This is a genomic window from Novosphingobium olei (assembly GCF_012927405.1).
GTDB classification, from domain to species: domain Bacteria; phylum Pseudomonadota; class Alphaproteobacteria; order Sphingomonadales; family Sphingomonadaceae; genus Novosphingobium; species Novosphingobium olei.
This window is the reverse complement of sequence record NZ_JABBGM010000008.1, coordinates 1-110,485: the sequence shown is the minus strand read 5'-3', so window position 1 is coordinate 110,485 and position 110,485 is coordinate 1. Positions and strand designations below refer to the sequence as shown.

Here is a 110,485-nt window from a genome sequence, read left to right as displayed (position 1 = left end):
TCTTCATCCCGGCGAAGCTCATGGGCGTGCTGGCGATGTTCGCGGCCATCCTGGTGTGGTTCTTCCTGCCCTGGCTGGACACCTCGCCGGTGCGTTCGGGTCACTATCGTCCGCTGTTCCGCAAGTTCTTCTGGATCCTGCTGGTGGATGTGATCGTGCTTGGCTACTGCGGCGGTTCGCCGGCCGAAACCAAGTACGTGCTGATCTCGCAGATCGCTGCGACCTACTACTTCCTCCACTTCCTCGTCATCCTGCCGCTCGTCTCTTCGATCGAGAAGCCGGAGCCGCTGCCGTTCTCGATCACCGAGGCCGTGCTGGGCAAGGACGAGGGCGCAGTCCTCAACGCCAACCCCGCCGCTGCCTGAGCCAGCCGAAGCGTAAGAGAGAAAGAGAACCCTATGGTCCGTCTTTTTGGCCCCCTGGTTGGCCTCTTCTTCGCCGTGGCGCTGCTCTGGTCGTTCGGCGTGGGCGCCATTCAGGCGATCCGCGAGCCCGAGCCGGCCACCGCCGCGCACGAGTTCTACAAGCACCCGAAGGAAGTTGAATTCTCGTTCAGCGGCCCCTTCGGCAAGTTCGACCGGGCACAGCTCCAGCGCGGCTTCCAGGTCTACAAGGAAGTCTGCGCGAACTGCCACTCGCTCAAGCAGGTCGCGTTCCGCAACCTGACCGACCTCGGCTATTCCGAGCCGGAAGTTAAGGCGATCGCCAAGCAGTGGGGCACGAAGGCCAAGACCTTCGACGCCAAGACCGGCGATGCCGGTGAGCGTGACAACACGCCCGCCGACCACATCCCGGCCGTCTACTACGCCGGCACCGGCAACCCGCCGGACCTGTCGCTGATCACCAAGGCGCGCCACGAGGGCCCCGAGTACGTGTACTCGCTGCTGACCGGCTATGCCGAGCAGCCGGCCGAACTTCTCAAGAAGTTCCCCGATGCGAAGACGCCGGAAGGCCTGCACTACAACCCGTACTTCGCGAACCTGAACATCGCGATGCCGGCACCGCTGACCGACGGTCAGGTGACCTATGCCGACGGGACCAAGGCCACCGTGGACCAGGAAGCCAAGGACGTTGCCGCGTTCCTGACCTGGACCGCCGAGCCGAAGCTCGAGAAGCGCAAGCAGACCGGCTTTGCCGTGCTGGGCTTCCTTCTTGCCGCTACCGTGCTTGCGTACCTGTCGAAGAAGAACGTCTGGGCCAGCGCCCACTGATCTTCCTCGGCAAAGCCGCGAGACGAATAAAGGCCACCGGCGACGGTGGCCTTTTTCGTTTCCGGCGATATGACGCCCCCAGGCCTGAGGGCCGGCCCTATCCAGATGCGGAAGCGATGATGACCGTCGACGATCTCAAGCACCTTGTCCGCACTGTCCCGGACTTCCCGGCACCAGGCATCCTGTTCCGCGACGTGACCACCCTGATCGGACATGGGGCGGGTTTTGCCGCGAGTATCGCCCACCTTGCCGACCGCGCTCGCGCCGCCGGGGCAGAAGCGATCGCAGGGATGGAAGCGCGCGGCTTCATCTTCGGCGCTGCGGTCGCGGCGCACATGGGGCTGGGCTTCGTGCCAGTACGCAAGCCGGGCAAGCTGCCTGTTCCGACGATCGGTATCGACTACGCACTGGAATACGGGCGGGACCGGCTGGAGATCGATCCCGGCGCCGTATCCGCCGGTCAGCGCGTGGTGCTGGTCGACGACCTGATCGCCACCGGAGGGACTGCCCTGGCGGCGATGGAACTGCTGCGCAGCGCCGGAGCGAGCGTCACCCACGCGCTGTTCGTGATCGACCTGCCGGACCTGCACGGTGCAGCCCGTCTTCGCGATGCGGGATTGACGGTCGATGCGCTGATGCATTTTCCCGGTCACTGACAAGCCGCAAGGCCTTGATGCCCTCCCCCTTGCGTGCTGCAATGCCGCCGGGGAGAGACAGACATGATAGAGCTTTACACGGCGCCGACGCCGAACGGGTGGAAGGTGTCCATCCTTCTCGAGGAGTGCGGCCTGCCCTATCGCACCCATTGGGTCGATATCGGCAAGGGCGAACAGTTCGCACCCGACTTTCTGGCCATCAGCCCCAACAACCGTATCCCCGCGATCGTCGACACCGCGCCCGCCGATGGCGGCGCGCCGGTTCCGGTGTTCGAGACCGCGGCGATTCTTGTCTACCTGGCGGAGAAGGCCGGCCAGTTCCTGCCGACCGACTTGCGCGGCCGCAAGGAAGTGCTTGAATGGCTCTCCTGGCAGGTCGCGGGCCTGGGGCCCATGCTCGGCCAGCACGGCCACTTCGCGCTCTATGCGCCCGAGCGCCTGCCCTACCCCACCGAGCGCTATCGGCGTGAGACGCTGCGGCTTTATGGCGTGCTCGACCGGCGATTGGAGGGGCGCGACCATATCGCTGCGGACCAGTACACGATCGCCGACATGGCCTGCTGGCCATGGATCCGCACGTGGAAGGCGCAAGGCATCCCGCTCGAGGAATTTCCCAATGTGCGCCGCTGGTACGATACGCTCAAGCAGCGCGATGGGCTGCGCCGCGGGGTGGCACTTGGTGCTGAGCGGGTGCGGCGCAACCCGCAAGACGATGCACAAGCCGCGCGCACGCTGTTCGGCATAGCAGGAAAGGGCCTCGCATGAGTTCCGCGACGTTGGATTTCTTCTTCGACCTGTCTTCGCCGTGGACGTACCTTGCGTTCAACAACGTCCAGCCGATCCTTGCCGAAACGGGCGCGCAGGTGCGTTGGCGGCCGTTCCTGGTCGGCGGCGTGTTCAATGCGGTCAACCCGCGCGTTTACGAGATGCGCGCCGACCCTGAGCAGAAAGCAATGAAGCGCAGCTTTGCCTGGCTGCGCGAATGGGCCGAGATCGCCGGGTTGTCGATGAACTTCCCCTCGCCCTACCATCCGGTCAAGTCGGTGAATGCGATGCGTTGCTGCTGCGCACTCGAAGCCGAACAAGACACTCTGTTCCGCTTTGCAGGCGCCGTCTTCGATGCCTATTTTGGCGAAGCCCGCAATATCGACGATTCCGCCGAGCTGGCTGCCATAGCCGATGCAATCGGCATCGATGGCGCCGACCTGGTTCACCGTGCAAGCCAACAGCCCGTCAAGGACGCGCTGCGGACCAACACCGAGGAAGCCATCGCGCGCGGCGCGTTCGGGTCTCCCACGATGATTGCGCCCGACGGCAAGGGAGGCGAAACGCTTTATTTCGGCAACGACCAGTTGCCCCTCGTCCGCCAGCGGCTGCTGCGCCTGGCGACTGCGGCTTGAGGATTGCCATGGCCCCTGTCGTCTTCTGCGATCTCCAAATGGCATTGCCAAGAGGCGACCGGGATTGGCAGGGGGAAACGCCTGCTTTCCGTAGCGTCGCCGCCCATGCATTGCTTGACTGACTAATTTATCGGTTCTAATGCGGTCGGCTATCGACAGTGGGTCATGGTGTCCCACTGCGTTGCTACAGGCGTTTGATGACCCGCTCGACCACCGCTCGCCGCAAGGCACCGAACGCCAAGACCGCATCCGAAGCCCGCTCCACACGCGACCTGCTGCTCGACGCAACCGGCGCCCTGATGAGCGAGGGCAACACGACCAACGTCAGCTTTGCCGACATTTCGCAACGCTCGGGGATCAATTCCGCCCTGATCCGCTATCACTTCGGCAGCAAGCAGGGCTTGCTTGAGGCGCTGATCGAGCGGGATGCGGGAGCCAGTTACGAAGGGCTCGATCGACTGGTCGGCCTGGCGATCCCGCCGGAAGAGAAGATGCGCAAGCATGTCTACGGGATCATGCGGCTTTACCACCAGTTTCCCTATCTCAACCGTTTGCTGATCGAACTGCAGTCGCAAAGCGAGACCGAGATCGCACGGCACATTTCGGAAACCTACACACGCCGAGCAGTCAATGCCCAGAAGGCGATCCTCGAGGAAGGGTTTGCCTCGGGCGCATTCCGCAAGGTTGATCCGATGATCTTCCACTTCGCACTGGTCGGCGCCTGCGATGCGATCTTCCACTCGCGCTCCGCGCTCGACCACGTGTTCGGCGTTCGCCAGATCGACGAGACGCTGCGCGACAGGTTCGCGGAGCAGGTATCCGAGATCGTGCTTGCAGGATTGAAGCCCAAGGCTGCCTGAGCGACACGCTTGTAAGTTAATCGGTCAAGCAATAGCCTGTCTTTCGAACATCACGTTCGGGAGAGAGAAGCATGGATCTGGGCCTCAATGGCAAGGTCGTGGTCGTTGCCGGGGCAAGCCGCGGCATCGGCCTCGGTATCGTCGAAACACTGCTCGACGAGGGGGCCAAGGTCGCTATCGCCGCACGCGGTGCCGAGGCACTGGAGGAACAGCGTGCTCGCCTGGACGAGCGTTACGGCGCTGACCGTCTCTGGTCGATGGCAGGAGACTTGCGCGAAAGCGCAACGATCGATGCCCTTGTAAACGGTGCGGAAGCCAATCTCGGACCAGTCTGGGCCGGTGTGGCGAACGTGGGATTGCACCCGTGCCCGCCGGGATTCGAAGTCGACGACGCCACCTGGGATGCCGGGATCGGGCAGAATCTCGATTCAGCGTTCAAACTTGCCCGCGCGCTGATGCGGGTGATGACGCCGCGCAAGGAAGGATCGGTGCTGATGATCAGTTCGATCGCCGGGCTGGGCGCGTTGGGCACGCCGGTCACGTATGGCACGGCGAAGGCCGCCATGAACCACCTTGCGAAGGAACTGGCGCGGGTCGGCGGCAAGGACGGCATCCGGGTCAACGCCCTGGCGCCCGGCAACATCATCTTCCCCGGTGGCGACTGGGAAGCACGCTCGACGGGCGAACGTGGTGAGGCTTGGTGGGGGTGGATCCGCCGGGAAGTTCCCCTGCGTCGCTTCGGCACGCCGGAAGAGATCGGCAGCATGGCGGCCTTTCTGCTCAGCCCGAAAGCAAGCTTCGTGACCGGGGCAGTCGTGCCCGTGGACGGCGGCCAGACGCGTTAGCGCCTGACCGCCGCTCGATGGCTCAAGCGTACTGCGCTTCGCGCTTTTCGAGGCGGGCGTTGACCGCCTCCTTCTGGTTGGGCGAGCCGATCAGCGCGCCAATTTCGCGGCTTTCAGCCTCGAGAATTTCGGCCACGGTCGCATCGGTGCCCATGTTGAAGATGCGCTTGGCAGCCTTGATTGCGTCGGGATTCTTGCCCGCGATCTCGCGTGCGTAGGCCAAAGCCTCGGCGCGCGGATCGGCGCAGACGCGAGTTGCAAGTCCGATTGCGAGAGCCTCTTCCCCCTCGACCACGCGGGCCGAATAGACGAGGTCGCGCGCGACGTCGGCTCGCACCAGCTCGCGCAGGATGGGGAAAGCTCCCATGTCGGGAGTAAGGCCCCAGTTCATCTCGAAAGCGCTCATCTTCACATCGGGCGTTACGAAGCGGAAATCGCCGCCGAGCGCGAGCTGGAAGCCGGCACCCAGCGCAACGCCATGGACCGCCATGATCACCGGCACCGGCAAGTCGCGCCAGCCAAAGCTGACCTGCTGGCCCCGATTGGCCCCGGTCGGCGTGCGCGGCAGGGCGACGATGGATTCGCCGCTCTTGAAGTCGCCAGACGCCATCTTGCCGAAGTTCGACAGATCGAGCCCGGCGGAAAAGCACGGCCCTTCGCCAGATACCACCACCACGCGGACAGCAGGGTTGGCGGCGAGTTCGGCGATGGCAGCGTTGACCCCTTCGAACATCGCATCATCAAAGGCGTTGCGCTTTTCGGCGCGGGTCAGGCGGACGTCGGCAACGCCGCCCTCGACGGTAATGCTGACACGCTCGTTCGTGGTGATGGCATTCATGGTGTTGTCTCCCTCAATCCCTGGTTCAGCGCTGGTTGAAGCGCGCCGGTCGCTTCTGCAGGAAGGCGGTAACGCCCTCGGCAAAGTCAGCGCTCTTGCCGACCTGGCGCTGCAGATTGCGTTCGAGTGCAAGTTCGTCGCCGAAGCCGTTGTCGGCAGCATACCAGCCAGCCTTGCGGATCAGGCCGAGCGCGAGGCGCGGGCCGTTAGCCAACTGCTGTGCGATGGCGAGAGCAGTGGCATCAGCTTCCTCGGTAGGAACAACGCGGTTGATCATTCCCCATTCCAGCGCCTTGGCCGCGGGCAGGCGCTCGCCCAGCAACATCATCTCCATCGCGCGCGCGCGCCCCGCGGTGCGGGTCAGGAGCCACGGCGAGCCACCGTCAGGGACGAGACCGATGCGGCAGAACGCCTGGAGGAAATAGGCATCGTCGCCAGCGACGATCAGGTCGCCGACCAGCGCCAGAGAAGCACCGACGCCTGCCGCCGCCCCGCGCACCGAGGTGATGAACGGGATCGAGAGATCGCGGATCGTCATCATCAGCGGATTGACCGTGTCCTGCAGGACCAGACCGGCATCGATTTCGCCGCTTCCCATCTTCGGACCGGAAAGATTGGCGCCTGAACAGAACGCCTTGTCGCCACCCGCCAACAGCACCGCGCCGCAATCCGATTCGGCAGCGAGCAGCGCGTCACGCAGTTCGGCGGCCATGTCCATCGCAAGTGCATTGCGTGTCGCCGGGTCGTTGAAGCGGATGACGCAGACGTCGCCCTCGCGCTCGATCAGAAGCTTGCCGGATGCGGCCATGTCGCTGGTTCCTGTGCCTTTGGCCCTGCAGGTCATCGAACGCGCGCGGGCCTTGCCTTTCGCGTCCGATCCGGCATTCTCACTTTTCAATTAATCGCTCAAGTAAAATACTTCGAACTACCCGAGCGGGAAGAGGTGGACGAATTATCGACGGAAATCCAAGGGTTTGGTTACATGCTTGCGCAGGTTGCAGTCTGCTTCACGCGTGCTGCCACCCCTCTGCGGCGCGGGACTCGGGCGCAAGACCACTGGACATAGTTATAACGTGATATAAAAATATCCCTGCTGGCCGCATCGTGCGTCCGCTCGACCGACCGGCAAACGACACAATGAGGGACGCATCGCCCCTGCCCAAGCGGCGGCGAAACGATCCCACAGGAGAGGATTGAATTATGTCCAGAACAGCGACCGCCCGCGGCTTGTCCCTCGGCACAGCCGTCATTGCCCTGCTCGCCGCCCCCTCCATCGTTTACGCGCAGGAAGCGCCCCAGGCCGCCCAGGCCGACGACGACAACATGTACGGCGCGATTATCGTCACGGCGCAGAAGCGCGCGGCCAAGATCAACGACGTGCCGATGTCGATCACGGCTGCCAGCGGCGACCAACTGACCAAGCTCGGCGTCACCGATGCGACGCAGCTGACCAAGGTCGTGCCCGGCTTCACCTACAACGAATCCGCCTATGGCACGCCTGTCTTCACCATCCGCGGTGTCGGCTTCCAGGAAACCAGCCTCGGCGCGAGCCCGACGGTCAGCTCCTACATCGACGAAGTGCCGGTGCCTTTCCCCGCCGAGACGCTCGGCCTCGCGCTCGATCTTGAGCGGCTCGAAGTGCTCAAGGGGCCGCAGGGCACGCTGTTCGGCTCCAACTCGACCGGCGGCGCGCTCAACTATATCGCCGGCAAGCCCACGTCGAAGCTTTCGGCCGGCTTCGACGGCAGCTTCGGCAGCTTCAACACGCTTGACCTACAGGGCCATGTCGCCGCGCCGCTCGGCGAGACGCTCGGCATCCGCATCGCCGGCCGCTACACCCGTGGCGACGGCTGGCAGAAGAGCCAGACCCGCCCCGGCGACCGGCTCGGCTCGAAGGACTTCCTCCAGGGCCGCTTCCTGCTGGTGTGGGAGCCGACGTCCAACTGGCGCACAACGCTCAACCTCACCGCGCAGCGCGACCATTCGGAATCAGTCGCGCCGCAGTACTACCAGTTCGTCGCACTCAACGACGGTCCGCTGATCCCCGACGGTTTCCGCAATTTCCCTCGCGCGCCACAGGACAATCGCGTCTCCGACTGGGATCCGGGCGTCAGCTTCAGGCGCAACAACCGCTTCTACCTCGGTTCGCTCCGCAACGAGATCGACCTCGGCGAGGCAGCGCACATCACTTCGATCACCGCCTTCGAACGCTTCCGTCGCTTTCAGCCGGTCGAAGGTGACGGAACCCCGTTCAACGACTACCGCGCCGAAAGCTTCGGTAAGATCAACACCTTTTATCAGGAGCTGCGGCTCGACGGGAAGATCGGCGCACTAAGCTACATCGTCGGCGGCAACTACGAATACGATTACGTCGATGACAACACGGTTCAGTATTACACCCAATCGTCGAGCGCGAGCGTCTTCGGCATTCCCTTGGGCCCCACGCGCCCCAACACCCAGCAGCGCCTGCGCACCTACGGCGTCTTCGCCAACGTCGACTACGAGATCAACGACCAGTTCACCGCGCACGGCGCCGTGCGGTTCACTCAGGCGAACCGCCAGCTGCTCTACGGCTGCGGCCAGGACATCGACGGCAGCTGGGGGCTCGTGTCACAGGCGATCCAAGCCTACATACACACCCTGCGCGGCGAACCTGCCACCTCGACCCCGGTTCCGGTCGGCGGCTGCGGCACGATCAACCTCGCCAACGTCCAGCCCGAAGGTGCGCGCGACAAGCTCAACGAGAACAACATCTCGTGGCGCGCTGGCCTCGACTATAAGCCCAGCCGCGACGTGCTGCTCTATCTCAACGCCTCGCGCGGCTACAAGGCGGGCAGTTTCCCGACACTCGCCGCCGCGACCACCCGCCAGTTCGAGCCGGTGGTGCAGGAATCGGTGCTCGCCTTCGAGGCCGGCGCCAAGATCACCGCGGCGGGCGGCCGCGTCCAGGCCAACGGCGCGGTGTTCTACTACGACTACACCAACAAGCAGGTGCTGGGCCGCATTCCCGACATCGCCTTCGGTCCGCTGCCGGCGCTCGTCAACGTGCCCAAGTCGCGCATCTGGGGCGCCGAGCTCGACCTGACGCTCAACCCCGTCGACGGCCTACGCCTGCGCCCTGCGGTCACCTACATCAACTCGCGGATCGGCGACGGCTTCGTCAACTTCGATTCGTTCGGTGTGCAGGGCGACTTCGGCGGCGAGCCCTTCGCCTATACGCCGAAGTGGCAGGCTAACGTCGATGCCGAATACAGCTTCCCGGTGAATGAAGGCTTGGACGCCTTCATCGGCGGCAACATGCTCTACTACGGCAAGACCAATGGCGCGTTCGGCCAGTTCCCCAGCCTCGATATCGATGCCTATACCACGTTCGATGCGCGCGTCGGGGTCAATGCGCACGACGACAAGTGGCGGTTCCAGGTCTGGGCCCGCAACCTGACCGACAAGTATTACTGGACCTCGGCGTTCCGGGTGAACGACTCGATCAACCGCTACCCCGGCAACCCCCGCACCTTCGGGGCGACACTGAGCTTCCGGTACTGATCCCCGCGGATGGCGAACGACCACGCCCTTCGCCACCCCGAGGCAACCGGCCGGGCCTTCGCGCCCGGCCGGCGCTGCCGCGACAATGACCTGTAACGACGGAGAGACGTGATGGATTTCAGCCTGCCCCAGGATCTGCTCGATTACCTGAAGGAGCTCGACGCCTTCATCGAGAAGGAGATCAGGCCGCTCGAGGAGCAGGACGACAACGTCCGCTTCTTCGACCACCGCCGCGAATGGGCGCGCACCGATTTCGAGAACGACGGCCTACCCCGCGAAGAGTGGGAAGAGCTGATGCGCGAGGCCAAGCGCCGCGCTGACAAGGCGGGGCATCTGCGCTTCGCCATGGACCCCAAGTTCGGCGGCAAGGGCGGCAACAACCTGTGGATGACCGTCATCCGCGAATACCTCGCGGCAAAGGGCCTCGGGCTGCATTACGACCAGCAGACAGAGCATTCGATCGTCGCCAACAATCCCTTCGCCAAGATGTTCGACGATTTCGGCACGCCCGAACAGCGCGCCGAATTTATTCAGGGCATGTTCGACGGGACCCGCCGCGTCACCTTCGGCCTGACCGAGCCCTATCACGGCTCCGACGCCACCCACATGGAAACACGCGCCCTGCGCGAGACCCGCGACGGCGTCGAGGGCTGGCTGATCAACGGCGAGAAGATGTGGACCACCGGCATGCATGTGGCGACCCACTGTGCGCTGTTCGCCCGCACTTCGGGCGAAGATGGCGCGGCGCGCGGCATCACCTGCTTTCTCGTCCCCGCCGACGATCCGGGCGTGAAAGTCGAGCAGTACCTGTGGACCTTCAACATGCCGACCGATCACCCGCGCGTGTCGTTCACCAATGTCTGGGTGCCCGATAGCACGATCTTCGGCCCCATCGACAACGGCCTCCCGCTTGCGCAGTCGTTCGTGCACGAGAACCGCATCCGCCAGGCCGCGGGCTCGCTGGGTTCAGCCGTCTACTGCATCGAGGAATCGGTGCGCTATGCCCGGATGCGCCAGCCGTTCGGCGAGGATCTCGCGCGCAACCAGGCGATCCAGTTCCCGCTCGTGGAGCTCGCCACCCAGTGCGAGATGCTGCGCCTGCTGATCCGCAAGACCGCTTGGGAAATGGACCAGATGACCCATCCCGAAGTGGAGAAGCGGATTTCGGACAAGGTCTCGATGTGCAACTACTGGGCGAACCGGCTGTGCTGCGAAGCGGCTGACCGCGCGATCCAGGTGCACGGCGGCATCGGCTATTCGCGGCACAAGCCGTTCGAGCACATATATCGCCACCACCGCCGCTATCGCATCACCGAGGGCACCGAAGAAATCCAGATGCGCAAGGTCGCGGCCTTCCTGTTCGGCTATCTCGGCCCGAAGCGGAAGGAGTTCTCCGAACTCACCTACGACGACGTCGACTACCGCAAGCAGTCGCAGATCCGTCCGCGCAGCGGCTGGCAGGCGATCGACACGACGCGTCCGGAAGTTGTCTGAATGCCCATCGGAGGCATTCCCTCTTGCAGCGCGGGCGCCCGGCTCTTGCCGGCCGGCGCCCCCTGCTCCCTCGAGGGCGGTGATGCCTCCGTCCGAAGGACGGGAGGCTGCGTCGGTCTAGTCCGCGCGCGCCTTCCGTTCTTCGGCCTCTTCCAACATGCTGTGGCACTGCGTTACGCGCCGCTCGAAGCTGGCTCGCGCCGCCTCGCTCGCTGCGCCGCACAGGATCAGCGCGTAGCCAAGCTTGATGGTCGGCCCCAGCGAGATCGCGCACAGGTCACCCGCCACCCAGTCGAGCATGACCGAGCGGAACTGGTGGTCGAGTTGTTTGAGCAAGCGAAGGGGCTCGATGCCCTCGCGCAGCAGGCCGGCATCAGCGATGTCGCGCACCAGCCCCAACCAAAATTCGTCGCGCCGCGGGTTGTAGATCGCGCTGCGCACTTCGCCCGAGATGGCGAATACCTCGCGCCACAAGGTGGTGTAGAAAGCCGGGTCGGCGAGATAGTAGTCGACGCCGAGATCGACCACCGCAAGGATGTGGTCGACCGGGTCGCCGGTGCGCGCTTCGGCGAAGCGGGCCCGGAAATCGCGCACGTCGTCGAGCACCGCGAGCACCACCGCCCCGCGCGAGCCGAAGAGATTGTAGGGCGTGGCAAGGCTCACCCCGGCGCGCTCGGCCAGCGCGCGCATCGACAGGCCGGTGCTGCCGGTCTCGCGGATCATTTCCTTCGCGGCATGGATGATGCGGCGACGCCGCTCCTCCTTGCCCGCCTCGCGCCGGCTCTTCGGCAATTCCGCCGCGGTCTTGCGCAAGGTCTGTTCGCTCATTCGCACCACTCCACCGATCGCTGCGGCCAACCCCGCATAGCGCGAAAAAGGTTTGCTGAAACCCCGCAACCGGCCGGGCAATGCGGCCGATACCTCCAAGAAAGGATGACCTGATGGATTTTACTTATACTGATCGACAGCAATACTGGGTCGATCGTGTCTCGCGCTTCATGGAAGAGCATATCTATCCTGCTGTTCCGATCTACGAGCAGCAGCACGAGGAAGGCGAGCGCTGGAAGGTCATCCCGATCGTCGAGGAGCTGAAGGCCAAGGCCAAGGCTGCCGGCCTGTGGAACCTGTTCATGCCGCCGCATTCGGGCCAGCCGCAGCTTGACGAAACCTTCCAGTTCGAAGGCGAACAGCTCACCAACCTTGAATACGCGCCGGTCTGCGAACTGTTCGGCCGCGTCGGCTTCGCCTCGGAAGTGTTCAACTGCTCGGCGCCCGATACCGGCAACATGGAAGTGCTCTATCGCTACGGCACCCGCGAGCAGAAGGAACAGTGGCTGCGTCCGCTGATGAACGGCGACATCCGTTCGGCCTTCCTGATGACCGAGCCCGCCGTCGCTTCGTCGGACGCGACCAACATCGAGACCCGCATCGAGCGCGATGGCGACCATTACGTCATCAACGGCCGCAAGTGGTGGTCCTCGGGGGTCGGCGATCCGCGCTGCAAGGTCGCGATCCTGATGGGCAAGACCGATCCTTCGGCAGGCTCCTACACCCAGCAGAGCCAGGTGCTCGTGCCAATGGACACGCCGGGCATCAAGATCCTGCGCATGCTGCCGGTGTTCGGCTGGGACGATGCGCCGCACGGCCATGCCGAAGTGCTGCTCGAGAACGTCCGCGTGCCCGTCGAGAACGTGATCTGGGGCGAAGGCCGCGGCTTCGAGATCGCGCAAGGGCGCCTCGGGCCTGGCCGCATCCACCACTGCATGCGCACCATCGGCACGGCTGAAGTCGCGCTGGAAAAGATGGCGCGCCGCCTGCAGTCCCGCGTCGCCTTCGGCAAGACCATCTCGACCCACTCGATCTGGGAACAGCGCATCGCGCGCGCGCGCATCGACATCGAGATGACCCGCCTGCTCTGCCTCAAGGCGGCGGACATGATGGACCGCGCCGGCAACAAGTCGGCGCGGCTCGAGATCGCCATGATCAAGGTCCAGGCCCCGAACATGGCGCTGCAGATCATCGACGATGCGATCCAGGCCTTCGGCGGCGCCGGCGTCACCAGCGATCCGGGCCTCGCCCGCATGTGGGCGGGCCAGCGTAGCTTGCGCATCGCCGACGGTCCGGACGAAGTCCACGCCCGCACGATCGCGCGCATGGAGTTCGGCAAGTACGCCGACGACCTGACGCGCGCCAAGAACGCCGAAGCCGCCAGGCTTCACGTTCCGGGCATCCGCTGAGCAAGACCATGTGAAACGGCGGCGCGCTCCCTCGCGCGCCGCCACCCCCCGGGAGAGAGAACAATGGAATTCGAACTGATCACCGAAGGGCTGCAATTTCCCGAAGGCCCGATCGCCATGGCCGACGGCTCGGTCGTGCTGGTCGAGATTAAACGTCAGACCCTCACGCGCGTACATCCCGATGGCCGGCAGGAAGTGATCGCCGAGCTGGGCGGCGGCCCCAACGGCGCTGCGATCGGGCCCGACGGCGCGGTCTATGTCTGCAACAACGGCGGCTTCCAGTGGAACGAGGCGGGTGGCCTGACCCTGCCCCACGGCACCCCCGATTACTATGTCACCGGCTCGATCCAGCGCGTCGACCTCGCCACCGGCGAAGTCACCACGCTCTACAGCGAATGCGACGGCAAGCCGCTGCGCGGGCCCAACGACATCGTGTTCGACAAGGACGGCGGCTTCTGGTTCACCGACCTCGGCAAGAGCAATGGCGACGTCAGCCACGTCGGCCACCTCCACTACGCGACGATCGACGGCAAGAAGATCTTGCTCGCGCGCGATGGCATGACCACGCCCAACGGCGTCGGCCTCTCGCCTGATGGCAAACAGGTTTTCGTGGCCGAGACGCAAACCGGCCGCCTGTGGGAATTCGACGTGGCGGCGCCGGGCGAACTCGCCGCGCCTGCCGACATGTGGACCGCGGGCAAGGTCATGGGCCCGCTTCCCGGCTACCAGCTGTTCGACAGCCTTGCGGTAGAGGCCAATGGCCGGGTCTGCGTGGCGACGCTGGTCAACGGCGGGATCACCTCGTTCGATCCGGCGGACGGGAACTGGGAGCACTATGCCTTCCCCGATCCGATCACGACCAACATCTGCTTCGGCGGCGACGACATGCAGACTGTCTTCATCACCTGCTCGGGCACCGGCAAGCTCTACAAGGCCCGCTGGCCGCGGCCCGGCCTCAAGCTAAACTTCAACGCCTGAGGCGAGGAAAAGCAATGCAGTTCAGCGACATCCTCTATGCCGTCGACGGACCGGTGGCGACCATCACCCTAAACCGGCCCGACAAGCTCAACGCCTTCACCGCGACGATGGGCGCCGAACTTGCGCAAGCGGTGGGGCTCGCCAACGATGACGACGCCGTGCGCGTCATCATCATGACCGGCGCCGGTCGGGGCTTCTGCGCCGGGGCCGACATCTCGGCAGGCGCGGGCAGCTTCGACACCAAGTCGGGCGAAGGCGCGAAGAACTTCGGCGCCAGCCGCAGCGCCGATGGCGATGGTGGCCTCGGCGGCAACGGTGGCTTCGTCGGCGCGCTGTTCAATTCGAAGAAGGCAACGATTGCAGCGTTCAACGGACCGGCGGTGGGGGTCGGCGCGACGATGGCGCTGCCTACCGACATCAAGATCGCATCGGACCAGGCGCGCTTCGGCTTCGTCTTCGCGCGGCGGGGCCTCGTCCCCGAAGCTGGCAGCGCGTGGTTCCTGCCGCGCCTCGTCGGCACCGCGCAGGCGCTGCGCTGGGCGATCGAGGGCAATGTCTTCGATGCGGCAGAGGCGCTCAAGGGCGGCCTTGTCAGCGAAGTCGTGCCGCACGACCAGTTGCTGGCCCGTGCGCGGGAGATCGCGCTGGGCATCGCCGAAAACACCTCTGCCGTGTCGGTTGCGCTGACGCGGGCGATGATCTGGCGCTTCGGTTCTGCCGAACTGCCGTTCGACCTGCTGAAGATCGACGGGCCCTTCGCGCTGGAGCTGGGATCGGGCGGCGATGTGAAGGAAGGTGTTGCTTCGTTTATAGAAAAGCGGAAGCCCGCGTTCCCGAACAAGGTCTCTACCGACATGCCGAGCGGCTATCCGTGGTGGTGACCTGAACGACACCTAGATGGGGTAGAACTACACCTAGGCGTATCTGAGGGCCACCCCGTGGCCCTCAGACGTATCAGGGCCGCAGCAGTTCCAGCCGCCCGTCCCTGATCCATTCGCGCAGCTCGCGCTTCAGCACCTTGCCCGAGGCATTCTTGGGCAGTTCGTCGACGAAAGCGACGGCGCGGGGCTTTTTGTAGCTGGCGATGTGTTCGCGGCAGTGCGTGACGAGGTCCGCGCAGGTGGTGCTCTGACCGTTGCGGCAGGAGATCACCGCGACGACTTCCTCGCCCCACTTTTCGTCCTCGGCGCCGATGACGGCGGCTTCCAGGACGGCGGGGTGCTTGTAGAGCACTTCCTCGACTTCGCGCGGGTAGACGTTCTCGCCGCCGGTGACGATCATGTCCTTCTTGCGGTCGACGATCCAAAGGAAGCCCTGCTCGTTCCAGCGGCCGACGTCGCCGGTATGAAACCAGCCGTCGACAAACGACCTTTCGGTCGCTTCGGGATTGCGCCAATATCCCGACAGCACCTGGTCGCCCTTGACGAGGATTTCGCCCTCCTCGCCCGGCGCGACGTCGCGGCCTTCTCCATCGACCACACGGACCCGGCTGAGCAGCATCTGGTGGCCGACCGAATTGAGCGTCGGCAAGCCCTTATCGACCGCCTCGTCGTGCTCCTCGGCGGTGAGGACCATGACGTTGCCTGCCAGCTCGGTCATGCCGAAACCGGTGGCGAAGCGCACCTGCGGCCAGATCTCTCGCGCGCGTAGCAGCACGGCGGCGGGCATGGCCGAGGCGCCGTATCCGATGTTGCGCAGGCTCGAGAGGTCGTAGTTCGCCCGGCTCGGGTGGTTGAGCAGCATCGCGATCATTGTCGGCGCGAGCGAAAGCGCGGTCACCTTGTGCCGCTCGATCGTGGAGAAGAACACCTCGATGTCGAAGTTCTGCATCACCACGACCGGCGCTGCGCGCAAGTGGTTCACCAGCAGCGCATAGCCCGCGACGTGATACATCGGGAACGTCAGCATGAACACCGGATCGGGGCCGCCGGGCGGGTCCTTGTCCCAACTGACGAGGCTGTTCATCACCGCGGCGACGACGTTGCGGTGGCTGAGCATCGCGCCCTTGGGCAGGCCAGTCGTGCCCGAGGTATAGAGCAGCCAGGCAAGGTCGTCCTCGCGTACCTGCACCGGCGGCGGGCTCGCTTCACCGGTGGCGAGGAAGGCGTCGAACCCCAGCGTGCCGGGCTGGGTCTCGCCGATCGAGATCAGGTGCCTGACCGTCGGGATGTCGGCGCGGATCTGTTCGATCGCCCCCATGAACTTGTCCTCGACGATCAGCACCGAAGGTCCGGCATTGCCGATGATCCAAGCGAGTTCGCGCGGAGAGAGGCGATAGTTGAGGAACGTCAGCGCCATCCCCGCTGCCGGTACGCCATAATAGGCTAGCACGTATTCCGGGCAGTTTTCCGCGAGGATCGCGATACGGTCGCCCATGTCGGCGATTCGCATCAGCGCATTGCCGAGCTGCCACGCCTTGTCGCGCATCTGGGCGTAGGTCCAGGCACGACCCTGGAACTGTACCGCCAGCACATCGGGCGCACGGTGCGCCGCAAGCGCCGGAATATCTCCCACCAGCATAGGCTTTTCCTCTCGAGCAGCGCCGGAAGCTTTCCGGTCGCTGGACAAACTTAGAGTCTGTTATAAACTTTGCAATGTCGAGGCTTGCGGTCGCGAGATATCACGGCGCGAGCGTTTGACTAAGCGATTAACTAATGGCACCCAAGGACAAGGTCGAGGGTATCCGCGCGTGATCGACCTGCCGCGACGGAGCCCCGGGAGAGAAGACGATCATGGAAGCTGCAGCAAGTCCCGCCGAGACCACCCCGCACGTCCAGCCGGGACAGATTCCCCAAGGCTGGCCGGCCGTCAGCATCGCCGAAACCTATCGCGTCCTGACTGCGTCGGGCGCCCCGTTCGAGATGCAGGAAACCGAGATCCGCGGACGTACATACCGCACATACGTGAACGCGATGACCAGCCTGCGAGAGGTTTTCGAGATCGGGCGCGGCTGGGGGAATCGCGAGTTTGTGGTATTCGAGGACGAGCGCCTGACCTACGATCAGGCTTTCCGCGCCGCGGGAACGCTCGGCCGCATTCTGGCCGAGCGCTTTGGCGTGCAGAAGGGCGATCGCCTGGTCATCGCGATGCGCAACTTGCCCGAATGGATCATCGCCTTCTGGGCCGGAGCCTCGATCGGCGCGGTGCTGACGCCGCTCAATGCCTGGGGCACGGGCGAGGAGCTTGCCTACGGCATCGAGAACTCGGGCGCGAAGGTTGCAATCGTGGATGGCGAGCGACTGGACCGCCTCGCACCCGAAGTCGGCCGGCTCGATCTCGCCGGCCTGATCGTGACGCGCGGTGAGGCTGCGCAAGGCGCGGTGACGCTCGAAAGCCTGATCGGAAAGCCTGCCGACTACAGCAGCCTGCCCGACGACCCGATGCCCGATCCGCAGTGCGACACCGACGATCTCGCCACCATCCTCTACACTAGCGGCACCACCGGGCGACCCAAGGGCGCGATGGGGTCGCACCGCAACATCATGACCAACATGATCAGCCTCGGCTTCAACGGCGCGCGCGCCGCGATCCGCCGGGGCGAGGAATTGCCGCCGCCGCCCGAGCCGGACGCGCCGGCGCCCGAGCAGAAGACCCTGCTGATCCCGGTGCCGCTGTTCCACGTCACCGGCACCAATTCGATGATGGTCCCGGCGATCGTCGCAGGCTGGAAGATCGTGCTGATGTACAAGTGGAACCCCGAGCGTTTCCTCGAACTGATCGAACGCGAGAAGGTCAATTCCACGACCGGCGTGCCTGCGATGGTCTGGCAGGTGCTGGAATCGCCCGACTTTTCGAAGCGCGACCTGTCGAGCCTCGAAGGTTACGGCTATGGCGGCGCGGCCATCGCTCCGGAGCTGACGATCCGCTTCAGCCAGGTCTTCCCGTGGTTCCCGGTCGGCCAGGGCTATGGCGCGACCGAGACTTCGTCGGTTTCGGCAACGCACAGCGCCGAGGACTACCTGACCCACCCAGACAGCGTCGGCATCGCGGTCCCCTGCGTCGATCTCAAGGTCGTCGACGATGCCGGCAACGAAGTGCCGCAGGGCGCTTCGGGCGAACTGTGCATTCGCGGGCCGAACGTCGTCGCGGGCTACTGGAACAATCCCGAAGGCACCGCCGCCGCCTTTACCGACGGCTGGTACCACACCGGCGACGTCTGCCGGATTGACGAGGAAGGCTTCGTCTATCTGCTCGACCGCAAGAAGGACATGCTGATCCGCGGCGGCGAGAACGTCTACTGCGTTGAGGTCGAAAGCGTGCTGGTCGCGCACCCGGCGGTGATCGATGCCGCCGTCGTCGGCCTGCCCGACCGCGTGCTGGGCGAGGAGGTCGGCGCGCTGGTGCAGCTGAAGCCCGGCGAAAGCGTGACCGAGGCCGAGCTGAAGGCGCATGTCGCGCAGCACCTTGCGCCGTTCAAGGTGCCGGTCGCGATCGACGTGCGCACCGAGGAATTTCCCCGCAACGCGAGCGGCAAGACGCTGAAGCCGGTGCTGCGGACCGAGATGATTGCATGGATGGAAGGACGAAAGGGATGAGCGCCAGCACCGACGAAGTGAGGGAAGAAGGCGTCGGCCAGCGCATCGGCGCGGTGACCGACAAGCACCGCTTCGACGAGGCCGCGCTCGACCGCTGGATGGCCGCGAACGTCGACGGCTACGCCGGCAACCTCGAGGTCTGCCAGTTCGCAGGCGGTGCGTCGAACCCCACCTTCCTGCTGATCTCGGGCGGCAAGCGCTATGTCCTGCGCAAGAAACCACCCGGCCAGCTGCTGCAGAGCGCGCACCAGGTCGACCGCGAATACAAGGTGATGAAGGTGCTCGGCGCCACCGACGTGCCGGTGCCGGTGATGCGCGGGCTGTGCACCGACCCCGAAATAATCGGCACCACCTTCTACGTCATGGACTTCCTCGAAGGCCGCATCTTCCGCGATGCAACGCTCCCGGGGATGGGGTCAGCCGAGCGCGCGGCGATCTACGATGATCTCAACGCCACCCTCGCCAAGCTGCACAAGGTCGACTGGCAGGGCGTGGGCCTTGGCGACTATGGCAAGCCCGGCAACTACTTCGAGCGCCAGATCGCGCGCTGGACCCGCCAGTATCGCGACTGTCCGCTACCGCCGGTCCCGGCGATGGAGCAGCTGATCGAGGAACTTCCCGCGCGCATCCCGGCAGACGCGTCGGTCGCCATCGCGCATGGCGACTACCGACTCGAGAACGTGATGTACCACCCGACCGAACCCCGCATCGTCGCGGTGCTCGATTGGGAACTGTCGACCATCGGCCATCCGCTCGCCGACCTCGGCTATTCTGGCTTCCTGTGGCATTCGCACGGCGCGACCTGGGGCTCGCTCGACGGCGTGGACTTCGCGACCAGCGGCATCCCGACCGAGCAGCAGTGGGTCGATGCCTATTGCCAGCGGACGGGCCGCGAGAGCCTCGAAGACTGGAACTTCCTGCTGGCGTTCTCGGTCTTCCGCCTCGCCTCGATCAGCCACGGCGTCTACGCCCGCGCGCTCGCGGGGCAGACGCCGACCGCGCAAGTCGGCGAGAACGGCTGCCCGATGCTGGCCGAACAGGCGCTGGCGCTGCTGCATCGGTGACAGCGCGCCCGACACCCGAATTGGAGAGGATGCCATGAGCGAGGAAAACCCCGCCGAAGACGTGATCTATGCGGTCGAAAACCACATCGCAACGATCACCCTCAACCGCCCGCACCGGCGCAACGCGCTCAACTGGAACGCCTATGCCCAGCTCGAAGCCGCGCTGAAGTCCGCTTCCTCGGACGACGAGGTGCGGTGCGTGATCGTCACCGGCGCCGACCCCGCGTTCTGCTCGGGCGACGATGTCGCCGAGATCATGGCGGGGCCCAAGTCCTTCGCTGCGACGCGCTCGGCGCTGACGATCGTCAAGCACTCCCCCACCCCCGCCGCGATGGCCGCGCTCGAATGCGAAAAGCCGATGATCGCCGCGATCAACGGCGCGGCGATCGGCTGGGGGATGGAATTGGCGATCTATGCCGACATCCGCATCGCTTCGGAGAGGGCGAAGTTCTCAGAGATGTTCATCAAGCGCGGGCTCGTCCCCGACGTCGGCGGCTTCTACCGCCTGCCCGCGATCGTCGGACCGGCCAAGGCGGCCGAGCTGATGTTCACCGGCGACGTGATCGACGCCGCCGAGGCGCTGCGCATCGGTCTCGTCAGCGAGGTCACGCCGCACGAGGACCTGATGGCGCGGGCGCAGGCGCTTGCCGCGCGGATCGCGGTCAACCCGCCGCTCGCGCTGCGCTTCATCAAGGAAGGCCTTACGCGCCACTCCTATGGAAGCCCTCGCGAAATTGGCGCCTGGGCGATCGAGGCGATCCGCCGCCTGATGGAGACCGAGGACCACAAGGAAGGGGTCGCGAGCTTCCTCGAAAAGCGCGAACCGGTGTTCAGGGGCAAGTGAGCGCATGAGCGGAGAGCGCACGGCAGGCCCGGTAGAGGAGCGCCACAGGTTCGACGAAGCGGCGCTGGCGCGCTGGATGGAAGAGAACGTGGCGGGCTATGCCGGGCCGCTGACGGTGGAGAAGTTCGCAGGCGGGCAATCGAACCCCACGTTCCGCCTGTCCACTCCGACGCGCCAGTACGTGCTCCGCCGCAAGCCCGCGGGCCTGCTCCACGCCTCGGCCCATGCGGTGGACCGCGAGTTCCGCGTGATGCAGGCGCTGGGGGGGCAAGGCTTCCCCGTTCCGCGCGTGCTGGGTCTGTGCAGCGACGACGCCGTAATCGGCTCGATGTTCTACGTCATGGACCTCGTCCCCGGCCGCGTATTCTGGGACCCGCTGCTGCCCGACCTTTCGCCCGCCGAACGCGCTGCCGCGTACGATTCGATGAATTCAACGATCGCGCGGATGCACGCGTTCGACGTCGATGCGATCGGCCTTGGCGACTATGGCCGACCTGGCAACTACGTCGAGCGGCAGGTGGCGCGCTTCTCGAAGCAATATCGCGAGGATGAGCTTGCCGGGCGCAATGCCGACATGGACCGGCTGATCGAATGGCTCCCGGCGAACATGCCCAGAGACGCCGAAAGCCGCCGCCTCGTCCACGGCGACTACAAGATGGACAACGTGATGTTCGCGGCCGACCGGCCCGAAATCCGCGCGGTGCTCGACTGGGAACTGTCGACACTCGGCGATCCGCTGGCCGACTTCGCCTACAACGTGATGGTCTGGCGCACGCCGGGCGAGGCAGGCAACTCGCTCGCTACGGCGCGGCCCGAGGGCATCCCGAGCGAGGAGGACTACGTCGCCGCCTACTGCGCGCGCACCGGACGCGAGCGCATCCCGGCCCTGTCGTTCTACGTCTCGTTTAACATGTTCCGCCTCGCCGCGATCCTCCACGGCATCATCGGGCGCACGCTCCGTGGCAACGCCTCGAACGCGCAATCGCACGAAGTCGCCAGGCGCTTCGCCCCGCTTGCCGCCGCAGCATGGGAACAGGCGCAGCGCGCGGAGCGCGAGCGTTGAGCGAGAAGCGCGCCAGGACTTTCGCCATCCGCCCCGGCGGCATGGGCTACGACGATCCCCCCGCCGATACGCCGCCGCAGCGCCAGTGGCTCGAAGCCGCCTGGGCCGCGCCGTGCGAAGAGCGCGCGGTCGAGGTGGAAGGCGCGGTCATCCGCTATCGCGGCTGGGGCCTCGACCAGAGCGACAAGCCCGGCCTGATCTTCGTCCACGGCTTCATCGCCCACGCGGGATGGTGGGACCATATCGCGCCGTGGTTCGCCGACCGCTACCGCGTGGCCGCGATCAACCTGTCGGGCATGGGCGACAGCGACCGGCGCGAGACCTACAGCCGCAAGCAGTATGCGCGCGAAGTGCTGGCGGTGGCGCGCGACACGGCGCTGGAACCGCTGACGATCGTCGCGCACAGCTTCGGCGCGATTAGCGGGCTCTATGCCGCTTGGCTCGAGCCCGAGCTAGTAGAACGCGCGGTGGTCATCGACGCGCACCCATTCCGCGAGGGCGGCAGCAAGCTGGGCGAGGCCCCGGCGGAGAAGTTCTACGCCACGCGCGAGGACGCGCTCGCCCGCTACCGGTTGAGCCCGCCCGGCGCCTGGCCGGACAGGGATGTGCTCGATTATGTTGCGCAGCATTCGCTGCGGGAGAGCGCACAAGGCTGGGGCTGGAAATTCGATCCCAAGACTTTCGCGGCGAGCGACCGCGAGGAAATGACCACCGCGCTGCGCGGGCTTGCCGTGCCGGTCGACTACATCCACGCCGACCGCTCGGACTTCGCCGGGACGGACGCGGTCGATGCTTTCGTTGCGGCGATGCCGACGTGCGGCGCGCCCGTCTCGCTTCCGTTCTGCCACCACCACGCGATGATCGAGCAGCCGGTCGCGCTCGTCGCCGCGCTTAACGGGCTGCTCGCGCATCCGAGGCGGCGCGCGTGAGCTACGAGAACGAGCCGGGGACGCGCGGGCTCGACCTTGCCGGCGATCCGCTGCCGGTCTGGCCGCAGGCGCCGTCGCAGCCGATCGGCACTTCGCCCCTGCGCCGCGCGCATTCGGTCCGGCGGACGATGACGCTGGAAGCGACCTGGCCAGACGGATTGCGGGGAGGGACGATGATCCATGGCCGCTGCCGCGATGCATGGACGCACAATCTGGCCAAGCCACCGCAAGTGCTCGCGGAAGACGCGCTCGAAGTCGAAGCGCACGACCGCACGATCGTCGCCCTGACGTCGACACCGCCGCGCCCGGCCCTGGCAGCGCTCAAGGGCGCGCGGCCGGGGGGCAAGTTCCGCGGCATCCTCAACGAAGCGCTGCCGGGCGAGGGCGAGGCCGGAACGCCGCTCTATCTGATGCTCGACGACCTTGCCGGCACCACGCTCGTTTCGCGCTGGGCGTGGAGCCGCTGGTTTCCGGGCTGGGCCACCGCCCCCACCGAGGAAGGCCGCAAGGCCCATGCCGAGGCGATGCTCGGCAACTGTCTCGGCCTGCGCCCCGGTTCGCGCGGGATCGTCGACCAGGGCGCGCCGGTGCTGCAGCAGAACAGCAGCGACGTAGGCCCCATCCGCTCGCCGGACGATCCCGAAGGCTGGCACACCTTCGCCGACCTGACCGGCGAGATCCAGTTCCGCCGCGCGCGGCGCATCGATGCCTGGCGCGAGGGCGACATGGTGCGGATCGAAACGCATTTCCAGGACAGCTCGAATACCCGCGAAGGCGGTCGCCGCGCGCTCCACGAATACCTGCTCTGGGCGAGTGCCGATGCAGCAACCGGCCTCGTCACCGCCATCGACGCGCGTGCCGGCACGCTGCCTTATGGCGAATGCCCGGGCGCAATCGCCAACTTGCGCTTCCTCGTCGGCATGCCCTTGTCCGAGCTGCGCAGCACCGTGCTGCAGATGCTGCGGCGGACCAACGGCTGCACCCACCTCAACGACGTTGTCCGCTCGCTGGCCGAAGTGCCCGCGATGCTCTCACTCGCGCCCAAGGAAATCGCCCGACCATGACCGATGCCGACAAGGCGCCCGCCACCCCACGTCCCGCAGCCACCGTCCTGCTCGTTCGCGAGGATCCTTTCGAAGTGCTGATGGTGCGCCGCCATGCCGCCGCGACCTTTGCCTCAGCGCTGGTCTTTCCCGGCGGCGTGGTCGATCCCGAAGACTCGCACCCCGACTGGCTGCCGCTGCTGTGCGGTCACGAAGAGCTGAGCGACCACGAGCGCGCGCACCGCATCGCTGCGGCACGCGAGACGTGGGAAGAAGCGGCGATCCTGCTCGTCACCGGCGGCAACGGCGAGTGCCCGACTGCGCCCGACCGCCCGCACGGCAGTCTGTTCCGCGAGGTGGTGCAAGCCAGCGGCGGCCACCTCGACCTCGGCGCGATTGCACCGTTCGGCCACTGGATCACCCCGGTCGATGCGCCCAAGCGCTTCGACACGCGCTTCTACCTCGCGCACGTCGGCCGCGAGCAGGAAGCGCGCTGCGACGGTTCGGAAACGGTCGAGCTCGAATGGATCGCGCCGCACGAAGCGCTGGAGCGCGCGCGGCGTGGCGATGCGGGGATCATGTTCCCGACTAAGCTCAGCCTGCTCCGCCTGACCGAAACACCCTGCCCGCGCACCGCGTTCGAAGCCGCGCTGCAGCGCGCGATCGTGCCGCTGACCCCGGTGGTGAGCGCGCGCGACGGGGGCACCGTGGTCGCGATCCCGCAGGACGCCGGTTATGCCGAGTGGGAGGAATTCACGCCCCAACCGCGCCTCGGCTAGACACGCGGCGTGATGCCGCGCTCGCGCATGCGGCGCAGCAGGCGGACGAACATTTCCTCGGTATCCTCGCAATCGGCGAACCCCGCCTTGCGCAGCTTGATCGTCGATACCAGCACCGGCGCGCGCTCGGCATCGGCCGGCGCATGGACGCCGAACAGCAGGTCGGCGTAGTGGTGGCTTTCGCCCACCAGCGTTTCGAGATCGGGCTCGCGCAAGCTCTCGCGCGCCGCGATCCGCGCCCAGGTGTCGCGGTGCTCCATCAGGAAGTTGACCAGGCTGAAGGGCTGGCCGAACGACGGCGCAAGCCCCACCGCGTCGGCAATGGCCGGCCAGACATTGGCGAAAGCGAAGACATCGCCGTTGGTCAGGTTGAACGTCTCGTCGCGCGCGGTGGGTGCAGTCGTCGCCCACGCCAGCGCCCGCGCGACCAGCCCCGCATCGACCGCCTCTGACACGCCGCTTGGCCGTCCCGGATAGGCGAGCGGCATGCCGAGCTCCCGGCAGATCGTAGCATAGGCGCCCAATACCGGGATCATGTTCATGGCGACGCCGGTCGCCTCGCCGAACACGATCTGCGGGCGCCAGATCGTCAGCGCCCAGTCGGCGCCCTGCCGCTTTGCGCGCAGGTAGTCCTCCTGCAGCCAGTAGAAATTCTCGTGCGGATCGCGCGGGGCGCTCTCGCGCGCGGGGACCGCGATCTGGTGTATGTGCGCGCCATAGGCTTTGGTTCCTTGCAGCGCGCTGACGTGCTGAAGGCCGATGGCTCGGGCGAGCAGCGGCTCCATCAGGTTGCGCAACATGGCGAGGTTGCGCTCCATCTGGTCCCGCTCGAGCCAGCCGGCATAAAGCCCCGGCTTTTCGTAGAGCGCGGCGAAGACGAGATGCGTGACGCCGGCAAGCTTCGGCCCGAGAGCAGCGCAAGCGTCGGCATCGGTCAGATCGACGGCCAGATGATTATGCGGGGCTGCGCTGTCGGGCGCGCGGCGCGACAGCGCGAGCACGTTCCATTCGCCCGAACCGCCGAAATGGTCGACGCAAGCCTGTCCGATCACGCCGCTCGCGCCGGCGATAAGCACCGTGGGGCGCTGCTGCATCCACTTGTCTCCACTCGCCAGATCGTCTGCGTCCGCTTGACGGGAGCGTACGACAGCGTTAATTAGTTAGTCAATCAACTACTTCTGGCAGCGATCGCAGAAGAACGTCGATCGCCCTCCCTGCACGATCCGCTTGACCTTGCCGCCGCAGGGACAGGCCTCGCCCTCGCGGCCATAGACGCGCCAGTCCTTGGCGAAGTAGCCGAGCTCGCCGTCGGGCCGGGCATAATCGCGCAAGGTCGATCCGCCGGCCGCTATCGATTCCTCCAGCACCGTGCGGATTGCCGGCACCAGCCGCGCCAGCGCGGGTTTCGACACCTTGCCCGCCTCGCGCTCGGGATGGATGCGCGCGCGGTTCAGCGCTTCGCAAACGTAGATGTTGCCAAGTCCCGCCGCGATCCGCTGGTCGAGCAGCAGAAGCTTCACTGCCGCAAATCGGTTCTCGAAGGCGCGGTGAAGATGCGCGGCCGTCAGCCCCGGCCCCAACGGCTCGGGTCCAAGCGCCGCGAAGGCGGGAAACGCGTCGAGTTTGTCCGTATCGACCAGATCGACCGAGCCGAACCGGCGCGCATCGTTGAGCGCCAGAACGTGTCCATTGCCCGTCTTGATCACCAGGTGGTCATGCTTGCCCAATTCCTCGGGATCGATTCGCCACCGCCCCGACATGCCGAGATGGAACACCATCGTGCTGTCGCGATCGGTATGGATAAGCCCGTACTTCGCCCGCCGGCCCAGCCCCGTAACACGGGCGCCGGTCAGCGTCTGGACAAGGTCGGCGGGAAACGGCCGGCGCAAGTCGGCACGGTTGACCGCCACGCGCGCGACGGTCTGCCCTTCAAGCACGGTGGCAAGGCCGCGAACGGTGGTCTCTACTTCGGGGAGTTCAGGCATCGTGACGCAACCCGTAACAGTCTTTGCCGTCCGGGCAATTCCCCACTAAAGGCCCATTCCATGACCACATCCGAGACCGTGTCGTTCGGCTACGAGGAAATCCCCGCCGAGGAGAAGCAGGCCCGCGTCGGCGCGGTCTTTTCGAGCGTCGCCAAGAAGTACGACATCATGAACGATGCGATGTCGGGCGGCATGCACCGGCTGTGGAAGGATCGCTTCGTGCGCCGGGTCAAGCCGCGCGCCGGCGAATCGATCCTCGACATGGCCGGCGGCACGGGCGACATCGCCTTTCGCATGGCGCCTTCGGGGGCGGACATCACCGTTTCCGATATCAACCAGGATATGCTCGACGTCGGCATGGAGCGCGCAGAAAAGCGCGGAATCAGCGGTCTTTCATGGTCCTGCCAGAACGCCGAGGAACTGAGCTTCGACGATCGGACGTTCGATGCCTACACCATCGCCTTCGGCATCCGGAATGTCACCCACATCGACAAGGCGCTGGCCGAAGCCTTCCGCGTGCTGAAGCGCGGCGGACGGTTCTACTGCCTCGAATTCTCGACCACCGAGTGGCCCGGCTTCGCCCAGGCCTACGATGTCTATTCCCACAAGCTGGTGCCGCAGATCGGCAAGGCGATCGCGGGCGATGCCGATTCCTACCGCTACCTGATCGAATCGATCCGCCGCTTCCCCAAGATGCGCGAATTCGAAGGAATGATCCGCACCGCCGGTTTCCGCCACACGAAGGTGGAACCGATCATGGGCGGGCTTGTCGCGATACATTCGGGCTGGAAGGTCTGATCGGCGCCTTCGCATGACGCGGCCTTCCACGCATATCCGCCGCCTGCTTGGCTGGGGTCGCACCGTCGCGCGGCACGGCGCTTTGCGCCTGCTGGAAGAAAGCCCCAACACGCCCGCACAGGTCCGCACGCTCTGCCGGATTGCGCGTTTCGGTACGCGCCAGCCAGAGGTACCGGATTATGCCGGCGCCTTCCGCGCGATCGGCCCCGCTGCCATCAAGCTTGGCCAGACGCTGGCGACCCGCCCTGACCTCGTGGGCGAGGAAGCGGCGCGCAATCTGCTCTCGCTGCAGGACAGCCTGCCCGCCGTCGATTTCGCGCTTATCCGGCGCGAGATCGAAAGCACGTTCGAACGGCCGCTCGAATCACTCTATGCCGAATTCGATCCGGTGCCCGTCGGCGCCGCCTCGGTCGCGCAGGTGCACCGCGCTGTCACCACCGACGGCCGCCACGTTGCCGTCAAGGTGCTGCGCCCCGGCGTGCGTGAAAAGTTCGCGCGCGACATCGATACCTACGAATGGGCCGCCGCCCATCTTGAAGCGCTCGGTGGCGAAGCCAGCCGCCTGCGCCCTCGCATGGTCATCGCCAATTTCAAGCGCTGGACCGTGCGCGAACTGGACTTGCGCCGCGAAGCGGCGTCCGCGTCCGAACTGGCCGAAGCGATGCACGCCTTTGCCGGCTACCGCGTACCCTCGATCGATTGGGACCGCACCAATGGCCGGGTGATGACGCTCGACTGGATCGATGGCATCAAGATCAGCGACAATGCCGCGATCGATGCGGCCGGGCACGATCGCAAGGAACTGGCCTCGCGCCTGGTGCTCGCGTTCCTTACCCAGGCGATCAGTGGCGGATTCTTCCACGCTGACATGCACCAGGGCAATCTGTTCGTCGAACCCGACGGCACGATCACCGCGATCGACTTCGGCATCATGGGTCGCATCGATCGCCGCGCCCGCCAGTGGCTTGCAGAGATCCTCTATGGCCTGACCACCGGGAACTACCGTCGCGTCGCCGAGATCCATTTTGAAGCGCAGTACGTGCCCAGCTACCATTCGGTCGACGAATTCGCGACTGCGCTGCGCGCCGTGGGCGAGCCGATGCGCGGCAAGCCGGTAAGCGAGCTTTCGGTTGGGCAGATGCTCGATGGCCTGTTCGCCATCACCCGCGATTTCGACATGCAGACCCAGCCGCACCTGCTGCTGCTGCAGAAGACGATGGTCATGGTCGAAGGGATCGCCACCCAGCTCGATCCCGGCATCAATCTTTGGGACACCGCTGCACCCTTCGTGCGCAGCTGGATCCGCGACGAACTGGGCCCCGAGGCAGCCATCGCCGAACGGCTGCGCACCGATGCCGAAACGCTGCTGCGCGTGCCCGACCTCATCCGCCGCATCGAGGAACGCTTCCCGGCCAAGGGTGGCGCTCCCGAAGCGCCGCCGCTCCCAGAAATTCCGCTGATGTGGGATCGCGACCGCCGCCGCACTTTCCCTGTGTGGCTGGGTTATCTCTTCTCGGGCGCCGCCGGCGCTGCCGTGGTTGCCGCGGGGTTCACCCTCGGCTGGTGGGGCTGAAAGCCAAAGGATGGCGCGTTCCGAACCCTTGCCCGGCCTGCGGCTCGACAAGCGACACTTCAACGCGCTTGACCTGTCACGTCTTGTCGCTGCCTGTGCGGTGCTGTTCTGGCACTACCAGCACTTCTTCGTGCCGCCGGTGGATTATGGCTACCAGGTCGATCGCGTCGCGCTGACCCCGCTTTACCACCCGCTGCGCTGGCTGTTCGACTATGGCCATGTCGCCGTGCAGTACTTCTGGGCCGTGTCGGGCTTCGTTTTCGCGCACGTCTACCTTGCCGATGCCCAGGCGCGCGGACGCTTCTGGCTCGCCCGCTTTGCCCGCCTCTGGCCGCTGCACCTGCTAACGCTGGTGCTCGTGGCGGTGCTGCAGGCCACCTACACCGGGATCAACGGCACCGCGTTCATCTATCACCAGCAGGATCTGAAGCACTTCCTGCTGAGCTTGCCTCTGGCGCATTACTGGGGCTGGCAGACCAACCAGTCGTTCAATGGCCCCTCGTGGTCGCTCTCGACCGAGATCCTGGCCTACCTCGCCTTCTGGCTACTGCTTCCGGCCCTGCGCCGCCTGCCTGTGCTGCTGGCCCTGCCGGTCGCGGCGCTTGCGCTGGGTGCGTTCTTCCTGGGCGCGCCCAACGAGCCGGTGTTGACCTGCATCGGGTTCTTCTTCGGCGGCGTTGCCACTTACGGCCTCGTCCTGCGCCTGCGCCTCGGCCCGGTCGCGCTACTCGCCATGGCGGCGCTTGCCGTAGGCCTCGCGTTCTACGCGCAGCTCGCGTTCCACTCGCTCGATGCAACGACGCTCGCCGGCACGTTCGCCGCGCTCTTCGCCATGCTCGCTGTCGATCTTGCCGACCGGCGCGACGTGCTCAAGATCGGCCGCCAGCTGGGTGATGCCTCCTATGGCATCTACCTCTGGCACTTCCCGCTGCAGATCATGCTGGTGCTGGTGATCGATGCCACGCTGCGCAGCCGCGCCATCGCGAGCCAGCCGGCCTTCCTTGCCTTCTTCGTCGGTCTCGCAACGCTTGCGGGCTTTGCCTCGCATCGCTGGATCGAGCGTCCCGCACAGAAAGCGATCCAGCGCCTCGCCGGACGCATCCGCTCGCCGCGGGCGGCGGCTGCCTAGCCCGCGATCTCGTCGATGCGGTGATGCGGCAGCGTGCGCCAGCCGATCAGCAGCAATACCACGTGAAACGCCTCGACCGCGACGGGCACGGGCCACCCGTCATAGGGTCCAGCCACCACCACGTTGATCAGCCGCGCCACCATTGCCGTGCCGAACAGCAGGATGGGCACCAGCAGCAAGTCCGCATTGCGCCGCCATGCTCCCCACAACATGCAGAACGCGGCCACGCCGAAGAACGCGGTCATGTCCGCGCGCAAGGTGGATAGCCCGCCCGTTCCCGTGGGCGAAAGGCCGAAGCCCGCCGCCGCCTGTTGCGGCCCGGTCAGGAACGAAATCGCCAGGAACAGGTCGAACATCCCGGCCAGAAAGATCAGCGCGGTCAGAACCAGCCGCATCGTCGTATCCCCTCGTTTGTCTAGGCCAACCTTGCGCGCAACGCCCGGCCAACGCAAAGGGATTGCGCCTTGGCCCCGCGCATTGCACAAGCCGGGCCATGACTGCGAACCCGCGCATCCTGCTCATCGTCGGTGGCGGCATCGCTGCCTACAAATCATGCGAGCTCGTCCGCTTCATCCGCAAGAACGGCGGCGAAGTGACCTGCGTGCTGACCGAAGGCGGTTCGCATTTCGTCACCGCGATGACGCTCGCGGCGCTGAGCGAAAACCCGGTGCACACCACGCTGTGGGACCTCAAGAACGAGGTCGAGATGGGCCATATCCAGCTTTCGCGCCAGGCCGATATCGTCGTGGTCTGCCCCGCGACGGCTGACCTGATGGCCAAGATGGCCGCAGGAATCGCCGATGATCTTGCCACCACGCTGCTGCTGGCGACCGACAAGCCGGTGTTCGCCGCGCCTGCCATGAACGTGCGCATGTGGCAGCACGCCGCCACGCAGCGCAATGTCGCGACGCTGCGTGACAGCGGCGTCACCGTGCTCGATCCCGATGAAGGCGCGATGGCCTGCGGCGAGTTTGGCCCGGGCCGCCTGCCCGAACCCGAAGCGATTTGGGCTGCGATCAAGGCTGCCCTTGGCCCCGTTGCCGAAGCGCCGAGACCGCTTGCCGGACGCCACGTGCTGATCACCGCCGGCCCGACGCACGAGCCGATCGACCCTGTGCGCTACATCGCCAACCGGTCGAGCGGAAAGCAGGGCTTTGCCATTGCCGCCGCCGCCGCAAAGTCGGGCGCACGCGTCACGCTGGTCAGCGGCCCCGTGAACCTGCCAACACCGCCCGGCGTCACCCGCGTCGACGTCGAAACCGCGCGCCAGATGGCTGCAGCCGTGGATGCCGCGCTGCCCGCCGATATCGCGATCATGGTCGCCGCCGTGGCAGACTGGCGCAGCGCCGGGGAAGCCACCCAGAAGATCAAGAAAGACGGATCAGGCGCGCCGCCGCCGCTGCAACTGGTCGAAAACCCCGATATACTTGCCACGCTGTGCAAGTCGGACCGCCGCCCGCCGCTGGTGATCGGCTTCGCCGCCGAAACCAATGATGTGATCGCGCACGCCACGGCAAAACTCGCGCGCAAGGGCGCCGACTGGATCGTCGCCAACGACGTTGCCACCCACACGATGGGCGGCGACATCAACCGCCTGCACATCGTCAGCGCCGCCGGTGTGGAAAGCCTGCCCGAATTGCACAAGGACGCGGCCGCCGCCGCGCTCATCGAAAAGGTCGTCGATGTCCTCGCCCGTTAACGTCCCCGTCCTCGTAAAGCGCCTGCCTGGCAACGATGACCTGCCGCTTCCCGCCTATGCCACCTCAGGCGCAGCGGGAATGGACGTGGTCGCGGCCGAAGACGTCGATCTTGCACCCGGCGCGCGCCACGCGGTTGCCACCGGGCTGGCCATGGCCATCCCGCACGGCTTCGAAATCCAGGTTCGCCCGCGCTCGGGCCTCGCGCTCAAGCATGGCGTCACCGTGCCCAACACGCCCGGCACGATCGACAGCGACTATCGCGGCGAGCTCAAGGTGATCATGATCAACCTCGGCCAGGAAACCTTCGCCATCCGTCGCGGCGACCGCATCGCCCAGCTCGTCATCGCACCAGTGACCCGCGCCGGCTGGGTGGAGGTGAGCGAACTCGACGATACCGAACGCGGCACCGGTGGATTTGGCTCGACGGGAGGGCTCTCGGCACTGCCGGGATGACGCCTCAGTCCGGCAAGGCAGTCGGACGTGCTTGGTCGGTCCACGCGCGCTTGAGATAACCGCGATAGAATACGGCGCAAGTAACCCCGAACAATGCGCCGGGGCCGCGCGCAATGTCGCCCGGCGACCAGCCCACAGGGCCGGTGGCAATGATCGACAGGGCCAAGTGGCCCGCTAACCCGGCCCAGCCGATGACCAAAGGCAAGAATGGCCATGCCGTAGCCCTTCGCCCGAAAACAAGCGCGATGGGCATGCCGAACACGATCAGTCCAAAGGCGGCGAAGATCGAAGCAATGCCGCCATATATCAGCAGGATTATGGGCAGGGCCCAAAGCTCGGGCAAGAAATCTGGCCAGACACCTTCACGCAATTCAATCGAAGCTATCAATATCAGGCAGCCTGCATAGCTGCCAAATATGGCCCCCTTGACCAAAGGTCCGGGCTGAAGAGCAGGATTGGTGTCCATGACGACAGACTAGCGGCCGATCGCCAGCCCGCAATCTTCGTGCATCCCAAGAGGTCAGCCTTCGTAGACCAGCCGCACCTTGCTTGCAGCTTCTGCGGCAAGCTTGCGCGCTTCATCCGTCGTCGCCGCGCGGGCCAGCGCCACGGCCATGCGGCGGTAGGGACGGGTGACGGGCTTGGCGAAGATGCGCACGTCCATGGCCTCGGCCGGAACCGCCATGGCTTCGGCCAGCCCCTCGATACGGAAGGTGTCCGCGTGGCGATCGGCCAGCACCACGGCCGACGCACTGGCCCCGCGCAAGCCGATCTCTGCCGGGATCGGCAACCCGAGGATCGCGCGCGCGTGGAGGTCGAACTCGGTCAAGTCCTGCGACACGAGCGTGACCATGCCGGTGTCGTGCGGGCGCGGCGAAAGCTCGGAGAAGATCACTTCTTCACCGCGCACGAAGAATTCCACGCCGAACAGGCCATAGCCGCCAAGATTGTCGACCACCTTGGTCGCCATCGCCTGCGCGTCCGCAATCGCCTGCGCCGACATCGGCGTCGGCTGCCACGATTCCTGATAATCGCCGCGCTCCTGCCGGTGGCCGATGGCGGGGCAGAACGAAACGCCGCGGCGATGGCGGATGGTCAGCAGGGTGATCTCGTAGTCGAAGGCGATGAACTCCTCGACAATCACGCGCTTGCGGTCTCCGCGCATGTTGGCGACGGCATAGTCCCAAGCGGCCTCTAGCCCGGCCGCATCCTTCACCGTACTCTGGCCCTTGCCGCTCGACGACATCACCGGCTTGATCACGCACGGGAAACCGGTGTGCGCGGCGCCCTCACGTACTTCGTCGAGCGTTTCGGCATAGCGGTAGCGCGACGTGCGCAGGCCCAGCTCGACCGCCGCCACTTCGCGGATGCGATCCCGGTTCATCGTCATGATCGTCGCGCGGGACGATGGCACCACGTTGAAACCCTGCGCTTCGAAATCGGCGAGCACTTCGGTCCGGATCGCTTCGATCTCGGGCACGATGTAATCGGGCTTCACTTCGGCGATGGCCGCCCCAAGTGCCTCTGCATCCAGCATCGAGAACACGCGCCGATCATCCGCCAACTGCATCGCCGGGGCATCGTCATACGAATCGCACGCGGTGACGTGGCACCCCAGCCGCTTCGCCGAGATCACGAATTCGCGCCCCAGTTCACCCGAACCGAGCAGGAGGATGCGTGCGGTATATGCCATTGTCTGCGCCCCAAACCGATTTCAAGCCGAATATCGGGCGGCGATGCCCGCCACGCGGCGGTCGGTCAATGGGCAAGCAGAAGCAAGAAGGGCAGCCCTTCGACAAGCTCAGGGCAGGCGGAGAAGGAGGTTTAGTCCACCCGTCCGTGCCGAGCCTGTCGAAGCACTGCCCTTCCTTCTTTATGAGCGAAGTGCCGCGCCTCGCGCTTACTTCTTCTTTTCGGGCGCCACGCTGATGCGCACCGTCTCGCCGTTGTGCCCCGGGAAGTCGGTAAACATCGCCTCCACCAGGTTGGGCACCAGGTAGGGCAGGCGGTTGGAGGTCGAAGCCGCCTCTGCCTTGCCCTCGAACAGGCGCTTGCCATCTGCGCGGCGATCGATCTTCATGTCGATACCGCTGGTATAGACGGTGATCACGTCCACGCTGTTGTAACCCGGCCCTCCGAAGAAGAACGGATCGTACCAGCCATAGCCCCAGCCGCGGCGGCCCCAGCCACCCCAACCCGGACGGCCCCAGCCACCCCAGCCCGGCCCGTACCAGCCACCCCAGTAGGGATCCGAGAAGCCCGTGGTGCGCACCTTGTCGCGGCCCTTGTCGACGCCATAGTCGAACTTGACGAGCAGGTCGGCACTCTGCGGGTTGCCCGGCACATAACCGATCTTCTGCAGCTGCGCCGAAACCAGCGCGGCGTAGTTGGCGAATTCGAGCCCGCCTTCGTCGCGCGGATCCTCGGGGACCACGGCGAAGGTCTGGCCGGCCGGCGCCGGCAGCTCGCGCTGGTAGCGCGAGACGTTTGCGTTGAAGGGGGTGGCACAAGCCGACAGCGCCAGCAGCAGGGGCGCGACTGCCAGTGCAAAACGGTTACGGCCGGAAGAGGTCTTCATCCTAAGCGACTCCATCTGGTTCGGCCCGGGTCCCCCGGCTGACGGCGGGCGTGGCTCAGTCCTAGCATGGACAATCCCTAGGTGGGAGGTGCTGAATGCGCGTTGAATGCCCCCTGCAACAATTGTTGCAGGGCTGCGACATTCAGCAACGATTCAAGCGTGTTAGCGAACGAGCCCGAGTGCCTTGTAGGCTGCATCCAGCGTCGGCACGGCCAGCGCCCGCGCCTTTTCCGCACCCTTGGCCAGGATCGCGTCGAGCGCAGCATGGTCCTCGCGCAACTCGCGATAACGCGCCGCCATCGGCGAAAGCTTTTCCACCAGCAGGTCGCCCAGCGCCGGCTTGAACGCCCCGAAGCCCTGCCCGCCGAACTGGCCCAGCACCACCTCGACACTCGTTCCCGCCATCACCGCATAGATGCCGACAAGGTTGGCGGCTTCGGCACGACCTTCCAGCCCCGCCTTTTCCGAAGGCAGCGGTTCGGGATCGGTCTTGGCCTTCTTCACCTTGGCCATGATCGTGTCGGCATCGTCGGTCAGGTTGATGCGGCTCATGTCCGAAGGATCGGACTTGCTCATCTTCGCGGTACCTTCGCGCAGCGACATGATGCGCGCAGCTTCGGGCGGGATGATCGGTTCGGGCTGGATGAACAGCGGCGCGTCTTCGGGGCAGAAGTCGTTGTTGAACTTCTGCGCGATGTCGCGCGCCAGTTCCAGATGCTGCTTCTGGTCTTCGCCCACCGGCACGTGCGTGGCGTTGTACAACAGCACGTCCGCCGCCTGCAGCACGGGATAGGTGAACAGCGCAACGCTCGCGCCTTCGCGGTTCTTGCCCGCCTTGTCCTTCCACTGCGTCATGCGGTTGAGCCAGCCCATCCGCGCCGTGCCGTTGAGCAGCCACTGCAGCTCGGCATGCTGCGGCACCTGCGCCTGGTTGAACAGGATCGAACGGTCGGGATCGATACCGCAGGATACCAGCGCGGCGACCATTTCGCGCGTGTTCGCGGCAAGCTCTTCGGGCTTGTGCGGCATCGAGATGGCGTGAAGGTCGGCCAGGAAGTACAGGCAGGTCGCGCCCTTGGCGGTCCATTCGTCCTGCATCGCCACCCAGTTGCGGATCGCCCCCAGGTAATTGCCGAGGTGGAGATTGCCGGTGGGCTGGATGCCGGAAACGATACGCATCAGGATGGCCTTACGTGGTGGAGGTGGTGGTTGAGCGCCTGCGACGCAGCAGAAGCGCAAGGTCCGCCTTCGAGAAGGCGCCCAGCGCTACCGCGGCGAGGCCATAGACGAGCATGCCCGCACAGACCAGCACGGCAAGCGCGGCAAATCGGATCGCCCAGGTGCCGTGGACATAGGGCATCAGATAGCCCTGCGTCGCCCACAGCACCGCGCCCATCGCCACCGCCGCCAGTGCCAGCCGTGGCGCGCGCCGCTTCAATTGCGCATCGGCAACGAAATGCCCGCGCTTGTTCAGCGTGCGATAGAGCATGGCGACATTGACGGTGCTGGCGATCGCGGTGGCGAGCGGTGGGCCGACATGCTGCAGCGGCACGATCAGGATCAGGTTGCCGACAAGGTTCACCACCATCGACATCGTGGCATAGCGCACCGGCGTCTTCGTATCCTGTCGCGCATAGAACCCTGGTGTCAGCACCTTGACCAGGATGTAGCTTGGCAGGCCGATCGAGAACGCGGCCAGCGCCTGCGCGGTGAAGTGCGTGTCCTGCGCCGTATAGCGCCCATAGCCGAACAGCGCGGCCGCGATCGGTTCGCCCGCCAGCACGAGCGCGGTCGTCGCGGGCAAGGTCAACAGCAGCGCCAGCTCCAGCCCGCGGTTCTGCGTTTCCATCGCCGCCTTGTCCTCGCCGCCACCCAGCTGGCGCGAGATCGTGGGCAGCAGCACGGTGCCAAGGCCGATGCCGATCAGCCCCAGCGGCAGCTGGTTCAGCCGGTCGGCGATGTAGATGTAGGTAACCGAGCCATGCGGCAGCAGGCTGGCAGCGAGCGCGGTCGAGATTACCAGGTTGATCTGCACCGCACCGGCCCCTGCCGCCGCCGGCCAGATCAGCGCGAGCAGGCGCTTGACCTCTGGATTGAGCCGCGGCCGCCGCAGCTTGAGCGAAACGCCGTTGCGCTTGCAGGCCCAGGCCAGCCACGCCAGCTGCAGCGCGCCCGAAACCGAAACCGCGATCGCCTGGTTGCGTGCGGTCACCAACGGATCGGCATGATGGAAAAACAGCAGCGCGGCGATCAGCGTCAGATTGAGCAGGATCGGCGCGGCCGCATTGACCCAGAACTTGTGCAGCGAATTGAGAATGCCGCCGAACAGCGACACGAGGCTGATCAGCATCAGATAGGGGATCGTGATGCGCGAAAGCGTGACCGCGAACGCGAACTGGTCGTGCGAAACGCCGTTGAACTTGCCCGAAAGCAGGAACGTGACCGGCCAGGCGAGAACCTCGAGCAGAACCGTCATCGCCAGCAGGACCGGCAGCAGCACCGCCAGCGCCTGCTCGGCAAAGACCAGCCCGTCGTCCAGGCCCCGGCCTTCGGGGTTCGCGACCTTCTGGTTGAACATCGGGATGAAGGCCGAGGCGAACGCCCCTTCCGCGAACAGCGCGCGGAACATGTTGGGCAGGCGGAACGCCACGAGGAACGCATCCGAGGCGAAGCTCGCCCCGATGTAGCGCGCGAACAGGCTGTCGCGGACAAGCCCGAGCACGCGGCTGGCGAGCGTCAGCCCGCCGATGGTGCCGGTCGCCTTGAGGAGATTCATGCGATCACCTGTCGCGACCGGCTACCGAACGGTTTCGAACAGGCGCTGGTCAGGCCTGGCCCGCACCTGCGGCGAGCTCTTCCTGCTGGCGCTGCTGCAGCTGCGCGAAATAGAGCCCGTTGAAGTCGATCGGCTCGAGCATCAGCGGGGGATAGCCCGCATCGCGCACGGCGTCGGAAATAATACGGCGGGCGAACGGGAAGATCAGACGCGGACCTTCGGCGAACAGGAACGGGTGGGCCTGCTCGTCGGGCACGTTGCGCATGCCGATCAGCGCGGCATAAACCAGTTCCACCGCGAACGCCGTGCCCTGGCTGGTCTTGGACGTCGCGTTGATCTTCAGTTCGATCTCGTGAACGTCCTCGGCCAGCGAGCGCGCACCGATGTTGAAATCGATGTGCATCTCGGGCTGCTCGGTCCACTGATAGGATTCGGGCGCGTTGGGGTTCTCGACCGACAGGTCCTTCACGTACTGCGAGATCAGGCCGATGGCAGGCGCGGTGTCCTCGCCGTTGGGTGCGGCATCCAGGTTCAGGTCGGAAATGATGTTGCCTTCATCGGCCATGGTCGCAAACTTTCATGGGAAATGCGGGATGGATCGGTTGCGCGCCGCCTAGCATCCCGCACGCACAGGGGCAACGCCGGAGCACCGGCCGTTCAGCCAGTCCGTTCCCTTGTGGGCAAGCATGGGCAAACTGGCGCAACTCGCGCCCTTGTAAGGGCAACTAACCGCCGTCCACACGTTGTTCATTTGTAATCCGTACCTATTTGAGGCACGGTGAATCATTGCTCCGGGCAGAGCTTTCGCGAACAACTTTCGCGTTACCTCTCCCGGACCGAGTTCGGGACGTGTGCGCGTGATTGTTGAAATTGTCATCCTGGCGATGATCGCCGCTTTCCTCGGCCTGCGGCTCTACTCGGTGCTCGGACGTCGTCCTGAGCAGAACGAGGAACCGCTGCGCCGCCGCATCGAACAGCCCGATCCTTCATCGGCCAGCCCCCGGGCGCTCGCGCCGCGTCTGCCGGAAAAGGCGGCTGCCGGAACCCGTCCCGCCGCCCCGGCGCCTGAGGCGAATGCCTTCGAAACGCCCGCTGAAGCAGGGATTCGCGCCATTATCGCAGCCGATCGCCGCTTTGACGTCGCCCAGTTTCTGGCCGGCGCGAAGGGCGCCTACGGGATGACGCTTGCCGCCTTCTGGCGGGGTGACAAGGAAGAACTCGCCCAGCTGTGCGACCGCGACGTGTACGAAGGTTTCGCCGCCGCGGTCGATGCGCGGGTCGATGCCGGCGAGACGATCGACGCTCGGCTGATCCGCATCGAGGAAGCGCGGATCGTTGCTGCCGAGTACAGCGCCCCGATCGCCCGCATCACCGTCCGCTTTACCGCCGACGTTGCCTCGGTCACCCGCGACTCGGATGGCACGGTCATCGCCGGTTCGCTCCATGATGCGATCGAAAGCCGTGATCTGTGGACCTTCAGCCGCGATCTGACCGCGCGTGATCCCGACTGGCTGCTCGACGAAACCGACGAAGCCTGACGGACCGAGACGGGCGGCGCGCCGCCCGTTTTCGCCCGAAGCTGCTGAAGCGCCTTGCTTCTTTCGAAGGCCAGCTTGCTCCGCCGCTCCGCGCTGAATAGTCTCGCGGTGTGTCCGATCGCGCCCCTCCTTGCCGACAGCAGAGCACGATGAACGTCCGCACCGTCGCGCTGCTCGCGCTTTTCGCCCTTCTAGCCGCCTGTGGGCGGGTAATCCCGGAAGGCGGGCGGCCCTCGGTCGGCACCAGACCCCAACCTTCTTTTCCTCAGACCTCTTCCCCCTCCTCACGGCCACTCACCGCTGCGCTCATCGGCGTGCGCGCAGGTCCAGCCACCCCCGGCCTTGGCTTCACGGACGACAGCGCCCGTGCCGCGCTGGCCTCGTTCGTGACCAGTTGCCCCCGCCTTACCCGCAGACCGGATGCCAGTGGTCTTACCCAGCCGAGCGACTGGGCTGCCGCCTGCGCCGCAGCGGCGACCTGGCCCGCCAGCAACGCCGCCAGCTTCTTCGCCACCTGGTTCGAAACCGCGCAGGTCGGCGATGGAAGCACCTACGTCACCGGCTACTTCGAACCCGAAATCGCCGGCGTCCGCACGCGCCAGCCCGGCTTCGACGTTCCGGTCTACGCCGTCCCGCCAGACCTCGTCCGCGCTCGGCCGGGCGATGCTCCGCCGCTGCCCGACGGGCGCACGCCGCTGGGCCGCTACGACGAGACGGGTCGCTTTGTACCCTACTGGGATCGCGCCGCGATCGAGGACGGCGCGCTGGCCGGCAAGGGTCTTGAAATCGCCTGGGCGGCAGACCCGGCCGAGTTCTTCTTTCTGCAGATCCAGGGGTCCGGCCGCCTGCGCGCGCCCGACGGCACCGTCCTGCGCATCGGCTATGGCGCGGTGAACGGCTACGACTACACCGGTATCGGCACGATCATGGCCTCGCAGGGGCTGATCGGTACGGGTCCGGGGCAATATCCCGGATCGATGCAGGGCATCCTGCGCTACATCCGCGAACACCCGGTCGAAGGGCGTGCGCTGATGCGCCAGAACCGCTCCTACGTCTTCATCCGTGAAATCACTGGCGATGGACCGGTCGGCGCGCTCGGCGTGCCGGTCAAGGGGCGCACCACGCTTGCTGCCGACCCCCAGTTCGTGCCGCTCGGCGCACCGGTCTTCCTGTCGACCGATCGGCCCGAAGTCGGTGGCCTGTGGGTCGCGCAGGATACCGGCGGCGCAATCAAGGGTGCCAATCGCTTCGACAGCTTCTGGGGCGCGGGCGCCGAAGCGCGCCGCATCGCCGGCGGCATGAGCGCACGCGGGCGCGCGCTGATTCTGCTGCCCAAGGGCACACTCGCCCGCCTCGGTGCCCGGTGAGAAGCCCGCGCGGGCTCAGTCCCGAAGAAGCCGAACTGTGGCGCCGCGTGGCGCAGACGGTCACCCCGCTGCACCCCAAGCGACCGACGCCCACGCCAGCGCCCGTGACCGCCAGCGTGCCGGACGCCACTGCGCAACCCCAACCCCGGAAGGTCAAGGGCCGCGTGCCGCCGCCGCGCACGCTGGCGCCCACGCCGCCCCCGCCGACCCGCCCGCTCACCAGCCACGGCCTCGACTCCAGCTGGGACCGCAAGCTTTCACGTGGAGCGATCGAACCGGACGTCACCATCGACCTGCACGGGCTGAACCTCGATCAGGCGCATGGTCGCCTGATCAACGGCATTGGTCAGGCGCTGGCGATGGGCTATCGCGTGATCCTGCTCATCGCCGGCAAGCCCCGCCCGCACGGCGACCATGACCTGCGCGGAGAGCGGCGCGGCGCGATCCGCGCCAAGCTGCTCGACTGGCTGGCCCACAGCTCGCACGCCGGCAACATCGCCGCCGTCCGCCCGGCGCAGCAGCGCCACGGCGGTTCGGGCGCGGTCTACATCGTGCTCAGGAAGCGCTGACCGCCAGCGCCGCCCGCGCGATCCGGCGGTATATCCGCGCCAGCACCACGAGGTCATCCATCGCCACCGCCTCGTCGGTCTTGTGCATGGTCGCATTGCACAGGCCGAACTCGATCACCGGGCAGACGGCCCGCAGGAAGCGCGCATCGCTGGTCCCGCCGGTGGTCGAAAGCTCCGGCTTGAGCCCGGTCTCGGCCTCGACCGCTGCCGACACGAGGTCGGAGAACGCGCCCGGCAGCGTCACGAAGCTTTCGCCCGAGATCACCGCCTGCGCCGTGCCGCCATGGCGCTCGGCGATCTCGGTCACGCGCTCGACCAGCCCCTGCCCGGTATGCAGGTCGTTGAAACGGATCGACAGCCGCGCCTTCGCCTCCGCCGGGATCACGTTGGTCGCGCGGTTGCCCACTTCGAGGTCGGTGATCTCCAGATTGCTCGCCTGGAACCAGTCGCTCCCTTCGTCGAGCACCAGCGCGTCCAGTTCGGCGAGCATGGCGATCAGCCGCGGGATCGGGTTGTCGGCCAGATGCGGGTAGGCGACATGGCCCTGGCTGCCCTTGACCGACAGCCAGATATTGACCGAGCCGCGCCGCCCGATCTTGGCCATGTCACCGAGCCGGTGAACCGAAGTCGGTTCACCGACGAGGCAGAGGTCGGGAAGTTCGCCAACTTCACGCATGTGCGCGATTAAGGGTACCGTGCCGTACTTCGCCGGACCTTCCTCGTCGCCGGTGATGATCAGGCTCAGCGTCCCCGCCACGGCCGGGATATCCGCCACGGCCGCCACGAAGCTCGCGATCGAGCCCTTCATGTCGACCGCGCCGCGCCCGTAAAGCAGCTCGCCGCGCCGCTCGGCCTTGAACGGTCCGCTCGACCAGCCCTCGCCCGGCGGCACCACGTCGAGGTGGCCGGCAAAGGCGAAATGGCGCGATCCCGCAGGCCCCTTGCGCACCGCGAACAGGTTCTCGACCGGTCCCTCCGGCGGTTCGCCCGCCACGAAGCGGTGGACGGCAAAGCCCAGCGGCACGAGCATCGCTTCGAGGCAGGCAAAGACTTCGCCCGTGGCAGGCGTCACGCTTTCGCAATCGATCAGCCGCTCGGCCAGGACGACGGGATCGAGCGTCATGCCTGCTGCGCTCCCTCGAACTGCTCGATCGTCCATTCTTCCTCCTCGGCCGAAGCGATCCAGGCCTGCATCCAGGGATGTTCCCACATCGCTTCCATGTAGGCCTGGGCAAAGCCCGGCACGCCCACGCCGTAGGTCAGGAAGCGCGAGACAACCGGCGCATAGATGATATCGGCCGCGCAGAACGTGCCGAACAGGAACGGCCCGCCCTGGCCGAAGCGGGCACGCGCTTCAGCCCACAGCGTCAGGATGCGGACGATGTCGGCGCGCACGTCCTCGCTCACCGCCATGCCGGTCACACGTCGGCGCACGTTCATCGGCATCTGCCGGCGCAGCGGCAGGTAGCTGGAATGCATTTCCGCCACCATCGAGCGCGCCATGCCGCGTGCCGCCTCATCCTTGGGCCAGAAGCGATCGCGTCCGACCTTGTCGGCAAGGTATTCGATGATGGCGAGGCTGTCCCACACGACGGCAGCGTCCTCGCCCTCGCCATCCCACAGAATCGGCACCTTGCCCGAAGACGGCGCCAGCGCCCCGTCGCGGGTCTTCCGCTCATCCCAGTCCTCGCCATAAAGCGGAACGGTGATTTCCTCAAAGGCGAGGCCCGATTGCTTGCAAGCCAGCCAGCCGCGGAGCGACCAGCTCGAATAGTTCTTGTTGCCGATTACCAGCTTCATCGGGTCCCGCGCCTCGCTTTCGCCTTGGACTTTTCGCCTACCCATTCAGCAAATGCCTGTCGAGGCTGAACAGTACCGGCTTCTCACTGTCGGTCCCCGCAAAAATGCGTAGGGCCCCTGACTCCCAATCGGTAAGCGGTGGGCGCTTAGTCACCCGCCATGCGCGCGCCCGATCTCGTCTCCCCCGCCCCTGCGGCGACGGTCGGTGCCGATGCGCGCCGTCCGCTGATCGTCGCGCAGTTCCTTAACCTGCGCCGGCAGATCGCGCCGCTGTACCTGATGCTGTCGGTCAACGCGGCCGCGCTTGCCTTTACCCACCAGAACCTCGCCCCACCCCTGCTCACCCGGGCGATCCCGCTGATGCTCGTGCTCGCGAGTCTTGCGCGGCTCTTTCATTGGGTTCGCCCGATCGATTTGCAGGCGATAGACATTAACGCGGTCACGCGGCGCATGCACAGCACCACGGTGTTCGCGGTCGTGTTCAGCCTCGCCTTCGTGCTCTGGGCGCTGTGGCTTGATCGCTATGGCGGACCATACGAACACGGCCACGTCGCCATCTTCATCGCGGTTACGGTGATGGGAGTGGTGTTCTGCCTAGGCTACCTGCCCCGCTCGGCGCACGCCGTCACCTACAGCGTGCTCGGCATCTTCCTCGCCTACTGCCTCTATAACGGCACGCCGGTAATGATCGCCATCGCGATCAACATCGGCCTGGTCGGCATCGTCGTGTTGAAGGTCCTGCGCGATTCGTTCGCCTCGTTCGTCGAACTCGAAGCCTCGCGCCAGGCGCTGGAGATCGAGCGGGCCTCGGCCCATCGGCTCAGCGAGGAAAACGCCCGCCTGGCCCATTCCGATGCGCTGACGGGGCTGCCCAACCGGCGCTATTTCTTCGCCCGGCTCGACGCGATGCTGGCGCGCGATCGCGCCGATGCGCCGTTCTGCATCGGCGTGATCGATCTCGATCGCTTCAAGCCGGTCAACGATACGCTCGGCCATGCGCAAGGCGATCGCCTGCTCCAGGCCGTGGGCGACCGCCTGCGCGCGCTGTGCACCGCCGAAGTGACGATCGCGCGGCTTGGCGGGGACGAGTTCGGCCTGATCGTCGAAGGCGACATGGAAGCCGCGGCGCGGGTTGGCCAGCAGATCTGCGAAAAGATCCAGCATCCGATCCAGCTCGGCGATACGGCGGTGGCGGTCGGCTGCTCGGGCGGCCTTGCCTCGTGGCCGGAGGCGGGCAGCAGCGCGCACGATCTGTTCGACCGGGCCGACTTCGCGTTGTACCACGCCAAGAAGAAGCACCGCGGTACGTGCGTGCGCTTCTCGGGCACGCTGGAAAAGCTGATCCGATCGGAACAGGCGCTCGAAGCCGCGCTGCAGACCGCCGATCTCGACCGCGAACTCGACGTCGTGTTTCAGCCCGTCGTTTCCACCCGCACGATGGAGATCAGCGGGCTCGAAGCGCTTGCCCGCTGGTCCTCGCCCACCCTTGGCCCGGTCCCGGCGGAAATGCTGTTCACCACGGCCGAACGGCTCGGCATCGCGCGCACGATCACGTTGACCCTATTCGGCAAGGTGCTGGCGCAGATGGCGCGGATGCCGGCGGACATGCGCGTGTCCTTCAACCTTGCGCCGGCCGACATCGCCGATCCGGAAACCGTCTACGGCTTGCTGACGATGATCGACGTCTCGGGCAAATGTGCCGATCGGCTGATCTTCGAGATTACCGAGAACAGCCTGATCCACGATCCCGACGTGGCGCGCGGCGCGCTGGAACAGCTGCGCACCGCCGGCGCGCGGATCGCGCTCGATGATTTCGGCACCGGCTATTCCAGCCTCAGCACCCTGCACCAGCTTCCGCTCGATATCCTCAAGATCGACCGCAGCTTCGCGGCGCGGCTCGATGATCCGGTCGGTCGGCGGCTCGTCAGCGCGATCCGCACGCTGGCGCGCACGCTATCGCTGTCCTGCGTGTTCGAAGGGATCGAGACCGAGATCCAGCTGATGGAAGCGACGCTGGCCGGCTACGACTATGTCCAGGGCTACCTGCTGGCCAAGCCCGATACGCTGGACGCCGTGCTCAACATACAGTTGCCGGGCCGCAGTGCCGCCGCCTGAGCCTGTCGCAGGGCCGCTCTTCTTGGCAACAAAAGACGCGGCATTCGTGACGGCCTACTGTTCGGCGTCTTCCAGCACGGCGGCACGCAGTTCCTCGATACCCATGCGCTTTTCCGAGGAGGTGACGATCACCTGCGGATAGGCGGCGGTGCGCTTGCGCGCGGCCGCTTCGGTCGCGGCGGTCACCGCCGCCAGCTCGCTCGCCTTGATCTTGTCCGCCTTGGTCAACACCACCCGATAGCCGACACCCGCTTCATCGAGCATCTGCATCATGTCTTCGTCCACCGGCTTGATGCCGTGGCGGCTGTCGATCAGCAGCAGCGTGCGCTTTAGCACCACGCGCCCGCGCAGGAAGTCGCGCACCAGCCGCCGCCACTGCTCCACCACCTTGGGCGGCGCCTTGGCAAAGCCGTAGCCGGGCATGTCGACCAGCCGCAGCCGGGTCGGCTCGCCCACTTCGAAGTAGTTCAGCTCCTGCGTGCGGCCCGGCGTCACCGACGTGCGCGCCAGCGACTTGCGCCCGGTCAGGGCATTGAGCAGCGACGACTTGCCCACGTTCGAACGGCCCGCGAAGGCCACTTCCGGCACCGTCGGATCGGGCAGGAACTTCAGCGCCGGGGCCGACTTGAGGAAGTCGATCCGCCCCGCGAACAGCAGCCGGGCGCGCTCGATCAGCTCGGCGCGCGCGGCCTGTTCCTCCGGCGACAGGCTGGAAGATGCGACCTCTGCGGGCGAAGGGGTCAGGGGCTCGCTCAACGTGCCTTCGGCTTGTTCGAAGCCGACGCCTTCTTGTCGCGTGCCACGGCGCGGTCGATGTCCTGCTGGTCCTTCGCGCCTTGCGCCTTCAGCTGCGGATGGCGGCTGTAGAGATAGCGCTGCTGGCCGATGGTGAGCAGGTTCGAGGTGATCCAGTAGATCAGCAGCCCAGTGGCAAACGGTGCCATCACGAACATCATCATCCACGGCATGATGCTCATCACCTGCTGCTGCGCAGGGTCCATCGCCGAAGGCTGGAGCTTGAACTGCAGCCACATCGTGATGCCCAGCAGGATCGCCAGCGGGCCGATGGCAAGGAAGCTCGGCGGGGTGAACGGCAGCAGGCCGAACAGGTTGAGCACGTGCAGCGGATCGGGCGAGGAAAGATCGTGGATCCACAGGCCGAACGGCTGATGACGCATCTCGATCGTCAACACCAGCACCTTGTACAGCGCGAAGAACACCGGGATCTGCAGGAAGATCGGCAGGCAGCCGGCGAGCGGGTTGACGCCCTCCTGCTTGTACAGCGCCATGATTTCCTGCTGCTGCTTCTGCTTGTCGTCCTTGTAGCGTTCCTGCAGCGCCTTCATCTTCGGCTGGATCGCCTTCATCGCCGCCATGCTGGCGAACTGGCGCTGGGCGATCGGGAACATCATGCCGCGTACGATCAGCGTCAGCAGGATGATTGCCACGCCGAAGTTGCCCACCGTGCGGAACAGCGAATCGAGCAGCCAGAAGATCGGCTTTTCGAACCAGCGGAACCAGCCCCAGTCGATCGACAGCGACAGGTTGGTCACGCCCTGCTTTTCGTAAGCCTCAAGGATCTTGTTTTCCTTGGCCCCGGCGAACAGGCGCACGTTCTGCGTCTGGGTCTGCCCCGGCGCGACGGTGACCGGTTGGTACAGCAGATCGGCCAGGAACAGCCCGTTGCCCAGCGCGCGATAATCGCCATCCACCTTGGCGCCCGCATCGGGGACAAGGGCCGACAGCCAGTAGATGTCGGTAAAGCCGATCCAGTTAGGCTTGCCCGCGGCGGCCACGGTGCCGGCGGCAGTCACGTCCTTGTAGTTGGTGGCGAAGTTCACCGATCCGTCGAACGCGCCAATCGGGCCCGAATGGACCTGCCAGGTATCGACGCTCGCGGTGCGGTCGGTGCGGTTGATCTGCGCGATCGGCTGCACGACGACCGGCGCCGCACCGGCGTTGGTCACGCTCTGCGTCGCGGTGATCATGTAGTTTTCATCGATCGCATAGCGGATCGCGAAAGTCTGGCCGGTGGGGTTGGTCCACTTGAGCGTGACCGGGGTCGCCGGCGTCAGCTTCGCGCCCTCGACCGTCCACTGCGTGCGCTGATCGGGCACGGCAAAGCTGCCCTTGGCTGCCCAGCCAAGCTGCGCGAAATGCTGCGCCGGGGTGCCGGCGGGCGAAAACAGGCGGACCGGCGCGCTGGTCTTGTCGAGCGCTTCGCGATGGCGGGCCAGCGTCAGGTCGTCGATCGCGCCGCCGATCAGGTTGATCGAACCCTTCAGGCCCGGCGCATCGATGGCGACGCGGGTGGGCGCGGCCAGCGCCTGCGTCAGGTCCTGCTTTTCCAGCGCCTGGTCGGCGGGGTTCTGCAGGCCGCCTTCGCGGGTGGGCTTGGCGGGCGCGGCATCGCCGGCGGCAGCGGGCGCGGAGGCAACGGCCTTCGGCTTCTGCGCGCTCTGCGGGTAGAAATACCGCAGGCCGATATCCCAGCCGATCAGCAGCAGGCCCATCAGGACCACCGTGAGGATCAGGTTGCGCTGGTTTTCCACTATGCCTCGCGTTCGTTCAAATCGTCGTCAGGGGAATGTCTCTCGGCGCCGGTCCTGCGCCGCTCAGGGCACCGGATCATAGCCGTGGCCGCCCCATGGGTGGCAGCGCAATAGCCGCTTCACGGCAAGCCAGCCACCCTTAATCGCACCATGCTTTTCCAGCGCCTCGATCGCGTACTGCGAACACGAAGGCGCATAGCGGCACGATGGCGGCAGCACGCGCGATGGGCCAAGTTGCCAGCCCTTCGCCACCAGAATCAGCAGCCGTTTCACTTGCCGCGCCCGTGGAGGTTGGGTGCCGACTTGCCCGTCGCCTTGCCCCCCGGTCCACCCTTGCGCCCGCCCCGGCCGCGCGGCGGATCGCCCTTGCCCGCGGCGGCCCGCGCCAGTGCGCCGGCCAGTTCCTCGCGCAGCAGGGAAAAGTCGCGCTCGATGCCCGTCTCGCGGCCGATCAGCACGTGGTCGGCACCAGCGACGCCGCTGGTGGGAAGCAGTTCGCGCATTAGCGCGCGGAAACGGCGCTTCATGCGGTTGCGCACCACCGCATTGCCGATCTTCTTGGTCACCGTCACGCCGAAGCGCTGCGATCCGTCGACGCGTTCGAGCGGGTTCACCAACAGCACAAATCCGGGCCTTGCGACCCGGATTGCATGGTTTGCGGCAAGGAAGTCCGCCCGCTTCGCAATGGTCGCAAGCTTCGGCGTCATGGCAGACGCCCCGCCCGGACCTTGCGTCGGGTCGGCGATCAGGCCGAAAGCTTCTTGCGGCCGCGGGCGCGACGGGCGCGCAGCACCTTGCGACCGCCGACGGTGGCGGTGCGGGCGCGGAAGCCGTGGCGGCGGGCACGCACGAGGTTGCTGGGCTGGAAAGTGCGCTTCATCGGTCTGCTCTTTTCGTTCGAATCGGATGGCTGGTCGCCCCGGCAAGCGAGGTGACGCGGAATCAGGGGGCGGCGCATAGGCAAGAGCGCGCCCGGCGTCAAGCATTCGCGCCACGCGGATGCCCTCTGCATGCCCCCTGCTGTACCATTGCCGTTGCGCCTAACATAGGTTAGGCACGCCCGCCTATGGCCAGCGATCCATCCGCCGAGCCCCGGCTGCAGGCACGCTGGTGGCGCCGCGCTCCACGCGTGCCGACGCTGGCCCTGTTCACCGTCGTCGCGATGGCGCTGCTCGGCACCTTTACCCTGATCTTCGCGACCGTCGAGGCCGAACGCGTGCAGCGCGAGCAGGCGACACGCACGTCCGCCGTGCTGGCCGCGCTCAACGGGCTGGTCACCGCCGCGATCAACGGCGAAACGGCGCAGCGCGGCTACTTCATCACCAACGATCGCCGATACCTGACGCCTTACTTCCGCGGGCGTTCGGACTACGAGCGCGAGAGCGAGGCCCTGCGCCAGCGGCTCGGCAACGAAGTCAACGAGCAGCAGCTTGCCCTGCTCGAGGAGATCGACCGGCTGGGCGATGCCAAGTGGGCCGAGATGTCGGCCACGATCAAGCTGGTCGAACAGGGCCGCATCGTCGATGCGCAGACCCGCATCCTGTCCGACGAGGGCCAGATCGCGATGGACGGCCTGCGCTCTGCCGTGCGCCGGCTCGAGGTGTCCGAGCGCGCGCATCTCGACGATGCCACCCACCGCGCGGCGAAAGCCGAAGGACGCATCGTGCCCTCGCTCGCGCTGCTGTTCGTCGTCATCGTCTGCGCGCTGGTGCTGGGGCTGTGGCAGGCGATCCGCACCGCCCAGGCCGAAGCCGCCGCCGCCAATGCCGACGCCATTGCCGAAGCACGCGACCGGGCCGACCTTCTGGCCAAGGAGCTGAACCACCGCGTGAAGAACATCTTCGCGGTGGTGCTGGCCATCGTGAAGATGTCGGCGCGCCACGATCCAGAGGCCGCCCCCGCTGTCGACCGCATCGCCAAGCGCATCCATGCGCTGGTCACCGCGCACGACGTGACGCAAGGCTCGCCCGGCGAAACGCAGGTCGATATCGCCGATCTCGTCGGCAAGGCGCTCGCCCCTTACCGGTCGAGCAGCGAGAAGTGCGAAGTGACGGGCGGGCCGCTGGTGATTTCCGGCCGCCATGCCGTGCCGCTGGGCCTCGTGCTGCACGAGTTGGTCACCAACGCGGTCAAGTACGGCGCCTGGGCGCGCCCGGGCGGCGTGCTCAAGGTTGACTGGCGCCAAGAGGCCGGCCGCGTGCGGATGCGCTGGTCCGAACAGGGGCAGGATTTCGTGCCCCCGCAAGGCGGCAAGCCGGGGCGCGAAGGCTTCGGCTCGATGCTGATCCGCAGTTCCGAACGACAGCTCGGCGGCACCATCGTCCGCCGCTTCGAAGCCGAAGGCATCGTCGTGGAGCTGGATTTCCCCATCGAAAACTGAAGCGCGGGACACCCCGCGAGTTACAAGAAAAGGCGGCAGTTTCCCGCCGCCTTTCCGTTGGTTTCAGGCAAGCGCCCTGCGCTTACCCGTGCTTGGTTTCGCGGATCGGCTGGACCATGCCGGGGCTGAGGAACCCGATCGGGCTGGGCTCCATCGCGCGCTTCTTGAGCTCGCCCTTCATCCGGCCGTATTCGGCTTCCATGTCCTCGGTCACCGTGGCGCGCGAATCCTCGAGCGCCTCGGCAAAGTCTGCCCCGATCACCTGCTGCACTTCGCCGCCGGCGCGACGGATGGCGTTGAGGCCGGCCCGGCGCACCACGTCCTCCAGATCGGCGCCGGTGAAGCGCTCGGTCTTCTTCGCTACGTCCGCCAGGTTGACGTCCGCGCACAGCGGCATGTTCGCGGTGTGGATGCGCAGGATGTGCTCGCGACCTTCCGCGCTCGGCGTGCCGACATAGACCAGCTCGTCGAACCGGCCCGGGCGCAGCAGCGCCGGATCGACCAGGTTTGGCCGGTTGGTCGCACCGATCAGCACCACCGACTGCAGCTCTTCGAGGCCATCCATTTCGGCAAGGATGGTGTTGACCACGCGCGCCGTCACCTGCGGTTCGCCCACCCCGGTCCCGCGCGCGGGCACCAGGCTGTCGATCTCGTCGATGAACACCACGCAGGGCGCGACCTGCCGGGCGCGGGCGAACAGCCGCGCGATCTGCTGCTCGCTCTCGCCATACCACTTGGACAGCAAGTCGCTTGACTTGATCGCGATGAAGTTCGCCTCGGCCTCCTTGGCAACCGCCTTGGCCAGCAGCGTCTTGCCGGTTCCCGGCGGGCCATAGAGCAGGAAGCCCTTGGCCGGCCGGATGCCGAGCCGGTGGAACGCCTCGGGGTTCTTGAGCGGCAGCTCGACGCCTTCGCGCAACTTCTCCTGCGCGTCGTCCAGACCGCCGACATCGGACCAGCCGATCGTCGGCGCCTGCACCATGACTTCGCGCATCGCCGAAGGCTGCACGCGCTTCAACGCCTGCAGGAAGTCGTCGCGGTCAACGCGCAAGCTGTCCAAAACGTCCTGCGGGATCGTCTGCTGCTCGAAATCGAGCTTGGGCATGATCCGCCGAACGGCTTCGATCGCCGCCTCGCGGGCCAGCGCGGCAAGGTCGGCGCCGACGAAGCCGTGCGTCGTCCGGGCGAGTTCCTTGAGGTCGACATCCTCGTCCAGCGGCATGCCTCTGGTGTGGATGCCCAGGATCTCGCGCCGCCCGCTTTCGTCGGGCACGCCAACCACGATCTCGCGGTCGAACCGGCCCGGCCGGCGCAGCGCCTCGTCGATCGCGTCGGGCCGGTTGGTCGCGGCGATCACCACCAGGTTGGACCGCGCCTGCAGGCCGTCCATCAGCGTCAGCAACTGCGCGACGAGGCGCTTTTCCGCCTCGCCCTGCACCTGGCTGCGCTTGGGCGCGATCGAATCGATCTCATCGATGAAGATGATCGAAGGGGCGTTCTTGGTCGCCTCCTCGAACACCTCGCGCAGGTGCTTCTCGCTCTCGCCATAGGCCGAGCCCATGATCTCGGGCCCATTGATGGTGAAGAACGATGCATCGCTTTCGTTGGCGACAGCACGTGCCAGCCGCGTCTTGCCGGTTCCCGGCGGGCCATGCAGCAACACGCCCTTGGGCGGCTCTACGCCCAGGCGCGTGAACAGTTCGGGATAGCGCAGCGGCAGTTCGACCATCTCGCGCAGCTGGCGGATGGTGTCGGTCATGCCGCCCACGTCGTCGTAATTGACGTCGGCGCGGCTCGAACGCGGCTCTTCGTACTCGGGGCGCAGTTCGACTTCGGTGTTCTCGTCGATGTGGACCACGCCCTTGGGCACGGTCGACACCACCGTCAGGCGGATCTGGGTCAGCGCGAAGGCCGGCGCGTTCAGCATCTGGCGCAGCTGCGGCGGCATGTCGCCGCGATTGACCTGCTGCTGCCCGGCCGTGGCGACGAGATCGCCCGTCACCAGCGGACGGCCGGCAAAGTTGCGCTTCAGCGCCGCCGCCGGGCCTTGCAGGCGCAAGTCGCGCTGCGCCGGGGCGAACACCACGCGTTGCGCCGGTCGGCTGTCCGCCTTGCGCACTTCGACATGTTCGCCCGAACCGACATCGGCATTGGCGCGCTGCAACCCGTCGAGGCGGATCAGTTCGAGCCCTTCGTCCTCGGGATAGGGCAGCACCGCTCGCGCCGCCGTGCTGCGCTTGCCGACGATCTCGATCACGTCGCCCTCGGTCACGCCGAGCTGTCCCATAACCGCGCGGCTGATCCGCGCGATGCCGTGGCCGCTTTCTTCCTGCCGCGAGCCTGCGACCTGAAGCCGCACGACCCTGCTGTCGGGGATGGTTGCCGCGTCTGCCATGAAAAACCGCCTTCTTTCCGTCCAGCGAATGGGACCGGCATCCCAGCTAGGAACCGGCGCGCGGGTTTTCAAACGCCGCTCGCCCTCGAAGGTTGCGACAGCGCGCGTCAGTCCCCGATCATCGCCACCAGATTGCCTGCGGCTTCGGCGAATTCCTCGCGGAATTCCTGCACCACCGCCCGCGCCGAACGGACCTGCTCGACAAGGCCGACCCCCTGCCCGACGAAATAGCTGACCAGGTCGCGCGCGCCTTGGTTACCGCCTGCCGCCGCCTTTTCGATCTGGCGGAACGATGGTTCGGAAACGAGGCCCATCAGTGGCATAGGCAGCGTGCCGGGGCTGTCCGGTCCTTCCCACGCCTCGTGCCAGCCGGTCTTCAATTGCCGCGCGGGCTTGCCGGTGCGCGCCTTCGATCGCACCGTGTCGCGGCTGCGCGCGGCGACCATCTTGTCGCGGAAGGTCTCGCTGGTCTCGGCCTCGGTCGTCGCCAGCCACACCGATCCGCACCACGCCCCTTGCGCGCCCATCGCCATCATGCCCGCCATCTGGCTGCCGGTCATGATACCGCCGGCGGCCAGCACCGGCGTCTCGTATCCCGCAGATTTCAGCGCGCGGACCACTTCGGGGACCAGCACGATCGTCGCCACTTCGCCGCAGTGGCCGCCGGCTTCGCCGCCCTGCGCCACGATGATGTCGACGCCGGCCGCCGCCTGGCGCAGCGCGTGTTCCTTGGCGCCGACCAGCGCGCCTACCGGAATGCCGCGCTTGTGCGCCTCCTCGATCATGCTGGCAGGCGCGATGCCCAGCGCGTTGGCGATCATCCGGATGGGATGGCGAAAGGCGACCTCCATCAGCGCAAGGCCGATCTCGGGCGTGATGCCCGCGCCTTCGGGCACGCCCATGTCTTCGCCCACCGGAGGCACGCCGTAGCTGTTCAGCAGGTTGCTGGTGAACGCCTTGTGCTCCGGGCTGATCGCCGCTGCGCGCGCGGCGTTGGTCGAAAGCGCCAGCACGCGCGGATCGACCGTTTCGGGCACCAGCACGTCCACGCCATAGGGGGCGCCATCGATGTGCTCGTCGATCCAGGCCAGTTCACGCTCGAACTCTTCGGGAGAGAAGGCCGCCGCGCCCAGCACGCCGAAACCGCCCGCCTTGCTCACCGCAACCACCACGTCGCGACAATGGCTGAAGGCGAAGAGCGGGAATTCGCAACCGACCATGCGGCTCACGGCGTTGTTCATCGGGTCCATCCTCTCGTCCGCGGCGCACCTCATGCGGCGGCCTTGTCGGGCAGAGGATGTCCCACAGCGCGAAGGCAATTTCCAGTCGATTCTTAATCGATCAATTAACTCGTGACATGAAGTTGACACGCGTCTTGCATATGCAAGACATGTCCTACATCGCGGACGCCCATTATAAGACCGCGAAATTCAGCGGAGGACGAATAATGCCAAATTATATCAGCAGCTTGACCAAGCGTTGCGAGCAGCTGGCCTCCTGCTGCCCGCAAGTTGACATTTGCCCATTGTAGTCTGTCAACTTCGTCAACTTGGGGCCTTGCGATAGTCCGCGATGATCGCTCCGGCCTCGGCCAGTTCGGCCTCGTGGCTCTCTTCCCGCCAGCTCTCGATCAGCGCTTCGGCTTCCCACTGGCGCATCGGTTCGCAGGCAAGGATGTGATCGACCCAGGCCTGCCCTCGCCCGACGTCGAGCCCATAGGTTCGGACGCGGAAGGCGACCGGAGCATAGAAGGCATCGACCACGCTGAAGCGATCGCCCGCCAGCCACGGGCCGCCGAAGCGGTCTAAACCTTCCTCGAAGATCTCGCGGATGCGGCCCACGTCCTTCACCAGCGCCGGGCGCATCGGCTTGGGGCTGACCCGCACGCCCACGTTCATGGTGCAATCGTTGCGCAGGGCCGAAAAGCCCCCGTGCATTTCGGCCACGACGCAAGCCGCCCACGCCTTGGCCGCCGCATCGTCGGGCCACACGCCGCCGTGCCGGTCGGCAAGGTACAGCGCGATGCCGAGCGAGTCCCACACCGTCCGTTCGCCATCGATCAGCACCGGCACCTGCCCGGTCGGCGAAAAGGCGCGGAATTCGTCGTAGTTGACCGGCTTGGCAAACGGTTCGAGCCGGTCGGCGAAGGGGATGCCCAGCGCCTTCATCAGCACCCAGGGGCGCAGCGACCAGCTCGAATAGTTCCGGTTGGCGGTGATCAGGGTGTACATGCGGGGCCTCCTTCGCCGGCGACCCCGCCGCCTGCCAGATCAGGCCTCGAAGTGCGCGGTCGTCTTGGCCTTCACTTCGTCCGCCGTGACGCCGGGCGCAAGCTCGATCAGGCGGAAGGGCGAGGAATGATCGGGCCGCTGGAACACGGCAAGGTCGGTCACGATCATGTCGACAACGTTGCGCCCCGTCAGCGGCAGGGTGCAGGCCGGGATGAACTTGGGGCTCCCGTCCTTGGCACAGTGTTCCATCACCACGATGATCTTCTTGACGCCGGCGACAAGGTCCATCGCCCCGCCCATGCCCTTGATCATCTTGCCAGGCACCATCCAGTTGGCGATGTCTCCGTTCTCGGCCACTTCCATCGCACCCAGCACGGTCAGGTCGATGTGCCCGCCGCGGATCATCGCGAAGCTCTGCGCGCTGTCGAAATAGGCCGACTGCGGCAGCTCGCTGATCGTCTGCTTGCCGGCGTTGATCAGATCGGGATCTTCCTCTCCCGCGAACGGGAACGGCCCGATGCCCAGCATCCCGTTCTCGCTCTGCAGCGTCACGGTCATGCCGGCGGGGATATGGTTGGCCACCAGCGTAGGGATGCCGATGCCGAGGTTGACGTAGAAACCGTCCTCAAGCTCGCGTGCGGCCCGCGCCGCCATGTCGTCACGTGACCAGGGCATCAGGCGGTCTCCTTCTCGCGAACGGTGCGGAACTCGATCTTCTTGTCGTAGGGGCTGCCGACGATCAGCCGCTGGACGTAGACGCCTGGCAGGTGGATCGCGTCGGGATCAAGGCTGCCGGTGGGGACGATTTCCTCGACCTCGACCACGCAGACCTTGCCACAGGTGGCGGCAGGCACGTTGAAGTTGCGCGCGGTCTTGCGGAACACGACGTTGCCGGTTTCGTCCGCCTTCCACGCCTTGACGAGGGCGAGGTCGGCGAAGATGCCTTCCTCTAGGATGTAGTCTTCGCCCCGGAAGCTCTTCACTTCCTTGCCTTCGGCCACCAGCGTGCCGACGCCGGTCTTGGTGTAGAAGCCGGGGATGCCCGCGCCGCCTGCCCGCATCCGTTCGGCGAGCGTGCCCTGGGGGCAAAATTCGACCTCGAGCTCACCCGAAAGGTACTGGCGCTCGAACTCCTTGTTCTCGCCCACGTAGGACGAGATCATCTTCTTCACCTGCCGCGTGCGCAGCAGCTTGCCGATGCCTTCGTTGTCGATGCCGGCGTTGTTGCTGGCGAAGGTCAGGTCCTTCACCCTGCTGTCACGCACCGCATCGAGCAGGCGTTCGGGAATGCCGCAGAGGCCGAAGCCGCCACACGCGATCAGCAGCCCGTCGCGCAGCAGCCCGTCGAGCGCGGCGGCGGCATCGGGATAGAGCTTCTTTGCCATCAGATCCTCCGAATTGTCGGCAAAGCCTACCCCGGACAACCAATCGAAAATAGCGATACTTTTTTATCTTATCCGATAAACTGTGGTGATGCGTCGCCTGGCCCTCTTTCATCTCGAAACGCTGCTTTGGATTGCCCGGCTCGGCACCTTCCGCGCGGCCGCCGAACGGCTCAACACAACCCAGCCGGCGATATCGGCGCGAGTGCGCGAGATGGAGGAGCAACTTGGCGTCGCGCTGTTCCGCAAGGAAGGGCGCGGTGTGGTGCTGACAGCCAAGGGTCGCGAACTGGTGCGCGACTGCGAACCGCTGTTCGCCGGGTTCGAACGCGCCCTGCTGAAGGCGAGTGACTTTGCCGGCGCCACGGGCGTGGTGCGGGTGGGCGCGGGCGAGATCGCGGCGGCGACCTGCCTGCCCGGCTTCGTCAACGCGGTGGAGCAGGACCTGCCCGGCGTTTCGCTCGAGATCGAGATCGACCTGACCGCGCGGATGCTGCAGCAGGTGCAGACCGGCCGCAGCGACCTGGTGTTCCTGGCAGGCCCGGTGGCGAGCCCGGGCCTGGTCACCGCGCCGATCGGGGCGGTGGCGCTTGTCTGGGTGGCGAGTCCCGAGACCGCAAAGGCGGGGTTCGATGCGCCGTTACCGGTGTGGACGCTGCCGACCAACTCCCCAATCCACGGCGCGATGCGCGAAAGCCTTGCCGCGAACGGAATGGCGGCGCGGGGTATCGCCACCTGCAACAACGTGCGCCTGCTGATCGAGATCGTGCGCGGCGGACGCGGCGCAGCGGTGCTGCCAGAGCCGATGGTCCGCGCCGATCTTGCGAGCGGGGCGCTGGTCGAGGTGCTGCCCCGCCCGGCGCGCGAGGTCCGCTTCGAAGCCGCGATCCGCGCGCGCGAGGAAGACCCGCTGATCCTGGAACTGTTCCGCCGGGCCAGGACCCTGCGGATCTGACCTCAGGCGTTTGCCAGCAGATCGATGCCAACCGCCTGCGACAGGTCGGCGAGCGCCTGTTCACCGCTCGTCACCTTGATCGCGTGCATGCCGAGCGCGGCGGCCGGCTTGCAGTTGATGCCAAGGTCATCGAGGTAGACGCAGTCCGACGGGGCGAGGCCGAGGTGATCGCACATCATCTGGTAGATGCGCGGATCGGGCTTGCGCACGCCCGCCTTGCTGCTTTCGATCACGTGTTCGAAGCGCGCGAAGATCTGCTCCATCTCATCGGCCTTGTCACCGCTGCGGGCCATGCCCGCACCGTGTCCCGTCGGCACGTTGTTGGTGATGCAGCCGAGGCGGAAGCCCGCAGCCTTGAGCGTATCGAGCGCGCGCACCATCGCGGGGCGCACCGCGCCTGCCAGCACATCGAGCACCGCGCGGCCTTCCAGCGCGTGACCGAGCGCGGCGGCTTCTTCGCCGAACAGGCGGTCGAATTCGTCGCGGCCGATCTCGGCACGTTCGAACAGCGCCCAGGCGTTGGTGTCGGGATTGCGGGCATTGATCGAGCGGATGAAGTCCTTGGGCAATCCGCGCTCTGCCTCCAGCCGGTTGAACGCCTCGAACGGGGACGAGGTGATGACCCCGCCGAAATCGAAAATCACCGCCGCAAAGGCCATTCACCCGTTCCTCTCATGCCTGGTTTCGCGCCTTCCTTAACGGATCAACTAATCGCCGCAAGGCCCGCGCAGCGAACGCCGGCACCGCGCGCGGCCCGATGGCGCCAATTGCCTGAATTTTCGCAGATTTGACCTGGATCATGGGCGACTCGGCCCAGCGGCCCCATCGTGCCCTGGATCGAGACCAAGGAGGATCCCCATGCGCTCCATTCTCTGCCCAGCCGACAATGCCAAAACGCTCGACGATCGTGTCGAGACCGCGCTTGCCCTCGCCCGCGCCACCGATGGCCACGTGACCTTCCAGATCGCCACGCCGTTCGCGCAGATGGCGCTGTGGGAGCCGTTCGGCGGCGCCGCGCTTTCCGCCGTGGCGATCAACGAAGTGCGCGCCGAGGACGAACAGCTTGCCGCCACTCTGAACCAGCGGCTGGGCCGGCAGGACGTGCCCTTCGACGTGACCGTGGTGGACGATGGCCGCGTCGAAGGGCTGGCCGCCGCTTCGCGCTTTGCCGACGTGATCGTGGCCAGCCTCGACGATCCGGCGCTGGAGGAAGTGACGCTGGAAGTGCGCTGCCCTGTGCTGGCACTGCCACGCGGGGTGCCGATGCTGGCTTTCGATGCGCCGGTGGTGGTGGCCTGGGATGGGGGATACGAATCCGCCAACGCCCTGCGCGCCAGTCTGCCGCTGCTGCACCTTGCCCCGGCGGTCCACCTGCTGACGGTGCGCGAGAAGTCGGACGATTTTCCAGCGAGCGAGGCTGCCAGCTATCTTTCGCGGCATGGCATCCACGCCGACGTGCACGAGGTGGAGCCCAACGGGACGATCGCCTTCACCATCGAACAGACGGTGCTGCGGCTCGGCGCCGGACTGGTGGTAATGGGCCTGTTCGGCAAGAGCCGCTTGCGCGAACTGCTGCTTGGCGGGGTGTCCCGTTCGATGCTGGACCGCGCGCAAGTGCCGCTGCTGCTGGCGCATTGAGGCGGGCGCGGCTATCCTGCCCCTGACAATCCGGGGGCAGGAGATCGTTGAGCGTGAAAATCCGCCTCTCGCCCGTGATCGGGCTGGTCCTGCTGGCCGCCTGTTCCAGGCAATCCCCCTCTCCGCCGATCGATGCGACGGCGCCCGACGCTGCGGCAAGCGCAGACGTGCAGGCGCGGACGACGCCGCTGGCCGCCCCTTCTCCGGCATCAAGGGCGAGCGCGGAACCACTGGACCTGCCCCGAAAGCTGCGCGCGATCGGCACCGAACCGTTCTGGAGCGCGGACGTGGTGGGCACGACGCTGACGTACGGCACGCCCGATTTCCCCTCGGGCATGTCGATCACCGTGGCCCGGCGCGATGGTCCTGGCTTTGCCGAATGGAGCGGTGCGCTGGATGGCAAGCCGCTGACCCTACGCATCGAGAAAGGCCCTTGCAGCGATGGCATGTCCGACCGCATCTATCCCTATCGGGCCACGCGGACGATCGGTCCCGAGATCGAGCGGGGCTGCGCAAAGTCGCGCTGATCTTGTCCACGGCCTTTGAAAGGGGAGACGAGATGAAGCCGATTTCCATGCTTGCCGTGCTGGGCGCGCTGGCGCTGGCCCACTCCGCCGCAGCGGCGCCGAAAAAGGCGGCGAAGGCCGATCCGGTTGCCGCAGCAATTGCCGACAGCCACCGCAGCGATGCCAATCGCAAGCTCGATGAAAACCGGATGCCCGACAAGGTGCTGGCCTTCGCCGGGTTCAAGGCCGGAAGCGCGGTGGCGGACTGGGGCGCGGGCGGCGGGTATTACACCGAACTGCTGGCAGACGTGGTCGGGCCCAAGGGCCGGGTCTATGCCATCAACAGCCCCGCTTTTGCCAAGCCAGAAGTATGGGCAGCAATCACGCAGGCGCATCCCAACGTGCTCAGCCTGCTTGCACCGGCACAGGCGCAAGTGCTGGCGCCCGGAAGCCTCGACGGGATCTTCGCGCACCTCGAATACCACGATCTGTACTTCGTATCGGAGAAGTACCAGCACCCCGCGCTCGACGTGCCGGCCGTGCTGAAGAACTGGTTTGCGGCGGTCCGCCCCGGCGGCACCGTGGTCATCATCGACCACGTCGGCCCGGCGGGCGACCCGCGCGCGGTGGTCGACAAGTATCACCGCATCGATCCGGCACGGGTCAGAGCTGATCTGGAAGGGGCAGGCTTCGTGTTCGAAGGCAGCAGCGACGTGCTGCACCGCACTGACGATCCCCATGACGTTGGCGTCTTCGATCCTGCGGTTCGCGGCAAGACGGACCGGTTTATCCTGAAATTCCGCCGACCCTGACCTTTTTCACAGGGGTCAGTTGCATTAAATGCAACCGAATTGACCCATTTCGCACTTGCACAAAAGCCGAGTCGCGAGCATATAGGACAGGCCTTTCAGGCATCCTCTCCCAAAACTTCCAAGCCCGGCTGGCAACAGCCGGGCTTTTTTTCGGCCATCGTTTGCCGCAGCGCAGGTCGTCGCCGCCCCATCGGCACGGCGCGAACCCGTCAGTGTCTGGTGTCGTTGGGCGCGGTCCCGTTACGGGCTTCGCCCTCGCGCGCATTGAGCTTGGCCCACAGGCCTTCGGTACCCGCCTCGACCGCCTTGTTGACGTATTGCGAGGCGACCAGCCAGCCCTTGAACGGGCGCAGCGTGGCAAGGCAGCCGATGCCAAGGATCGGCACCGAGGTCAGCAGGTGGACCCACCACGGCGGATCGTAGGCAACCTGAACCCAGACCGCGATGAAGGTCAGCGGAAAGGCGGTAATGCACAGCGCGAAGAAGGCCGGACCATCGTCCGCGTTGGCAAAGCTGTAGTCGAGGCCGCAGGCCTCGCACTTGTCGGCGAGCTTGAGCCAGCCACGGAACATCGGGCCCTTGCCGCAACGCGGGCAGCGGCCCTTCCAGCCGCATTCGACGATCCAGCGGAACTTGGGATTGCTAAACAGGGCCATCGCGAGGATCCTTCCTGCCGCCGCCGATAGGCTTGCAGGGCTGCCCCTACAAGCGCTGATCGGGAACAATCGGCTTTGCCGGGAGTATACCGCGCCATGCTCAGACCGCTCAAAGCCTTCCGGGAGCGGTTCCTGGATGTCCTCGCCTCGATCTACATCTACAACGAACACCGCGGCTACACGTCGCTAGACCGCGTGCTCGAAGCAGTGCGCGCGCGATGCCCGGATGAAGCCGGGTTCATCGCCGCGGTCGAGAAGCACCGCGCGGACGAGCGCAAGCATTACGTCATGTTCCGCCGCTGGTTCGAACGGCAGGGCCGGATGCCGCTGGCGGTCGACCGGACCTGCGGGCACATCGACCATTTCATCGAGCGTGTGTTCGGCTGCCCGATCGAAGAGCTCGACACCGCGGAGATCGTCGCAAATCCAGCCCGCTTCGAACAGCTGTGCCGGGTGATCATGCTGACCGAACAGCGCGGCGTGACGCAAGTCGACGTGCTGCTGCGCAACCGGCACGTGAAGTCGGACGCGATCCTGTCGCGCATTTTCCGCATCGTGGAAAAGGACGAGCCCGACCATTGGCAGCCCTATGCACGCTGGCTGCTTAAGAACGGGCGGGCCAAGGCGCGCTGGCGCGAGGTCTGGGCCGACTGGTGCATTCACAAGTCGCTGATGCTGGTGAAGCTGCCGTCGCTGTTCCTGCGCCGGTCCACCCCGCGCATGGCCGCGTGGCCCGACGAGATCGCGCCCGCCGCGTGACCTGATGCCTAGTGGTCCGCGGCCATCTGGGGCATCGGCCCGGACGCGTTGCGGTTGACCTTGACCAGCGCGAGGACCGGGATCGTCGCCCAGCAAACCAGCGCCATCAGGAAGAAATCGTTGAGATAGGCGATCATCGCCGCCTGCTGGTTAACCATGCCATCGACCACGCGCGCGACGCTTTCCGCCGCGCCGCCATAAGCGGTGATGCGGTCGAGATCGGCAGGTACGCTCATCCGCGTGATGCGCTCGGTCAATTCGGCGTGGTTGCGCTGGATGCCCTGGCTCAGCAGCACGGTGACGACCGCGATGCCGATGGACGAACCGATCGAGCGGCACAGGTTGAGCAGGCCCGCCGCATCGGTGCGGTATTGCCCGGGCAGCGTCGAGAACGCGATCAGGTTCACCGGCATGTAGGTGAAGCTCATCCCGATGCCCTGGATCACGCCCGACACGATGATCGGCCCGGTCGGCATGTTGGGCGACCACCCCGCCATCATGTGCAACGACCATCCGGTCACCACCAGACCGATGCCCAGTGCAAGGCGCGGGTCCATCCTGCCCATGAGCTTGCCGAACACCATCATCGAGGCGAGCATGCCGATGCCGCGCGGGGCGAGCAGCAAGCCGGCGTCGATCACCGGATAGCCATAGAGGTTCTGCAGCAGCCCCGGCATCAGCGCCGAGACCGAGATCAGGATCGAGCCCATCAGGAACTGCAGGCCCATGCTGACGACGAAGTTGGGATCGGAAAAGATGCGCCGGGCGTAGATCGGACGGGGCGTGGTGGAAAGATGCACCACCGTCAACCACGCGCCCACCGCAGCGATGACCGCATAGGTGACGATTTCACCAGAGCCGAACCAGTCCTTGGTTTCGCCCCGGTCGAGCATCAGCTGGAAGGCGGACAGGGCGAGCGCGACGAACAGCCAGCCGAGGATATCCATGCGCTGCGGGCGGACCTGCGTGCGTGGAAGCAGCGCAACGAGCACGAGCGCGGCGAAGATCCCCACGGGCACGTTGATGAAGAACACCCAGCGCCAGTCCGAATTCTCGGTGATCCAGCCACCCAGCACCGGCCCGGCGATGGGGCCGAGCATGATGCCCTGGCTGAACAGGCTCATCATCTTGGGACGTTCTTCGGGTGTCGACACGTCAAGCATGACGGTCTGTGCGAACGGGCCGAGAAAGGCACCGAACAGACCTTGTGCGACGCGGAACAGCACCATCTGGGTAAGGCTCTGCGACAGGCCGCAAAGCACCGAGGCAGCCGTGAAGCCGATCACGCAGATGACGAAGACACGGCGCAAACCGAAGTTCGAGACGAGCCAGCCGCCCAGCGGCAGCGCCACCGCCGAGGCCAGCACGTAGCTGGTCAGCACCCAGGTGATCGTCTCCTGCGTGGCTGAAAGGGACGCGCGCATGTGGGGCAGCGCCACGTTGGCGATCGTGGTGTCGAGGATCTGCATGACCATCGCGGCCATCACCGCGACGATCAGCAGCGGCCGGTTCGCCGTCTGCAATGGCGCCGCCGGCGCGGCGGCAGCGGGCGATTCAGTCCTTGCCGACATGGACCTTGACCAGCGCGCTGAGCCCCGCGATCAGCGGACGGTCGGTCTTTTCGTCGATGGCGATGCGCACGGGCACGCGCTGGATCACCTTGACCCAGTTGCCGGTGGCGTTCTGTGCCGGGAGCACGGCGAATTCGGAACCGGTTCCCACGCCGATCGAATCGACATGGCCCTTGAGCCTGAGGCCTGGATAGGCATCGAGCCGGATTTCCGCCGGCTGGCCCGCGCGCATCCGGGCAAGGTCGGTTTCCTTGAAGTTCGCTTCGACCCGCGCGCCTTCGTCGCGCACGATCGAGAGCATCGGCACGCCGGCAAAGACCATCTGGCCGATCTGCAGGCGATTGATCTGGGTGACGCGGCCATCGGCCGGCGCGCGCACGACGGTGCGCGTCATGTCGAGCGCGGCCTTGGCGCGGACTGCCTGGGCGGCGGCGATGGCGGGATTGACGCCCGGCACCTGCGCGCCGTTGGCAAGCTGGGCCTGCGACTTGGCGACCTCGGCCTCGAGCGCGCGAAGCTTGTCGCGCGCGCTGGCGACGGCAAAATCGGCCTGGTCCATGCTGGCGCGGGTGTTGAAGCCGCGATCCATCAGCGCCTTTCCGCGCGCATAGTTGGCTTCTGCGAGCCGCACTTCATCGCGCGCGGCGGCAAGATCGGCAGCGCTGGCGCCGACGTCGGCCTGCAGCGCCGTGACCTTGGCCTGTGCCGAGGCGATCTGCGCATCGGCCTGCTGCATCGCCACGCGGAACGAGGAGGGATCGATGGTGAACAGCACGTCGCCCGCCTTGACGTGCTGATTGTCGCGCACCGCCACCTTGACGATGAGCCCATTCACTTCAGCGGCGATCGAGACGATGTCCTGCTTGACATAGGCATTGTCGGTTTCGACCTCGCCCGGGCTGCCGAACCAGTACCACAAGCCCCCGCCGATGATCAGCGCGGGGACAACGGTCATCAGCACGAGGCGAACGCGCTTGCGGCGCGTGGCGGCGGCATGCTCCTTCGCCGCCTGGGCAGCGTCCTGGTGGATAGGGAACGGGTCGGCTTCGGCCATCGCTGTCACTCGGCTGCAATTCTGGAAGTTAAGGGAGAGGAAGCGCCAGGCGTTTCGCCCGGCGCATCGTCGAGAAGGTTGGCGCGCACCCGTCCGAGGAGGGTGAGCAGCATTTCGTGTTCGTCTTCGGAGAGGCCCTGCAGCGCTTCGGCAAAGACATCGTCGGCGCATTCGCGCAAATGCGCCATTTGCGGATCGGCGGCCTCGGTCAGGAACAGGCGCCAGGCGCGACGGTCGGCAGGATCTGGTCGCCGTTCGACGAGGCCCGCCTTTTCGAGCCGGTCGATCATCCGTCCGGCGGTGATCGCCTCCACTTCAAGCCAGGTGGCGAGCGCGCACTGGTTCATGCCCGGCGAGCGCTGAAGCGCGGCGAGCACGCGCCATTGCGGGCCGGTGACGCCGAGCGTGCGCGCCGCGACATCGAACCGCTTGCGGATCAGGCGACTGACATCCGCGGACAGGAAGGCAACGTTGTTCTGCATTTTCCATGGCGATAATAACCATGCTTATTACCGTCAAGGAAGCTCGAACTAGTCATAGCCCTTATGAGGCCGGTGCGGCCTTGGGTCAGAGCGCCCGCATCAGCCCCGGAACATGCGCGAGCAGTTCGCGGGCGAGGAAGCCCAGCGGGCCAGTCTGTTCGGCGCAGCGCCGCCCCGCCTCCCCATGGAGCCACACCGCCCATGCCGCTGCGATCCGCGGCGATGCGCCGCGCGCGGCAAGCCCGGCAACGATGCCGGCCATGACATCGCCCGATCCGCCGGTCGCCAGCCCCACACCGCCGCCGGCATAGGCGAGCGCTTCGGCCCCCGGCGCCGCGACGAGGCTGGTTGCGCCCTTCAGCACACAGACCGCGCCGAAGCGTTCAGCGGCGCGGCGCACGGCAGCGGGGCGGTCCGCCTCTATCGCTTCGGCCGGTTCGCCAAGCAGCGCGGCCATTTCCCCGATGTGCGGCGTGAGCACGGCGGGTCGCGCGCGCCGGGCAACCTTTGCGCCGTGTTCTGCCAGAACCATGAGCGCGCCCGCATCGAGCACCAGTTCGGCATCGCCATCGTGGGACAGCAGATCGCCGACCAGACGACGCGCCGCATCGTGGCAAGCAACGGCGGGGCCGGCGATCACCGCATCGGCCCTGCCCGCAAGCGTATCCAGCAACGCCCCGCAGGCGCCCAGCTCACCGTTCTCTGCCTCTGGCATGGCGTGGACGGCGATTTCGGGCATGGCGACGCCCAGCGCCATCGCCGCGCTGGCGATCGTGGCGACCTGCACCTTCCCCGCGCCCGCGCGCAACGCGGCTTCGGCGGTGAGGCGAATGCCGCCAGGAACGGTAACGCAACCGCCGACGACAAGCACCCTGCCCCGGCCGTTCTTGTCCGCATCCGAAGCGGGTTGCGGCAGCGGGTGCGCGCGCAGCCAGTCGCTATCGAGCGGTTCGAGCCGTTCACCCACGCGCGGCGACCATCTTGTCAGGCGCGGCGGTGACGGGGGTGTCATCAGCAACCATCGGCGCGGTGACGTTGTAGCGGGCGAGCACCAGCGCGCCGTGGTGGCCCGCTTCCGGATCGAACCGATATTCGGTGATGCCGCAGTTGGCGACATCGCCTTCGCGGTCGATCGCCAGCACCTGCGCTTCGTCCAGCCCTTCGATGATGTAGCGCAGACACAGCACCACCACCTGATGGGCGACGATCATCACCCGGCGACCGGCATGGTGGAGCGAAACCGTGTCCATCAACGCGCGCAGGCGGAAGATCACGTCGACCCACGATTCCCCGCCGGGCGGGCGGTGGTAGAACTTGCCGAGCAGGCGGCGCAGTTCGGCCTGTTCGGGCTGGAGTTCGTGAATGCCGCTGGTGGTCAGGCCATCGAGGATGCCGAACTCCTTCTCGCGCAGGCGTTCGTCGATGCACACCGGCTCATCGGGGGTGCAGCCGCCATTGGCGCGGAAAAGCTGCGCAGTTTCCACCGCGCGGACATAGGGCGAGGCCAGCAGAACTTCGGGCCGGCCATCCTCGTGCGCTTCGGCGAACCAGCGCCCGAGCGCCGTTGCCTGCTGCCGGCCGAGATCGGACAAGGGCACGTCCACATCACGGTGGGTGAGCGGGATGCGCGCAAGGCCCTGTTCGGTGGCGGCATCGCGCGCCAGGTTGCCGGCGCTTTGCCCGTGGCGCACGATCCACAGCACCGCCGGCCAGCGCGAAGCGCCAAGTGGCGGATAAGGCGAGGGAATTTCCGATGCTCTGTCCATCTGCGGGCAACGGCACCAAGGGGCGGCTTGTTCCCTTCGACAATCCGGCCGGGCTGCGATAATCTCGACCGCGGGAGATGGGGATGACCGATACCGTTGCGCCACAAGCGCGGCCGAGCCTGCTGTCGCGGCTGATGCGGCGGGCGCTGCTGTGGTTCTATCGCCGGCAGGGCTGGACCGCGGTGGGGACGCCCCCGCCGGACGGACGCTACGTGATCATCGCCGCGCCGCACACCTCGAACTGGGACTTCGTCTATTTCCTCGGCCTGGTGAACGCGCTCGGGCTCGATGCGCGGTTCATGGCCAAGGACAGTCTGTTCCGCTGGCCACTGGGGCGCTTCATGCGCGACATGGGCGGCATCGCGATCGACCGCAAGCAGCGGCGCAACGTGGTGCAGGCGATGGTCGAGGAGTTCCGCAACCGTGACCGCTTCGTCCTGACGATAGCGCCCGAAGGCACGCGCAGTGCGGTGACCGAATGGCGCACGGGCTTCTACCAGATCGCGCTGGCCGCTGGCGTGCCGATGGTGGTGGGGCTGATGGATTATGGCACCAAGACCGGCGGGCTGGGCCCCACCATCATGCCGAGCGGCGATTACAAGGCCGACATGCGCAAGATCGCCGCGATCTACCAGACGGTCACCCCCCGCCACCCGGAGCGCGGCATCCGCAATTTCGAGGATCTCCTGTCATGATGCACGTGCTTGTGATCAATGCCGCTGTCCTTGCGCTGGCAATGCTGGTGCTGTGGCGGATCGCGGTGCGGATCGGCGACGTCAGCTTCGTCGACGCGGTGTGGGCGGGCGGGATGGCCGGCCTTGCGCTGCTGACGCTGGCGCAGGTCGGCGCGGATGCGCCCTTGCGCGCGGTGCTGATAGCGGCGGCAACGACGATCTGGGGCGTCCGGCTGGCGCTCCACCTCTACCGCCGCTGGCGCGCGAACGGAGAGGATCCGCGTTATGCCCGCATTCTGGGCAAGGCCAAGGCCGAGGGGCGCTTTGCCATCGCCGCGCTGACCATCGTGTTCGCGATGCAGGGCGTGCTGCTCTACCTGACCTGCCTGCCCGCCCAACTCGGTATCCTGGCGCCGGGGCAAGGCGCGCCCGGAGCGCTGGTGGCGGCGGGCGCGCTGCTGTGGCTGGTGGGCTTCGTGTTCGAAAGCGTGGGCGATGCGCAACTGGCGCGTTTCCGCGCCGATCCGGCGAACAAGGGCAAGGTGCTCGACACGGGCCTGTGGCGCTACACCCGCCACCCCAATTATTTCGGCGACACCTGCGTGTGGTGGGGCATCTGGCTGATGGCGGCCGATGCCGGGCTGCCGGTCGCGCTGGCCGGCCTGATCGGGCCGGTATTCCTGACCTTCACGCTGACGAAGTGGTCGGGCAAGCCGATGCTCGAACGCGGCATGGCCAAGCGCCGACCGGACTACGCCGAATACGTGCGCCGGACCTCGGGCTTCATCCCGCTGCCCCCGCGAAAGTGACGCGCTGTTCGGCCGGCACGGTGCGCATCGGCGCAGCGCGCAGCCAGCTTTCGAGCGCATCGATGTCGGTCGGGCCGGTCACCGCCTCGGGCTTGTTGGCAAGGATGGTGAAGCCATCGCCGCCTTGCGAAAGGAAGCCGTTGATCGTCACGCGATAGCGCGCGGTCATGTCGAGCGGCTTGCCGTTGAAGGTGATCGAGGCGATCCGGCTGCCCACCGGCCTGCTGCGATCGACCACATAGGCAAAGCCAGACGAGGGCGCGAGCGCCTGGTCGGGCCCGTTGTCGTCGAAGCCCTGTTCGAGCACTGCCTTGATCTCGGCGCCGGTGAGCGTTTCGGTCACCACCTGGTTGCCGAAGGGCTGGACCTGATAGATGTCGCCGAAAGTCAGCGAACCGTCGGCGGCGGGGACCAGCGAAGCGCGGATGCCGAAGGGGTTCATAAACGCGATCTGCGCGCCGGCGCTGGCCGTCGCGTCACGCTGGGCATCGGCGATGACGTTGCCGAGCGTGCCGCCCACGCCGCTTTCGGCGCCCTCGCCCTTGGTCGCCGGGCCCGACAGCTTGCCCACGCCGCGCGCGGTATAGGCCTTGGACGCGTCGACATAGCGCTGCACATAGGCGGCAATGTCCGGGCGCGGGGCGAACTGCGGATAGATGTCGGTATTGCCGAGCGGCCCACGCGACGAGGTGTAGGGCACCGACTGGACGATGACGTTGTGCGCGCTCTTCGCAACGACCTTGTGCGCGACGGGGTCGATCTCGAGCCGGATGTCGGTGATTTCCTTGCCATAGACCCCGGCGCTGGTCAGCAGCACGGGGTGGGCCGGATCCTGCTGGCTCCAGTCGCAGACATAGTCCCAGTGGGTGTGGCCGGAAACGACCAGATCGACCCGCGGGTCAAGCCGCGCGAGGATCGGCTTGATGTCGCCCACCAGCTGGTTGCAGCCGTTGGGATCGGGCGCCCCTTGCGTCTTGCCGCCCTGGTGGATCAGCACGACGATGGCATCGGCCCCTTGCGCCTTGAGCTGGGGGACGGCGGCGTTGATCGTGTCCGCCTCGTCGGCGAAGGTCAGGCCCTTGATCCCCGCCGGGCTGACGAGATCGGTCGTGCCCTTGAGCGTCAGGCCGATGACGCCGATCGATACCTTGCGCTTTCCGGTGCCGAAGCTGCGGATGCCGGTGGCGGGGAAAAGCGGGCTGCCGTTCTCGGTCAGCGTGCTGGCGGCCAGGTAGCGGAAGCTGGCGCCGGGGAACTTCTCCAGCTGGCAGGGTTCCTTGGCGGTGAACTTCGCACAGCCGCCGTTCTGCATCCGCAGCAGCTCGTCCCGCCCACGGTCGAATTCGTGGTTGCCGACGGCGTTGAAATCGACGCCGAGGCGGTTCATCACGCCGACGGTCGGCTCGTCGAGGTAGAGCGAGGAGGCGAGCTGCGAGGCGCTGATCATGTCACCCGCTGAAACCGTCAGGTGATTGGGATACTTCGACCGCAGCGATTCGAGCGCCGAGGCGAACCACGCCGCGCCCCCCGCGGGCACCTGCACCTGCCCACCCTTGCCGTCGGGCGCGATGACCGACTGGCGCGGGGGCTCCAGGCTGCCGTGGAAATCGTTGAACGCGATGATCCCCACTTCGACCGGCGCCGCGGCCTGATGCACCGACGGCGTGGCGCAACCGGCCAGCAGGGCGGCGGCAAGGAGCGGCGCGGTGCGAAACGATCGGGGCATGCGATTTCCTGTTTTTTGTTTCGGTTGCAACGTGATGGCATCCCTAGCCGGTGCGCGTGACGGTTGGAAGGCACCGCTCTTCATTGAAACGGCCGCATGCACTCCCTACAATCGCCGATAGGCCCATCTGCCGGGGAACAGGAAGCAGCGATGAACCGCGCCCAGACTGATATCGAGGCGACCCGCGAACGTCTCGTCGAGATCGCGACAGCGCTGCTGGAAGAGCGGGGCAGCCCAGCCTTGACGATGCAGGAACTGGCGATCCGCGCCGGGATGTCGCCCGCAACCGTCTACCGCTATTTCGAGGACAAGGACGCGCTGCTCGAAGCGCTGGCCGAATACTGGTTCCGCCCCAAGGTTGCGGCGATGGAGGAAGTGGTCGCCAGCGACCTGCCCGCACGGCGCAAGATGTACGAGTTCTTCGCGCGGCGCTTCACCATGATGCGCAAGGTCTATCAGGCCGATCCGGTAGCCTTCCAGAGCTATATCGACATCGGCAACGAACACTTCGAACAAGTGCGCAGCTACGTCGACCTGGCAGATCACTACCTTGGCGTGATCATCGGCGAGGCGATGGGCGAGGGCTTTTTCGCAGGGCTGGGCGTTGATGAGACGATCAGCCTGGTCAACCAGATGGTGGCGCCATACTGCGCCATCGGCACCATGACGATGTTCATGGAGCGGCTGACCGAGGAAAAGCTCGCCCGGATCATCGACGCGGTGTTCGATGGCCTGTCCGCCGCCGATCGGGGTGCCAAGGGCGTGACCGACCTGCGCGCGGCCTGACTGCGCGCGATCAGGCTGCGGCGCACCAGTTGCCGCGCCGCCCCTTCCAGCGTTCCGCCAACCCTTCGCGCTCAAGCCTGCCGCCCAGGCTTTGGCCGTCGCGCAGCACCACGCGCAGCGCCCGGCCATAGCGATCGGTCGTGCGCGCGCCTTCGACGGCCAGCGAGAACGGCCCGTCGTTGAGCAACTGGATCAGGCGCTGGGTGGCTGCAGCGCCAAGCTCCGCCTCATAAGGGCAGGAAGGGTGGCCGACTTCGGGCGCATTGATGTCGGCGATGCGGATCTTGGTGCCACGATACCAGAAGGTGTCGCCATCGACGACGCACGTGACGCGGCGCGCGGCGCCGCAGGATGCGAAGCTGGCGGTTTCGGTATCACGGCTCCGTGCCGGCACCGCGCAGGCGGCGAAGAGGGCAAGCAGGGCGAACGACAAAGGCACAAGGCGCAGGGCAGGAATGGGCATGGGTGGGCCGTGCAATGCGCGCATAGCCCCGTCTGTTCCGGAAGAAACCCCATCCGTACGGCACCTTAGGGCTGGTTCTGCGCCCAGCCGCACCGATCAGGAAATGATTAACCTCGCCTGCGGTAATCTTGTCCCATGTTCGGTTATCGCATGATCTTTCGCAGCCGCTGGGGCGCGCTGCTTTGGGCGGCAGGCATCCTGATCACCGCTTGGCGCCTGACGCCATCGGCCGATGAGACGCCCAGCGATGACGCTTCGGCCCATGCCCACGTCAATCCCTGGGCCAAGGATCCTCCCAAGGAAGGCTGATCGGCAGGATCGGTCAGCGCCCGACGAACAGAAAGCCGACCGCGCCCATCAGGCAGGCAAAGGCCGCGAAGTGCCGCCAGTGCAGCGGCTCGCCCAGCACGAACACCATGAACGCGCCGAACACCACGAGCGCGATCGCCTCCTGCACGACCTTGAGCTGCCCCGCGCTCCAGCCGGCGGCAAAGCCGATGCGGTTGGCGGGCACCGCAAAGCAGTATTCGACGAAGGCGAGTCCCCAGCTGACCAGGATCACCATCACGATCGGCCGGCTTTCGGCGACCTGTGGGCCGCCTTTGAGATGCCAGTACCAGGCGGTGGTCATAAACATGTTGGAGAAGATCAGCAGCAGGATCGTGGGCAAGGCGATGCGCTCCGGATGGGTCCAGCCTGCCGCTCTGCGCCCCATGCGCACGCGCTGCAAGCCGCGATGTTTTGCAAGTTGTTAATGTTGGATCGGTAATCTCTGCCAGGCCGGAAAACTGCGACGGATCGACGAGAAATGGACTTCCTGTTTCGCAACCGCTGGGCCGCGATGCTGCTTTGCGTCCTGTTCGTGGCGGGCCTATTCGGCTTCGCATCGCGTTCGATCACCGCACCGCCTGCCCCCAAGGCCGCTCCCAGCGAAGATGCCCATGCAAGCTTCGCCCGCTGGGCTGCGGAAGACCAGCCGCCGGCCAGCGAAGATCCCGATCAGTCCGGACAGAAGCGGTACGAGGTCAGAGTCTACGATCACGGTCGCGACGTCACCTCGCAAGTCGGCGATCTGCCGAACGGGGCGGAACAGACCGCCCCGATCGACGCTCCCCCTCAATAGCAGGACTTCACTCGGCGCCACGCGGAGTGTCGTCGTCGATGCCTTGTTCGCCGTACATCGCCTCCTCGTCATCGTCGCTCCGCTCTCCGCGGAAGGCGTCCATGTCGATGCGGCCCGACGTGACCATCTGCTTCATGTGATCGACCAGATCGGGGGTGTCCGATCCCGGTTCGTCACCCAGGCCGCCACGGGCGCGGTCGGATTCGTCGTTTTCGCCGAACACGCTCGTCGCGCGGCCGATCGCCTCGTCAGCCAGGGTCTGCGCCTGTGCCTGTTCGTCGTCCTGCTCGGCGTTGTGCGCCTCGGGCGCAAGGTCGCGCTCGTCGAAGTTCTCGCCCGCATCGTTGCTGGCGGTGTCGATCGGTTTGTTGCCGGACATGGGGTGTGTCTCCTTTGTGCGGAGACTACGCCTGCCCGGGCGCGCCGTTCCCTTGTGCCCCGCACTCAGCGGGTGGGGACCGGCGTTTCGCCCGAATAATCGTAGAAGCCCTTGCCACTCTTGCGCCCCAGCCAGCCCGCCTCGACATACTTGGCGAGCAGCGGGGCCGGGCGATACTTCGAATCCCCGGTGCTGGCGTGGATCACGCGCATGATCTCGAGACAGGTGTCGAGCCCGATGAAGTCGGCGAGTTCGAGCGGCCCCATCGGGTGGTTGAGGCCGAGCCTGCAGCCCTTGTCGATATCGGCCACGCTGGCCGTGCCGGAACCCAGCACGAAGCAGGCTTCGTTGAGCATGGGCACGAGGATGCGGTTGACGATGAACCCCGCCTCGTCCTCGGACTGCACCGCTTCCTTGCCCAGCCGCGCGACGAACCCCTTCACCGCCGCGACAGTTTCGCGCGACGTCGCAAGGCCGGGAATGACTTCGACCAGTTTCATCACCGGCACCGGGTTGAAGAAATGCACCCCGATGAAGCGCGCCGGATCGGGCGAGGACACCGCCATGCGGGTGATCGGAATCGAGCTGGTGTTCGATGCCATGATCGCACCGGGGGCCAGCACCTTGCCCGCGGCTTCGAAAATGCGGTGCTTGATCTCCTCGCGCTCGGTCGCGGCCTCGATGATGAGGTCGGCCTCCGCCATCGGTGCGTAGTCGCCCACCGGCACGATCAGTGAGAGCGCCTCGGCGACGGCACTTTCGGTGATCTTGTCCTTTTGAACCAGCCTCAGCAGGCCCTTGGCGATCTTCGCCTTGGCATTTTCGGCAAGTTCGACGCTGACGTCGGACAGGAGCACCTTGAGCCCCGCCTGCGCCACCACTTGCGCAATGCCCGAACCCATCTGGCCCGCACCGATCACCGCTACCGTCTGCATCGCACTGCCCTCCACTGAAACGGAGCGCGGATTAGCTTTCGGCGCCAGCGATAGCAATCAGGAGCAAGGTTCAGCCGCGCGAGGCGCCTGGAACCCACAGCGGGTCGTTGCCGGCATTCGTCGCGCGGGCGAGCACGAACAGGTAGTCGGACAGTCGGTTGAGGTAGCCGAGCGCCGCCGGATTGACCGGCTCGGCCTGCGCAAGCGCCACGCCGGCGCGCTCTGCGCGACGGGCGATCGAGCGCGCAAGGTGGACACGGGCGGCCGCTTCGCTGCCACCGGGCAGGATGAAGCTGGTGAGCGGCGGCAGGTTTTCGTTGAGCAGGTCGATCGCGCGCTCGAGCCATTCGACCTGCGCCGGGATCACCCGCAGCACCATTTCGGACGGGGTGAAGTCCTCACCCGGCGTGGCGAGGTCCGCACCGAGGTCGAACAGGTCGTTCTGGATACGGTGCAGGTCCTTCGCAGTCGCTGCTTCCGCTACAACGGCGGCAAGGCCGATGGCGCTGTTCAGTTCATCGACTTCGCCGATCGCGTGCATGCGCGCATCGCACTTGGCCCGGCGCGAGCCGTCGACGAGGCCCGTCGTGCCGTTGTCCCCGGTGCGCGTGTAAATCTTGTTGAGCTTGACCATGACGCAGCGCCTAGCGCCGTTCGTGTCAGCGCGCCACCGCAAGAAGGATGGCAACCACGGCGACGGCAAGGCCTTGGTACTTGATGCGGTTGAACATCATCTTGTTCTGCAGCATCTGCATTTCCTTGATGCCCTCGTCACCGCGTTCGAGCCCCTCGCGGGTCGTGTTGAGGAACGCCACGATCCCCCGCACCAGCGAGTAGACGGCAAGGCCCATGAAGATGAGCAGGAGCGGGACAAGGACGTAGGTCATGCGTCAAGAAGTAGGGTGTCGGCAAAGGAAATGCCAGTGTCCAAAAGACCATGGCGCAGTTCCGCTGCTACCGACCGCCCGTCTTCGCCGGCAAGCCGCCGTTCGGCCAGCGCCGGGGCATCGCGCCGCTTGGCAAGCTTGCGCCCGTCTGCCTCGACCAGCAGCGCGTGATGGTGCCACACCGGTGGTTCGATCCCGAGCAAGGCCTGCAGCAGCCGGTGGATGTGGGTGGCGTGGAACAGGTCCAGGCCACGGGTTACGCAGGTGATACCGTCCGCCGCATCGTCGATCGTGGCGGCAAGGTGATAGCTTGCCGGCGCATCCTTGCGCCAGAGCACGACGTCGCCGAACAATTCGGGCCGCGCCACCTGTTCTCCGCGCCGCTCGTCGGTCCAGGTCAGCTGGCCGCACAGGTCCGCCGCCTGTTCCACATCGAGCCGCCAGACCACGCCGGGACCCGGTGCGATCGGACGATGCAGGCACGTCTGGGGGTAGACCGGCCCATCGGGGCCCATGCGCGTTGCCGCAGCGGCGATTTCGGCCCGGGTGCAGCGGCAGGGATAGAGCAGGCCCATCGCCCGCAGCGAATCGGCCGCGTCGCGGTAAGTGGCTACGCGCTGCGATTGGGGAGCGACTTCACGATAATCGAGTCGCAGCCATTCGAGATCGCGGCGGAATTCGTCGGCCAGGTCCGCCCGGCTGCGCGCGCCGTCGATATCCTCGATTCGCAGCAGGAATTCACCTCCATCGGCCTTGGCGCGATCATGCCCCACGATCGCGGACCAGGCATGGCCGAGATGGAGCGGCCCGTTGGGGCTGGGGGCAAAGCGGGTGACGGTCACGCAAGCCAAGCTAGTCACAGGTGCGGCACAAAGCAAAACGGCTGCCCCAAGGTTCAGGGCAGCCGTTTTGATTGTTCAGTGCCGGGCACCGCGACAAGCTCAGACGAGCGTCGCGGTGAACATCATGCCGCTGACACCAGCGGCAACGATGATCGGCAGCACGTAAGAAGCGATGCTGCGCATAGTGTCCTCCTGTTGAAGGCACTCCCAGGCAGTCTCCCAGTTCGTCGGCGCCGGCAGGGTGGTGGATTGCAGGAGCGTTCGGAACGAGGCCGCAAATACGCTTTTTGGCGTATGCTGCAAATGCGAACAAAGCGGGGTGAGTTGCAGGATTTGCAACCGCACAAATGCAACCGTATGCGCAAAACCGGCGGTGCAACGCCGCTCTCGTCTCTGGACAGCCGCAACCGCTCTCATTATCGGCCAGCCATGAGCATCCAGCCTTCAGAATCGATCCTGATCGTCGACTTCGGCAGCCAGGTCACGCAGCTGATCGCCCGCCGCGTGCGCGAAGCGGGCGTCTATTCCGAGATCGCCCCCTTCACGCAGGCCGAGGCTGCGTTCCACCGGATGAAGCCGAAGGGCATCATCCTGTCGGGATCGCCCGCCAGCGTGCCCGCCGATGGCAGCCCCCGCGCCCCGCAGGTGCTGTTCGACAGCGGCCTGCCGATCCTGGGCATCTGCTATGGCCAGCAGGTGATGAGCCACCAGTTGGGTGGCACGGTCGAACCCGGCGATTCGGGCGAGTTCGGCCGGACGTTCCTGACCGTGACGGAGCCGTGCGTACTGTTCGACGGGCTTTGGGCCGTGGGCGAGCGCCACCAGGTGTGGATGAGCCACGAGGACAAGGTGACCCAGTTCGCGCCAGGCTTCCGCACGGTCGCGATGTCGGACGGCGCGCACTTCGCCGTCGTGGCCAACGACGAGAAGCGCTACTACGGCACGCAGTTCCACCCCGAAGTGGTTCACACGCCCGATGGGGGCAGGCTGATCGCCAACTTCGTGCGCCACGTCTGCGGCTGCACCGGCGAATGGACCATGGCCGAGTTCCGCAAGACCAAGATCGCCGAAATCCGCGAGCAGGTGGGCGACAGCCGCGTGATCTGCGGCCTTTCGGGTGGTGTCGATTCGGCCGTTGCCGCCGTGCTGATCCACGAAGCGATCGGCGACCAGCTGACCTGCGTGTTCGTCGACCACGGCCTGATGCGCATGGGCGAGGCCGAGCAGGTCGTCAGCCTGTTCCGCAACCACTACAACATCCCGCTGGTGCACAAGGACGTCTCGCCGCTGTTCCTCGGCGGCCTTGCCGGTGTCACCGACCCGGAAGCCAAGCGCAAGTTCATCGGCAAGACCTTCATCGACGTGTTCGAGGCAGAAGCCCGTCAGGTCGGCGGCGCGGACTTCCTTGCGCAGGGCACGCTCTATCCCGACGTGATCGAATCGGTCAGCTTCACCGGCGGGCCTTCGGTCACGATCAAGAGCCACCACAACGTCGGCGGGCTGCCCGAACGCATGAACATGAAGCTGGTCGAACCGCTTCGCGAGCTGTTCAAGGACGAAGTGCGCGCGCTGGGCCGCGAGTTGGGTCTGCCCGACGTGTTCGTCGGCCGCCACCCCTTCCCCGGGCCGGGCCTCGCCATCCGCATTCCCGGCGAGGTGACGCGCGAACGCTGCGACATCCTGCGCAAGGCCGACGCGATCTACCTCGAGGAGATCCGCAACGCCGGGCTCTACGATGCCATCTGGCAGGCCTTCGCCGTGCTGCTGCCGGTCAAGACCGTGGGCGTGATGGGCGATTTCCGCACTTATGACAGCGTTTGCGCGCTGCGCGCCGTCACCAGCACCGACGGCATGACCGCCGACATCTACCCGTTCGATGCCGCCTTCCTCAGCCGCGTGGCGACTCGCATCGTCAACGAGGTCAAGGGCATCAACCGCGTGGTCTACGACTACACCAGCAAGCCGCCCGGCACGATCGAGTGGGAGTAAGGACACACCCATGAAGCCCCCCGCCTGGCGGCTCGATCCCGCGATCTACCCGCACGTCTGCCAGATCCAGACGCGTTATACCGACGAAGACATGCTGCGGCATGTCAACAACATCGCGGTCGCCGGATACTACGACGAAGCGCGCTCGCGCTTTTCGCGCGCGATCTTCAACGCGACGAACGCCGCCAGCGGCGAATCGCTGGGCGCCGCGCACGGCCGCGGCCGCATCGTCACCGCCGACAGCCGGGTGAGTTACCTCGCCGAAGTCTTCCACCGCGATGACGAGACGGTCGAGATCCGCACCGGCATCCTGCGCATCGGCACTTCGTCATACGAGATCGGCCAGGCGTTGATCCAGGGCGGACGCTGCGCCGGACTGTGCACGACGGTTTTCGTGCAGGCCGATGCCAGCGGCTCTTCGCCGCTTTCGCCAGCCCTTCGCGCCGTGCTCGAAGCCCAGATGATCAAGGCGCCTCCGCAGGACTGAACCCCGAGCCGAGGCCCCCTCACCCCGCCAGCAGATCCGTTATGTCCCCCGCCGCCGGCTGCCAATCGATTGCCCGCGCAGCGAGCCAGGCATCGTCGTAGTAGGTCGTGGCATAGCGATCGCCGCCATCGCACAGCAGCGTCACCACGCTGCCGGTTTCCCCACGCGCCGCCATTTCCCGCACGATCTGCGCACAGGCGACGATGTTGGTGCCGGTCGAGCCGCCGACCCTGCGCCCCAGCGCCTGCGACAGCGCGCGCATCGCACCGATGCTGTCGGCGTCGGCCACGGCGATCATCCGGTCGATCACTTCGGGCACGAAGCTCGGTTCGACGCGCGGCCGGCCGATGCCTTCGATGCAGCACGCTTCGCCCGGCGGAAGGCCGGTCACGCTGCGATCGGCGAAGTGGCGGTGGAACACCGAGGCTTGCGGATCGGCCACGCACAGCCGTGTGGCGTGCGCGCGGTAGCGGATGAAGCGCCCGATCGTCGCCGAAGTGCCGCCCGTCCCCGCACCACACACGATCCATGCCGGAATTGCGTGCGCTTCCTGCGCCATCTGCGCGAAGATGCTTTCGGCGATGTTGTTGTTGCCGCGCCAATCGGTGGCGCGCTCGGCATTGGTGAACTGGTCGAGATAGATGCCCCGGGTTTCGACCGCGAGCCGCTCGGCCTCTGCATAGACGGTCCGCGCATCGTCGACCTTGTGGATCTCGCCGCCCTGGAAGCGGATCGCCTCGAGCTTGGCCTCGGCCGTCGTCGCGGGCACGACCGCGATGTAGCGCAGGCCCAGCATCCGCGCGAAATAGGCTTCCGACACTGCGGTCGATCCCGAAGACGCCTCGATCACGCAGGTGTCCGGCCCGATCCTGGCATTGCACAGCGCATAGAGGAACAGCGAACGCGCCAGCCGGTGCTTGAGGCTGCCGGTCGGATGCGAGCTCTCGTCCTTGAGATAGAGGTCGATCCCCGGATAGCGCGGGAGTTCGACACGGATCAGGTGCGTATCGGCCGAACGGTTGTAGTCGGCCGCGATGCGGCGGATCGCCTCGTCTAGCCAGGCACGATCGGAATGGGTGGACATGCCGCCCCTTACAAGGCGCGGCGCAGGGTTGCAAAGGCGCAGCCTTTGCGCTTCCTCATCGGCTTTGGCGAAAGAGCACGAGACGCATGACCATCCGCACCGCCCTTCCCGGCGACGAAGCGCCCACCGTCGCACTGTGGCAGGCCGCTGGCCTGACCCGCCCGTGGAACGATGCCAACGCCGATTTCCGCCTCGCCCTTGCCAACGAGACGAGCGATGTCTTGCTTGCCGAAACCGACGGCGCGCTCGCAGGCGCCGTGATGGTGGGCTTCGATGGCCATCGAGGCTGGGTCTACTATCTCGGCGTCGATCCCGCGCAGCGTCGCGCCGGGATCGGCGCGGCACTGATGGCCGCCGCCGAACAGTGGCTCAAGGCACGCCGCTGCCCCAAGATCATGTTCATGGTCCGGCACGACAACATCGCGACCAAGGCATTCTATGCCGCGCTTGGCTATGAAGAAAATGCCGTGGTCACGATGGGGCGCAGGCTCGACGATGACTAGGCCGTAAACTCATAAACCGCACCGTCGAGGTTTGAGGCAAAACGGCCAGGTGCAAGGAAGAAGGGCGCAGGAATATGTCGATATTTCCAGCCCGACTGACGCGGCAGATGGCCGTTTTGGTCAAATCCGAAGGACGTCGAAATGACTTCCGTCTCGAACCAAGCCGCCCTTGGAAGGGCAACCAGCCCTCCCGGCGGGCGCCTTGGCCCGATGCGTTCGTCATTTCGACGCCTCGACGGAGTGGTTTATGAGTTTACGGCCTAGAGGGCGTGGTGGGCCTTGCGCAGCAGGTCGTGCACGCTCGGCGTCGTGTCCTGCGAAAAGCGGTACGATGACGCGGTGATCCCGCCGCGCAGATCGTCCTGCGCATAGATGCAGGTGCCCGGATCGGCGCCCGCCGCGCCAACCGCCACCATCAGCGGTATCAGGTGATCCTCGCGTGCGTGGGCTTCGCGGGCGCACGGCGCGCTTTCCCAGGCCTGCAACTGCTGCTCGCGCTCCTCTGGCGAGACTTCGGTCAGCACGTGACGCAGCCAGCCATCGAATGCGGCCGATGGGCGGCGCCCCTCGGGGTTGAACAGCCGGAGGTTGTGGAAGGTGAACCCCGATCCGACGACGACCACGCCTTCATCGCGCAGCGGGGCAAGCGCGCGGCCGAGCGCGAGGTGCGCATCGACATCGTAGTCCGCACGCATCGCCAGGCTGACGACGGGCACCTGCGCATCGGGATAGATCGGCTGGAGCATCGAGAACGTGCCATGATCGAACCCGCGGGTCGGATCGACACCGATCGGAATGCCCGCGGCCATGCCCAGTTCGACAACGCGGGCCGCAACTTCGGGTGATCCCGGCGCAGGATAGGAGATGTGGTAGGTGTGTTCGGGAAAGCCGAAATAGTCATAGACCATGCCCGGCCGCGGCGCGCTCGACACCGCAAAGCCCGGCTCCTCCCAGTGGCCGGATATGACCAGCACCGCCTTGGGTGGTTCGGGCAGCATGGCAGGCAGCGCCCGAAGCGAGGCTTCCAGCAGCGCGAAACCTTCGCGGAATGGCCCATCCAGCCAGGGCCAGGGACCGCCCCCGTGCGAAAGGAAGAATACCGGCTGGGTCGCCATGGCTGAAATCCTGTCTGTGGAGCCTGCGACTTAGCCCAGCGCGATGCAGGCCAGCACCATGAAAATGTCGATCGCGCCATTCGATGGCGTCGAACGATCGGGTCCATGGCCAAACCGTAATGTTCCGCTCACGCAGGTGAATGAGTTCGTTGCCTATTTCGGTCCTCGACGGTGAGCAGCCGGCACGAATCGCAACGAGACGGTCCCCTGTTCCGATTCACTTTCGCCGGATGCCCACCGTCACCCCCTCCCGACGTTCACGATCACCAACGGGCAGCGCTTCGCTGCTGTCCGCCGGCGCCGCGCCATCGGGCGGGCCCATCGCGTCGAAATCGATCATGCCTCGTTCTACACGACCTGGAGGATCCTCCCTCTGGCCGAAGGTGGGTCAAGACGGGCCATGAAAATCCATTTTTGGCAATAGGTTGAGATCATCCCGATCAACTGTGTCGTGATCGAACGCGGCTTTGATGACCAAAATTTCAGATCGCGGACACCGCCCCGACCGGCGCGGGATGGCAATCGGGACGCAACAGTGGGCCAGCCTTCCTCCGCTTTGATTCGCTGAGCGTCGGCAACCCTTGCCTTTGTCATGTTGGATTGCGGAATCAGGCACCGGCCTGGTCCCGCCGGGAAATCGCCGATGCCACGCCCTATCTTCTTCGATCCCACCGGACGCCGCCGGCGACTGACGCGCCGCACGGCCTTTGGCGTGCTAGCGCTGTTGGTAGTGCTGGCGTTCGTCTTCGCGACCACGGTCGTCACCGTTCCGGCGGCGCGGCCCTTGCCGCTGGGTTTCGAACGCATGGCGCCGCTGCCGCTCAAGACGCAGGTGAGCCGCATCTCGCGCAAGCTTGCCGATCTGCTTGGCGGGCATCGCACCCACGCGGCCGCGACGAAGGGATCGGCGCTGACGGTCGGCTTCTACACATCGTGGACCGATAACAGCGCGCCCGTGCTTGCCCGCCACGTCGGCCAGCTCGACTGGCTTGCCCCAACGCTGATGTCGATCGATCACCAGGGCCGCCTCAACGTCACGGACGATGCGCCGATGCGCCGCGTGCTGGCAAGCGCGCTGCACCATCCGCTGGTGGTGCCGGTGCTGCAGAACGTGGTCGATGGCACGTGGGACGGCACCGGCACCGCCGCGCTGCTGGCCAATCCGGCCCGCCGACACGCGCTGGCCGACCAGGTTGCGCAGGCGCTCGACAAGTCGGGCGATGGCGGCGTGATGATCGACTTCGAAAACCTTCCCTACACGGGCGTTGCCGGCGTGCGCAATCTCGCGGCCGATCTTCACGCGCGCCTTGCACCGGCGCACCGTGTCGTCGCGGTGACGATGCCGATCGACAGCCCGGAATGGTCGGCACGCGCGCTGGCGCAAGTGGCCGACAAGGTCGTGCTGATGGCCTATGACGAACACTGGCAGGGCGGGCAGAGCGGCCCGATCGCCTCGCAGGGCTGGTTCGCCTCGCACTTGGCAGCGCAGCTCCAGGGCGTCGATCGCTCGAAGCTGATCGTTGCGCTGGGCAACTATGGCTATGACTGGCACGACGGCAAGGCCGACAGCCTGACGGTCGAGGAAGCGTGGCTTTCGGCGCACGACAGCGGCGCGGTCCCGATGTGGGACAAGGCCAGCGGCAACACCGGCTTTGCCTATACCGACGATGCCGACAACAACGCCGGTACGCCGCCCATCCGCCATGACGTGTGGATGCTCGATGCCGCGGCAAGCTGGAACCAGATGCAGATGCTTTCGCGTCTCGGCCTCGGCAACGTCGCGCTGTGGCGCCTGGGATCGGAAGACCCCGGCTTCTGGACGGCGCTCAGCTCCTGGCGCAGCCATTCGCCCGTCCGCCCCGATTTCGGCGCGATCGCGCAGACCAACAACGTCGACGTCGAAGGCGATGGAGAGATCCTGCGTGTCGATGCCGTGCCCCAGGGCGGCAGCCGCGAAGTGGCGTTCGATCCCAAGTCCGGCCTCGTCTCGAACGAACGCTACGTCAGCCTGCCCACCCCTTACGTGGTGCGCCGCACCGGCAGCCGGCCAAAGCTCGTCGCACTGACCTTCGACGATGGTCCGGATCCGACCTGGACGCCGAAGATCCTGTCGGTGCTGGAACACTACAACGTGCCCGCCACGTTCTTCATCGTCGGCGAAAACGGCGTCGGCAACCGCGGCCTGCTCGAACGGATCAACGCCGACGGCGACGAGATCGGCAACCACAGCTACACCCACCCCAACATGGCGGACGAAACGCCGGCGGGCGTGAAGCTGGAACTCAACGCCACGCAGCGCCTGATCGAAGCCTACACCGGCCGGTCCACCCGCCTGTTCCGCGCGCCCTACTTCGGCGATGCCGAGCCGACCACGCCGGATGAACTGGGCCCGGCACTGCTCGCGCAGGAACAGGGCTACACCATCGTCGGGCTCCACGCCGACACCAACGACTGGAAGGTCAAGAACGCGCAGGACATCGCCGATGCCGCCGTGTCCGGCATCGAGAATGCGACGGCGGATCGCACCGCCAACGTCGTGCTGCTCCACGATGGCGGCGGCAATCGCGCCGAGACGGTCAAGGCCCTGCCCCAGATCATCCAGCGGCTCGAGGCCGATGGCTACCGCCTCGTTCCCGTCTCAACGCTCGCCGGGCTCGATCGCGATGCGGTCATGCCCAAGGTCGGCGGCTGGGACCTCACTGCGGTGCGCGCCGACGTGGCGATCTTCTCGATGCTCGCGCTGGTGCTCGCCGGCCTCAACTGGACGTTCTTCTTCGCCATCGCGCTGGGCGTGATCCGCGCAGTCGGGCTGGCCGGGCTTGCCCTGCTGCCCAACCGCCGCCAGCCGCCCGAGGCGGAGGAAAACCCCGCCGCCTGGGGCGAGGAGCCGCTCGTCACCGTCATCATCCCAGCGTTCAACGAAGAGCGCGTGATCGAAGCCTCGGTCCGCCGCATCCTCGGCAGCGACTATGGCCGGCTCGAGGTGATCGTCGCCGACGACGGTTCGAAGGACCGTACCAGCGAGATCGTGGCCCAGGCCTTCGGCGACGAACCGCGCGTGCGGCTGATGACGATGGTCAACGGCGGCAAGGCCAAGGCGCTCAACCGCGCGCTGGCCGCCGCCAGCGGGGAGATCGTCGTCGCGCTCGATGCCGATACCCAGTTCGAACCGGCCACGATCGCGCGGCTGGTGCGCTGGTTCGTCGATCCCAGGATCGGCGCGGTTGCCGGCAACGCCAAGGTGGGCAACCGGGTCAACCTCGTCACCCGCTGGCAGGGCGTCGAATATGTCACCGCGCAGAACATCGAACGCCGCGCATTGACCCGCTTCGATGCGATCATGGTCGTCCCCGGTGCCGTCGGCGCCTGGCGCCGTGCCGCGCTCGATGCGGTCGGCGGCTATCCCGAGGACACGCTGGCCGAGGACCAGGACCTGACCATCGCGATCCAGCGCAAGGGCTGGCGCATCGCCTATGACGAAGATGCGGTCGCCTGGACCGAAGCGCCCGAAACCCTGCGCGCGCTTGGCAAGCAGCGCTTCCGCTGGGCCTTCGGCACGCTGCAGTGCCTGTGGAAGCACCGCTCGATCCTGCTCGAGCGGCGTCCCTCGGGTCTCGCCTTCGTCGGCATGCCGCAGGCCTGGTTGTTCCAGATCGTGTTCGCGATGATCTCGCCGCTGATCGATCTGGCGCTCGGGATCTCGATCGTCGGCACCATCGTCCGCGTGATGCAGCACGGCTGGGCCCAGACGCAGACCGACGTGCTGCGCATGGGGCTGTACTGGGCGGTGTTCACCGCGATCGACCTTGCCTGCGGCTGGGTCGCCATCCGGCTCGACCGGCGCGAGGAACGCTTCCATCCGCTGCTGCTGCTGACCCAGCGCTTCGTCTACCGCCAGCTGATGTATGGCGTCGTCATCCGCGCGATCGGCGCGGCGCTGTCGGGCCTCGGTATTGGCTGGGGCAAGCTCGAACGCACTGGCCGCGTCGCGGCGCCAGCAGCTTCAGCGGGGTAGGCTGAGAGTAGCTGAAAGGCCGTGTGCGCCGTCCTCGCCCGCCACGTCGCCTTCGCCCAGCAGCAGTTCGCCGCCGTGCAGCCGCGCCACGGCGGCGACCATGGCAAGGCCGAGCCCGCCGCCCGGCCTTGTCCGCGCGTTGTCGAGCCGCACGAACCGCTCGACCACCCGCGCGCGGTCTTCGGTCGCAATGCCCGGGCCATCGTCGATCACTGCGATCTCGCCCCGCGCCCCGTCGCGGCGCGTGCGCACCACGATGTGGCGCCCGCCGTACTTCATCGCATTGTCGATCAGGTTGGACAGCGCGCGCGACACCATCTCGCGGTCGGCCACCACACTCGCTGGCTGCAACTGCGCAACCAGAGTCACGCCCTCCTGCTCGGCCAGCGGCTCGTACAGCTCGACGAGATCCTCGGCGACCTGCGCAAGGTCCAGCGGTACGCGCCGATCGGTCACCGCGCCGCCCTCGAGCCGGCTCAACTCCAGCGCCGTTTCCAGCATCGTGCGCAGGCCATCTGCATCGGCACGCGCGGCCTCCAGCGCTTCGATCGCCTGCGGCTCGTCGACCAGAGTGCCGGCCCGCTCGATCGCGGCGGTCAGCCGCGTGACGGGCGATCGCAGATCGTGGGCCAGTGCGCCCGAAACCGCGGCAAGCTGCGAAACCAGCTGGTCGATGCGTTCGGCCATCAGGTTGATCTGCCCGCGCAGGTGATCGAACCCGTCGCCCGCCTCCCCGCTCGGCAGGCGCGCGCCGAAATTGCCCGAGGCGAGCTCGGCTGCCGTCTCGGCGATCTCGTGCGTGCGGTGGCTGATGACCAGGCCGAGCAGTGCCGCGCTCAGCGTCGCGAGCGCGATCGCCACCGCCGTCGTCACTCCGATCGCAGTGGCGAAGGCAAGGTCGAAGCGCCGGTCGCTGTTGCTGCCGACGCCGACGATCAGCGTCTCGCCATCGGGCAGCTTTCCGGCCAGCGCAACGCCGTCGGTCGGGGGCAGGCCCACGCCGTGGATCACCTTCACCCGCACTGGCCTTGGCCCGACAGGCACCTTGGGCAACGCGCCCAGGTTCGACAGCACCGGTGCGCCCTGCCCACCGGTCAACGCGACGAACACCGTCGGATCGGCCGCGCTGCCGCGCCGGGCCAGGATGAAGTCGGCAAGCTCGCCCCGCCCGCCGTCGTAATAAGCCGCCAGCAGGTCGTCGCGCACGTCGACCACCTGCCGCACGCGGTCGGCCTGGATGACTTCAACCAGCTGGGTCCGCAGGAAGAAGATCGCCGCCGCGTTCGAAAACAGCTGCAACACGAAGACCGCGCCGACCAACCGCACCATCGTGGGCGAAAATCGACGGCGCAGGGCCTTCCTGATCACCACCGGTTCAATCCGCGGCGAGGCGATAGCCGGCGCCGCGCACCGTATGGAACAGGCCAACTTCCTCGCCATCGTCGATCTTGCGGCGCAGGCGGCTGATGTGCACGTCGATGACGTTGGTGCCTGGATCGAAGTGATAGTCCCACACCGATTCGAGCAGCATCGTGCGCGTCACCACCTCGCCTTGGTGGAGCATGAGGTATTCGAGCAAGCGGAACTCGCGCGGCTGCAGCGCGATCTTGCGCGTGCCACGCTTGACCTGCCGGGTCAGCCGGTCGAGTTCGAGGTCGCCGCAGCGCAGCGCGGTTTCCTGCACCTTCTGCTGGTGCGCGCCACGCCGCATCAGCGCCTGCACCCGGGCGAGCAGCTCGGCGAACGAGAACGGCTTGCCCAGATAATCGTCGGCGCCGGCGTTCAACCCGGCGATGCGATCATCGGTGCTGCCTTGTGCCGATAGCATCAGCACCGGTGTCGCGACCTCTGCCGCCCGCAGCGCGCGCAGCACCGCAAGGCCGTCCATCGCCGGAAGCATCTTGTCGAGCACGATCACGTCGAACTGGCTGTCGGTGGCCAAGAACAGGCCATCGCGGCCGTTGTCCGCGCGATCCACCGCGAAACCCTGTTCGGAAAACCCTTGAGCAACGTAGTCGCTGATCTTCGGATCATCCTCGACCAGCAATATTCGTCCGCTCATGAATCATCCCTTGTCGATCGTTGCGATCGGGGGACTTTATCGCGGAACGCGCAGATCGCCAGCCCGGTCCTTCAGAACGGATGCGCTCCGCCCCCGGGGCCACCGGGACCGCCCGGACCTGCGGGCGCGCTTCCAGGGCCACCCGACATGGTGACCGGCGCGCCCGAAGGAATGCTGCCCGGCGCACCGCCGGTATAGCCATAGCCCTGCGGCAGGGCCGGGCCCATCTGGCCACGGCTGCCAAGCGCCGGCGCGGCGCCTTCGGCGCTGGGTCCGGCAACCGGGCCGACCGGCTTGGCCGGGTCTGCCGAAGCAAGCGCCGATGGCTGGGCTGGTTCCTTGAGCGGCGCCAGCGGGGTCTCCGGCGTCGCGGCGTCGTTGCCGGGCGCGCTGCTGGTGCCGGCCGGCGTTGCAGCCTGACGGTTGGTGCCACGCGCCGTCGGGACAGGAGCGGCTGCCCCCAGGGTAACCTGCTGCGCCGGGGCGACCGTAACCGGCGCACCCGCGATCGGCGCGGCCGCGACCTGCGATGAATCGGCGACGTCAACGTCTGCATTGACGCCTGCGTCTGCCTGCGGATTGGGCAGCCCGACCAGCGCGATCGCGGCAAGGCTTGCGGCCAGCGCGGCGCCCACGCCGATCTGCCAACGCGCCACGCGTCGCGCCGGGGCGCGCCTTGGCGTCACCTCGGCCGACGGGCGCAGCGGCGGCAGCGCTTCGCGTGGCCGCAGCACGGCAACGGGTTCAGCGGGCAGCTGCGGCAAGCGCACGACTTCGGCAGTGATCCGCGCGGCAAGTCCGGCTGGCACGGCGGGTGTTCCAAGCAAGTCAAGCGCCCGGTCCAGTCCGGCTTCGGCAAGCTGTGGTGAAGATGGCGGGGTGCGCTTCACGCGGCGTGGCCCGCCGAAACGAGATCGACGCAACGCACGTCGCGCTTCTCGAGAAGGTCGCGCATGTGCCGACGCGCACGGAAAAGCAGCGACTCCATGGCCTTGATATTCAGCTCCAGGACTTCGGCGGCAAGCGCGTTCGACATGCCTTCGTAATAACACAGAACCAGCGCCGCGCGATAGCGTTCGGGCAGGCCCGCCAGAATCTGCGCGACCTCGCTGCGCGCCTGCTGGGCAACCATCGCCTCGTCGGCGAGCGGGCTGGTGTCGACCTGTTCGGGAAGCTCGGGCGTCAGCACCACGCGGAAGCGGCGCTTCCGATCGAAGCACAGGTTCATCGTCACCCGATGAAGCCAGCCGACCAACCCAGCCCCGCTCGGCTGCCAGCGCGGCGCCTGCTGCCACACCCGGGCGAAGGCCTCCTGGACGACATCCTCGGATTCCTGCGGATCGCCCAGCATGCGGATCGCGACACGATAGAGCGTGCTCGCGTGCCGATCGACGATCAGCGCGAAGGCGGCGGCATCGCCATCGGCCACGCGGGTCATCAGCGCGGTATCGTCAAGCTCGGCTCGCGGGCCAGCCGGCCGCTGTTCGTTCTTGGGCGAAGCGCCGGTGGGTGGCGGCGCCGGGCCATCAGTCGGGAACAGGCCTTCGCCGACCAGGTCAGCGTGGCGCTGGATATCGCCGTGAAGCATCATGCAGCGGTTCTCTGGCAGTGGCGCATGAGGGAATCTCCGTAGCAGTCCCCTTGCTTGAAGGCTTGCTGGCCCTTGGCGCCTGAACCGAAAATTTACGAAGCAGTCAGGCCCCCGCAATTTTTTTGCAGGGTCGTCGAAGGGGGCCATGTGGCCGCCACGTTGTGGCATGCGGAAGTCGTGCGGCACCGCCCCCGGACCAGCCGTGCGGCTTCCACCTCTTGTTTTGCGCACTTCGCAAAGTCCCCGCGGGGTGCGCTGACGAAACAACTGGGCCTGCGCACCCGTCTCCAGACCAGTGCGCAGGCTCTTCTTCGGATGGATAAATGATGCAGCGCCTTCGTCACGACTGTTTCCTCTCCTCGACCGCCGCGCGCGCGATGATCGCCGCCGCGCTGGTTCCTGCAGGCCTGGCGGCAGCCGCCCCGGCGATGGCCGACACCACTGTTTCGAGCACCTCCACCACCCCGCTGGCCACCTCCACCGCCGGCAACATCACGGTCGCCAGCGGTGGCAACCTGAAGGTTGCGAGCGGCGCTGCGGCCACGGTCGATTCGGCCAACACCGTCACCGTCTCCAGCGGCGGCACGATCACCGCCGGCACCGTCGACAACGCCACCGGCATCTTCATCGCGCCGGTTTCGACCACGATCGACAACAGCGGCACGATCACCGTCACCCAGACCTATTCGGTGCCAGATGCGGACAGCAACAGCATCGCCGACGGGCCGCTGGCCACCGTCTCGAACCGCTATGGCATCCACGTCGCCTCGGGCGGCACGCTCACCGGCTCAATCAGCAGCAGCGGCACGATCACGGTCGATGGCCTCGATTCGGCGGGCATCGCCGTGGATTCGACGCTGAACGGCAGCCTGACCCACACCGGCACCATCACCATCGTCGGCGACGACAGCGTCGGCATTCGCACTGCGGCGGTCACCGGCAACCTGTCGGTCGGCGGCACGATCTCGGTCGTGGGCCAGGGCGCGCAAGTGCTCGATGTTGCCGGCGACGTCGGCGGCTTGCTCAAGATCAACGGCACGCTGCGCCAGTCGACCAGCCTGACCACCGACGGCGGCTCCACGCTCACCCTGTCGCGCAGCGCGCTGCAGAGCGGCGTCGCGGCGGTGGAAGTCAGCGGCAACGTCGCGGGCGGCATCTGGGTCTATGCGCCGGCCAGCACCTCGTCGACCGACCAGACCAGCGGCTCGATCATCTCCTATGGCAACAGCCCGGCCCTGCTGATCGGCGGCACCAGCGACACGACCATCGGCGGCGTCGCAGCGAACCTTGGCACGTTCTCGCTCGCCATCGACGGGTCGGTCGCGGCGTCCTCGTACTATTCCTCGACCAACGCGCGCGGCGTGGTCATCGGCGGCCAGGGTGGCAACGTGACCCTGACCAACGGCATCGGCGTCAGCGGCTCGATCACCGCGACCACGGTCGATTCCTCGGCCATCGCGCTGCTGATCAATTCGGGCTCGACGGTCACCAGCCTGACCAACGACGGCACGATCAAGGCGGTGATCAGCTCACCGGGCATCGGCGAATCCTACGCCATCCGCGATCTGTCGGGCACGCTGTCGACGATCAAGAACACCGGCGACATCACCGTCACCGGATCGAGCGAGGACAAGCTCGCCGCGATCGACCTTTCGGCCAACACCTCGGGCGTGACGATCACCCAGTCGCTCAACTCGACGGATGCCGCCAGCCAGACCACGGACAAGGCTGCGAGCGGCTACAACGTCGACACCGCGACCGTCTACACCACGATCACCGGCAACATCTATACCGGCTCCGGCAACGACACGCTGGACATCGAAAGTGGCAAGGTGACGGGCAACGCCTACCTCGGCGCAGGCAACGACACGGTAAAGCTGGCTGACGATTCCAAGTGGATCGGCAACATCGACTTCGGCACCGGCACCGGCACGCTGACGATGGTCGGCAATTCACGCTTTACCGGCAACCTCGTTGCCAACGACCAGCTCGTCACCGCCACTTTGTCGGACGGCGCGCGCTGGCTGGGTTCGGTCACCGGCGGTTCGCAGCTGACGGTGAACGTCAACAGCGGCACGTTCGGCGCCAACGCCACCGGCACCACCACGATCCACGCGCTGAACGTCGGCGCGAACGGCATTCTGCGCGTCTATGTCGATGGCGATACCGGCACCAGCTCGAAGCTCGTGACCGACACCGCGACGTTTGCCAGCGGCGCCAAGGTTTCGGCCACGGTCTCCTCGCTTGCCGAGGCTGAAGGCACTTACACCGTGCTCAGCGCAGGCACGCTTACCGGGGCCAGTAACATCGCCAGCTCGGCACTTGATCTGCCCGTGCTCTACAACGGCACGTTGACGCAGCAGAACAATGACCTGCTGCTGACCATCTCGCGCAAGACCGCAGACCAGCTCGGCCTCAATGCCGCGCAGGCCTCCGCCTATGGCGCGATCCTCAATACTGCCGTGGAATACTCCGCATTGCAGGCAAGCCTGCTCGAAGTGTCCGACGTCGATGCGCTCAAGAGCCAGTTCGCGCAGCTGCTGCCGGTGTTCAACGGCGGTGCCTTCGATCTCGTCACCCGCGCCTCGCGCCTTGGCGCGCAGCACGTCACCGATGATTCCTCGATCTTCACGATCAGCGACTTCGGCGGCTGGCTCGAACCGATCTACTACCGCGGCACCCGCCAGGCAGACGCCACCGGATCGGGCTTCAAGACCGACGGCTTCGGCATCTCGCTCGGTCTCGAACGCCATCTGGGCTTCGGCAATGTCGGTGCATCGTTCCTGTATTTCTCGGGGAATGCCAAGACCGGCGATTACCAGACGGTCAAGGGCACCAGCTACGAACTCGGCCTGTTCTGGCGCCTCGCCAAGGGCCCGTTCTACGCCTTTGCCCGCGGCAGCATCGCCAAGAACAGCTTCAAGGCCACCCGCGACTTCACCGGCACGACCTCGGGCACCGATTTCAGCTACAGCACCAGCGGCGACTGGAAGGGCTGGCTCGCCTCGGCCAGCGGCGGCGCATCGTACAAGTTCGACGTCGGCAGCGGCTTCGCGCTCAAGCCCAAGGCGACGATCGAGTACTACCGCCTGCACGAAAACAATTACACCGAGACCGGCAGCGAAGCGATGGCGCTCATCGTCGCGGGCCGCAATTCGAGTGTGGTCAACGCCAACACCACGCTGGTCGCATCGTGGAGCGCGGGTGCGTCGAGCTATGAAGGTCGCCCGTTCACTGTCGAGCTGGAAGGCGGCCGCCGCAGCCACCTCGCTGGCGAACTGGGCAAGCTCACCGCCGAAACCGTCACCGGCGACAGCTACACGCTGACGCCCGAAAACCTGAAGTCGGCCTGGGTCGGCTCGCTCAGCATCCTCCAGGGTGGGCTCGACTACACCTGGAAGCTGTCGGGCGGCGCCGAGAAGATCCAGGGCGGCGGCATGGCCTATTCGGCCCGCGCCTCGTTCAGCATCGCGATGTAACCGAAAAGCCCCCAAGGGTCGCGTCAAGGGCGGTACCTCCCCCGGGAGGCGCCGCCCTTTTCGCGTCAGGCGTAAGGCTGCAGCAGGTCGCGATACTGCCGGGGCTGGCTGCGCAGGTACTGGCTGGGCGCCGAAACCTGCGCGCCCAGCTCTGCCGCCACGTGCCATGGCCAGTGCGGATCGTAGAGGATCGTCCGCGCCACCGCGACGAGATCGGCATCGCCCGTCGCGACGATCGCTTCGGCCTGCTGCGCTTCGGTGATCAGGCCCACGGCGACGACCGGGATCGAGACCGCCTGCTTCACCGCCCGCGCCAGCGGCACCTGGTAACTGGGGCCTACCGGGATCGCCTGCGCCGGATCGAGCCCCCCGCTCGAAACGTGGATCGCCGAAGCGCCACGTTCTTCCAGTGCGCGGGCGAAGGCCACCGTCTGCGCTTCGTCCCATCCGCCATCGACCCAGTCGCTGCCCGATACGCGCACGCTGACCGGGCGCTCCTTGGGAAAGGCTGCCCGCACCGCATCGAACACTTCCAGCGGGAAGCGCATGCGGTTTTCCAGGCTGCCGCCATATTCGTCGGTCCGCTGGTTCGAAATGGGCGAGAGGAACTGGTGGAGCAGATAGCCGTGCGCGGCATGGATCTGGATCGCATCGATCCCCAGCCGCGCCGCGCGACGGGCCGAGGCGGCAAAGGCATCGCGGATTTCGGCGAGCCCGGCCGAATCGAGCGCCACCGGTGCATGGTCGCCCGGCGTATACGGGACGCCCGAGGGGGCCACCGTCTGCCAGCCATTGGGGGCATCGGGCGCGATCTGCTTGCCGCCGTCCCATGGCCGCGCGGTGGAAGCCTTGCGCCCGGCGTGGGCCAGCTGGATGGCGATCGGCATGGGCGAATGGCGGCGCACCGTTTCCAGCACGCGGGCCATCGCGGCCTCGGTATCGTCGTCCCACAACCCGACGTCGGCATTGCTGATGCGCCCTTCGGGCAGCACGGCCGTCGCCTCGATGGTCAGCAGCCCCGCGCCGGACAGGGCAAGGCTGCCAAGGTGAATCGCGTGCCAGTCGGTCATCCGCCCGTCTTCGGCCGAATACTGGCACATGGGCGCAATGACGATACGGTTGGCGAGCGTCAGCCCGTCAATGGTGATGGGCTCGAACAGCTTGGGCTTGGACATTCGCGGCAAACTCCCGGAAAGGGCCGAACGTTCCACCACATGGGGTGCATCCCGCGCGTTACAGCACCCCGGCCGGATCAATCCTTCTTGAAGGCGGCAAACCAGGGCTTCATCCGCGCGATGGCCTCCTCGATCAGCGGGGTCGAAACGGCAAAGCTCATCCGGAAGAAGCGGCGGCCTTCCACGGGATCGAAGTCGATCCCCGGCGCGGTGCACACGCCGGTATCGCGCAGCAGCTTCTCGCAGAAGGCCAGGCTGTCGTCGGTCAGGTGGCCGATGTCCGCCCAGATGTAGAACGCCCCGTCCGGCGGCGCGATGCGCTTGAGGCCAAGCTCGGGCAGCGCCGCCAGCAGCAGGTCGCGATTGCGCGCATAGGTCGCCACGTGGCCTTCCAGCTCGTCGCGGCAGTCGAATGCCACCAGCCCGGCGTGCTGTGCCAGCGATGGCGGCGTCAGGAACAGGTTGCCCATCCGCGCCATGGCCTGCGTGATCAATGCCGGCGGCACGATCAGCCAGCCCAGCCGCCAGCCCGCCATGCTGAAATACTTGGAGAAGCTGTTGACGATCAGCGCCTCGGGATCGAGCGCGGCCACCGACAGCGCCGGCTCGCCATAGGTGATGCCGTGATAGATCTCGTCCGATACCACGCGGATGCCCCGCGCCTTGCACACGGCCAGGATGCGGCCAAGCTCGTCGGCCTCGATCACCGTGCCGGTCGGGTTGGCGGGGCTCGCCAGGATCACCCCGTCGGGCGCCGGATCCAGCGCTTCGAGCGCGGCGGCGGTGATCTGGTAGCGTTCGTCCGGGCCGCAAGGCAGCTCCACCGGCTCCATGAACAGCGCGTGCAGGTTGTTGCGATAGGCAACATAGCCCGGCCGCGCGATGGCCACCCGCGCCCCCGGATCGAACAGCAGCGACAGCGCCATGACCAGCGCGGGCGATGCGCCATTGGTCAGGATCACCTGTTCAGGGGCGACCGTCGCGCCGCACGTCTCGGCATAGTGCCGCGCGATCCGCGCCTTCAGCGCATCGCTCTGCCAATAGCCCATCGGATCGACGTCGAGCACGCGGTGCGCGGCAGCAATGGCCGCCGCCGGTGCGCCGGTCGAAGGCTGGCCGAATTCCATGTGAATCACCTCGCGCCCTTCGGCCTTCAGCCGGTGGGCGATGGTGGAGATCGAAATGGCGTGAAACGGTTCGAGTATCGCGGGCATGCGCGCTCCTAGCATCTGGGCGGCAAGGTTCAAATCCGCGACGGATGGCGCTGGTTTACTTACTCAAGTGATTGACAGGCAGGCGCGACCGTGTCCCAATGCCGCACAGACGCCGGCTCGAACCAGGCGCATCAAGGAGAGGTCCATGTCTGCTGATTCCCACCCGGCGACGCCACCACCGTCGACCGCCATCGCTGCCGCCATCACCTTTGCCGCGGTCGTCCTGCTCGCCGGCTTCATCGCGCTGGGCACCGCGCTGCACCTGCAGCCGCTCTATGCCGGCTTCACCCTGCTGTGGTTCTGGTCGAGCGTCGACATGAGCGATCTCAAGAAGCTGCCCGCCGCCGTGATCGGTGCGCTGTGCGGCACCGCCACCAGCTACCTCGTCCAGTTCGGCACCGTCACCGGCAACACCGGCCTCGTGCTGCTGGCGCTCGGCATCATCATCGTCGCGCTGTTCATGGTCATCGCCCAGCGCCTGCCGTTATTCTTCAACGCCAGCTACATGCTGTTCGTCACGGTGATGAACGCCCCGCTCATCCAGGCGGGCGAGAATTTCGCCAACGTCTTCGCCTCGATCGCGCTTTCGGCGCTCTATTTCGGCGGCATCTTCTTCATCGGTGCCCGGATCATGGCGAGCCGCGCCGCACGCGTCGCCGCCGCCGCCTGATCATATCTGCCATCCGGACCGGGCGGGAGCGCTGCTTCCGCCCGGTCTTTTACGACGAAAGACCACCTGCCCCATGCTGCTCTACGATCATCCCTTTTCCCCCTATGGCCAGAAGGTGCGCATCATGCTGCGCGAAAAGGGACTGGCCTTCACGCAGAGCCTGCCGACCGGCATCGGTGCGGGCAACAACGACGATTACGCCCGCCACAACCCGCGGATGGAAGTGCCCGCGCTCGTCGTCGACGATGCGCACACACTCTACGATTCAAGCGTGATCCTCGAATATCTCGAAGACGCGCACCCCTCGCCCGCGCTGCGCCCGGCCGATCCGCTCGAACGCGCACGCTGCCGGATGATCGAGGAAGTCTGCGACACGCATTACGAAGCGATCAACTGGGGCCTTGGCGAAGTGCGCTTCTTCGGTCGCGGGGCCGACCGGGTCGACGATTTCCGCGCCGTGGCGCAGAAGGAGACCGCGCAGTTGCAGGCCTGGCTGTCGGGCCACCTGAGCGCCAGCGGCTGGCTGTCGGGCTCGGACTTCGGCTGGGCCGATCTCTGTGCCGCACCCTACGTGATGATGTCGGGCATCTTCGGCTTCGCGCCCGAACGCGGCACGCCGCTGTCCGACTGGCTCGAACGCGTCCGCCAGCGCCCTTCGGTGGAAGCGACTTTTGCCGAGGCGAAGACCCAGGTCGAACCGATGGGCCAAGTCGCCGCCCTGCTCGATGCCGGCCTGTTCAAGCGCCAGTACCGCGATCACCGGCTCGAATGGATGATCCGCGCCGGCGGCATCGACGTGGTGACGCAGGGCCTTGCCAAGGACAACATCCGCTTCACCGATCTCGCCCGCTTCGCCAGCTAGCGATCAGCCTCCCAGCGCGCGGTGGCATCCCAGCACCGCGCGCGCCACTTCGACTTGCGCATCGCGCACGGCATCTACCCCGTCCAGCCGCACCGCTTGCGCCGCGCGCAGCTGGTCGCGGCTGATCTCGCCCACCTTGAACGCCTTGCCCGCGCGCTCCGCCGCCCGCGCCAGCGCCGCCGCCTGATCTTCGCGCGCGGCCAACGCGGCGCGTGCGGTGGCAAGGCGCGCAAAGGCGCTTTCGACCTGCTCCCCTGCGCGCAGCACCGATCCGCGATAGGTCGCCAGCGCTTCCTTCTCCGCCCCCTTGGCGCGCCTGATCTCGGCATCCACCCTGCCGAAGTCGAACAAGCGCCAGCGCAGGCCGACCGCGCCTTGTGCCGTCGCCGAATCGCCCGTGCCGAAGCTCGCCAGCGAATTGGTCGCAAAGCCAAGCAGGCCCGACAGGCTGATCTTGGGCCAGTATTCACCCAGCGCCTGGCCCACTCTCGCATGGCTCGCGCGCAGCTTGGCTTCGGCCACCACCAGATCCGGCCTTCGCCGCAACAGGTCGGACGGCACGCCCGCCGCAGGGTCCGCCGCCGTGGGGATCGCGCCCGCCTGCGCCAGCTCGGGAAGATCCGCCGAAGCAGGCTTGCCGACGAGAATCGCCAGCCGTCCCTTGGCCACGGCCACCCCGCCGCGCACCTGCGGCACCAGCGCGTCGATCACCGCCAGCGTCGCGGTGGGCTCTTCCAGCGCATTCGCCGCCGCCTCGCCCGTCGCCACGCGCCTGCGCATGATCTCGAGCCGCTCGGCCAGGATCGCGCGCCGCGCCTCCAGCGCTGAAAGCTGCGCCTCGCTGCCCCGCAGGCCGAGGTAGGTGTCGACCACATCGCCCACCACCGCCAGCCGGGCCGCATCCGTTCCTGCCTGCGCCGCGACGAGATCGGCCAACGCCGCCTCGCGCCCGCGCCGCAACTCGCCGGCAAAGTCCACGTCCCAGCCCGCCTCGATCGCCGCCGCCGCGCGGTCCTGCGTCCGCCCGAACCCCGGCACATAGCGCGCCAGCCGCCCCAGCCCGTCCTCGAGCGACTGCTGCGAGCGCGCGAGCGATCCGGTCACGTTGGCCGATGGCAGCTGGCTCGCCTTGGCCATCCCCGCCGCCGCGCGCGCCTGCTCCACCCGCGCCAGCGCCACGTCGATGTCCGGGTTGGCGACGAGCGCCTGCTCCACCAGCGCATCGAGCGCGGAGTCGCCGAAGCTCTTCCACCACGCCCCCGGCGCCGGGCGAGGCGTTGCCGCCGCCGCCTTCCACGCATCGGCCACCGGCAGGCTCGGCGCGCGATAGGCGCTGCCTGCCGCACAACCCGCCAGCAGCAGCGGCGCCACGAACACCAGCTGCTTCATGCCAGGGCCTCCTTCGTGCTGATCACCGGCTTTCGCCTGCGCTCCGCCCGTTCGGCCAGCAGCAGGTACATCACCGGCGTGGCGATGCGCGCCAGCAGGGTAGAGGTGATCAGGCCGCCGATCATCGCGATGGCCATCGGCGCGTTGAGCCCGTTGCCTTCCACCGCCAGCGGCAGCAGCCCGCCGATCGCGGTGATGGATGTCAGCAGCACCGGCAGGAAGCGCAGCTCGCCCGCCTTCTCCACCGCCGCGCGGATCTGCATGCCGTCGCGCCGCAGCTGTTCGGTGAAATCGACCAGCAGGATCGAATTCTTGATCTCGATCCCCACCAGCGCGATCAGCCCGATCGAGGCGGTGAACGACAGGCTGTGCCCGGTCAGCCACAGCGCCGCCACCGCGCCGAAGAAGCCCAGCGGCACCACGCCCGCGATCACCACCACGTTGCGGAACGTCCCGAATTCCAGCACCAGCACGGCCAGAATACCCACCGTCGCCACCACTACCGCCGGCAGCAGCCCGCCAAAGCTGCGCGCCTGCGCCTCGGCCTCGCCCGCCACCTTGAACGCATAGCCCGGCGGCAGCACCAGCTTGCGCTTGAGCGTGTCGATCGTCGCAGTCGAAGCCCGGCTCGAAAGCACGCCGTCCCTAACATAGGCGGTCAGCGTCACCGCGCGTTCGCGCTGCACCCGCTCGATCTGCGCCACGCCCGATTGCAACCGCACGGTGGCGAGTGCGGACAAGGGAATGCTTCCGCCGCTGGCCCCCGTCACGAACACGTGATCGAGCGCCGAAATCTCGTTGCGGCCCTGCATCGGCAGGCGCACCGTCACCGGATAATCGTCGCCGTCCCGGTCGCGCAGCACCGCCGGATTGGCGCCGCCCAGCGCCACCTGCACCGCCTGGCGCAGCGCACCCGCCGCCACGCCGAGCGACCTTGCCCGCGCTTCGTCCACGTCGAGCACCACGTCGGTCCGGGCTGCGCGCACCGGGTTGGCCACGTCGCGCAGCTCGGGCATCGCGCGCATCAGCTCTTCACCCCGGTCGGCCAGCCGCCGCAGCGTGTCGATGTCGGGGCCGACGATGCGCACTGCGATCGGCGCTTCGATCGGTGGCCCCTGCTGGAAGTTGACCAGCTTGATCCGTGCGCCCGCCATCTGCGCAAACTTCGCGCGCAGCCGGTCCTGCAACGCCGGGCTGGTGCGCGGATCCCATTCCTTCAGCGCCACCTGCACTTCGGCGGTTGCCGGGTCCTCCGGCGTCGGCAGCGCGTTGTAGTAAAGCCGCGGCCCTCCGCGCCCCACGCTCGCCACGGTCCAGGCGACGTCACGCTCGGCGCGCACCGCATGTTCGACCTGGCGCACCAGCGCGTCGGTCGTCGCCAGCGCGGTGCCGCGCGGCATCTCGATCTTGATCGAAAACTGCGGCAGCTCGGCCGGCGGGAACAGGCTGGTGCCGATGCCCATCACCAGCGGCACCGACAGCAGCGAAACGCCCAGCACGATCGCCAGTGCCATCCTCGGCGCTTCGAGCGCGCGGTGCAGCACCGGGGCATAGACCCGCTCGATCCCCGTGGTCATCGCCCGCAGCATCGGATTGCCGTGCGCATCGCCATTGCGTGGCAACAGCCGGCTCGCGGCAAAGGGCATCAGCGTCATCGCCACGATCAGCGATCCGAGCACGGTTCCCAGCACTGCGATGGGCAGCGAACGGATGAACGATCCCGCCGCCTCTGGCAGCGCCACGAGCGGCAGGAACGCGAACATCAGGCAAGCGGTGCAACCCAGCACCGCCAGCGCGATCTGCTGCGTCGCCGCAATCGCCGCGGTCATCCGGTCGGCGCCATCGCGCAGCCAGCGCGCCACGTTCTCGATCACCACGATGGCATCGTCGACCAGCAGGCCAAGCGAGATGACGAAGCCCGAAATCGCCATCTGGTTCAGCCCCACCCCGGTCATGGCGAGGATGCCCATGCCGATCAGCAGCGACACGGGGATGGAGATCATCACCACCCCCGCCGCGCGCCACCCCAGCGGCAGCAGCGTGAACGCCACGATCACGAAGGCGAGCAGGAAGTCCCGCGTCAACGCACCCAGCCGGTGGCGCACGTTGTCCGCCTGGACGAAGCCGATCTGCATCCGGACGCTGCCGGGCAAGGTCATGCGGAAGCGGTCGACTTCGCCGCGCACGGCATCCGTCAGCCGGCGCACGTCCTGCCCGTCGGCCTGCTCGGCGGTGACCAGCAGCGCACGCTGCCCATTGAAGCGTACGATCTGCGTGGGTTCGCGCTGCGCCCATTCGACTTGCGCCACATCGCCCACCAGCACCGGCCGCCCGCCATCGACCCGCACCGGCTGCGCGCGCACGGCGGCAAGGTCGGGATAAGTCCCGGCATAGCGCACGTTGAACCGCCGGTTTCCGGCATTGACCGTACCGATGGGCGTGTCCGCCCCGCCCGCGCCCAATGCCTCGACCACCTGGCCCGGCGCGATGCCCAGCGCGGCCATCCGCGCGGTATCGAGTGCCACGCGCAGTTCGCTGGTCGGCGCGCCCAGCACTTCGGCCTTGCGAATGCCGGGAATGCGCGCCAGCGCATCGCGCAGATCCTGCCCCTGCTTTTCCAGCGCGCGCATCGGCAGGATGCGGCTGAGCAGGGCAACCTGCACGATCGGCACGCCCGTCGGCCGCGCCCGCTGCACCTCGAAGCGCACGATCCCGGCCGGCAACGTCGCGCGCAGCGCATTCGCTTCGCGCACCACTTCATCGTACTTGCGCTCGGGATCGGTGCCCCAGACGTATTCGGCGTGGACCTGCACCACGCCGTCGCCGCTGGTCGAACGCACCTCGCGCAGGCCGTCCAGCCCCGCCAGCGCGTCCTCGATCGGCTTGGTCACCTGCTGCTCGATGTCCGCCGGGGTTGCGCCCGGCAGCACGGCGATCACCGAATAGTTCGGAAAGTTGAGCTGCGGGTCCTCGGTCCGGGGAATCGAGAAGAACGCGTTCAGCCCCAGCGCGATCACCATCGCAAAGGCCAGCAGCGAAAACTGCCAGCGTTTGACCGCGAATTCGATGATCCGGTTCATTCGCCCGTCACCTGCACCGCCTCGCCATCGCCGACGAAGCCCGCGCCTGCGGTGATGACCCGCGCCCCCGGGGCCAGGCCACCGATCCGCGCCATGCGGTCGTCGAACCCGGCAAAGCGCACTTCCACGCGATGCGCGCGGTTGCGCTGGTCGATCACATAGACGAAGGCGCGCGTCCCCGCGGCATCGAGGATCGCCTCGGCCGGAACCAGTGCTTCGCTTGCCGCCGTCGGGGACTGCGCCGAGACCGGCGCCTCGAACCGTACCGAAGCGGACAGTCCGCTCGGCAAAGCACCCGCGCCATTCAGCGCCAGGTCGACCGCGACCGTGCCCGAGCGCGCATCGCTGGCAGCGCCGACGCGGATGACCCGCGCCGCGATCGCCCGCGCCAGCCCCGGCACCGTGACCTGCGCCATCGCGCCGGGCCGCAGCCCAGCCGCACGCGCCGCCGGCAACTGGGCGGTGGCGATGATCGGCGAGGAGAGGTCCGCCACTATCGCCACCGCCTGGCCGCCCGCCACCGTCTCGCCGATCTCGGCGCGGCGGGTCAGGACGACGCCGGCAAACGGCATCGTCAGGGTTGCACTCGAAAGATCGTAGCGGGCCGCGGCCACGCCGGCGCGGGCCGCCGCCAGCGCATCGCGCGCGTCCCTGGCCTGCGCATCGGACACCGCACCATCGGGAGCCAGCGTGGCATAGCGGGCCGCCGCGCGCGACAGGCGGTCTTCCTCGGCCTGCGCGCGCACCAGCGCCGCGCGCCACGGCGTCGCCTCGATCGCGGCGACAACCGCGCCCGCACCCAGCCGGGCGCCTTCGCGCGGCGGGCTCGAAATCAGGCGCCCGGGCAGGCGGAAGGACAGCGTCGCCTCGCGCTCGCGGTGGATCGTCGCCGCAAAGCTCTCGCCCGGACTGCCGGTCGAAGCGGACCCGCCGCTGCCGGCTTCACCGACGGCCACGGCGCGGACCGGGATCGGGGCGGCCGCGGTCGGCGCGGGCACATCGGCCTTGCCCCGATTCACCCCGATGACCAGAACGCCAACTGTCGCAAGTCCTGCGACTATGGCTATGACCTGCCCCCTCCGCATTTCCCGAATCCCCCTATCCGTGATAGGCTATCTATGATAGGTTGCAATTTGCAATGTCAATCAGGTTCTGCCCCGCTCACGAAATAGAAGCATGACGATCACCACCAATCCGACTGGCACCGCCGCCAACGATCGTCGCAGCCGCGGCGGCGATCGGCGCGAACAGATTCTCGACGTGGCGCTGCAATTGTTCGCCCAGCACGGCATGGCGCAGGTCTCCACGCGCCAGATCGCGCAGGCGGTCGGCATTTCGCAGCCCTCGCTCTATGCCCACTTTGCCAGCGCGCATGAAATCTCGGCCGAACTGTGCCTGCGCGCCTTCGCCGGCCTTGCCGAAGCTTCACGCCGGGTGCTTGCCGAACCGGCCTCCCCGCGCGAACACTTCTACCGGCTGGGCCGTGCCTACATCGATTTCGGCCTGACCCACCCGGACATGTACCGCCTCGCCTTCATGCAGGAAACCGACCCGGCGGTGGCCAAACTGGTCCAGCAGGGCAACGATCCGGTCCTCGCCGCCGGCCAGGGCGCGTTCGACATGCTGCGCGAAGTGCTGGCGCGCGTGCTCGGCCGAAGCACCGAAGAGATCGAGATCCAGGCCCAGTCGATCTGGGCCTCGGTCCACGGCCTCACTTCGTTGCTGATCGCCCGGCCGATGTTCCCCTGGGCCGATCGCGAAGCGCTGATCGCGCACCATCTCGAAGCGGTCTGCGCGCTCTACCAGCCGGACGCCGATCCCCGCTGACCGGACTTCCGCTCACCCGATCCCGCTCACCAAACGCCGGTTGACGCACTTGTTGCATACGCAAGGATGGCCGCCCTGTCCTACATGCCCGTCGTGGGTGTATCAGAGCGGCCATGATCGTCCGTAACATCAAGTGAAATCAATTCCATGGTGCCTTCCGGCGCCTTGGTGGCGACGTGCCGCCCGGACAAGCACACTTTGCCCATTGTAGTCTGTCAACTTTGTCAACTTGGGGTGCCCGCCCCCTTCGGCCAGCCTACCACCACAGGCCCTTTTTCTTGCCGCGCTTGCGCATCGTCCACCACGTCTCCAGCCCGGTGATTCTCAGCACGATCAGGCTGATGCCGCGCAGGATGCTGATGATCCGCCCGGTCCAGCCCGCGATGTAGCCGGCATGGATGTCCTGCAGCACGTTGTGGAAGTCCGGCTCGACCGGCGGCTGGGGTATCAGCTTGCCGCTCGCGGCGTCGATCTTCAGCATCGGGCTTCCCGGAGCCCCCCCGGCCCCGGCCTCGACGGTAACGGCAGGACCCGTCAGGTTGAGCGTGACCTGCGTCACCGGAATTTCGGGATGCGCCGCGATCACCGCGTTGATGCGGGCCATGATCGGACCGATCTCGCCGGCGGCAGGCATCGGCTGGACCGGCGGCGGGGCCTGGTCCTCGTGCCCCGGCGGGCTGTGTCCCACGCGGATCATGTCGAGGTGAAGCAAAACGCCCGTCAGCGCGATGATGAACATGAAGATGCCGGCCGGTATCGCCGCCCAGCGGTGCCATTTGCGCATGAACGCATCTCTCCCAGGATCGAATACGCCGCACGCCAGCGGCTTCCGGCCAAGGTACCCAGCCCCGCGGTGACGCGGGCATGGATTGATTGGATAGGTCTTGATGGATCAACCAGATGGCTCGCCGGCAGCGGCGATGCGCAGCGTCAACGCCCGTCCTCCGCCGTTGCGGGTCCTGGATCGACATCATCACGACCTAGGCAAGTGCTCCAATCTGGTCGAGCGAAGGGTTGCCCCCCGTTTGGAGCGTTGGCGTAGAGATGGGTCGGCGTTGCGCCCCAGGTGGGCTGGCTTGTTGTTAAGCGCCATGTCTGCGATCGTTCGCGGCAAGGGCTCGTACACGCCGGCTAATGCCGCCCGTTCGAGAGCAGGGCGGCGCTCAATTGGGCCGGTGCCGACGGCGTGGAAGACCGGCTGGACTGACTTGTTCGCGCTTTTCCGAACAAAACACCCGCGACCGATGTCGACGGGTGTTTCGTCCAGTGTGTCGTTACTTGAAGCGCACGCCCAGGCCCATCATCACGCGCTGGCGCGAGGAATGGCCGTGATAGTTCGAATAGACGTACTGCACGTTGGCGTAGAGGGGGCTTTCGCTGCCCATCGAATATTCGAGGCCACCACCGACCTGGTAACCGTCGGCGCGGTAGTGGTCATAGACTAGCTGATTTCCTGCCGGGCCATCGATGCGGCGACGCTGTTCGCCATTCACGTAGCCGCCCTTGCCGAACACCATCAGGTTCGGGGTAACCATGTATCCAGCGCGAACCGCGGCACCCCACTCCTCGAACGCCTTGTGGCAGATGCTGTTGCCATCGCTCAGCGCGGTGCAGTTTTCGTTCCAGTTGTTGGCCCGCCAGTAGCTGCCTTCGGCGCCGATCACGATGCGATCGCCATAGGTGCCGTCGAACCCGATCGTTCCGCCATAGCCGAACTTGTCGTTGTGGTTGCCTTCCGACTGGAAGCGATCGCCGCCGACGTTGGCTTCAACGCGAATTCCGCGAAAGGTCGTGCCGTTGCCAGAGGAAGTCGCATCCCCCTGTGCGAAGGCTGGCTGCGCGGCAATGGCGGTCGCCGCGACGGCCAGGCTGACAAGTGTTTTTGAGACCATGTTCCGTTCCTCGTTAGACATTCCTGCTCCCAATCAGGAACTTACCTGTCCGTTCCGAGGATCTCGATCGAAACAGCAAGAGCGAATACGCCCGTTGCAGATTCGCAACACTACAAAGAGACCACGGTTATAGTGGCGGGCAGACGATCCGCGCCCCGCGACCCGACCTTGAGGTCCATCCCGTTCGAAAAAGCCTAATGTGCGCCGTGGTGAGCCCTGCTGGATTCGAACCAGCGACCTACTGATTAAAAGTTAGCCGGTCGCCTTCCGGGACACCCTCGCGACTCGCCAGCTTTTGAGCCGCATCCCGTTTCGTTCTATTCCCGGTGTTTCATTGATGTTCCCGCTCGTTCCTGCTAGCGTGCTTACTGGAAAGGGCTCCAGTAAGCACCATGGCAAAAGGCAGGATCAACAAGAGCAGCGTCGATGCCACCAAGCCCGGTGCGGGCGAGGTTCTGCTTTGGGATGACAAGCTCGCGGGCTTCGGCCTGAAGGTCACGCCCACCGGCGTTAAAACCTACCTCTTTCAGTATCGGCTTGGCGGCCGCTCCGGGAAGACGCGACGCTTCACCATCGGCAAGCATGGCAAGCTCACACCAGACGCGGCGCGCAAGGAAGCCGAGCGGCTCGCAGTCTTAGTGTCCCAAGGAGTAGATCCGCAGCAACAGAAGCAGGACAACGCCCGCAAGGCCGTCGATCTCGCTTTCAAGGGCTACGCGCAGACCTTCGTGGACGATTGCCTCAAGGTTCGCTGGAAGACATCGCACAAAGACGGCGAGTCTCTCTTGAGACTCTACGCGACGCCCGTGCTGGGGACCAAGCCGCTGCACGACATCACGCGTGCGGACATCCGGGCGGTACTGCAGAAGGCCAAGGGCAAGGTGGCCACTAGCCGCAACTTGTTCGCAGTGTTGCGCCGCCTCTTCCGCTGGGCAGTCAGTCAGGGCGACATCGATGTTTCACCGATCGCGGGAATGGAGCCCCCTCCCCTGCCGGTAAGGCGCGACCGGGTTCTTTCTGATCAGGAATTAAAGCTCGCGTGGAATGCATCGGCGGAGCTTGGCTATCCGTTCGGCCCGCTCATCCGCCTTTTGATCATCACCGGTCAGCGCGTGGAGGAAGTGTCCGGGCTCGAATGGTCCGAGCTTGAGAAGGGCAAAGCCATGTGGACCCTTCCTGCAGAGAGGGCAAAGAATGGCAGCGCGTCCATGGTGCCGCTTTCGACGCTTGCTGTTGCCGAGCTGAACGCCCTCGCCAAGCGGAGCAAGCGCAAGGATGGCTGGCCGCGCACCGGGTTTGTGTTCAGCACTACTGGAAAGACAAGCGTCAGCGGACATTCGCGCGCCAAGCGCCGCCTTGATCGTGAGATCGCAATCCTGGCTAAGAAGGAAGAGGATGCGATCACGGTTGCGCCATGGCGGATCCACGATTTGCGCAGGACATTGGCCACCGGGATGCAACGCCTCGGGGTTCGCTTCGAAGTGACGGAGGCGATCCTCAATCATGTGAGCGGTTCGAAGTCTGGCGTTGCCGGTGTGTACCAGCTCCACGATTGGGGGCCGGAAAAGAAGGCCGCGCTCGAGGCGTGGTCGGAACATATTGAAAGCATCCTGGGCAATACCGCAGCCGGGAATGTCATACGGCTTTCGAGTAAGCGTGCATGAACCCGCCCCCTCGTAGTGGCCGTGGTGGCGCAAGGTCGGGAGCTGGCCGAAAGTCGACCCTGACTGAATTGGCTCGGCTCTGGATCGGTTCTGAATGCGAGCGAGTATTCCGGGAGATCGCTGCAAAGCAGGCCAAAATTCAGCATGACGACGATTTGGCGCGGACAGCGCTTCCTGAATTTTGGGCTTGGATCAACGCAAAGCCGGTCGCCGAACGCGAAGCATTTTTACAGTCCGACGATTTTCGCGAACATCAAGAAAGCATTGCTGACGAACGCCCACTGTTAAAGCTCACACCGGTCAAGCGGCCGTACGGGCTACGGGCCCGCGTAATCAAGCAAGTAGCTACAGCGGCCTCTGAACGTTACGGCGTACTAGTGAAAAATAGCCTCGTGAACGACTGCTGGGAAGAATGGCGGACGTTACAAAGCCGCCTTTGATTTTCGGGTAGATCTGTCCGAGCGGCAGATTCCCCCACGTTAATTCTCCATCCCGCAGGGCCGCTAGCAATCCCGCTTTGGCCTGAAGGGAGCGAAGATGCTGCTCACCGAAGTTGAACAGGCGGCCCGCTGGGGTATCGCGCCTAAGACCCTCGCCAATCAGCGTTGCCGTGGTGACGGCCCGCCATTCATCAAGCTTGGTCGTCTGGTTCGGTACGATCCGGCCCAAACCGACGCATGGCTTGCTGAGCGTGTGCGCGTTTCTACGAGCGAAGCTGCGTAACCATGCGCGAACGCCTCGCGCTGAAAGAGCGCGGGGACCGGAAAACGCTTACGGCGCTGTCCGATCCCCGATTTGAAAGCTGGCTGGCAGGCCTCAGTCTTCCTCTCGATCAGATAAACGATTTGCGACGCTTCTACAAGAAGTTGGTCGCTGATCGGAACGCCTTCGACATCAATCGCCGTCGTGGTGGACTGTTCGTTCCAGAGGGACATCGCGTGGATCGTGCGCGGGCCGAGCGCCTGCTGGCCAATGCCATTTCCGAACTTTCTGGAGCCCTTCATGTTTGACAGCCTTCCTTTCGAGAAGCGTCGCGAACTGGCGCTTGAAATCCTCACGCGTGGCGTTCGCCTGACGCGCAAGAGCGGTTCCTTTCTGGGCCAGCTCATCACTGATCCCACGCCCATGTCTGATGCCCAGGTCGAGTGGTTCGAGCAACTTGCCGAACGCGCGGGCCTCATCGCGAAGGAGGCCTGACCATGGCCGACCGTTATCCGCATATCCCAGGTGCCCGCTCCGGTTCGCCGCGCACCTCGTTCGCCGCAGCCGAGTCTATGAAGGAGATTGCAAACTCGATCCGCAACCGCGTTCACAACGTCGTGATTGCTGCGGGGGAACGTGGAGTGATCGGCGATGATGTCGCCGAAGCCCTCGGGCTTCATGTCACGCAGGTTCGTAGTCGTCTTTCCGAACTGCACGCGGACGGCAAGATCGTGGACTCGGGGCGCGAACGCACGGGGGCATCCGGGCGCAAGGGGGCAGTGTGGGTTCTTCCCCGCTATGCACCGCCGCCGCCGGCTGATCCGCAAGGCGATCTACTGGTGGTGCCTCATGGCAAGTGCGCCTGACCCCCGCTCGATAGCAGCAGTGCTGGGTGGGGAGGTGCGCGGCAATCGCGTCCTCGTTCCCACGCCGGGGCACTCGCGAAGGGATCGGGGGACGGTGCTCACTATCGCCTCCGACGCCCCAGACGGCGTGCTGGTGCACAGCTTCAACGGTGGCGACGCCCTTGAAATAAAGGACGAGCTTCGTCGCCATGGTGTTCTGCCGGAACGGCAAGAAGGGGCCCTTATGTCCAAGCCACAATGGCGAGTGACGGGCTGTTACGAATACGACGATGGCTGCGGCAATGTGGTCTATCGGACGAAGCGCCTGGAGGCGTCTGGCCACGGCAAGCGGTTTGTCGCGGAGCGGTTTGAGGGTGGCCGGTGGGTCAATGGGCTCGGGGACACCCCACGTGTGCTTTATCGCCTGACCGAACTTCGTGAGGTCGTAGCGTCTGCAAAGGCCGCAAGCTTAGATCAGCCAATCGTGTACTTCGTCGAGGGCGAGAGAAAGGCTGACAAGCTGGCCGCGATGGGGTTCGTTGCGACAGCGATCGCATTCGGGGCCAATGGCTGGCGTCCTGAATATGGCGACGCATTGGCAGGCCTCTCGGTAATCGTGCTGCCTGACAATGACGAGCCCGGCCGCAAGTTTGCCGATGTTGTCAAGGCTGCGGTTGAACAGGTGGGCGGGACACCCTGCATCCTCGATCTACCGGGGTTGCCACCCAAAGGCGACGTTATGGATTGGGAGGGCACGGCGGACGATCTGCGCGCCCTGACAACCAAGGCTTTGTCCGGCGCTCTCATGCCTCTACCGACGCTGGATCTGGCCACGCTGGCGAACGTTCAGCCTCAACCCAAAGCCTTCGCCGTCGAGCGGTTGGCTCCACTTGCGGAGGTGACGCTGTTCACCGGGCCGGGAAGCGCGGGCAAGTCGCTGTTTGGGCAGCAGCTTGCCACCTGCGCGGCGGCGGGGATGCCGTGTCTCGGTCTTGAGGTGCGCCCTGGCGCTGCACTCTATCTCACCTGTGAAGATGACGCGGAGCAACTTCACTGGCGACAAGCGTCGATCTGTAAGGCGTTGCGGGTGGGCATGGCATCGCTTGCCGGTAAGCTGCACTTAGCAAGCCTCAGGGGCGCTCTCGACAATGAGTTGGGCACAATCGACCACGACGGTACGCTAAAGCCTGCAGCCGCCTTCCAGCGCCTTGTGCAGATGCTTCAGGTGACGGGGGCACAGTTGGCGATCCTCGACAACGTCGCGCACCTGTTCACTGGCAACGAGAACGACCGTGGAGAGGTGACGAGGTTCGTGAACCTGCTGAACCGGCTTGCGGGAGAGACGGGCGCGGCGATCCTGCTGCTGGGGCATCCCAACAAGTCAGGGGATGACTACTCGGGTTCGACGGCTTGGCTCAACGCGGTGCGCTCTCAGGCCACCTTGGCGCATGATCTCGAAACCGATGTTCGCACGATCACGGTCGGCAAGGCGAACTATGCGCGAAAGGGTGAGGCGATCCGCTTCATCTGGTTTGAAGGTGCTTTCGTCCGGGAGGAAGATCTGCCCGACGATGACGCGCGGTACCTACGTGAAACGGTTCAGGCCTCATCGGACAACCTGCTGTTTCTATCCTGTCTGCAAGAGCGGACGCGCCAGCGTCGCGCGGTGTCAGACAAGCTCTCCGCCACTTACGCGCCGAAAGTGTTTGCCGGGATGCCTGAAAGCAAGGGCGTGGGCAAAGACCGGATGGAGAAGGCCATGGATCGCCTGTTCCGGACGGGTGCGATTGAGCGTGCGGAAGTCTGGAAGGGTGACGATCGCAAGCCGGTTTTTGGACTGCGGGAGACTGCAAAAGCGGGTGCGGCAGACCGTTTCCCGCAAACTTCGGAGGGCCGCTAAGTGATTGATTTATATGCGGGCAACACACTGTGCGGGAGACGCAGGAGACCACCCCGTAAGTCATTGATTTTGCGCGGGAGAAGTGCGGTCAACACACACTCTATACTACGTATACCGGACGCGGCCCTTGGCGGTCGCCGCGCCCGACTAGGAGAAGAGACATGACCAAGCAGAAGAGGGCCAAGGAGCCCACGAAGAAACTGGTGGCTACCTTCGTTCGCGGCAACGGCACCGACGATGAAATTCGGGCTCGCTGCGAGGCAGAGATCAGTGGCTGGATCGATCTTAGCCCAAAAGCACAGTCGGATATGATCAGGATCATGCGGGAGGTTGAAAACCGACCGGTAAGCCCCGCAGTGTCGCTCCGGACGGATGGCGAGGCCCAAAGTGTGGGGCCCGATGAGACGACGAACCTCAGCCTGTATGCCGCACGGATGACAGACACCTTCGCATCAGGCTCCAATGACTATTGCGATCAACGTCTGAGTGAAATTGCGCGGTACAGCCAGTTAGCTAACAAGCGCGTCGATCCCAGGTTTATCAATGCCAGCCTTGCGTTCGTGAACGAGGCCGCTGCCGAAGATGCAGTGCAATCAACCTTGGCGGTACAGATGGCCGCGACGCACGACGCGGCTTTGTGGGCGCTGGCACGGGTGAGGATCGCCGACATGGCCCCTCAGGTGCAGTTATTCGGCAATCTCGCGACTAAGCTGCTCAACGCCTACACGAAGCAGGCAGAGACGCTCGCGAAGCTTCAGCGTGGCGGCGAACAGGTCGTAAAGCACATCCACATCGACAACAGAGGCGGACAGGCCGTCGTTACCGATCAAGTGGTGACAGGGGGGGCAAATGCAGAAAGTCGAGAACAACCTTTTGGAGGCGTCAGCCCCGCGCTGCTTGGCTCGCACCCGTTCGGGGAGCCTCTGCCAGCGTTTCCCGATCAAGGGCAAGAAACGGTGCCGATTGCACGGGGGCCTATCTCCGGGAGCGCCGAAGGGTAACCAGAATGCGCTCAAGCATGGGCGCTATCGGCGGGCCGTCTTGGAAGAGGAGGCCTACCTCCGAGAAGTTCTTCGTCAAGTTTCACGGGTGGTGCCCTGAGATGTGGACCGTTGCGTCACATTGACTGCCGCCAGTATCAGGCTTCCAACTCGGCCGGGAAGGGCTCATAGCAATTTGGCTCGCTCCCTAGGAACGAGAGATAACGTGATGTCTATCCGCTCTGCAATAAGAAGGGCTGCCATGACAGAACAAGAGAAGTCACAGGAACACCTGCGGCACGCATTTGACGGCCTGAGTTGCGGCTTGCGCCTCTTGGAAACAGGCGCCGCTAACGCGATCGCAGAATCGATGGTGGAAATATCGGCCTTCCGGCTTTCCTGGGAATTTGCTCGGAGCGCTGAAAACATCGGTGCTTCACGCCGAAATGAGTTTTGAGCGCAAGGTAGTCTGCCCCGGCGGCGCAGCTCAGTAGAATGGCTCCGGTTGCGGATCTCACTTTGGCTAACCGCCTCGGCATCACCTTCGGTACCTAGTAGTGAACGCGGCTTCTGCTCTCGGTGACCCGTGTTAAACAAGTGTATGACAACGGCGAAACGCACTCCGCGCCAACTGGCTCTCCTGCACCTGCAACAGGCGCTGTTGTTGCTCGATTCGAGCGGCGACGGGATCCTCGCTGCACACGTCTGCTTTGGCGTGGAGCTCCTCGCCGCGCAGTTGAAGGCCGATCCTCAGCCCTATGACGTTATGGCTTGGGAGACTGGATCTGCTCACCACGTACACTGATTGTTTACCATCGTTCCCTACAGATTGTGCCCGTAAGGGGTAGCCCTCCAGCGAACCTTACGTCGGTATCCCTTAGAGCCGAACCCTCCTTGTCCGGGGTTCGGCTCTATTGGTATGCAAGCGAAACTGCATGCGTCCTCGGAAAACCTAGTTTAACAGAGGCTTATGAGTCTCCACGATCGCGCTAAGGCGCATTACGACCGCTTCGCCAACTTTCCGGAGGCCTGGCGATGCGAACATGGCACAGACATGAAGCAGGACGCATTTGTAGCTTTCCTCGACTTTCGCAAACTATTCGAAACCGAGATTCTCGGTGCGCTGTATCAGCTGGAACAGATGGGAAAGTCACAGTCTGTGAAGGCGCAATGCCCACTTATGCCGCAAGCAGAGATCGCGCTTGGCCCTTGCCGCCGCTGCGGCGGCGAGCCGCTACCAGGGTTTTACGAAGGCCTTATCAAATCTGGCTTCGTCGTGGAGTGCGCGACTGACCGCGCATCGGGCGATGGCTCGCATGCTACGGTGGTGCATTCCACGGTCAGCGATGCTTCTCGTGAGTGGAATGGCTTGGCCTAGGTGTTTGATCCCACGGTTTGATGGTGCGATCCTTTCGTTGGAATGGAAGGAAGCCGTATGGGACAGATACGTCATGGGTGCGCCACGACCACGCACGCCGTCCGAGCAGCAATACAGCG

General features: G+C 66.2%; 113 protein-coding genes (1 of these 113 cut by a window edge). 58 read left to right on the top strand and 55 right to left on the bottom strand.

What is annotated here, in order from left to right; genetic code table 11:
* From HHL27_RS16385 to HHL27_RS16355, 7 genes are all read left to right on the top strand, one after another.
* A protein-coding gene (locus HHL27_RS16385; RefSeq protein ID WP_169494465.1) for a cytochrome b crosses the window boundary here: on the top strand, positions 1 to 365 show its 3' end. Its footprint begins 925 nt before the window's first position; 365 of the gene's 1,290 nt are visible here — the last part of the coding sequence; its start codon lies beyond the left edge, outside the window; its stop codon occupies positions 363 to 365.
* 33 nt (positions 366 to 398) lie between these two features.
* The gene (locus tag HHL27_RS16380) at positions 399 to 1,211 is read left to right on the top strand and encodes a cytochrome c1 (RefSeq protein ID WP_169494464.1); all 813 of its coding nucleotides are present in this window, start codon (positions 399 to 401) and stop codon (positions 1,209 to 1,211) included.
* A 119-nt stretch (positions 1,212 to 1,330) separates the two neighbouring features.
* Entirely contained in the window at positions 1,331 to 1,867 is a 537-nt protein-coding gene (locus HHL27_RS16375) for an adenine phosphoribosyltransferase (protein WP_169494463.1), read from the top strand.
* Positions 1,868 to 1,930: 63 nt separating this feature from the next.
* Positions 1,931 to 2,632, top strand: coding sequence for a glutathione S-transferase N-terminal domain-containing protein (locus HHL27_RS16370; protein ID WP_169494462.1), 702 nt, complete (start codon positions 1,931 to 1,933; stop codon positions 2,630 to 2,632).
* Positions 2,629 to 3,267 (top strand): 2-hydroxychromene-2-carboxylate isomerase, encoded by a 639-nt coding sequence (locus HHL27_RS16365; RefSeq protein ID WP_169494461.1) that lies wholly within the window; start codon positions 2,629 to 2,631, stop codon positions 3,265 to 3,267. Before HHL27_RS16370 ends, HHL27_RS16365 begins: the two co-directional genes overlap by 4 nt.
* A gap of 197 nt (positions 3,268 to 3,464) precedes the next feature.
* On the top strand, positions 3,465 to 4,127 hold the full coding sequence (locus tag HHL27_RS16360; protein WP_169494460.1) for a TetR family transcriptional regulator: 663 nt from the start codon (positions 3,465 to 3,467) through the stop codon (positions 4,125 to 4,127).
* 71 nt (positions 4,128 to 4,198) lie between these two features.
* On the top strand, positions 4,199 to 4,972 hold the full coding sequence (locus tag HHL27_RS16355) for an SDR family NAD(P)-dependent oxidoreductase (RefSeq protein WP_169494459.1): 774 nt from the start codon (positions 4,199 to 4,201) through the stop codon (positions 4,970 to 4,972).
* Positions 4,973 to 4,994: 22 nt separating this feature from the next.
* On the opposite strand, the gene HHL27_RS16350 is transcribed toward HHL27_RS16355, so the two are convergent.
* Entirely contained in the window at positions 4,995 to 5,810 is an 816-nt protein-coding gene (locus tag HHL27_RS16350) for a crotonase/enoyl-CoA hydratase family protein (protein WP_169494458.1), read from the bottom strand.
* 25 nt (positions 5,811 to 5,835) lie between these two features.
* Entirely contained in the window at positions 5,836 to 6,618 is a 783-nt protein-coding gene (locus tag HHL27_RS16345; RefSeq protein ID WP_169494457.1) for an enoyl-CoA hydratase-related protein, read from the bottom strand.
* 392 nt (positions 6,619 to 7,010) lie between these two features.
* Here HHL27_RS16345 and HHL27_RS16340 point away from each other — a divergent pair, with 392 nt between their 5' ends.
* A complete protein-coding gene (locus HHL27_RS16340; protein ID WP_169494456.1) occupies positions 7,011 to 9,353 on the top strand; it encodes a TonB-dependent receptor in 2,343 nt (780 codons plus the stop codon).
* Between the two features lie 111 nt (positions 9,354 to 9,464).
* A complete protein-coding gene (locus tag HHL27_RS16335; protein WP_169494455.1) occupies positions 9,465 to 10,847 on the top strand; it encodes an acyl-CoA dehydrogenase family protein in 1,383 nt (460 codons plus the stop codon).
* Positions 10,848 to 10,964: 117 nt separating this feature from the next.
* Here HHL27_RS16335 and HHL27_RS16330 read toward each other — a convergent pair whose 3' ends face one another.
* Positions 10,965 to 11,675, bottom strand: a complete 711-nt coding sequence (locus tag HHL27_RS16330) for a TetR/AcrR family transcriptional regulator (protein WP_169494454.1) — start codon at positions 11,673 to 11,675, stop codon at positions 10,965 to 10,967.
* Positions 11,676 to 11,788: 113 nt separating this feature from the next.
* On the opposite strand from HHL27_RS16330, the gene HHL27_RS16325 reads away from it, so the two are divergent.
* The 3 genes from HHL27_RS16325 to HHL27_RS16315 all read left to right on the top strand — a co-directional run bounded on the left by HHL27_RS16325 (position 11,789) and on the right by HHL27_RS16315 (position 14,943).
* On the top strand, positions 11,789 to 13,084 hold the full coding sequence (locus HHL27_RS16325) for an acyl-CoA dehydrogenase family protein (RefSeq protein WP_169494453.1): 1,296 nt from the start codon (positions 11,789 to 11,791) through the stop codon (positions 13,082 to 13,084).
* Between the two features lie 63 nt (positions 13,085 to 13,147).
* The gene (locus HHL27_RS16320; RefSeq protein WP_169494452.1) at positions 13,148 to 14,062 is read left to right on the top strand and encodes an SMP-30/gluconolactonase/LRE family protein; all 915 of its coding nucleotides are present in this window, start codon (positions 13,148 to 13,150) and stop codon (positions 14,060 to 14,062) included.
* A gap of 14 nt (positions 14,063 to 14,076) precedes the next feature.
* A complete protein-coding gene (locus tag HHL27_RS16315; protein ID WP_169494451.1) occupies positions 14,077 to 14,943 on the top strand; it encodes an enoyl-CoA hydratase-related protein in 867 nt (288 codons plus the stop codon).
* A gap of 73 nt (positions 14,944 to 15,016) precedes the next feature.
* Here HHL27_RS16315 and HHL27_RS16310 read toward each other — a convergent pair whose 3' ends face one another.
* Complete coding sequence (locus HHL27_RS16310) at positions 15,017 to 16,582, bottom strand: acyl-CoA synthetase (RefSeq protein ID WP_169494450.1); 1,566 nt, start codon at positions 16,580 to 16,582, stop codon at positions 15,017 to 15,019.
* Positions 16,583 to 16,794: 212 nt separating this feature from the next.
* Between HHL27_RS16310 and HHL27_RS16305 the strand changes: the two genes are divergently transcribed.
* From HHL27_RS16305 to HHL27_RS16275, 7 genes are read left to right on the top strand one after another with little or no spacing between them, the layout of a single operon-like run.
* Positions 16,795 to 18,597 carry a class I adenylate-forming enzyme family protein gene (locus tag HHL27_RS16305; RefSeq protein ID WP_169494449.1) on the top strand — a complete coding sequence of 601 codons (1,803 nt, stop codon included), beginning with the start codon at positions 16,795 to 16,797 and terminating at the stop codon, positions 18,595 to 18,597.
* Positions 18,594 to 19,661 (top strand): phosphotransferase, encoded by a 1,068-nt coding sequence (locus HHL27_RS16300; RefSeq protein ID WP_169494448.1) that lies wholly within the window; start codon positions 18,594 to 18,596, stop codon positions 19,659 to 19,661. The genes HHL27_RS16305 and HHL27_RS16300 overlap by 4 nt, the downstream gene beginning before the upstream one ends.
* Before the next feature lie 34 nt (positions 19,662 to 19,695).
* Positions 19,696 to 20,505, top strand: coding sequence for an enoyl-CoA hydratase/isomerase family protein (locus HHL27_RS16295; protein WP_169494447.1), 810 nt, complete (start codon positions 19,696 to 19,698; stop codon positions 20,503 to 20,505).
* Between the two features lie 4 nt (positions 20,506 to 20,509).
* Positions 20,510 to 21,568 carry a phosphotransferase family protein gene (locus HHL27_RS16290; protein WP_169494446.1) on the top strand — a complete coding sequence of 353 codons (1,059 nt, stop codon included), beginning with the start codon at positions 20,510 to 20,512 and terminating at the stop codon, positions 21,566 to 21,568.
* A complete protein-coding gene (locus HHL27_RS16285; RefSeq protein ID WP_169494445.1) occupies positions 21,565 to 22,497 on the top strand; it encodes an alpha/beta fold hydrolase in 933 nt (310 codons plus the stop codon). The genes HHL27_RS16290 and HHL27_RS16285 overlap by 4 nt, the downstream gene beginning before the upstream one ends.
* Complete coding sequence (locus tag HHL27_RS22810) at positions 22,494 to 23,561, top strand: DUF2889 domain-containing protein (protein ID WP_169494444.1); 1,068 nt, start codon at positions 22,494 to 22,496, stop codon at positions 23,559 to 23,561. Before HHL27_RS16285 ends, HHL27_RS22810 begins: the two co-directional genes overlap by 4 nt.
* The gene (locus HHL27_RS16275) at positions 23,558 to 24,319 is read left to right on the top strand and encodes an NUDIX hydrolase (protein WP_169494443.1); all 762 of its coding nucleotides are present in this window, start codon (positions 23,558 to 23,560) and stop codon (positions 24,317 to 24,319) included. The genes HHL27_RS22810 and HHL27_RS16275 overlap by 4 nt, the downstream gene beginning before the upstream one ends.
* Here HHL27_RS16275 and HHL27_RS16270 read toward each other — a convergent pair.
* On the bottom strand, positions 24,316 to 25,413 hold the full coding sequence (locus HHL27_RS16270) for an NAD-dependent epimerase/dehydratase family protein (protein WP_169494442.1): 1,098 nt from the start codon (positions 25,411 to 25,413) through the stop codon (positions 24,316 to 24,318). The two genes, HHL27_RS16275 and HHL27_RS16270, sit on opposite strands and share 4 nt — an antisense overlap.
* Positions 25,414 to 25,491: 78 nt before the next feature.
* Complete coding sequence (gene mutM, locus HHL27_RS16265) at positions 25,492 to 26,304, bottom strand: bifunctional DNA-formamidopyrimidine glycosylase/DNA-(apurinic or apyrimidinic site) lyase (RefSeq protein WP_169494441.1); 813 nt, start codon at positions 26,302 to 26,304, stop codon at positions 25,492 to 25,494.
* A gap of 60 nt (positions 26,305 to 26,364) precedes the next feature.
* Between mutM and HHL27_RS16260 the strand changes: the two genes are divergently transcribed.
* Genes HHL27_RS16260 through HHL27_RS16250 form a run of 3 tightly spaced genes read left to right on the top strand, consistent with a single transcriptional unit; the run spans position 26,365 to position 29,804 of the window.
* Positions 26,365 to 27,102 (top strand): class I SAM-dependent methyltransferase, encoded by a 738-nt coding sequence (locus HHL27_RS16260; RefSeq protein ID WP_169494440.1) that lies wholly within the window; start codon positions 26,365 to 26,367, stop codon positions 27,100 to 27,102.
* A 13-nt stretch (positions 27,103 to 27,115) separates the two neighbouring features.
* Positions 27,116 to 28,675: a 2-polyprenylphenol 6-hydroxylase gene (ubiB, locus tag HHL27_RS16255; protein WP_169494439.1), complete on the top strand. Its 1,560-nt coding sequence runs from the start codon at positions 27,116 to 27,118 to the stop codon at positions 28,673 to 28,675.
* Positions 28,676 to 28,685: 10 nt separating this feature from the next.
* Positions 28,686 to 29,804 (top strand): acyltransferase family protein, encoded by a 1,119-nt coding sequence (locus tag HHL27_RS16250; protein ID WP_169494438.1) that lies wholly within the window; start codon positions 28,686 to 28,688, stop codon positions 29,802 to 29,804.
* Here HHL27_RS16250 and HHL27_RS16245 read toward each other — a convergent pair.
* A complete protein-coding gene (locus tag HHL27_RS16245; protein ID WP_169494437.1) occupies positions 29,801 to 30,199 on the bottom strand; it encodes a hypothetical protein in 399 nt (132 codons plus the stop codon). The genes HHL27_RS16250 and HHL27_RS16245 overlap by 4 nt on opposite strands.
* Positions 30,200 to 30,297: 98 nt before the next feature.
* On the opposite strand from HHL27_RS16245, the gene coaBC reads away from it, so the two are divergent.
* Together coaBC and dut are read left to right on the top strand one after the other, a co-directional pair.
* On the top strand, positions 30,298 to 31,503 hold the full coding sequence (gene coaBC / locus HHL27_RS16240; RefSeq protein WP_169494436.1) for a bifunctional phosphopantothenoylcysteine decarboxylase/phosphopantothenate--cysteine ligase CoaBC: 1,206 nt from the start codon (positions 30,298 to 30,300) through the stop codon (positions 31,501 to 31,503).
* A complete protein-coding gene (dut, locus tag HHL27_RS16235) occupies positions 31,487 to 31,957 on the top strand; it encodes a dUTP diphosphatase (protein ID WP_169494435.1) in 471 nt (156 codons plus the stop codon). Before coaBC ends, dut begins: the two co-directional genes overlap by 17 nt.
* Positions 31,958 to 31,961: 4 nt before the next feature.
* Here dut and HHL27_RS16230 read toward each other — a convergent pair whose 3' ends face one another.
* From HHL27_RS16230 to secB, 6 genes are all read right to left on the bottom strand, one after another.
* Positions 31,962 to 32,423 carry a hypothetical protein gene (locus tag HHL27_RS16230; protein WP_169494434.1) on the bottom strand — a complete coding sequence of 154 codons (462 nt, stop codon included), beginning with the start codon at positions 32,421 to 32,423 and terminating at the stop codon, positions 31,962 to 31,964.
* A 54-nt stretch (positions 32,424 to 32,477) separates the two neighbouring features.
* Positions 32,478 to 33,650, bottom strand: coding sequence for a formate-dependent phosphoribosylglycinamide formyltransferase (gene purT / locus HHL27_RS16225; RefSeq protein WP_169494433.1), 1,173 nt, complete (start codon positions 33,648 to 33,650; stop codon positions 32,478 to 32,480).
* 207 nt (positions 33,651 to 33,857) lie between these two features.
* The gene (locus HHL27_RS16220) at positions 33,858 to 34,535 is read right to left on the bottom strand and encodes a DUF4136 domain-containing protein (RefSeq protein WP_169494432.1); all 678 of its coding nucleotides are present in this window, start codon (positions 34,533 to 34,535) and stop codon (positions 33,858 to 33,860) included.
* Between the two features lie 162 nt (positions 34,536 to 34,697).
* Complete coding sequence (gene trpS, locus HHL27_RS16215) at positions 34,698 to 35,714, bottom strand: tryptophan--tRNA ligase (RefSeq protein ID WP_169494431.1); 1,017 nt, start codon at positions 35,712 to 35,714, stop codon at positions 34,698 to 34,700.
* A 10-nt stretch (positions 35,715 to 35,724) separates the two neighbouring features.
* On the bottom strand, positions 35,725 to 37,311 hold the full coding sequence (gene murJ / locus HHL27_RS16210) for a murein biosynthesis integral membrane protein MurJ (RefSeq protein ID WP_169494430.1): 1,587 nt from the start codon (positions 37,309 to 37,311) through the stop codon (positions 35,725 to 35,727).
* Between the two features lie 49 nt (positions 37,312 to 37,360).
* Positions 37,361 to 37,876 carry a protein-export chaperone SecB gene (gene secB, locus HHL27_RS16205; protein ID WP_169494429.1) on the bottom strand — a complete coding sequence of 172 codons (516 nt, stop codon included), beginning with the start codon at positions 37,874 to 37,876 and terminating at the stop codon, positions 37,361 to 37,363.
* Positions 37,877 to 38,168: 292 nt separating this feature from the next.
* On the opposite strand from secB, the gene HHL27_RS16200 reads away from it, so the two are divergent.
* The 3 genes from HHL27_RS16200 to HHL27_RS16190 all read left to right on the top strand — a co-directional run bounded on the left by HHL27_RS16200 (position 38,169) and on the right by HHL27_RS16190 (position 40,785).
* Entirely contained in the window at positions 38,169 to 38,849 is a 681-nt protein-coding gene (locus HHL27_RS16200) for a Tim44/TimA family putative adaptor protein (protein ID WP_169494428.1), read from the top strand.
* A 149-nt stretch (positions 38,850 to 38,998) separates the two neighbouring features.
* Positions 38,999 to 40,216, top strand: coding sequence for a murein transglycosylase A (gene mltA, locus HHL27_RS16195; RefSeq protein WP_169494427.1), 1,218 nt, complete (start codon positions 38,999 to 39,001; stop codon positions 40,214 to 40,216).
* Complete coding sequence (locus HHL27_RS16190) at positions 40,213 to 40,785, top strand: Smr/MutS family protein (RefSeq protein WP_169494426.1); 573 nt, start codon at positions 40,213 to 40,215, stop codon at positions 40,783 to 40,785. The genes mltA and HHL27_RS16190 overlap by 4 nt, the downstream gene beginning before the upstream one ends.
* Here the strand turns inward: HHL27_RS16190 and dapE are convergent.
* Both dapE and HHL27_RS16180 read right to left on the bottom strand, forming a co-directional pair.
* On the bottom strand, positions 40,772 to 41,908 hold the full coding sequence (gene dapE / locus HHL27_RS16185; protein ID WP_169494425.1) for a succinyl-diaminopimelate desuccinylase: 1,137 nt from the start codon (positions 41,906 to 41,908) through the stop codon (positions 40,772 to 40,774). The two genes, HHL27_RS16190 and dapE, sit on opposite strands and share 14 nt — an antisense overlap.
* A complete protein-coding gene (locus tag HHL27_RS16180; protein WP_169494424.1) occupies positions 41,905 to 42,585 on the bottom strand; it encodes a glutathione S-transferase family protein in 681 nt (226 codons plus the stop codon). Before HHL27_RS16180 ends, dapE begins: the two co-directional genes overlap by 4 nt.
* A gap of 159 nt (positions 42,586 to 42,744) precedes the next feature.
* Here HHL27_RS16180 and HHL27_RS16175 point away from each other — a divergent pair, with 159 nt between their 5' ends.
* Positions 42,745 to 44,700: a putative bifunctional diguanylate cyclase/phosphodiesterase gene (locus HHL27_RS16175; protein ID WP_169494423.1), complete on the top strand. Its 1,956-nt coding sequence runs from the start codon at positions 42,745 to 42,747 to the stop codon at positions 44,698 to 44,700.
* A gap of 54 nt (positions 44,701 to 44,754) precedes the next feature.
* On the opposite strand, the gene yihA is transcribed toward HHL27_RS16175, so the two are convergent.
* The 5 genes from yihA to rpmH form a co-directional block, all read right to left on the bottom strand.
* The gene (yihA, locus tag HHL27_RS16170) at positions 44,755 to 45,408 is read right to left on the bottom strand and encodes a ribosome biogenesis GTP-binding protein YihA/YsxC (RefSeq protein WP_169494507.1); all 654 of its coding nucleotides are present in this window, start codon (positions 45,406 to 45,408) and stop codon (positions 44,755 to 44,757) included.
* 44 nt (positions 45,409 to 45,452) lie between these two features.
* Complete coding sequence (gene yidC, locus HHL27_RS16165; RefSeq protein WP_169494422.1) at positions 45,453 to 47,252, bottom strand: membrane protein insertase YidC; 1,800 nt, start codon at positions 47,250 to 47,252, stop codon at positions 45,453 to 45,455.
* A gap of 63 nt (positions 47,253 to 47,315) precedes the next feature.
* Complete coding sequence (gene yidD, locus HHL27_RS16160; RefSeq protein ID WP_169494421.1) at positions 47,316 to 47,525, bottom strand: membrane protein insertion efficiency factor YidD; 210 nt, start codon at positions 47,523 to 47,525, stop codon at positions 47,316 to 47,318.
* Positions 47,522 to 47,959, bottom strand: a complete 438-nt coding sequence (gene rnpA / locus HHL27_RS16155; protein ID WP_169494420.1) for a ribonuclease P protein component — start codon at positions 47,957 to 47,959, stop codon at positions 47,522 to 47,524. The genes yidD and rnpA overlap by 4 nt, the downstream gene beginning before the upstream one ends.
* Before the next feature lie 38 nt (positions 47,960 to 47,997).
* Positions 47,998 to 48,132 carry a 50S ribosomal protein L34 gene (rpmH, locus tag HHL27_RS16150; RefSeq protein ID WP_058735136.1) on the bottom strand — a complete coding sequence of 45 codons (135 nt, stop codon included), beginning with the start codon at positions 48,130 to 48,132 and terminating at the stop codon, positions 47,998 to 48,000.
* A 186-nt stretch (positions 48,133 to 48,318) separates the two neighbouring features.
* Between rpmH and HHL27_RS16145 the strand changes: the two genes are divergently transcribed.
* Positions 48,319 to 49,632 (top strand): sensor histidine kinase, encoded by a 1,314-nt coding sequence (locus HHL27_RS16145; protein ID WP_169494419.1) that lies wholly within the window; start codon positions 48,319 to 48,321, stop codon positions 49,630 to 49,632.
* A gap of 82 nt (positions 49,633 to 49,714) precedes the next feature.
* Here the strand turns inward: HHL27_RS16145 and HHL27_RS16140 are convergent, their stop codons facing one another.
* The 5 genes from HHL27_RS16140 to HHL27_RS16120 all read right to left on the bottom strand — a co-directional run bounded on the left by HHL27_RS16140 (position 49,715) and on the right by HHL27_RS16120 (position 55,643).
* A complete protein-coding gene (locus HHL27_RS16140; RefSeq protein WP_169494418.1) occupies positions 49,715 to 52,027 on the bottom strand; it encodes a CDC48 family AAA ATPase in 2,313 nt (770 codons plus the stop codon).
* Between the two features lie 107 nt (positions 52,028 to 52,134).
* Positions 52,135 to 53,268 carry an NAD(P)H-dependent flavin oxidoreductase gene (locus tag HHL27_RS16135; RefSeq protein WP_169494417.1) on the bottom strand — a complete coding sequence of 378 codons (1,134 nt, stop codon included), beginning with the start codon at positions 53,266 to 53,268 and terminating at the stop codon, positions 52,135 to 52,137.
* Between the two features lie 303 nt (positions 53,269 to 53,571).
* On the bottom strand, positions 53,572 to 54,258 hold the full coding sequence (locus HHL27_RS16130; protein WP_169494416.1) for a glutathione S-transferase N-terminal domain-containing protein: 687 nt from the start codon (positions 54,256 to 54,258) through the stop codon (positions 53,572 to 53,574).
* Between the two features lie 39 nt (positions 54,259 to 54,297).
* Positions 54,298 to 54,933, bottom strand: coding sequence for a CoA transferase subunit B (locus HHL27_RS16125; protein ID WP_169494415.1), 636 nt, complete (start codon positions 54,931 to 54,933; stop codon positions 54,298 to 54,300).
* Positions 54,933 to 55,643: a CoA transferase subunit A gene (locus HHL27_RS16120; RefSeq protein WP_169494414.1), complete on the bottom strand. Its 711-nt coding sequence runs from the start codon at positions 55,641 to 55,643 to the stop codon at positions 54,933 to 54,935. Before HHL27_RS16120 ends, HHL27_RS16125 begins: the two co-directional genes overlap by 1 nt.
* 88 nt (positions 55,644 to 55,731) lie before the next feature.
* Here HHL27_RS16120 and HHL27_RS16115 point away from each other — a divergent pair, with 88 nt between their 5' ends.
* Positions 55,732 to 56,595: a LysR family transcriptional regulator gene (locus HHL27_RS16115; RefSeq protein WP_169494413.1), complete on the top strand. Its 864-nt coding sequence runs from the start codon at positions 55,732 to 55,734 to the stop codon at positions 56,593 to 56,595.
* Positions 56,596 to 56,597: 2 nt separating this feature from the next.
* Here HHL27_RS16115 and HHL27_RS16110 read toward each other — a convergent pair whose 3' ends face one another.
* Positions 56,598 to 57,254, bottom strand: a complete 657-nt coding sequence (locus HHL27_RS16110) for an HAD-IA family hydrolase (RefSeq protein ID WP_169494412.1) — start codon at positions 57,252 to 57,254, stop codon at positions 56,598 to 56,600.
* A gap of 199 nt (positions 57,255 to 57,453) precedes the next feature.
* Here HHL27_RS16110 and HHL27_RS16105 point away from each other — a divergent pair, with 199 nt between their 5' ends.
* The 3 genes from HHL27_RS16105 to HHL27_RS16095 are packed head-to-tail and all read left to right on the top strand — an operon-like array spanning position 57,454 to position 59,551.
* Positions 57,454 to 58,233, top strand: a complete 780-nt coding sequence (locus HHL27_RS16105) for a universal stress protein (RefSeq protein ID WP_169494411.1) — start codon at positions 57,454 to 57,456, stop codon at positions 58,231 to 58,233.
* A 53-nt stretch (positions 58,234 to 58,286) separates the two neighbouring features.
* Positions 58,287 to 58,760 carry a COG3650 family protein gene (locus HHL27_RS16100; RefSeq protein WP_169494410.1) on the top strand — a complete coding sequence of 158 codons (474 nt, stop codon included), beginning with the start codon at positions 58,287 to 58,289 and terminating at the stop codon, positions 58,758 to 58,760.
* A 32-nt stretch (positions 58,761 to 58,792) separates the two neighbouring features.
* A complete protein-coding gene (locus tag HHL27_RS16095; RefSeq protein ID WP_169494409.1) occupies positions 58,793 to 59,551 on the top strand; it encodes a class I SAM-dependent methyltransferase in 759 nt (252 codons plus the stop codon).
* Positions 59,552 to 59,760: 209 nt separating this feature from the next.
* Here HHL27_RS16095 and HHL27_RS16090 read toward each other — a convergent pair whose 3' ends face one another.
* Positions 59,761 to 60,207 carry a DUF983 domain-containing protein gene (locus HHL27_RS16090; protein ID WP_169494408.1) on the bottom strand — a complete coding sequence of 149 codons (447 nt, stop codon included), beginning with the start codon at positions 60,205 to 60,207 and terminating at the stop codon, positions 59,761 to 59,763.
* Positions 60,208 to 60,303: 96 nt separating this feature from the next.
* Here HHL27_RS16090 and HHL27_RS16085 point away from each other — a divergent pair, with 96 nt between their 5' ends.
* On the top strand, positions 60,304 to 60,966 hold the full coding sequence (locus HHL27_RS16085) for a ferritin-like domain-containing protein (RefSeq protein WP_169494407.1): 663 nt from the start codon (positions 60,304 to 60,306) through the stop codon (positions 60,964 to 60,966).
* A gap of 8 nt (positions 60,967 to 60,974) precedes the next feature.
* Here HHL27_RS16085 and HHL27_RS16080 read toward each other — a convergent pair whose 3' ends face one another.
* The 5 genes from HHL27_RS16080 to HHL27_RS16060 all read right to left on the bottom strand — a co-directional run bounded on the left by HHL27_RS16080 (position 60,975) and on the right by HHL27_RS16060 (position 65,839).
* A complete protein-coding gene (locus tag HHL27_RS16080) occupies positions 60,975 to 62,537 on the bottom strand; it encodes a DHA2 family efflux MFS transporter permease subunit (RefSeq protein ID WP_169494406.1) in 1,563 nt (520 codons plus the stop codon).
* The gene (locus HHL27_RS16075) at positions 62,521 to 63,591 is read right to left on the bottom strand and encodes an HlyD family secretion protein (protein ID WP_169494405.1); all 1,071 of its coding nucleotides are present in this window, start codon (positions 63,589 to 63,591) and stop codon (positions 62,521 to 62,523) included. The genes HHL27_RS16080 and HHL27_RS16075 overlap by 17 nt, the downstream gene beginning before the upstream one ends.
* A gap of 5 nt (positions 63,592 to 63,596) precedes the next feature.
* A complete protein-coding gene (locus HHL27_RS16070) occupies positions 63,597 to 64,073 on the bottom strand; it encodes a MarR family winged helix-turn-helix transcriptional regulator (RefSeq protein WP_169494404.1) in 477 nt (158 codons plus the stop codon).
* Between the two features lie 85 nt (positions 64,074 to 64,158).
* Positions 64,159 to 65,040, bottom strand: a complete 882-nt coding sequence (locus tag HHL27_RS16065) for an NAD(P)H-hydrate dehydratase (protein ID WP_338114925.1) — start codon at positions 65,038 to 65,040, stop codon at positions 64,159 to 64,161.
* Entirely contained in the window at positions 65,033 to 65,839 is an 807-nt protein-coding gene (locus HHL27_RS16060; RefSeq protein ID WP_169494402.1) for a histidine phosphatase family protein, read from the bottom strand. The genes HHL27_RS16065 and HHL27_RS16060 overlap by 8 nt, the downstream gene beginning before the upstream one ends.
* A gap of 83 nt (positions 65,840 to 65,922) precedes the next feature.
* Here HHL27_RS16060 and HHL27_RS16055 point away from each other — a divergent pair, with 83 nt between their 5' ends.
* Positions 65,923 to 66,534, top strand: a complete 612-nt coding sequence (locus HHL27_RS16055; RefSeq protein ID WP_169494401.1) for a lysophospholipid acyltransferase family protein — start codon at positions 65,923 to 65,925, stop codon at positions 66,532 to 66,534.
* Positions 66,531 to 67,322 carry a DUF1295 domain-containing protein gene (locus tag HHL27_RS16050; RefSeq protein ID WP_169494400.1) on the top strand — a complete coding sequence of 264 codons (792 nt, stop codon included), beginning with the start codon at positions 66,531 to 66,533 and terminating at the stop codon, positions 67,320 to 67,322. Before HHL27_RS16055 ends, HHL27_RS16050 begins: the two co-directional genes overlap by 4 nt.
* Here HHL27_RS16050 and HHL27_RS16045 read toward each other — a convergent pair.
* Entirely contained in the window at positions 67,297 to 69,048 is a 1,752-nt protein-coding gene (locus HHL27_RS16045; RefSeq protein WP_169494399.1) for a bifunctional metallophosphatase/5'-nucleotidase, read from the bottom strand. The two genes, HHL27_RS16050 and HHL27_RS16045, sit on opposite strands and share 26 nt — an antisense overlap.
* 150 nt (positions 69,049 to 69,198) lie before the next feature.
* Here HHL27_RS16045 and HHL27_RS16040 point away from each other — a divergent pair, with 150 nt between their 5' ends.
* The gene (locus HHL27_RS16040) at positions 69,199 to 69,834 is read left to right on the top strand and encodes a TetR/AcrR family transcriptional regulator (RefSeq protein ID WP_169494398.1); all 636 of its coding nucleotides are present in this window, start codon (positions 69,199 to 69,201) and stop codon (positions 69,832 to 69,834) included.
* A 10-nt stretch (positions 69,835 to 69,844) separates the two neighbouring features.
* Here the strand turns inward: HHL27_RS16040 and HHL27_RS16035 are convergent, their stop codons facing one another.
* A complete protein-coding gene (locus HHL27_RS16035) occupies positions 69,845 to 70,297 on the bottom strand; it encodes a thermonuclease family protein (RefSeq protein WP_240959909.1) in 453 nt (150 codons plus the stop codon).
* Positions 70,298 to 70,447: 150 nt separating this feature from the next.
* Here HHL27_RS16035 and HHL27_RS16030 point away from each other — a divergent pair, with 150 nt between their 5' ends.
* A complete protein-coding gene (locus HHL27_RS16030; RefSeq protein ID WP_206069659.1) occupies positions 70,448 to 70,606 on the top strand; it encodes a hypothetical protein in 159 nt (52 codons plus the stop codon).
* Positions 70,607 to 70,619: 13 nt separating this feature from the next.
* Here HHL27_RS16030 and HHL27_RS16025 read toward each other — a convergent pair whose 3' ends face one another.
* Positions 70,620 to 70,967, bottom strand: coding sequence for a DMT family protein (locus tag HHL27_RS16025; protein ID WP_169494506.1), 348 nt, complete (start codon positions 70,965 to 70,967; stop codon positions 70,620 to 70,622).
* 138 nt (positions 70,968 to 71,105) lie between these two features.
* Here HHL27_RS16025 and HHL27_RS16020 point away from each other — a divergent pair, with 138 nt between their 5' ends.
* On the top strand, positions 71,106 to 71,420 hold the full coding sequence (locus tag HHL27_RS16020) for a hypothetical protein (protein ID WP_169494395.1): 315 nt from the start codon (positions 71,106 to 71,108) through the stop codon (positions 71,418 to 71,420).
* A 7-nt stretch (positions 71,421 to 71,427) separates the two neighbouring features.
* On the opposite strand, the gene HHL27_RS16015 is transcribed toward HHL27_RS16020, so the two are convergent.
* From HHL27_RS16015 to HHL27_RS15990, 6 genes are all read right to left on the bottom strand, one after another.
* Positions 71,428 to 71,799, bottom strand: a complete 372-nt coding sequence (locus HHL27_RS16015; protein WP_169494394.1) for a hypothetical protein — start codon at positions 71,797 to 71,799, stop codon at positions 71,428 to 71,430.
* 65 nt (positions 71,800 to 71,864) lie between these two features.
* Positions 71,865 to 72,734, bottom strand: coding sequence for a 3-hydroxyacyl-CoA dehydrogenase NAD-binding domain-containing protein (locus tag HHL27_RS16010; RefSeq protein WP_169494393.1), 870 nt, complete (start codon positions 72,732 to 72,734; stop codon positions 71,865 to 71,867).
* Positions 72,735 to 72,804: 70 nt separating this feature from the next.
* Positions 72,805 to 73,368, bottom strand: coding sequence for a cob(I)yrinic acid a,c-diamide adenosyltransferase (locus HHL27_RS16005; protein ID WP_169494392.1), 564 nt, complete (start codon positions 73,366 to 73,368; stop codon positions 72,805 to 72,807).
* 25 nt (positions 73,369 to 73,393) lie between these two features.
* Entirely contained in the window at positions 73,394 to 73,621 is a 228-nt protein-coding gene (locus HHL27_RS16000) for an HIG1 domain-containing protein (RefSeq protein ID WP_169494391.1), read from the bottom strand.
* Positions 73,618 to 74,463, bottom strand: coding sequence for a tRNA glutamyl-Q(34) synthetase GluQRS (gluQRS, locus tag HHL27_RS15995; RefSeq protein ID WP_169494390.1), 846 nt, complete (start codon positions 74,461 to 74,463; stop codon positions 73,618 to 73,620). The genes HHL27_RS16000 and gluQRS overlap by 4 nt, the downstream gene beginning before the upstream one ends.
* 99 nt (positions 74,464 to 74,562) lie before the next feature.
* Positions 74,563 to 74,880 carry a hypothetical protein gene (locus tag HHL27_RS15990; protein WP_169494389.1) on the bottom strand — a complete coding sequence of 106 codons (318 nt, stop codon included), beginning with the start codon at positions 74,878 to 74,880 and terminating at the stop codon, positions 74,563 to 74,565.
* Between the two features lie 12 nt (positions 74,881 to 74,892).
* Between HHL27_RS15990 and guaA the strand changes: the two genes are divergently transcribed.
* Both guaA and HHL27_RS15980 read left to right on the top strand, forming a co-directional pair.
* The gene (guaA, locus tag HHL27_RS15985; RefSeq protein WP_169494388.1) at positions 74,893 to 76,452 is read left to right on the top strand and encodes a glutamine-hydrolyzing GMP synthase; all 1,560 of its coding nucleotides are present in this window, start codon (positions 74,893 to 74,895) and stop codon (positions 76,450 to 76,452) included.
* Between the two features lie 10 nt (positions 76,453 to 76,462).
* Positions 76,463 to 76,939 (top strand): acyl-CoA thioesterase, encoded by a 477-nt coding sequence (locus HHL27_RS15980; protein WP_169494387.1) that lies wholly within the window; start codon positions 76,463 to 76,465, stop codon positions 76,937 to 76,939.
* 19 nt (positions 76,940 to 76,958) lie between these two features.
* On the opposite strand, the gene HHL27_RS15975 is transcribed toward HHL27_RS15980, so the two are convergent.
* A complete protein-coding gene (locus HHL27_RS15975) occupies positions 76,959 to 78,023 on the bottom strand; it encodes a PLP-dependent cysteine synthase family protein (protein ID WP_169494386.1) in 1,065 nt (354 codons plus the stop codon).
* Positions 78,024 to 78,109: 86 nt separating this feature from the next.
* On the opposite strand from HHL27_RS15975, the gene HHL27_RS15970 reads away from it, so the two are divergent.
* Positions 78,110 to 78,526 carry a GNAT family acetyltransferase gene (locus HHL27_RS15970; protein WP_169494385.1) on the top strand — a complete coding sequence of 139 codons (417 nt, stop codon included), beginning with the start codon at positions 78,110 to 78,112 and terminating at the stop codon, positions 78,524 to 78,526.
* 260 nt (positions 78,527 to 78,786) lie between these two features.
* On the opposite strand, the gene HHL27_RS15965 is transcribed toward HHL27_RS15970, so the two are convergent.
* Both HHL27_RS15965 and HHL27_RS22730 read right to left on the bottom strand, forming a co-directional pair.
* On the bottom strand, positions 78,787 to 79,641 hold the full coding sequence (locus tag HHL27_RS15965; RefSeq protein ID WP_169494384.1) for a DODA-type extradiol aromatic ring-opening family dioxygenase: 855 nt from the start codon (positions 79,639 to 79,641) through the stop codon (positions 78,787 to 78,789).
* Positions 79,642 to 79,858: 217 nt separating this feature from the next.
* On the bottom strand, positions 79,859 to 79,981 hold the full coding sequence (locus HHL27_RS22730) for a hypothetical protein (protein WP_277350583.1): 123 nt from the start codon (positions 79,979 to 79,981) through the stop codon (positions 79,859 to 79,861).
* Positions 79,982 to 80,284: 303 nt separating this feature from the next.
* Between HHL27_RS22730 and HHL27_RS15960 the strand changes: the two genes are divergently transcribed.
* A complete protein-coding gene (locus HHL27_RS15960) occupies positions 80,285 to 83,656 on the top strand; it encodes a trifunctional glycoside hydrolase family 18/polysaccharide deacetylase/glycosyltransferase family 2 protein (RefSeq protein WP_169494383.1) in 3,372 nt (1,123 codons plus the stop codon).
* Here the strand turns inward: HHL27_RS15960 and HHL27_RS15955 are convergent.
* The 4 genes from HHL27_RS15955 to HHL27_RS15940 form a co-directional block, all read right to left on the bottom strand.
* Complete coding sequence (locus HHL27_RS15955; protein ID WP_338114924.1) at positions 83,645 to 85,024, bottom strand: sensor histidine kinase; 1,380 nt, start codon at positions 85,022 to 85,024, stop codon at positions 83,645 to 83,647. The genes HHL27_RS15960 and HHL27_RS15955 overlap by 12 nt on opposite strands.
* A 7-nt stretch (positions 85,025 to 85,031) precedes the next feature.
* Positions 85,032 to 85,718 carry a winged helix-turn-helix domain-containing protein gene (locus HHL27_RS15950; protein ID WP_169494382.1) on the bottom strand — a complete coding sequence of 229 codons (687 nt, stop codon included), beginning with the start codon at positions 85,716 to 85,718 and terminating at the stop codon, positions 85,032 to 85,034.
* Positions 85,719 to 85,789: 71 nt separating this feature from the next.
* On the bottom strand, positions 85,790 to 86,608 hold the full coding sequence (locus HHL27_RS15945) for a hypothetical protein (protein ID WP_206069658.1): 819 nt from the start codon (positions 86,606 to 86,608) through the stop codon (positions 85,790 to 85,792).
* Positions 86,605 to 87,309 carry an RNA polymerase sigma factor gene (locus tag HHL27_RS15940; protein WP_240959908.1) on the bottom strand — a complete coding sequence of 235 codons (705 nt, stop codon included), beginning with the start codon at positions 87,307 to 87,309 and terminating at the stop codon, positions 86,605 to 86,607. Before HHL27_RS15940 ends, HHL27_RS15945 begins: the two co-directional genes overlap by 4 nt.
* Positions 87,310 to 87,635: 326 nt before the next feature.
* On the opposite strand from HHL27_RS15940, the gene HHL27_RS15935 reads away from it, so the two are divergent.
* Complete coding sequence (locus HHL27_RS15935) at positions 87,636 to 90,788, top strand: autotransporter domain-containing protein (RefSeq protein WP_240959906.1); 3,153 nt, start codon at positions 87,636 to 87,638, stop codon at positions 90,786 to 90,788.
* 65 nt (positions 90,789 to 90,853) lie between these two features.
* On the opposite strand, the gene HHL27_RS15930 is transcribed toward HHL27_RS15935, so the two are convergent.
* Together HHL27_RS15930 and HHL27_RS15925 are read right to left on the bottom strand one after the other, a co-directional pair.
* Positions 90,854 to 91,963 carry an NADH:flavin oxidoreductase/NADH oxidase gene (locus tag HHL27_RS15930; RefSeq protein ID WP_169494379.1) on the bottom strand — a complete coding sequence of 370 codons (1,110 nt, stop codon included), beginning with the start codon at positions 91,961 to 91,963 and terminating at the stop codon, positions 90,854 to 90,856.
* 77 nt (positions 91,964 to 92,040) lie between these two features.
* The gene (locus HHL27_RS15925; protein WP_169494378.1) at positions 92,041 to 93,177 is read right to left on the bottom strand and encodes a pyridoxal phosphate-dependent aminotransferase; all 1,137 of its coding nucleotides are present in this window, start codon (positions 93,175 to 93,177) and stop codon (positions 92,041 to 92,043) included.
* A gap of 145 nt (positions 93,178 to 93,322) precedes the next feature.
* Here HHL27_RS15925 and HHL27_RS15920 point away from each other — a divergent pair, with 145 nt between their 5' ends.
* A complete protein-coding gene (locus HHL27_RS15920; RefSeq protein WP_169494377.1) occupies positions 93,323 to 93,847 on the top strand; it encodes a hypothetical protein in 525 nt (174 codons plus the stop codon).
* A 73-nt stretch (positions 93,848 to 93,920) separates the two neighbouring features.
* Positions 93,921 to 94,709 carry a glutathione S-transferase family protein gene (locus HHL27_RS15915; RefSeq protein WP_169494376.1) on the top strand — a complete coding sequence of 263 codons (789 nt, stop codon included), beginning with the start codon at positions 93,921 to 93,923 and terminating at the stop codon, positions 94,707 to 94,709.
* 3 nt (positions 94,710 to 94,712) lie between these two features.
* Here HHL27_RS15915 and HHL27_RS15910 read toward each other — a convergent pair whose 3' ends face one another.
* Genes HHL27_RS15910 through HHL27_RS15900 form a run of 3 tightly spaced genes read right to left on the bottom strand, consistent with a single transcriptional unit; the run spans position 94,713 to position 100,197 of the window.
* Positions 94,713 to 96,098, bottom strand: coding sequence for an efflux transporter outer membrane subunit (locus HHL27_RS15910; RefSeq protein ID WP_169494375.1), 1,386 nt, complete (start codon positions 96,096 to 96,098; stop codon positions 94,713 to 94,715).
* Positions 96,095 to 99,178, bottom strand: a complete 3,084-nt coding sequence (locus HHL27_RS15905) for an efflux RND transporter permease subunit (RefSeq protein ID WP_169494374.1) — start codon at positions 99,176 to 99,178, stop codon at positions 96,095 to 96,097. The genes HHL27_RS15910 and HHL27_RS15905 overlap by 4 nt, the downstream gene beginning before the upstream one ends.
* Positions 99,175 to 100,197 carry an efflux RND transporter periplasmic adaptor subunit gene (locus HHL27_RS15900; protein WP_169494373.1) on the bottom strand — a complete coding sequence of 341 codons (1,023 nt, stop codon included), beginning with the start codon at positions 100,195 to 100,197 and terminating at the stop codon, positions 99,175 to 99,177. Before HHL27_RS15900 ends, HHL27_RS15905 begins: the two co-directional genes overlap by 4 nt.
* Before the next feature lie 157 nt (positions 100,198 to 100,354).
* On the opposite strand from HHL27_RS15900, the gene HHL27_RS15895 reads away from it, so the two are divergent.
* Complete coding sequence (locus HHL27_RS15895; RefSeq protein ID WP_169494372.1) at positions 100,355 to 101,005, top strand: TetR/AcrR family transcriptional regulator; 651 nt, start codon at positions 100,355 to 100,357, stop codon at positions 101,003 to 101,005.
* Positions 101,006 to 101,261: 256 nt separating this feature from the next.
* On the opposite strand, the gene HHL27_RS15890 is transcribed toward HHL27_RS15895, so the two are convergent.
* Together HHL27_RS15890 and HHL27_RS15885 are read right to left on the bottom strand one after the other, a co-directional pair.
* Positions 101,262 to 101,789, bottom strand: a complete 528-nt coding sequence (locus tag HHL27_RS15890) for a PepSY-associated TM helix domain-containing protein (protein WP_169494371.1) — start codon at positions 101,787 to 101,789, stop codon at positions 101,262 to 101,264.
* Positions 101,790 to 102,279: 490 nt separating this feature from the next.
* Complete coding sequence (locus tag HHL27_RS15885; protein ID WP_169494370.1) at positions 102,280 to 102,897, bottom strand: outer membrane protein; 618 nt, start codon at positions 102,895 to 102,897, stop codon at positions 102,280 to 102,282.
* 392 nt (positions 102,898 to 103,289) lie between these two features.
* Here HHL27_RS15885 and HHL27_RS15880 point away from each other — a divergent pair, with 392 nt between their 5' ends.
* The 11 genes from HHL27_RS15880 to HHL27_RS15835 all read left to right on the top strand — a co-directional run bounded on the left by HHL27_RS15880 (position 103,290) and on the right by HHL27_RS15835 (position 110,366).
* Positions 103,290 to 104,561, top strand: coding sequence for a tyrosine-type recombinase/integrase (locus tag HHL27_RS15880; RefSeq protein ID WP_169494369.1), 1,272 nt, complete (start codon positions 103,290 to 103,292; stop codon positions 104,559 to 104,561).
* A complete protein-coding gene (locus HHL27_RS15875; RefSeq protein WP_169494368.1) occupies positions 104,558 to 105,001 on the top strand; it encodes a hypothetical protein in 444 nt (147 codons plus the stop codon). The genes HHL27_RS15880 and HHL27_RS15875 overlap by 4 nt, the downstream gene beginning before the upstream one ends.
* Positions 105,002 to 105,098: 97 nt before the next feature.
* The gene (locus HHL27_RS15870) at positions 105,099 to 105,284 is read left to right on the top strand and encodes a helix-turn-helix transcriptional regulator (protein WP_169494367.1); all 186 of its coding nucleotides are present in this window, start codon (positions 105,099 to 105,101) and stop codon (positions 105,282 to 105,284) included.
* A 2-nt stretch (positions 105,285 to 105,286) separates the two neighbouring features.
* A complete protein-coding gene (locus HHL27_RS15865; protein ID WP_169494366.1) occupies positions 105,287 to 105,571 on the top strand; it encodes a hypothetical protein in 285 nt (94 codons plus the stop codon).
* Complete coding sequence (locus HHL27_RS15860) at positions 105,564 to 105,758, top strand: hypothetical protein (RefSeq protein WP_169494365.1); 195 nt, start codon at positions 105,564 to 105,566, stop codon at positions 105,756 to 105,758. Before HHL27_RS15865 ends, HHL27_RS15860 begins: the two co-directional genes overlap by 8 nt.
* Before the next feature lie 2 nt (positions 105,759 to 105,760).
* Positions 105,761 to 106,129, top strand: a complete 369-nt coding sequence (locus tag HHL27_RS15855; RefSeq protein ID WP_169494364.1) for a helix-turn-helix domain-containing protein — start codon at positions 105,761 to 105,763, stop codon at positions 106,127 to 106,129.
* Between the two features lie 94 nt (positions 106,130 to 106,223).
* Positions 106,224 to 108,008: an AAA family ATPase gene (locus HHL27_RS22805; RefSeq protein WP_169494363.1), complete on the top strand. Its 1,785-nt coding sequence runs from the start codon at positions 106,224 to 106,226 to the stop codon at positions 108,006 to 108,008.
* 161 nt (positions 108,009 to 108,169) lie between these two features.
* On the top strand, positions 108,170 to 109,009 hold the full coding sequence (locus tag HHL27_RS15845) for a hypothetical protein (RefSeq protein WP_169494362.1): 840 nt from the start codon (positions 108,170 to 108,172) through the stop codon (positions 109,007 to 109,009).
* A complete protein-coding gene (locus tag HHL27_RS22955; RefSeq protein ID WP_420874075.1) occupies positions 108,948 to 109,109 on the top strand; it encodes a hypothetical protein in 162 nt (53 codons plus the stop codon). The genes HHL27_RS15845 and HHL27_RS22955 overlap by 62 nt, the downstream gene beginning before the upstream one ends.
* Positions 109,110 to 109,250: 141 nt before the next feature.
* Positions 109,251 to 109,445 (top strand): hypothetical protein, encoded by a 195-nt coding sequence (locus HHL27_RS15840; protein WP_169494361.1) that lies wholly within the window; start codon positions 109,251 to 109,253, stop codon positions 109,443 to 109,445.
* 597 nt (positions 109,446 to 110,042) lie between these two features.
* Positions 110,043 to 110,366 (top strand): hypothetical protein, encoded by a 324-nt coding sequence (locus tag HHL27_RS15835; protein ID WP_169494360.1) that lies wholly within the window; start codon positions 110,043 to 110,045, stop codon positions 110,364 to 110,366.
* The last annotated feature ends 119 nt before the right edge of the window (positions 110,367 to 110,485 follow it).

Bases quoted from the DNA above. Each gene is read 5' to 3' on its own strand.
- HHL27_RS16380 (WP_169494464.1), top strand. From the start codon at position 399: ATGGTCCGTCTTTTTGGCCCCCTGGTTGGCCTCTTCTTCGCCGTGGCG.
- HHL27_RS16375 (WP_169494463.1), top strand. From the start codon at position 1,331: ATGACCGTCGACGATCTCAAGCACCTTGTCCGCACTGTCCCGGACTTC.
- HHL27_RS16370 (WP_169494462.1), top strand. From the start codon at position 1,931: ATGATAGAGCTTTACACGGCGCCGACGCCGAACGGGTGGAAGGTGTCC.
- HHL27_RS16365 (WP_169494461.1), top strand. From the start codon at position 2,629: ATGAGTTCCGCGACGTTGGATTTCTTCTTCGACCTGTCTTCGCCGTGG.
- HHL27_RS16360 (WP_169494460.1), top strand. From the start codon at position 3,465: ATGACCCGCTCGACCACCGCTCGCCGCAAGGCACCGAACGCCAAGACC.
- HHL27_RS16355 (WP_169494459.1), top strand. From the start codon at position 4,199: ATGGATCTGGGCCTCAATGGCAAGGTCGTGGTCGTTGCCGGGGCAAGC.
- HHL27_RS16350 (WP_169494458.1), bottom strand. From the start codon at position 5,810: ATGAATGCCATCACCACGAACGAGCGTGTCAGCATTACCGTCGAGGGC.
- HHL27_RS16345 (WP_169494457.1), bottom strand. From the start codon at position 6,618: ATGGCCGCATCCGGCAAGCTTCTGATCGAGCGCGAGGGCGACGTCTGC.
- HHL27_RS16340 (WP_169494456.1), top strand. From the start codon at position 7,011: ATGTCCAGAACAGCGACCGCCCGCGGCTTGTCCCTCGGCACAGCCGTC.
- HHL27_RS16335 (WP_169494455.1), top strand. From the start codon at position 9,465: ATGGATTTCAGCCTGCCCCAGGATCTGCTCGATTACCTGAAGGAGCTC.
- HHL27_RS16330 (WP_169494454.1), bottom strand. From the start codon at position 11,675: ATGAGCGAACAGACCTTGCGCAAGACCGCGGCGGAATTGCCGAAGAGC.
- HHL27_RS16325 (WP_169494453.1), top strand. From the start codon at position 11,789: ATGGATTTTACTTATACTGATCGACAGCAATACTGGGTCGATCGTGTC.
- HHL27_RS16320 (WP_169494452.1), top strand. From the start codon at position 13,148: ATGGAATTCGAACTGATCACCGAAGGGCTGCAATTTCCCGAAGGCCCG.
- HHL27_RS16315 (WP_169494451.1), top strand. From the start codon at position 14,077: ATGCAGTTCAGCGACATCCTCTATGCCGTCGACGGACCGGTGGCGACC.
- HHL27_RS16310 (WP_169494450.1), bottom strand. From the start codon at position 16,582: ATGCTGGTGGGAGATATTCCGGCGCTTGCGGCGCACCGTGCGCCCGAT.
- HHL27_RS16305 (WP_169494449.1), top strand. From the start codon at position 16,795: ATGGAAGCTGCAGCAAGTCCCGCCGAGACCACCCCGCACGTCCAGCCG.
- HHL27_RS16300 (WP_169494448.1), top strand. From the start codon at position 18,594: ATGAGCGCCAGCACCGACGAAGTGAGGGAAGAAGGCGTCGGCCAGCGC.
- HHL27_RS16295 (WP_169494447.1), top strand. From the start codon at position 19,696: ATGAGCGAGGAAAACCCCGCCGAAGACGTGATCTATGCGGTCGAAAAC.
- HHL27_RS16290 (WP_169494446.1), top strand. From the start codon at position 20,510: ATGAGCGGAGAGCGCACGGCAGGCCCGGTAGAGGAGCGCCACAGGTTC.
- HHL27_RS16275 (WP_169494443.1), top strand. From the start codon at position 23,558: ATGACCGATGCCGACAAGGCGCCCGCCACCCCACGTCCCGCAGCCACC.
- HHL27_RS16270 (WP_169494442.1), bottom strand. From the start codon at position 25,413: ATGCAGCAGCGCCCCACGGTGCTTATCGCCGGCGCGAGCGGCGTGATC.
- mutM (WP_169494441.1), bottom strand. From the start codon at position 26,304: ATGCCTGAACTCCCCGAAGTAGAGACCACCGTTCGCGGCCTTGCCACC.
- HHL27_RS16260 (WP_169494440.1), top strand. From the start codon at position 26,365: ATGACCACATCCGAGACCGTGTCGTTCGGCTACGAGGAAATCCCCGCC.
- ubiB (WP_169494439.1), top strand. From the start codon at position 27,116: ATGACGCGGCCTTCCACGCATATCCGCCGCCTGCTTGGCTGGGGTCGC.
- HHL27_RS16250 (WP_169494438.1), top strand. From the start codon at position 28,686: ATGGCGCGTTCCGAACCCTTGCCCGGCCTGCGGCTCGACAAGCGACAC.
- HHL27_RS16245 (WP_169494437.1), bottom strand. From the start codon at position 30,199: ATGCGGCTGGTTCTGACCGCGCTGATCTTTCTGGCCGGGATGTTCGAC.
- coaBC (WP_169494436.1), top strand. From the start codon at position 30,298: ATGACTGCGAACCCGCGCATCCTGCTCATCGTCGGTGGCGGCATCGCT.
- dut (WP_169494435.1), top strand. From the start codon at position 31,487: ATGTCCTCGCCCGTTAACGTCCCCGTCCTCGTAAAGCGCCTGCCTGGC.
- HHL27_RS16230 (WP_169494434.1), bottom strand. From the start codon at position 32,423: ATGGACACCAATCCTGCTCTTCAGCCCGGACCTTTGGTCAAGGGGGCC.
- purT (WP_169494433.1), bottom strand. From the start codon at position 33,650: ATGGCATATACCGCACGCATCCTCCTGCTCGGTTCGGGTGAACTGGGG.
- HHL27_RS16220 (WP_169494432.1), bottom strand. From the start codon at position 34,535: ATGAAGACCTCTTCCGGCCGTAACCGTTTTGCACTGGCAGTCGCGCCC.
- trpS (WP_169494431.1), bottom strand. From the start codon at position 35,714: ATGCGTATCGTTTCCGGCATCCAGCCCACCGGCAATCTCCACCTCGGC.
- murJ (WP_169494430.1), bottom strand. From the start codon at position 37,311: ATGAATCTCCTCAAGGCGACCGGCACCATCGGCGGGCTGACGCTCGCC.
- secB (WP_169494429.1), bottom strand. From the start codon at position 37,876: ATGGCCGATGAAGGCAACATCATTTCCGACCTGAACCTGGATGCCGCA.
- mltA (WP_169494427.1), top strand. From the start codon at position 38,999: ATGAACGTCCGCACCGTCGCGCTGCTCGCGCTTTTCGCCCTTCTAGCC.
- dapE (WP_169494425.1), bottom strand. From the start codon at position 41,908: ATGACGCTCGATCCCGTCGTCCTGGCCGAGCGGCTGATCGATTGCGAA.
- HHL27_RS16180 (WP_169494424.1), bottom strand. From the start codon at position 42,585: ATGAAGCTGGTAATCGGCAACAAGAACTATTCGAGCTGGTCGCTCCGC.
- HHL27_RS16175 (WP_169494423.1), top strand. From the start codon at position 42,745: ATGCGCGCGCCCGATCTCGTCTCCCCCGCCCCTGCGGCGACGGTCGGT.
- rnpA (WP_169494420.1), bottom strand. From the start codon at position 47,959: ATGACGCCGAAGCTTGCGACCATTGCGAAGCGGGCGGACTTCCTTGCC.
- rpmH (WP_058735136.1), bottom strand. From the start codon at position 48,132: ATGAAGCGCACTTTCCAGCCCAGCAACCTCGTGCGTGCCCGCCGCCAC.
- HHL27_RS16145 (WP_169494419.1), top strand. From the start codon at position 48,319: ATGGCCAGCGATCCATCCGCCGAGCCCCGGCTGCAGGCACGCTGGTGG.
- HHL27_RS16140 (WP_169494418.1), bottom strand. From the start codon at position 52,027: ATGGCAGACGCGGCAACCATCCCCGACAGCAGGGTCGTGCGGCTTCAG.
- HHL27_RS16135 (WP_169494417.1), bottom strand. From the start codon at position 53,268: ATGAACAACGCCGTGAGCCGCATGGTCGGTTGCGAATTCCCGCTCTTC.
- HHL27_RS16130 (WP_169494416.1), bottom strand. From the start codon at position 54,258: ATGTACACCCTGATCACCGCCAACCGGAACTATTCGAGCTGGTCGCTG.
- HHL27_RS16125 (WP_169494415.1), bottom strand. From the start codon at position 54,933: ATGCCCTGGTCACGTGACGACATGGCGGCGCGGGCCGCACGCGAGCTT.
- HHL27_RS16120 (WP_169494414.1), bottom strand. From the start codon at position 55,643: ATGGCAAAGAAGCTCTATCCCGATGCCGCCGCCGCGCTCGACGGGCTG.
- HHL27_RS16115 (WP_169494413.1), top strand. From the start codon at position 55,732: ATGCGTCGCCTGGCCCTCTTTCATCTCGAAACGCTGCTTTGGATTGCC.
- HHL27_RS16110 (WP_169494412.1), bottom strand. From the start codon at position 57,254: ATGGCCTTTGCGGCGGTGATTTTCGATTTCGGCGGGGTCATCACCTCG.
- HHL27_RS16105 (WP_169494411.1), top strand. From the start codon at position 57,454: ATGCGCTCCATTCTCTGCCCAGCCGACAATGCCAAAACGCTCGACGAT.
- HHL27_RS16095 (WP_169494409.1), top strand. From the start codon at position 58,793: ATGAAGCCGATTTCCATGCTTGCCGTGCTGGGCGCGCTGGCGCTGGCC.
- HHL27_RS16090 (WP_169494408.1), bottom strand. From the start codon at position 60,207: ATGGCCCTGTTTAGCAATCCCAAGTTCCGCTGGATCGTCGAATGCGGC.
- HHL27_RS16085 (WP_169494407.1), top strand. From the start codon at position 60,304: ATGCTCAGACCGCTCAAAGCCTTCCGGGAGCGGTTCCTGGATGTCCTC.
- HHL27_RS16080 (WP_169494406.1), bottom strand. From the start codon at position 62,537: ATGTCGGCAAGGACTGAATCGCCCGCTGCCGCCGCGCCGGCGGCGCCA.
- HHL27_RS16075 (WP_169494405.1), bottom strand. From the start codon at position 63,591: ATGGCCGAAGCCGACCCGTTCCCTATCCACCAGGACGCTGCCCAGGCG.
- HHL27_RS16070 (WP_169494404.1), bottom strand. From the start codon at position 64,073: ATGCAGAACAACGTTGCCTTCCTGTCCGCGGATGTCAGTCGCCTGATC.
- HHL27_RS16060 (WP_169494402.1), bottom strand. From the start codon at position 65,839: ATGGACAGAGCATCGGAAATTCCCTCGCCTTATCCGCCACTTGGCGCT.
- HHL27_RS16055 (WP_169494401.1), top strand. From the start codon at position 65,923: ATGACCGATACCGTTGCGCCACAAGCGCGGCCGAGCCTGCTGTCGCGG.
- HHL27_RS16050 (WP_169494400.1), top strand. From the start codon at position 66,531: ATGATGCACGTGCTTGTGATCAATGCCGCTGTCCTTGCGCTGGCAATG.
- HHL27_RS16045 (WP_169494399.1), bottom strand. From the start codon at position 69,048: ATGCCCCGATCGTTTCGCACCGCGCCGCTCCTTGCCGCCGCCCTGCTG.
- HHL27_RS16040 (WP_169494398.1), top strand. From the start codon at position 69,199: ATGAACCGCGCCCAGACTGATATCGAGGCGACCCGCGAACGTCTCGTC.
- HHL27_RS16035 (WP_240959909.1), bottom strand. From the start codon at position 70,297: ATGCCCATTCCTGCCCTGCGCCTTGTGCCTTTGTCGTTCGCCCTGCTT.
- HHL27_RS16030 (WP_206069659.1), top strand. From the start codon at position 70,448: ATGATCTTTCGCAGCCGCTGGGGCGCGCTGCTTTGGGCGGCAGGCATC.
- HHL27_RS16020 (WP_169494395.1), top strand. From the start codon at position 71,106: ATGGACTTCCTGTTTCGCAACCGCTGGGCCGCGATGCTGCTTTGCGTC.
- HHL27_RS16015 (WP_169494394.1), bottom strand. From the start codon at position 71,799: ATGTCCGGCAACAAACCGATCGACACCGCCAGCAACGATGCGGGCGAG.
- HHL27_RS16010 (WP_169494393.1), bottom strand. From the start codon at position 72,734: ATGCAGACGGTAGCGGTGATCGGTGCGGGCCAGATGGGTTCGGGCATT.
- HHL27_RS16005 (WP_169494392.1), bottom strand. From the start codon at position 73,368: ATGGTCAAGCTCAACAAGATTTACACGCGCACCGGGGACAACGGCACG.
- HHL27_RS16000 (WP_169494391.1), bottom strand. From the start codon at position 73,621: ATGACCTACGTCCTTGTCCCGCTCCTGCTCATCTTCATGGGCCTTGCC.
- HHL27_RS15990 (WP_169494389.1), bottom strand. From the start codon at position 74,880: ATGAGAGCGGTTGCGGCTGTCCAGAGACGAGAGCGGCGTTGCACCGCC.
- guaA (WP_169494388.1), top strand. From the start codon at position 74,893: ATGAGCATCCAGCCTTCAGAATCGATCCTGATCGTCGACTTCGGCAGC.
- HHL27_RS15980 (WP_169494387.1), top strand. From the start codon at position 76,463: ATGAAGCCCCCCGCCTGGCGGCTCGATCCCGCGATCTACCCGCACGTC.
- HHL27_RS15975 (WP_169494386.1), bottom strand. From the start codon at position 78,023: ATGTCCACCCATTCCGATCGTGCCTGGCTAGACGAGGCGATCCGCCGC.
- HHL27_RS15970 (WP_169494385.1), top strand. From the start codon at position 78,110: ATGACCATCCGCACCGCCCTTCCCGGCGACGAAGCGCCCACCGTCGCA.
- HHL27_RS15965 (WP_169494384.1), bottom strand. From the start codon at position 79,641: ATGGCGACCCAGCCGGTATTCTTCCTTTCGCACGGGGGCGGTCCCTGG.
- HHL27_RS22730 (WP_277350583.1), bottom strand. From the start codon at position 79,981: ATGATCGATTTCGACGCGATGGGCCCGCCCGATGGCGCGGCGCCGGCG.
- HHL27_RS15960 (WP_169494383.1), top strand. From the start codon at position 80,285: ATGCCACGCCCTATCTTCTTCGATCCCACCGGACGCCGCCGGCGACTG.
- HHL27_RS15950 (WP_169494382.1), bottom strand. From the start codon at position 85,718: ATGAGCGGACGAATATTGCTGGTCGAGGATGATCCGAAGATCAGCGAC.
- HHL27_RS15940 (WP_240959908.1), bottom strand. From the start codon at position 87,309: ATGATGCTTCACGGCGATATCCAGCGCCACGCTGACCTGGTCGGCGAA.
- HHL27_RS15935 (WP_240959906.1), top strand. From the start codon at position 87,636: ATGCAGCGCCTTCGTCACGACTGTTTCCTCTCCTCGACCGCCGCGCGC.
- HHL27_RS15930 (WP_169494379.1), bottom strand. From the start codon at position 91,963: ATGTCCAAGCCCAAGCTGTTCGAGCCCATCACCATTGACGGGCTGACG.
- HHL27_RS15925 (WP_169494378.1), bottom strand. From the start codon at position 93,177: ATGCCCGCGATACTCGAACCGTTTCACGCCATTTCGATCTCCACCATC.
- HHL27_RS15920 (WP_169494377.1), top strand. From the start codon at position 93,323: ATGTCTGCTGATTCCCACCCGGCGACGCCACCACCGTCGACCGCCATC.
- HHL27_RS15915 (WP_169494376.1), top strand. From the start codon at position 93,921: ATGCTGCTCTACGATCATCCCTTTTCCCCCTATGGCCAGAAGGTGCGC.
- HHL27_RS15910 (WP_169494375.1), bottom strand. From the start codon at position 96,098: ATGAAGCAGCTGGTGTTCGTGGCGCCGCTGCTGCTGGCGGGTTGTGCG.
- HHL27_RS15905 (WP_169494374.1), bottom strand. From the start codon at position 99,178: ATGAACCGGATCATCGAATTCGCGGTCAAACGCTGGCAGTTTTCGCTG.
- HHL27_RS15895 (WP_169494372.1), top strand. From the start codon at position 100,355: ATGACGATCACCACCAATCCGACTGGCACCGCCGCCAACGATCGTCGC.
- HHL27_RS15890 (WP_169494371.1), bottom strand. From the start codon at position 101,789: ATGCGCAAATGGCACCGCTGGGCGGCGATACCGGCCGGCATCTTCATG.
- HHL27_RS15885 (WP_169494370.1), bottom strand. From the start codon at position 102,897: ATGGTCTCAAAAACACTTGTCAGCCTGGCCGTCGCGGCGACCGCCATT.
- HHL27_RS15880 (WP_169494369.1), top strand. From the start codon at position 103,290: ATGGCAAAAGGCAGGATCAACAAGAGCAGCGTCGATGCCACCAAGCCC.
- HHL27_RS15875 (WP_169494368.1), top strand. From the start codon at position 104,558: ATGAACCCGCCCCCTCGTAGTGGCCGTGGTGGCGCAAGGTCGGGAGCT.
- HHL27_RS15870 (WP_169494367.1), top strand. From the start codon at position 105,099: ATGCTGCTCACCGAAGTTGAACAGGCGGCCCGCTGGGGTATCGCGCCT.
- HHL27_RS15865 (WP_169494366.1), top strand. From the start codon at position 105,287: ATGCGCGAACGCCTCGCGCTGAAAGAGCGCGGGGACCGGAAAACGCTT.
- HHL27_RS15860 (WP_169494365.1), top strand. From the start codon at position 105,564: ATGTTTGACAGCCTTCCTTTCGAGAAGCGTCGCGAACTGGCGCTTGAA.
- HHL27_RS15855 (WP_169494364.1), top strand. From the start codon at position 105,761: ATGGCCGACCGTTATCCGCATATCCCAGGTGCCCGCTCCGGTTCGCCG.
- HHL27_RS15845 (WP_169494362.1), top strand. From the start codon at position 108,170: ATGACCAAGCAGAAGAGGGCCAAGGAGCCCACGAAGAAACTGGTGGCT.
- HHL27_RS15840 (WP_169494361.1), top strand. From the start codon at position 109,251: ATGACAGAACAAGAGAAGTCACAGGAACACCTGCGGCACGCATTTGAC.
- HHL27_RS15835 (WP_169494360.1), top strand. From the start codon at position 110,043: ATGAAGCAGGACGCATTTGTAGCTTTCCTCGACTTTCGCAAACTATTC.